At 70.3% G+C, this 112,585-nt stretch carries 101 protein-coding genes, 5 pseudogenes and 1 CRISPR repeat array (2 of these 107 cut by a window edge); of the genes and pseudogenes, 63 read left to right on the top strand and 43 right to left on the bottom strand.

Annotated features, from left to right (window positions below):
* Positions 1-902: direct repeats of the CRISPR family, unit length 29 nt; unit sequence GGCTCCCCCGCATCCGCGGGGATCGACCC (it extends 2,360 nt beyond the left edge of the window).
* Positions 903-1,029: 127 nt separating this feature from the next.
* From HBB12_RS30230 to HBB12_RS30220, 3 genes and pseudogenes are all read left to right on the top strand, one after another.
* Positions 1,030-2,466, top strand: a pseudogene (locus HBB12_RS30230) (molybdopterin cofactor-binding domain-containing protein); the annotation flags it as partial.
* Positions 2,467-2,489: 23 nt separating this feature from the next.
* Positions 2,490-3,005 (top strand): VOC family protein, encoded by a 516-nt coding sequence (locus HBB12_RS30225; RefSeq protein ID WP_236993376.1) that lies wholly within the window; start codon positions 2,490-2,492, stop codon positions 3,003-3,005.
* A gap of 129 nt (positions 3,006-3,134) precedes the next feature.
* Positions 3,135-4,253, top strand: coding sequence for an alkene reductase (locus HBB12_RS30220; RefSeq protein ID WP_236993375.1), 1,119 nt, complete (start codon positions 3,135-3,137; stop codon positions 4,251-4,253).
* Here the strand turns inward: HBB12_RS30220 and HBB12_RS30215 are convergent.
* The 3 genes from HBB12_RS30215 to HBB12_RS30205 form a co-directional block, all read right to left on the bottom strand.
* Positions 4,203-4,682: a hypothetical protein gene (locus HBB12_RS30215; protein ID WP_236993374.1), complete on the bottom strand. Its 480-nt coding sequence runs from the start codon at positions 4,680-4,682 to the stop codon at positions 4,203-4,205. The two genes, HBB12_RS30220 and HBB12_RS30215, sit on opposite strands and share 51 nt — an antisense overlap.
* A gap of 133 nt (positions 4,683-4,815) precedes the next feature.
* Complete coding sequence (locus tag HBB12_RS30210) at positions 4,816-5,325, bottom strand: hypothetical protein (RefSeq protein WP_236993373.1); 510 nt, start codon at positions 5,323-5,325, stop codon at positions 4,816-4,818.
* An 18-nt stretch (positions 5,326-5,343) separates the two neighbouring features.
* The gene (locus HBB12_RS30205) at positions 5,344-7,551 is read right to left on the bottom strand and encodes a M48 family metalloprotease (protein ID WP_487247412.1); all 2,208 of its coding nucleotides are present in this window, start codon (positions 7,549-7,551) and stop codon (positions 5,344-5,346) included.
* A gap of 469 nt (positions 7,552-8,020) precedes the next feature.
* Between HBB12_RS30205 and HBB12_RS30200 the strand changes: the two genes are divergently transcribed.
* The 30 genes and pseudogenes from HBB12_RS30200 to HBB12_RS30055 all read left to right on the top strand — a co-directional run bounded on the left by HBB12_RS30200 (position 8,021) and on the right by HBB12_RS30055 (position 37,538).
* Entirely contained in the window at positions 8,021-8,299 is a 279-nt protein-coding gene (locus HBB12_RS30200; RefSeq protein WP_488349452.1) for a DUF8820 family protein, read from the top strand.
* Positions 8,300-8,350: 51 nt separating this feature from the next.
* A complete protein-coding gene (locus HBB12_RS30195) occupies positions 8,351-9,304 on the top strand; it encodes a flagellar biosynthesis protein FlhF (RefSeq protein ID WP_236993371.1) in 954 nt (317 codons plus the stop codon).
* A 14-nt stretch (positions 9,305-9,318) separates the two neighbouring features.
* A complete protein-coding gene (locus HBB12_RS30190) occupies positions 9,319-9,846 on the top strand; it encodes a hypothetical protein (protein WP_236993370.1) in 528 nt (175 codons plus the stop codon).
* Complete coding sequence (locus HBB12_RS30185; protein ID WP_236993369.1) at positions 9,843-10,283, top strand: hypothetical protein; 441 nt, start codon at positions 9,843-9,845, stop codon at positions 10,281-10,283. The genes HBB12_RS30190 and HBB12_RS30185 overlap by 4 nt, the downstream gene beginning before the upstream one ends.
* A gap of 129 nt (positions 10,284-10,412) precedes the next feature.
* Complete coding sequence (locus HBB12_RS30180; RefSeq protein WP_236993368.1) at positions 10,413-10,673, top strand: hypothetical protein; 261 nt, start codon at positions 10,413-10,415, stop codon at positions 10,671-10,673.
* A 223-nt stretch (positions 10,674-10,896) separates the two neighbouring features.
* Positions 10,897-13,017 (top strand): caspase family protein, encoded by a 2,121-nt coding sequence (locus HBB12_RS30175; RefSeq protein WP_236993367.1) that lies wholly within the window; start codon positions 10,897-10,899, stop codon positions 13,015-13,017.
* Complete coding sequence (locus tag HBB12_RS30170) at positions 13,014-14,357, top strand: hypothetical protein (protein ID WP_236993366.1); 1,344 nt, start codon at positions 13,014-13,016, stop codon at positions 14,355-14,357. The genes HBB12_RS30175 and HBB12_RS30170 overlap by 4 nt, the downstream gene beginning before the upstream one ends.
* Positions 14,358-14,403: 46 nt before the next feature.
* Complete coding sequence (locus tag HBB12_RS30165) at positions 14,404-14,901, top strand: hypothetical protein (RefSeq protein WP_236993365.1); 498 nt, start codon at positions 14,404-14,406, stop codon at positions 14,899-14,901.
* 79 nt (positions 14,902-14,980) lie between these two features.
* Positions 14,981-16,387 carry a hypothetical protein gene (locus HBB12_RS30160; RefSeq protein ID WP_236993364.1) on the top strand — a complete coding sequence of 469 codons (1,407 nt, stop codon included), beginning with the start codon at positions 14,981-14,983 and terminating at the stop codon, positions 16,385-16,387.
* Positions 16,384-16,908: a hypothetical protein gene (locus tag HBB12_RS30155; protein ID WP_236993363.1), complete on the top strand. Its 525-nt coding sequence runs from the start codon at positions 16,384-16,386 to the stop codon at positions 16,906-16,908. The genes HBB12_RS30160 and HBB12_RS30155 overlap by 4 nt, the downstream gene beginning before the upstream one ends.
* 7 nt (positions 16,909-16,915) lie before the next feature.
* The gene (locus tag HBB12_RS30150) at positions 16,916-18,082 is read left to right on the top strand and encodes a hypothetical protein (RefSeq protein ID WP_236993536.1); all 1,167 of its coding nucleotides are present in this window, start codon (positions 16,916-16,918) and stop codon (positions 18,080-18,082) included.
* An 83-nt stretch (positions 18,083-18,165) separates the two neighbouring features.
* Entirely contained in the window at positions 18,166-19,197 is a 1,032-nt protein-coding gene (locus HBB12_RS30145; protein WP_236993362.1) for a trypsin-like serine peptidase, read from the top strand.
* Positions 19,198-19,300: 103 nt separating this feature from the next.
* On the top strand, positions 19,301-20,143 hold the full coding sequence (locus tag HBB12_RS30140; RefSeq protein WP_236993361.1) for an OmpA family protein: 843 nt from the start codon (positions 19,301-19,303) through the stop codon (positions 20,141-20,143).
* Between the two features lie 32 nt (positions 20,144-20,175).
* Positions 20,176-21,108, top strand: a complete 933-nt coding sequence (locus HBB12_RS30135) for a hypothetical protein (RefSeq protein WP_236993360.1) — start codon at positions 20,176-20,178, stop codon at positions 21,106-21,108.
* A gap of 32 nt (positions 21,109-21,140) precedes the next feature.
* A complete protein-coding gene (locus HBB12_RS30130) occupies positions 21,141-22,178 on the top strand; it encodes a hypothetical protein (RefSeq protein WP_236993359.1) in 1,038 nt (345 codons plus the stop codon).
* A gap of 12 nt (positions 22,179-22,190) precedes the next feature.
* On the top strand, positions 22,191-22,478 hold the full coding sequence (locus HBB12_RS30125; RefSeq protein ID WP_236993358.1) for a hypothetical protein: 288 nt from the start codon (positions 22,191-22,193) through the stop codon (positions 22,476-22,478).
* Between the two features lie 44 nt (positions 22,479-22,522).
* Positions 22,523-22,786, top strand: a complete 264-nt coding sequence (locus HBB12_RS30120; protein WP_236993357.1) for a hypothetical protein — start codon at positions 22,523-22,525, stop codon at positions 22,784-22,786.
* 71 nt (positions 22,787-22,857) lie between these two features.
* A complete protein-coding gene (locus HBB12_RS30115; protein WP_236993356.1) occupies positions 22,858-24,339 on the top strand; it encodes a hypothetical protein in 1,482 nt (493 codons plus the stop codon).
* Positions 24,340-24,393: 54 nt separating this feature from the next.
* Positions 24,394-25,569, top strand: a complete 1,176-nt coding sequence (locus HBB12_RS30110; protein ID WP_336886973.1) for a hypothetical protein — start codon at positions 24,394-24,396, stop codon at positions 25,567-25,569.
* Positions 25,553-26,416 (top strand): hypothetical protein, encoded by an 864-nt coding sequence (locus tag HBB12_RS30105; RefSeq protein WP_236993355.1) that lies wholly within the window; start codon positions 25,553-25,555, stop codon positions 26,414-26,416. Before HBB12_RS30110 ends, HBB12_RS30105 begins: the two co-directional genes overlap by 17 nt.
* Positions 26,417-26,511: 95 nt before the next feature.
* Positions 26,512-26,751, top strand: a pseudogene (locus tag HBB12_RS30100) (IS3 family transposase); the annotation flags it as partial.
* A gap of 473 nt (positions 26,752-27,224) precedes the next feature.
* Positions 27,225-27,440: a hypothetical protein gene (locus HBB12_RS30095; protein ID WP_236993354.1), complete on the top strand. Its 216-nt coding sequence runs from the start codon at positions 27,225-27,227 to the stop codon at positions 27,438-27,440.
* A gap of 294 nt (positions 27,441-27,734) precedes the next feature.
* Positions 27,735-28,337 (top strand): TetR/AcrR family transcriptional regulator, encoded by a 603-nt coding sequence (locus HBB12_RS30090; RefSeq protein WP_236993353.1) that lies wholly within the window; start codon positions 27,735-27,737, stop codon positions 28,335-28,337.
* A 3-nt stretch (positions 28,338-28,340) separates the two neighbouring features.
* Positions 28,341-30,149, top strand: a complete 1,809-nt coding sequence (locus tag HBB12_RS30085) for an ABC transporter ATP-binding protein (RefSeq protein WP_236993352.1) — start codon at positions 28,341-28,343, stop codon at positions 30,147-30,149.
* Positions 30,150-30,206: 57 nt separating this feature from the next.
* Positions 30,207-30,878 (top strand): response regulator transcription factor, encoded by a 672-nt coding sequence (locus tag HBB12_RS30080; protein WP_236993351.1) that lies wholly within the window; start codon positions 30,207-30,209, stop codon positions 30,876-30,878.
* A complete protein-coding gene (locus tag HBB12_RS30075; RefSeq protein ID WP_236993350.1) occupies positions 30,878-32,209 on the top strand; it encodes a sensor histidine kinase in 1,332 nt (443 codons plus the stop codon). The genes HBB12_RS30080 and HBB12_RS30075 overlap by 1 nt, the downstream gene beginning before the upstream one ends.
* 96 nt (positions 32,210-32,305) lie before the next feature.
* Positions 32,306-32,590: a hypothetical protein gene (locus tag HBB12_RS30070; protein ID WP_236993349.1), complete on the top strand. Its 285-nt coding sequence runs from the start codon at positions 32,306-32,308 to the stop codon at positions 32,588-32,590.
* Between the two features lie 122 nt (positions 32,591-32,712).
* Positions 32,713-33,162: a hypothetical protein gene (locus HBB12_RS30065; protein WP_236993348.1), complete on the top strand. Its 450-nt coding sequence runs from the start codon at positions 32,713-32,715 to the stop codon at positions 33,160-33,162.
* A 79-nt stretch (positions 33,163-33,241) separates the two neighbouring features.
* A complete protein-coding gene (locus HBB12_RS30060) occupies positions 33,242-34,357 on the top strand; it encodes an efflux RND transporter periplasmic adaptor subunit (protein WP_236993533.1) in 1,116 nt (371 codons plus the stop codon).
* A gap of 19 nt (positions 34,358-34,376) precedes the next feature.
* Entirely contained in the window at positions 34,377-37,538 is a 3,162-nt protein-coding gene (locus tag HBB12_RS30055) for a multidrug efflux RND transporter permease subunit (RefSeq protein WP_236993347.1), read from the top strand.
* Here the strand turns inward: HBB12_RS30055 and HBB12_RS34340 are convergent.
* Positions 37,536-37,817: pseudogene (locus HBB12_RS34340) on the bottom strand (PAS domain-containing protein); the annotation flags it as partial. The gene HBB12_RS30055 and the pseudogene HBB12_RS34340 sit on opposite strands and share 3 nt — an antisense overlap.
* A gap of 591 nt (positions 37,818-38,408) precedes the next feature.
* Here HBB12_RS34340 and HBB12_RS30045 point away from each other — a divergent pair.
* Positions 38,409-38,516 (top strand): annotated as a pseudogene (locus tag HBB12_RS30045) (IS6 family transposase); the annotation flags it as partial.
* Positions 38,517-38,626: 110 nt separating this feature from the next.
* On the opposite strand, the gene HBB12_RS30040 reads toward HBB12_RS30045, so the two are convergent.
* From HBB12_RS30040 to HBB12_RS30020, 5 genes and pseudogenes are all read right to left on the bottom strand, one after another.
* The gene (locus HBB12_RS30040; RefSeq protein WP_236993346.1) at positions 38,627-39,757 is read right to left on the bottom strand and encodes an ABC transporter permease; all 1,131 of its coding nucleotides are present in this window, start codon (positions 39,755-39,757) and stop codon (positions 38,627-38,629) included.
* A 7-nt stretch (positions 39,758-39,764) separates the two neighbouring features.
* Entirely contained in the window at positions 39,765-42,497 is a 2,733-nt protein-coding gene (gene rbbA, locus HBB12_RS30035) for a ribosome-associated ATPase/putative transporter RbbA (protein WP_236993345.1), read from the bottom strand.
* Complete coding sequence (locus HBB12_RS30030) at positions 42,494-43,795, bottom strand: HlyD family secretion protein (RefSeq protein ID WP_236993344.1); 1,302 nt, start codon at positions 43,793-43,795, stop codon at positions 42,494-42,496. The genes rbbA and HBB12_RS30030 overlap by 4 nt, the downstream gene beginning before the upstream one ends.
* A gap of 34 nt (positions 43,796-43,829) precedes the next feature.
* Entirely contained in the window at positions 43,830-44,627 is a 798-nt protein-coding gene (locus HBB12_RS30025; protein WP_236993343.1) for a CBS domain-containing protein, read from the bottom strand.
* 215 nt (positions 44,628-44,842) lie between these two features.
* Positions 44,843-45,318: pseudogene (locus tag HBB12_RS30020) on the bottom strand (IS3 family transposase); the annotation flags it as partial.
* Between the two features lie 338 nt (positions 45,319-45,656).
* Between HBB12_RS30020 and HBB12_RS30015 the strand changes: the two are divergent.
* Positions 45,657-46,439, top strand: coding sequence for a serine protease (locus HBB12_RS30015; RefSeq protein ID WP_236993342.1), 783 nt, complete (start codon positions 45,657-45,659; stop codon positions 46,437-46,439).
* Positions 46,440-46,452: 13 nt separating this feature from the next.
* Here HBB12_RS30015 and HBB12_RS30010 read toward each other — a convergent pair whose 3' ends face one another.
* From HBB12_RS30010 to HBB12_RS29940, 15 genes are all read right to left on the bottom strand, one after another.
* Positions 46,453-46,806 (bottom strand): hypothetical protein, encoded by a 354-nt coding sequence (locus tag HBB12_RS30010; protein ID WP_236993341.1) that lies wholly within the window; start codon positions 46,804-46,806, stop codon positions 46,453-46,455.
* On the bottom strand, positions 46,803-47,279 hold the full coding sequence (locus HBB12_RS30005; RefSeq protein WP_236993340.1) for a response regulator: 477 nt from the start codon (positions 47,277-47,279) through the stop codon (positions 46,803-46,805). Before HBB12_RS30005 ends, HBB12_RS30010 begins: the two co-directional genes overlap by 4 nt.
* A 55-nt stretch (positions 47,280-47,334) precedes the next feature.
* Positions 47,335-47,880: a hypothetical protein gene (locus HBB12_RS30000; protein ID WP_236993339.1), complete on the bottom strand. Its 546-nt coding sequence runs from the start codon at positions 47,878-47,880 to the stop codon at positions 47,335-47,337.
* A complete protein-coding gene (locus tag HBB12_RS29995) occupies positions 47,877-48,815 on the bottom strand; it encodes a beta-propeller fold lactonase family protein (RefSeq protein ID WP_236993338.1) in 939 nt (312 codons plus the stop codon). Before HBB12_RS29995 ends, HBB12_RS30000 begins: the two co-directional genes overlap by 4 nt.
* Complete coding sequence (locus HBB12_RS29990) at positions 48,812-49,363, bottom strand: SRPBCC family protein (RefSeq protein WP_236993337.1); 552 nt, start codon at positions 49,361-49,363, stop codon at positions 48,812-48,814. The genes HBB12_RS29995 and HBB12_RS29990 overlap by 4 nt, the downstream gene beginning before the upstream one ends.
* A gap of 3 nt (positions 49,364-49,366) precedes the next feature.
* Positions 49,367-50,362 (bottom strand): vWA domain-containing protein, encoded by a 996-nt coding sequence (locus HBB12_RS29985; RefSeq protein ID WP_236993336.1) that lies wholly within the window; start codon positions 50,360-50,362, stop codon positions 49,367-49,369.
* Complete coding sequence (locus HBB12_RS29980; protein WP_236993335.1) at positions 50,359-50,958, bottom strand: MxaK protein; 600 nt, start codon at positions 50,956-50,958, stop codon at positions 50,359-50,361. The genes HBB12_RS29985 and HBB12_RS29980 overlap by 4 nt, the downstream gene beginning before the upstream one ends.
* Positions 50,955-52,013 (bottom strand): vWA domain-containing protein, encoded by a 1,059-nt coding sequence (locus tag HBB12_RS29975; protein ID WP_236993334.1) that lies wholly within the window; start codon positions 52,011-52,013, stop codon positions 50,955-50,957. The genes HBB12_RS29980 and HBB12_RS29975 overlap by 4 nt, the downstream gene beginning before the upstream one ends.
* Positions 52,010-52,996, bottom strand: a complete 987-nt coding sequence (locus HBB12_RS29970; protein WP_236993333.1) for a nonribosomal peptide synthetase MxaA — start codon at positions 52,994-52,996, stop codon at positions 52,010-52,012. The genes HBB12_RS29975 and HBB12_RS29970 overlap by 4 nt, the downstream gene beginning before the upstream one ends.
* Complete coding sequence (locus HBB12_RS29965) at positions 52,993-53,835, bottom strand: DUF58 domain-containing protein (RefSeq protein WP_236993332.1); 843 nt, start codon at positions 53,833-53,835, stop codon at positions 52,993-52,995. Before HBB12_RS29965 ends, HBB12_RS29970 begins: the two co-directional genes overlap by 4 nt.
* On the bottom strand, positions 53,832-54,881 hold the full coding sequence (locus HBB12_RS29960) for an AAA family ATPase (RefSeq protein ID WP_236993331.1): 1,050 nt from the start codon (positions 54,879-54,881) through the stop codon (positions 53,832-53,834). The genes HBB12_RS29965 and HBB12_RS29960 overlap by 4 nt, the downstream gene beginning before the upstream one ends.
* A 73-nt stretch (positions 54,882-54,954) precedes the next feature.
* Positions 54,955-55,245, bottom strand: coding sequence for a methanol dehydrogenase [cytochrome c] subunit (locus HBB12_RS29955; RefSeq protein WP_236993330.1), 291 nt, complete (start codon positions 55,243-55,245; stop codon positions 54,955-54,957).
* Between the two features lie 98 nt (positions 55,246-55,343).
* Positions 55,344-55,940, bottom strand: a complete 597-nt coding sequence (moxG, locus tag HBB12_RS29950; protein WP_236993329.1) for a cytochrome c(L), periplasmic — start codon at positions 55,938-55,940, stop codon at positions 55,344-55,346.
* A gap of 63 nt (positions 55,941-56,003) precedes the next feature.
* A complete protein-coding gene (moxJ, locus tag HBB12_RS29945) occupies positions 56,004-56,918 on the bottom strand; it encodes a methanol oxidation system protein MoxJ (protein ID WP_236993328.1) in 915 nt (304 codons plus the stop codon).
* A gap of 70 nt (positions 56,919-56,988) precedes the next feature.
* Positions 56,989-58,863: a methanol/ethanol family PQQ-dependent dehydrogenase gene (locus HBB12_RS29940; protein ID WP_236993327.1), complete on the bottom strand. Its 1,875-nt coding sequence runs from the start codon at positions 58,861-58,863 to the stop codon at positions 56,989-56,991.
* 947 nt (positions 58,864-59,810) lie between these two features.
* On the opposite strand from HBB12_RS29940, the gene HBB12_RS29935 reads away from it, so the two are divergent.
* From HBB12_RS29935 to HBB12_RS29920, 4 genes are all read left to right on the top strand, one after another.
* Complete coding sequence (locus HBB12_RS29935) at positions 59,811-60,164, top strand: GTP-binding protein (protein ID WP_236993326.1); 354 nt, start codon at positions 59,811-59,813, stop codon at positions 60,162-60,164.
* On the top strand, positions 60,113-60,547 hold the full coding sequence (locus tag HBB12_RS29930; protein ID WP_236993325.1) for a hypothetical protein: 435 nt from the start codon (positions 60,113-60,115) through the stop codon (positions 60,545-60,547). Before HBB12_RS29935 ends, HBB12_RS29930 begins: the two co-directional genes overlap by 52 nt.
* Before the next feature lie 83 nt (positions 60,548-60,630).
* Positions 60,631-61,806, top strand: a complete 1,176-nt coding sequence (locus HBB12_RS29925; protein ID WP_236993324.1) for a YncE family protein — start codon at positions 60,631-60,633, stop codon at positions 61,804-61,806.
* A gap of 416 nt (positions 61,807-62,222) precedes the next feature.
* Positions 62,223-62,969 carry a FadR/GntR family transcriptional regulator gene (locus HBB12_RS29920; RefSeq protein WP_236993323.1) on the top strand — a complete coding sequence of 249 codons (747 nt, stop codon included), beginning with the start codon at positions 62,223-62,225 and terminating at the stop codon, positions 62,967-62,969.
* Positions 62,970-63,024: 55 nt separating this feature from the next.
* Here the strand turns inward: HBB12_RS29920 and HBB12_RS29915 are convergent, their stop codons facing one another.
* The gene (locus tag HBB12_RS29915) at positions 63,025-63,534 is read right to left on the bottom strand and encodes a GNAT family N-acetyltransferase (protein ID WP_236993322.1); all 510 of its coding nucleotides are present in this window, start codon (positions 63,532-63,534) and stop codon (positions 63,025-63,027) included.
* A gap of 330 nt (positions 63,535-63,864) precedes the next feature.
* On the opposite strand from HBB12_RS29915, the gene HBB12_RS29910 reads away from it, so the two are divergent.
* The 8 genes from HBB12_RS29910 to HBB12_RS29875 all read left to right on the top strand — a co-directional run bounded on the left by HBB12_RS29910 (position 63,865) and on the right by HBB12_RS29875 (position 73,529).
* On the top strand, positions 63,865-64,953 hold the full coding sequence (locus tag HBB12_RS29910; protein WP_236993321.1) for a four-carbon acid sugar kinase family protein: 1,089 nt from the start codon (positions 63,865-63,867) through the stop codon (positions 64,951-64,953).
* Entirely contained in the window at positions 64,950-65,990 is a 1,041-nt protein-coding gene (gene pdxA, locus HBB12_RS29905) for a 4-hydroxythreonine-4-phosphate dehydrogenase PdxA (protein ID WP_236993320.1), read from the top strand. The genes HBB12_RS29910 and pdxA overlap by 4 nt, the downstream gene beginning before the upstream one ends.
* Positions 65,987-67,114 (top strand): iron-containing alcohol dehydrogenase, encoded by a 1,128-nt coding sequence (locus tag HBB12_RS29900; protein WP_236993319.1) that lies wholly within the window; start codon positions 65,987-65,989, stop codon positions 67,112-67,114. Before pdxA ends, HBB12_RS29900 begins: the two co-directional genes overlap by 4 nt.
* A 14-nt stretch (positions 67,115-67,128) precedes the next feature.
* Positions 67,129-68,046 (top strand): dihydrodipicolinate synthase family protein, encoded by a 918-nt coding sequence (locus HBB12_RS29895; RefSeq protein WP_236993318.1) that lies wholly within the window; start codon positions 67,129-67,131, stop codon positions 68,044-68,046.
* A gap of 149 nt (positions 68,047-68,195) precedes the next feature.
* Positions 68,196-69,635 carry a sodium:solute symporter family protein gene (locus tag HBB12_RS29890; protein WP_236993317.1) on the top strand — a complete coding sequence of 480 codons (1,440 nt, stop codon included), beginning with the start codon at positions 68,196-68,198 and terminating at the stop codon, positions 69,633-69,635.
* A gap of 16 nt (positions 69,636-69,651) precedes the next feature.
* Complete coding sequence (locus tag HBB12_RS29885; protein WP_236993316.1) at positions 69,652-70,854, top strand: sialidase family protein; 1,203 nt, start codon at positions 69,652-69,654, stop codon at positions 70,852-70,854.
* The gene (locus HBB12_RS29880) at positions 70,847-71,530 is read left to right on the top strand and encodes an SDR family NAD(P)-dependent oxidoreductase (protein ID WP_236993315.1); all 684 of its coding nucleotides are present in this window, start codon (positions 70,847-70,849) and stop codon (positions 71,528-71,530) included. The genes HBB12_RS29885 and HBB12_RS29880 overlap by 8 nt, the downstream gene beginning before the upstream one ends.
* 406 nt (positions 71,531-71,936) lie before the next feature.
* Positions 71,937-73,529, top strand: coding sequence for a flavin-containing monooxygenase (locus HBB12_RS29875; protein WP_336886972.1), 1,593 nt, complete (start codon positions 71,937-71,939; stop codon positions 73,527-73,529).
* An 8-nt stretch (positions 73,530-73,537) separates the two neighbouring features.
* Here HBB12_RS29875 and HBB12_RS29870 read toward each other — a convergent pair whose 3' ends face one another.
* On the bottom strand, positions 73,538-74,584 hold the full coding sequence (locus tag HBB12_RS29870) for an AraC family transcriptional regulator (protein ID WP_236993314.1): 1,047 nt from the start codon (positions 74,582-74,584) through the stop codon (positions 73,538-73,540).
* A gap of 233 nt (positions 74,585-74,817) precedes the next feature.
* On the opposite strand from HBB12_RS29870, the gene HBB12_RS29865 reads away from it, so the two are divergent.
* The gene (locus tag HBB12_RS29865; RefSeq protein ID WP_236993313.1) at positions 74,818-75,282 is read left to right on the top strand and encodes a cupin domain-containing protein; all 465 of its coding nucleotides are present in this window, start codon (positions 74,818-74,820) and stop codon (positions 75,280-75,282) included.
* A 155-nt stretch (positions 75,283-75,437) separates the two neighbouring features.
* Here the strand turns inward: HBB12_RS29865 and HBB12_RS29860 are convergent, their stop codons facing one another.
* From HBB12_RS29860 to HBB12_RS29850, 3 genes are all read right to left on the bottom strand, one after another.
* Positions 75,438-77,225: a flavin-containing monooxygenase gene (locus HBB12_RS29860; RefSeq protein ID WP_236993312.1), complete on the bottom strand. Its 1,788-nt coding sequence runs from the start codon at positions 77,223-77,225 to the stop codon at positions 75,438-75,440.
* Positions 77,226-77,502: 277 nt separating this feature from the next.
* Positions 77,503-79,179 (bottom strand): N,N-dimethylformamidase beta subunit family domain-containing protein, encoded by a 1,677-nt coding sequence (locus tag HBB12_RS29855; protein WP_236993311.1) that lies wholly within the window; start codon positions 79,177-79,179, stop codon positions 77,503-77,505.
* A gap of 90 nt (positions 79,180-79,269) precedes the next feature.
* A complete protein-coding gene (locus HBB12_RS29850) occupies positions 79,270-80,517 on the bottom strand; it encodes an aminotransferase class III-fold pyridoxal phosphate-dependent enzyme (protein ID WP_442919393.1) in 1,248 nt (415 codons plus the stop codon).
* A gap of 380 nt (positions 80,518-80,897) precedes the next feature.
* On the opposite strand from HBB12_RS29850, the gene HBB12_RS29845 reads away from it, so the two are divergent.
* From HBB12_RS29845 to HBB12_RS29825, 5 genes are all read left to right on the top strand, one after another.
* Positions 80,898-82,013, top strand: coding sequence for an ABC transporter ATP-binding protein (locus tag HBB12_RS29845; RefSeq protein WP_236993310.1), 1,116 nt, complete (start codon positions 80,898-80,900; stop codon positions 82,011-82,013).
* A gap of 74 nt (positions 82,014-82,087) precedes the next feature.
* Positions 82,088-82,918, top strand: a complete 831-nt coding sequence (locus HBB12_RS29840) for an ABC transporter permease (RefSeq protein ID WP_442919403.1) — start codon at positions 82,088-82,090, stop codon at positions 82,916-82,918.
* Entirely contained in the window at positions 82,915-83,709 is a 795-nt protein-coding gene (locus HBB12_RS29835; RefSeq protein WP_236993308.1) for an ABC transporter permease, read from the top strand. The genes HBB12_RS29840 and HBB12_RS29835 overlap by 4 nt, the downstream gene beginning before the upstream one ends.
* 156 nt (positions 83,710-83,865) lie before the next feature.
* The gene (locus HBB12_RS29830) at positions 83,866-84,903 is read left to right on the top strand and encodes an extracellular solute-binding protein (protein ID WP_442919402.1); all 1,038 of its coding nucleotides are present in this window, start codon (positions 83,866-83,868) and stop codon (positions 84,901-84,903) included.
* Positions 84,904-85,041: 138 nt separating this feature from the next.
* Complete coding sequence (locus tag HBB12_RS29825; RefSeq protein WP_236993306.1) at positions 85,042-85,761, top strand: TetR/AcrR family transcriptional regulator; 720 nt, start codon at positions 85,042-85,044, stop codon at positions 85,759-85,761.
* Positions 85,762-85,779: 18 nt separating this feature from the next.
* Here HBB12_RS29825 and HBB12_RS29820 read toward each other — a convergent pair whose 3' ends face one another.
* The 4 genes from HBB12_RS29820 to HBB12_RS29805 all read right to left on the bottom strand — a co-directional run bounded on the left by HBB12_RS29820 (position 85,780) and on the right by HBB12_RS29805 (position 90,838).
* Entirely contained in the window at positions 85,780-86,658 is an 879-nt protein-coding gene (locus HBB12_RS29820) for an isocitrate lyase/PEP mutase family protein (protein ID WP_236993305.1), read from the bottom strand.
* 248 nt (positions 86,659-86,906) lie between these two features.
* The gene (locus tag HBB12_RS29815; RefSeq protein WP_236993304.1) at positions 86,907-88,280 is read right to left on the bottom strand and encodes an MFS transporter; all 1,374 of its coding nucleotides are present in this window, start codon (positions 88,278-88,280) and stop codon (positions 86,907-86,909) included.
* Positions 88,281-88,335: 55 nt separating this feature from the next.
* Positions 88,336-89,256 (bottom strand): hydroxymethylglutaryl-CoA lyase, encoded by a 921-nt coding sequence (locus HBB12_RS29810; RefSeq protein WP_236993303.1) that lies wholly within the window; start codon positions 89,254-89,256, stop codon positions 88,336-88,338.
* Between the two features lie 319 nt (positions 89,257-89,575).
* Positions 89,576-90,838 carry a CaiB/BaiF CoA transferase family protein gene (locus tag HBB12_RS29805; protein WP_236993302.1) on the bottom strand — a complete coding sequence of 421 codons (1,263 nt, stop codon included), beginning with the start codon at positions 90,836-90,838 and terminating at the stop codon, positions 89,576-89,578.
* Positions 90,839-90,918: 80 nt separating this feature from the next.
* On the opposite strand from HBB12_RS29805, the gene HBB12_RS29800 reads away from it, so the two are divergent.
* From HBB12_RS29800 to HBB12_RS29775, 6 genes are all read left to right on the top strand, one after another.
* The gene (locus HBB12_RS29800; protein ID WP_236993301.1) at positions 90,919-91,713 is read left to right on the top strand and encodes a GntR family transcriptional regulator; all 795 of its coding nucleotides are present in this window, start codon (positions 90,919-90,921) and stop codon (positions 91,711-91,713) included.
* A 384-nt stretch (positions 91,714-92,097) separates the two neighbouring features.
* Positions 92,098-92,982, top strand: coding sequence for an isocitrate lyase/PEP mutase family protein (locus HBB12_RS29795; protein WP_236993300.1), 885 nt, complete (start codon positions 92,098-92,100; stop codon positions 92,980-92,982).
* Between the two features lie 49 nt (positions 92,983-93,031).
* Positions 93,032-94,015 carry an ABC transporter substrate-binding protein gene (locus HBB12_RS29790; RefSeq protein ID WP_236993299.1) on the top strand — a complete coding sequence of 328 codons (984 nt, stop codon included), beginning with the start codon at positions 93,032-93,034 and terminating at the stop codon, positions 94,013-94,015.
* 9 nt (positions 94,016-94,024) lie between these two features.
* Positions 94,025-94,858 (top strand): ABC transporter ATP-binding protein, encoded by an 834-nt coding sequence (locus tag HBB12_RS29785; protein WP_236993298.1) that lies wholly within the window; start codon positions 94,025-94,027, stop codon positions 94,856-94,858.
* Positions 94,855-95,616 (top strand): ABC transporter permease, encoded by a 762-nt coding sequence (locus tag HBB12_RS29780; protein WP_236993297.1) that lies wholly within the window; start codon positions 94,855-94,857, stop codon positions 95,614-95,616. Before HBB12_RS29785 ends, HBB12_RS29780 begins: the two co-directional genes overlap by 4 nt.
* Positions 95,613-96,383: an ABC transporter permease gene (locus HBB12_RS29775; RefSeq protein ID WP_236993296.1), complete on the top strand. Its 771-nt coding sequence runs from the start codon at positions 95,613-95,615 to the stop codon at positions 96,381-96,383. The genes HBB12_RS29780 and HBB12_RS29775 overlap by 4 nt, the downstream gene beginning before the upstream one ends.
* 151 nt (positions 96,384-96,534) lie before the next feature.
* On the opposite strand, the gene HBB12_RS29770 is transcribed toward HBB12_RS29775, so the two are convergent.
* From HBB12_RS29770 to HBB12_RS29730, 9 genes are all read right to left on the bottom strand, one after another.
* Positions 96,535-97,533 (bottom strand): sugar phosphate isomerase/epimerase family protein, encoded by a 999-nt coding sequence (locus HBB12_RS29770; RefSeq protein WP_236993295.1) that lies wholly within the window; start codon positions 97,531-97,533, stop codon positions 96,535-96,537.
* A gap of 2 nt (positions 97,534-97,535) precedes the next feature.
* Positions 97,536-98,456, bottom strand: a complete 921-nt coding sequence (gene iolE / locus HBB12_RS29765) for a myo-inosose-2 dehydratase (protein ID WP_236993294.1) — start codon at positions 98,454-98,456, stop codon at positions 97,536-97,538.
* Positions 98,453-99,064, bottom strand: coding sequence for a hypothetical protein (locus tag HBB12_RS29760; protein ID WP_336886971.1), 612 nt, complete (start codon positions 99,062-99,064; stop codon positions 98,453-98,455). The genes iolE and HBB12_RS29760 overlap by 4 nt, the downstream gene beginning before the upstream one ends.
* On the bottom strand, positions 99,061-100,209 hold the full coding sequence (locus HBB12_RS29755; RefSeq protein ID WP_236993293.1) for a ferritin-like domain-containing protein: 1,149 nt from the start codon (positions 100,207-100,209) through the stop codon (positions 99,061-99,063). Before HBB12_RS29755 ends, HBB12_RS29760 begins: the two co-directional genes overlap by 4 nt.
* Positions 100,210-100,225: 16 nt before the next feature.
* Positions 100,226-102,085, bottom strand: coding sequence for a GMC family oxidoreductase (locus HBB12_RS29750; protein ID WP_236993292.1), 1,860 nt, complete (start codon positions 102,083-102,085; stop codon positions 100,226-100,228).
* Positions 102,072-103,901, bottom strand: coding sequence for a GMC family oxidoreductase (locus HBB12_RS29745; RefSeq protein ID WP_236993291.1), 1,830 nt, complete (start codon positions 103,899-103,901; stop codon positions 102,072-102,074). The genes HBB12_RS29750 and HBB12_RS29745 overlap by 14 nt, the downstream gene beginning before the upstream one ends.
* Positions 103,898-104,302, bottom strand: coding sequence for a hypothetical protein (locus HBB12_RS29740; protein WP_236993290.1), 405 nt, complete (start codon positions 104,300-104,302; stop codon positions 103,898-103,900). The genes HBB12_RS29745 and HBB12_RS29740 overlap by 4 nt, the downstream gene beginning before the upstream one ends.
* 3 nt (positions 104,303-104,305) lie before the next feature.
* Positions 104,306-105,700 carry a glycoside hydrolase family 15 protein gene (locus HBB12_RS29735; protein ID WP_236993289.1) on the bottom strand — a complete coding sequence of 465 codons (1,395 nt, stop codon included), beginning with the start codon at positions 105,698-105,700 and terminating at the stop codon, positions 104,306-104,308.
* 131 nt (positions 105,701-105,831) lie between these two features.
* Positions 105,832-106,269, bottom strand: coding sequence for a lipocalin-like domain-containing protein (locus HBB12_RS29730; protein WP_236993288.1), 438 nt, complete (start codon positions 106,267-106,269; stop codon positions 105,832-105,834).
* Positions 106,270-107,120: 851 nt separating this feature from the next.
* Between HBB12_RS29730 and HBB12_RS29725 the strand changes: the two genes are divergently transcribed.
* The 4 genes from HBB12_RS29725 to HBB12_RS29710 all read left to right on the top strand — a co-directional run bounded on the left by HBB12_RS29725 (position 107,121) and on the right by HBB12_RS29710 (position 112,570).
* A complete protein-coding gene (locus HBB12_RS29725; protein ID WP_236993287.1) occupies positions 107,121-109,232 on the top strand; it encodes a hydantoinase/oxoprolinase family protein in 2,112 nt (703 codons plus the stop codon).
* Entirely contained in the window at positions 109,229-110,845 is a 1,617-nt protein-coding gene (locus HBB12_RS29720) for a hydantoinase B/oxoprolinase family protein (protein WP_236993286.1), read from the top strand. The genes HBB12_RS29725 and HBB12_RS29720 overlap by 4 nt, the downstream gene beginning before the upstream one ends.
* Before the next feature lie 49 nt (positions 110,846-110,894).
* Positions 110,895-111,920: a LysR substrate-binding domain-containing protein gene (locus HBB12_RS29715; RefSeq protein WP_236993285.1), complete on the top strand. Its 1,026-nt coding sequence runs from the start codon at positions 110,895-110,897 to the stop codon at positions 111,918-111,920.
* 158 nt (positions 111,921-112,078) lie between these two features.
* On the top strand, positions 112,079-112,570 hold the full coding sequence (locus HBB12_RS29710) for a c-type cytochrome (RefSeq protein ID WP_236993284.1): 492 nt from the start codon (positions 112,079-112,081) through the stop codon (positions 112,568-112,570).
* Here the strand turns inward: HBB12_RS29710 and HBB12_RS29705 are convergent.
* Positions 112,536-112,585, bottom strand: the 3' portion of a protein-coding gene (locus tag HBB12_RS29705) for an AMP-dependent synthetase/ligase (protein WP_236993283.1). 1,819 nt of this gene lie beyond the right edge of the window; 50 of the gene's 1,869 nt are visible here — the last part of the coding sequence; its start codon lies off the right edge, out of view — the gene reads right to left on this strand; the stop codon is at positions 112,536-112,538. The genes HBB12_RS29710 and HBB12_RS29705 overlap by 35 nt on opposite strands.

Here is a 112,585-nt window from a genome sequence, read left to right as displayed (position 1 = left end):
CTGGCGTGATGATGAGCCCGGCTCCCCCGCATCCGCGGGGATCGACCCCGGCCGAAAATATTCCAGTCCCATTCCAGGGCGGCTCCCCCGCATCCGCGGGGATCGACCCGTGGCGCTTAGCCATGGCGCACCGCCGGCATTGGCTCCCCCGCATCCGCGGGGATCGACCCGGCGCCAGGTCGCCCGACACCATCGGACGCTCGGCTCCCCCGCATCCGCGGGGATCGACCGTAAAGTCGATAAGGTTTGAGCAGTAAATCGCTGGCTCCCCCGCATCCGCGGGGATCGACCCCGCAGGCCCACCGTGCTCTGCCCGTTGATCGGGGCTCCCCCGCATCCGCGGGGATCGACCTCCTCCGGCCGATCATCCTCTGTTGTCTGCCGTGGCTCCCCCGCATCCGCGGGGATCGACCCCGACCGACACCCGGATCCCAGACCACCGCGACGGCTCCCCCGCATCCGCGGGGATCGACCCCGCTCGACCACTGCGCCCAGCCCCGTGTCCTTGGCTCCCCCGCATCCGCGGGGATCGACCAGAAGAATCCCGAGGTCGGCGGCACCTGGTACGGGCTCCCCCGCATCCGCGGGGATCGACCGTGGCACTGCGGTACGGCGGCCATGGGGCCAAGGGCTCCCCCGCATCCGCGGGGATCGACCCGAGGCGTTGAGCGCGCCGACCCAGAGCATGCAGGCTCCCCCGCATCCGCGGGGATCGACCCAGCCGACCGGCGATGCCGGCTGCCTGCGAGCGGGCTCCCCCGCATCCGCGGGGATCGACCCTGGCAGCCGAGGGCCACGAACACCGCAGGGGGGGCTCCCCCGCATCCGTGGGGATCGACCCCGCAGATCAAGGGATTCCTTCGCCCCTCCCCCGGCTCCCCCGCATCCGCGGGGATCGACCCGCGCTTCAGGTCGACGGGCGGTACCAGAAGGTGGCTCCCCCGGGTCGTGTCCCGTGGAGTGGTGTAGCTGACCGAGAGCGGGAGAGCCCGCCTGCGCGCCCTCACAGCGCTGTAGCAGGCGGGATCTGCCGCCCTCGGCGCCGAGGCCGTCGGACGTCCGTGCAAGGTCGCGTTGCAGCGCCCGCTGATCGCCAATAACGGCACGCGCCGCGCCGGCACGATTCAACGGATCCGCCTCGGTGCGGACCGTGACGGGCGGCTGACCGCCATCGCTCATCACAGCGTCAACGGAAACCTGGCCGGAGCCTTCGCCGAGGCGGCGGTCGCGCCGACGCGGCTGATCTACGCGTCTCCGAACCGCGACCTGTCCATGAAGCTTGCGACCCTCGACCTTGCCGAAGGGAACGACATGCGGGCGCCCGGAGAGGCGCCAGGCCTGATGGCGCTCGAGATCGCGATGGACGAGATGGCCGAGAGGCTCGGCCTCGACCCCGTCGCGTTCCGGATCCTGAACGACACGCAGGTGGATCCGCGCAAGCCGCAGCGGCTCTTCTCGGAGCGCCACCTGATCGAGTGTCTCGAAGTCGGCGCGAAAAACTTCGGCTGGGCACGCCGCAACCCGGGGCCCGGCTCCGTGAGCGACGGTCGCTGGCTCGTCGGCATGGGCATGGCGGCGGGCTTTCGCCAGAACCTGCCGATGCCGTCCGGCGCCCGCGTCCGGCTCGAACAGGACGGCCGGCTCACGGTCGAGACCGACATGACCGACATCGGGACCGGCAGCTACACCATTCTCGCCCAGACGGCGGCCGAGATGATGGGCCTGCCGCTCGACGCCGTGACGGTCCGTCTCGGCGACTCGGACTATCCCGAAGCCGCCGGCTCAGGCGGGCAGTTCGGCGCGAACAATGCGACGTCCGGGCTCTACGCCGCCTGCACGGCTTTGCGGGCGAGCGTCGCGGCGCGGCTCGGCTTCAACGCCGAGGACGCGGCGTTCGCGGACGGGATGGTCACGGCGGGACGCCGGAGCGTGCCTCTCCTCGACGCCGTAAAGGATGGGCCGCTGACCGCGGAAGACCGGATCACCTATGGCGACCTCGACAAGGACTTCGTCCAGGCCACCTTCGGGGCGCAGTTCGCCGAAGTGGCGGTGAACCGGTTCACCGGGGAGATGCGCATTCGCCGCATGCTCGCGGTCATCGATGCCGGCCTGGTGCTCAATCCGCTCACGGCGCGAAGCCAGGTGATCGGCGCCATGACGATGGGGGTCGGCTCGGCGCTCATGGAGGCGCTCGTCGTCGACACCCGCCACGGCTTCTTCATCAACCACGACCTCGGCGGCTACGAGGTGCCGGTCCATGCCGACATCCCGCATCTCGACGTCGTCTTCCTCGATCACCCCGACCCGGTCTCGTCCCCGATGAAGGCCAAGGGCATCGGCGAGATCGGCCTGTGCGGTGCGGCCGCGGCGGTCGCGAATGCCGTCTACAACGCGACCGGCATCCGCGTGCGCGATTATCCCGTCACGCTCGACAAACTGCTCGACCGACTGCCGCGCGCGGCCTGATTCCTCACCCGCGGAGAAGAGCGATGTCCCATCATCCCGCTCCGGTGACGCATGTCGGCCTGACCGTCACCGGCATCGAGGCAGCGACGGCGTGGTACACCAAGGCCTTCGGCTGCCGTCACATCATCGGGCCCCTCCACATCCGGCACGACGGCTCGCATATCGGCGAGGTGTTCAAGGGGATCTTCGGTGACCGTTTCGAGGAGGGATACGTGTCCCACCTCGCCACCGCGAACGGGGTCGGGATCGAGCTGTTCGAGTTCGTCACGCCGACGTCGGAAGCCGCGGACGACAACTTCCGCTACTGGAAGACCGGTGTCTTCCACTTCTGCCTGGTCGACCCGGACGTCGAGGGCCTCGCGCGGCGGATCGCCGAGATGGGCGGCACGCAGCGCTCGAAGGTCTGGACGCTGTTCGAGGGAGAGCCGTTCAAGGCCGTCTATTGCGAGGATCCCTGGGGCAACCTGATCGAGATATACTCCCACTCGACGGAACTCAATTACGCCAACCGGAGCGACATGGCCGCCCGGGCCGAGTGAGACCGTGTTCGACCTGCTCGACGGTCTTGACACCCTCCCCGTCATTCCGGGGCCGCTGCGCGGCGCCGAAATGACGAGGGGCTTGATATCTGTCCATTTCAATCAAACAGGCGCTGAGAGATCCCACCCATGCCGATGACCGCCGATCGTGATTTGTTTTCTCCGACGAGGATCGGAGCCATCAACGTCGCCAATCGCGTCGCGATGGCGCCGCTGACGCGCTCACGCGCCGACATGGAGGGCGTCCATTCGCATCTCGCCGTCGAATATTATCGGCAGCGCGCCTCGGCCGGCCTCATCATCACCGAGGCGACCAACATCTCGCGGCAGGGCCGGGGCTACGCCTTCACGCCGGGCATCTACACGGAGGCGCAGGCCGAGGCCTGGACGCGCGTGACCTCGGCCGTGCACGAGGCCGGCGGGCGGATCGTCTGCCAGCTCTGGCATGTCGGGCGCATGTCGCATGTCAGCCTTCAGGAGAATGGCGAGGCGCCGGTCTCGGCCTCGGCCATCCGGGCCGGTGAACTCGTCTTCCTTGAGAGCCGCACGCAGGCTCCCCCCTCCATGCCGCGCGCGCTGCGGACCGACGAGATTCCAAGTCTGATCGACGATTACCGGCGCGCCGCGTCCCTGGCGAAGCAGGCGGGCTTCGACGGGATCGAGGTGCATTCCGCGAACTGCTACCTGCTCGACCAATTCATCCGCGACAGCACCAATCGCAGGACGGACCGCTACGGCGGCTCGATCGAGAACCGCACGCGGCTTCCCATCGAGGTCGTCTCGGCTGTGGCGGAGGTCTGGGGTGCCGACCGCGTCGGTCTGCGGCTCTCGCCGATGACGCGAGCCGTCGGCGACACCCCGCTCGACAGCGATCCCCAGGCAACTTACGGCCATCTCGCCCGGAGACTGGGCGAGCTCGGGCTGGCCTATCTCCACTGCGTCGAGGGGCAGACGCGCGGGCCCAACGGGTCGTCGGCGTTCGACTACAAGGCGCTGCACGCCGCACTCGGCGGGGCCTACATCGCCAATAACGGCTACGACCGGCAGCTTGCTGTCGAGGCGGTCGCGTCCGGCTACGCCGACATGATCGCCTTCGGCCGTCCGTTCATCGGCAATCCCGATCTGGTCGAGCGGCTGCGCCGCGAGGCCCCTCTGGCGGAGGCCGACCCGGGGAGGCGAGATGCGGATCGCACGCATTCAGCCTCGGAAGCTCGTCGAAGCCCATGCGACCTCACGGCCCCCGTTTAGCCATTTGGGAGGCGTCGTACCCGTCACGGCGACGCGGAGCGGATTGCTGGCAGCGGGGGTATGGGCTCGTGCGGCTTGGCCGGCTTTGCGCCCGGGAGATCCGCCATGCATGGCGCCGAGCACCGAAAGAATGCCGAGCACCACCATGAGCACGGGGTAGTACTGCATCGGGATCCAGAACAGGGTGTGGCGCCCACGCAGGATCACGATCTGTCCCGTACGCGGATCAACCAGTTCGCGACCCGGGAGATCGTTGAGCCGGGTGCCGAGCCACCAGTTGAACGCTGCGGCGACGACCCAGACGAGGACGACCCCGGTCGGCGTCGGGATGCCGATGCGCGCGAGCGCCGGATCGAGGAGCACGCTGACGACAAGGCCCGCGGCCGCAATGAGCGCCGAGAGCATGCCCCAGCCTGACCAGATGATCATGTGTTCGAGCTCCTCCTGATAAACGCCTCATCGGACGCGTCCGATAAGAGCCGATCAGCGTCCTCTCTCAGCGCTCAACGGGGCGTGGGCCGTGCAGACCCGTTTTCGCCGTCACGCGCCGCCAGTGCCGGGATTATGCCGTGCGCCGATTGCGGAGGAGCGAGAGCAGCGCCCCGAAGATGCAGGCTGCGATCGCACCCATGCCCACCAGAAGGGTGATCGTCCGGTTCCAGAGCCGGTCGAGGCCGAGATCGGTGGTGACGAAGTCTGGCCGGGCCGGGTCGGCCATCACCCCGACGCGATAGTCACCGGCATGGAGGCCGATGAACACGTAGTTCACTCGCCGCGTCACCGTTCCGGTGGGAGTGCGCAAGGCGAGGGTCGCATCGCAGATGTGGATGACGAGCTTGGCGCTGCACTTCCCCTCGCTCACTCGGGCGTCGGGGGCGGCTTTCGCCGCCGCGTGGACCTGCCAGTCCGAGATCACCGCCGGCGCCGTGTAGACCGCGCAGGCGATCAGGATGCCCCCGAGCGCCATCACGCCGAACAGGACCCAGAAGGTGTTGATCCACCCGTGACCCCGGGGCGGCAGCCGCAGGGCATCGGGGCGGTAGGACGAGGCGGTCTCGGGTGCTTTGGTCATGAATCCTCTCACGGTTTGTCAGGCGGGCTCGGTCACGGGCACGGTGACCGCGGTCCCGGCGAGGATCGACCGGGCCTGTGCCGCCGATTGGTAGGTGGCGATGAGGTCGGCGAAACCCTGCGGGTTCATCCCGCGCGGCATGGGAAGCGGCAGCGTGACGATGCGGCGTTCAGGGTCGAGCCTCGCGGCGGGGTGGCCGGGCCGCCGCTCGGGCCAGGGCACGGCCGGCGGCAGCAGCACGCGCATGACGAGGCCGCCATGGTTCCCGGTCAGGTCGAGGTCGGCGATGTCGCTCCAGGCGATCGTCCGGTCGAGCCCGGGCGCGGCCAGGCCTTCGGGCCTCAGGACCAGGATGACGGGCTCGCCTCGCGCCAGGATGAACGCTCCGGCCCCGCCCATCAGGATGGCGATCGCGAGCGCCGCGGCAAGGACGACAGTGGCCTCGCGGGGCAGGATCCCGGGGATGCCGAACAAAGCCACGGCCAGGGCGGCCAGGCCGAAGAGGCCGCCGGCCATGGCCAGCACGAGGCCGCGGGGGCGGTAGTTCGCGCGCAGCACCCGCTCCTCGGTACCGACCTCGGCGGCTTTCTCTTCCAGGCGGGCGCGGAACGCCGCGTCGCGCTCGCGCACCGCGTCGAGGAAGTCCTCACTCGCTGCCCGGCACAGGCTGGCCGGGTCTGCAAAGTAGGCGGCGAGCTGACCGAGGGCGTGCGGCGGCGGTGTGACAGCGGCGGCATCCAACAGGCCGGCGTCGATGGTCTGTCCGAGGGCGGCGATGCGCTCGCGGGTCGGCGGGTGGGTGTCGGTCGGATGAGCCTGCTCGGCCTCGATGTGACGGGCCGGGTCGTCGAGGCCGCGAGCGACGACGCGGTCGAGCATCGCCGCCACGAGGTCGGGTGGTGCCGCGTCGGGGGCCTCGGCCGCGGCGGCGAGGGTCTCGGCGATGCGCGGGGCGAGGGCGCCGCTGCGCAGGAGCGCTCGCACCGACGCCTCGGGCGAGGTCACTCCGGCGCCAGCCGCATCGGCCCCGAACTCGCGCACCCGGCTCCAGTGACGCACGGCGAGGTGGAAGCGCTCCATCACGAACCGGCCGAGCCGTACCGAGGGCCCGAGCAGGCCGAGGGCGTGACCCTCGCGCGCCGCGACCACGTCGAGGGAGCGCGCGACCCCGGCATAGATCGGCAGGAAGCGCTGGCTGTAGGCGGTGTCGCCGCCGGCGTAATGCGCGAGCTCGTGAGCGATGATCGCCGCGGTCTCGTCGCCACGCATCAAGGCGAGGTGCGGCAGCGGCAGGTGGAGGATGCGGCCCGAGAGCCGCGCGCCGCCAGGCTCCAGTACCGCCGGGCCGGCGGTGACGAAGAAGCCTTCGGTCAGGCCGACGACCAAGGCCTCGGGCTTCAGCGCTCCCATCCGCTCGGCCAGGCCCTCGACGAGGCGCCACAAGCCCGGCGCCTCGGCCGGCGTGATCTGTCGGCCGAGGATCGGCACCGGGTCGGGCTCGAAGGCGTCGAGCGCTCGGCGCAGGCCGAGGAGGGCGCCGCCCGCCGCGAGGAGCGTGGCGGCGACCGCGACGGCGGCGATTCCCAAGAGCTTCATCCCGTCGCCGGAGAGGCCACTTTGGAGCAGCAGCCCCGATTCGAAGGCGACGACGGCGACGAAACCGGCGGTCGCCGCCAGGATCTGGGCCGCGAGGGACGCCGGCAGCAGGCGGCGCACGAGCGAGAAGCCACCCACCAGTGCGTCGCGCGAGCTGCGCCCGAGCCTTGCGAGCGCGGCCCCGGCGAGCAGCACGAGGAGCGAGAGTCCGGCCGCGATCCCCCCACCTGCGATCGCGACCGGCGGCAGCCAGCGGCGCCAGTCCATGACGGCGACGAGCGTTCCGGCGCTGTCCCGGGCCCCGCGCGCCATCACGACGGCGAGGGGACCGCCGTAATTCTTGCCGTCGTGGCGGAACTGCAGGCGAAAATCAGGCCGCCCGTCGCGTGGCGTGCGAGCCTCGAGATCCGCCACGACCCGGGCAAGGCGGTCGTGCTCGGCCGCGAACTCGGCCCAGTCATCGGCGCCGCGCTGCCGCTCCCACAGGCCGAGGAGCAGGAGGGCGAAGGGCAGAAGCACGGTGGCGGCGATCAGACCGGCGAAGGCGCGCGGCCGCGAGGGCACGTGCGAAGTCGTTGCCTCGGGAATGGTCGCCTCCTGGGCGTGGGAGATCAGATGCCGATACGGCATGAAGCGCACCAGACGATCGCAAGACGATCGAGCGGCGCTATCTAGGGCACGCCGGTCGAAGTGCCGGAAAAGCGGCGTTAGATCGGGCGCAGCACGTCCGAGGTCTCGAAAGGTAGCAGGATTTCTAGCGGTATGAGCGTACAGGTCAACCCAATGTTTCTGGCGATCGTCGACGAGGCAAACCACGACCCGTCGCCGGGCGTCGGAGCACCAAGCGTTGCGATCCCCTTCTCTGGCCTGGTCGGGTGTGTGACCTCTCGATCGCAGCGGTTGCGCAACCGTGGTTGACCCCCAGTCGATCCTCGGGTTAGCGTGATGATGGAAAGACCATCCCGATGCCCTCGCCTATCGGGGCTCGGCCGCCACTGATCACATACTGATCATCAGCCGGATAAGGATCAGCGCTCGGCGTCGAGCCGATCGCTGATCTCGACGACCAGCGGAGTCCGCCAAGTGGCGACAGGGCGATATCTTCATACAGGTAATCCGGATCCTACCGCGGGAGGCCGTCGAGCGTCCTCTGCCGCATACCATGCTCGTCCACGGCGAACTCACCGGCCACAGCTACCGGGTCGCCGACCCCGCCTCCCTGTTCGCCAGCGGCGTCTGCTTCTCGCTCGACATATGCGGAGATCAGGCGCTGGTCGTCCATGACGAGCACGGTACGATCACGCCCGCGCGCGGCGTCTGCCAGGTCTGGCGGCAGCGCAAATTCACGCCCCAGCGCATCGTGGCCGTGCAGGACTAGGCGCCGGTGAGCCCCCGACCGCCTCCCGCTTCGCACGAGCCCGTCCGGCGCATGCTGTGCCCCTACGACACTCTGGCCGCGGCGGTCGCCGCCGCGGTGCTCGACCTTTCCGCCACACCCTTCCGATGGTCGCAGGCCTTCAGGGCGATGACCTCGCGAAGCCGCCACCCCACCATCGCGCAAAGGATCGCGACCGCGCCCGCCGCGATCGTCGCCAACCCGACGCCCGCATCCGGATCGCCTGCCATGAGACGCGCCCATCCGACGCACAGGACCGTCCGCCGGTCACGCCGTGCCGTCCTGCTCGCGGTCCTGGCCTCCGCGGCGGGCGTCTCGGACGGGTGGGCGGAGGAGAACGAGTGCCGGCGCGCGCCCACCCTCTCCGCCGGCCCGATCCTCTCCCTGGGACGGGTCTCCGCCCCGGGCCGCACCGCCTTCGTCAAGGACGGCCTTGCCCGCGCGGGCTGCCCCGATCCGGGCCCGGTCTGCCGCGAGCGGGCCTACCTGGTGACCGGCGATGCCGTGATCCTCGGCGAGCGCCGCGGCGCGTTCCTGTGCGCGACCTACCGGAGCGGGAAGGACGACGAGGTCGGACGTACAGGCTGGATCCCTGCAGAGGCGGTGGCGCTCGAGTCCGCGGCGTCGGTCGCCCTCGAGGGATGGCTCGGCGCCTGGAAGCAGGCCGAGGCGCAGATCCGGGTGACACGCGGGGACAAGGCCGGCACGCTCGCCGTTGCCGGCGACGCGACCTGGGGCGCGGGCGATCCCGAACGGGTCCGCCGCGGCGGAATCCATACCGGCGAGATGTCCGGCACATTCGTGCCCGTCGGCGACGCCGCCAGCTTCGCCGTGGGCGAGGCGGGCACCCTGCCGGTGCAGAAGGGCGCCGAGACCGATTGCAAGATCTGGCTGCGACGGCTCGGCCCCTGGCTCGTCGTCGACGACAACCTCGCCTGCGGCGGCCTGAACGTCACGTTCCGCGGCGTCTACCGGCGCACGCTGTGACGGGAGCGACGGCGATGAGCATCCATACGAACGCGGAGCTGTGCCGGTTCGCCGCCCGGGCGCGGCGGGACTTCTCCGTCGCGCCCATGTCGGACCCGAGGTGGCGCAGGCAGTTCGGCGCCCTCCTTGCGCTCGCCCTCTTCCTCCCCGGCCCGGCCCGGGCCGCGCCCTCACCGGTTGCCGGCCTTCCGTTGCCGGGCTGCGCCGAAGTTCGCGCCGCCGCCCTGTTCGACTCCGCGCTCGTGACGGCGTTCGAGACGCGCTATCCGCGGGCGCTCGTCGGCGAGGCCTCGGTCGAGCGGCTCGATCTCGATCCGGGGCAGGTCGAGAACGCCGCCGCCTACCTCGCCTGCGTGGCCGGCCTCACCGGGCTCGACGTCTTCGTCGCCGAGCAGGGTCTCGCCCTCTTCGCAAGCCGGCGCCACGGCCGCGCGGCGCTGGCCGCCCTCGACCGGATCGCCCGCGGAACCGGGCCGGAGGCGCGGGGTGCCCGCGACTATGCCCGGCAGATCCGGGCCTACCTGCGGGGGCCGGGCCGGTGAGCGCGCGCCGCGCCGCCGCGCGATCGGCGTTGCGTCTGGCTTTGCTCCTGGTTGCCCTGCTCGCCGCCTGCACGCCTGGGCGGCCGGTTCCCGTCGCGGAGATCGAGGCGTTCATCGGCGTGCCGCTGCCGCCCGGCCATCGCGGCCTGCGGAGTGCCGACGAGGCCGGGGTCGACCGGCTGATGCGGCTCACCTTCGACGCGCCGGAGGCCGAGGCCGCCGCCTTCGCGGCCCGGCTCGTGCCCGGGGGGCTCACCCCCGGCGGCGGTGCGGGGATCACGCTCCTCGGCAGCGGGTTCGACGGGTGGCTCGCGGCCCTGCCGGAGGGCGCGGCCGGCGGCGAGGCGCTGGTGGCGGGCCGGCGCGCCCGCAAGGTCGTAGTTGCTCCCGCCGGTCCCGGTCTGCGGCGCGTCTGGGTCGCGGTGTTCACCCTGTGAGGCGCGCTCCCGCCGCCACGCCGCCCGGATCGGAATTTTTTCGTTCCTGCCGGATCGGCGCGCGCGAAAACCGGTCTGGCTGGCCCATGGCCTCGATGAGGGCGGACAGCGCCCGAACGGAGATGTGCCATGACGAAGACCACGATCCTCGCCGCCGCCGTCCTGCTCTGCTGCACGGTCCCGGGAATTGCCCAGGATGGCGAGGCTCACGGGAGCCGCGGCAACCAGGAGTTCATCGGCGTCGATCTCGACAACGGCGGGGTCTACTTCAACGGCCGCGATTCCGGGCGTTACTGCCTCTATCGCACGGTCGAGGTCTTCAACCGGGCTACCGGATACATCGAGCCGCGGCGGGTGCGCCGGTGCGGGCGCGGTCTCTACCTGCGCTGAGGAGGCACCGCGATGCTGAAGACCCTCTCGCCACTGCACCTCGCCCTGTTCAGCCTCGCCCTCGCGCTCATCGCGCGGTAAAAAATCGCTACGCCATGCATGGGCCGTTTTCGCCACCACGCTCCGGCCGCCTGGGCCGGATACCGGCCCGTCACGGGAGCCCAGGTCGGGCACAGGAGCCATGCCGGGAGGCTGCTTCCCGCCGCGAGCAAGGAGACCACGCATGACCAAGGCCACGGCGTTGCGGGGCTGCGTTGCCCGGGTCGGGCTCGCCCTTCTGGTGCAGGCGGCCGCGATCGTCCTGTCCGGTGCCGCCCGGGCCGCGCCCGAGACGCCTGCCCCCGGAGCGTCTGCTCTCGAGACCCAGGCCTTCGCCGACAACGCCGACTCGGTCGCCGTCGTGATCGGCAACCGCAGCTACAAGCAGACGGTGCCGGTCGACTACGCGCATAACGACGCCGAGGCGATGCGGGCCTACCTCGTCCAGCGCCTCGGCTACCGCGAGGCCAACGTCTTCGTCCTCAAGGACGCGACGCTCAACGAGTTCAACCAGGTGTTCGGCACCGAGCGCAATCCGCAATCCGGCCGGCTGTGGCGCAGCGCGCGCGAGGGGCGCTCGAACGTCTTCGTCTACTATTCGGGCCACGGCGTGCCGGACCTCACCAGCCGCCAGCCCTTTCTCCTGCCGGAGGACGGCAACCCGAACCAGGGCGAGAGCGGCTACGCCCTCGAGACGCTCTACCGCAACCTCGACCTCGTGAAGCGCAAGATCGGGTCCGGGCGCCAGCTCGTCGTGATGGTGGATGCCTGCTTCACCGGCGAGACCGGGCGGAAGGGGGAGAGCCTGCTCGCGGTCTCGGCCCCCGGCTTCGCCCCGGCCCGGCCGAAGGCGGAGAGCGGGATCGTGCGGCTGGTGGCGACGTCGGGCGCGACGCCGGCGAACTGGGACGAGGCCAATCGGCTGGGCCTCCTCACCAGCCGCTTCCTGATGGGCGTCGCGGGCCTCGCCGATGCGGGCGACCGGCCGGGCGGTGGAGACGGCCGGGTCACCTGGGCGGAGCTGAAGGGCTACCTGAAGCGCGAGGTCGAGGAAGCGGCGCGCCGCGCCTCCGGCCGCGAGCAGGTGCCGGAGATCGACGACGCGCCGATCGTCCTCCAGGCCTCGCTGCCCGTCGACGCGGTGGCCAACGGCGTCGCGGCATTGCGCGACGAAGCGGCGTGGCGCCGGGCGGAAGCGCTCGGCACGCGCGAGGCATTCGAGGCCTATATCGGCGCCTGCGGCGCGGTCTGCGCCTACCGGCCTCAGGCGATGGACCGGCTGCTCGCCGGGCGCCAGCGCGACGCGACGGCGATCGACCAGGAGAACTGGGCGAAATTCGGCGCGGCGCGGCAGTACCAGGCCTACCTGGATTCCTGCACCGAGACCTGCGCCTATCGTGGCCTGGCGCAAGGCTATCTCGGCGGCTCCGACCCGAGCGGCGATCCGCGGGTGAAGACCTGCGACGCGCTCGCCGCCGGCACCGACGATCCCGACCGGCCGCAGGCCGTCCCGGGCGTGAAGTACGGCCGGATCGAGGCCGCGTCGGCGATCGAGGCCTGCCGCGGGGCGTCGGCCGCCTACCCGTCCCTGCGCCGCCTCGCCTACCAGCTCGGCCGCGCCTACGACCGGGCCGACCGCGCGAAGGAGGCGTTCGCGGCCTACGACCGGGCGGCCAGGGCCGGGAGCACCGCGGCGATGAACAACCTCGCCACGCTCTACGAGAACGGTCAGGGCGTGAAGCGCTCGCAAGGCGAGGCCTTGCGCCTCTACCGCCAGGCCGGCGAGGCCGGCAACGTGGTGGCGCTCGCCAACGCCGCCCGCATGCTCGAATACGGCAACGGGGTCCCGAAGAACGAGGCCGAGGCGGTGGCGCTCTACCGGCGCGCCGCGGACGGGGGCGACGTGCCCTCGATCAGCAAGCTCGTGCCGCACTACGCCACCGGCGCCCACGGCTTCCCGAGGGATCTGCGCCAGGGCTTCGACCTGTTCCGCAAGGCGGCCGAGAAGGGCGATCCGGTGGCGATGGCAACGATGGCGACCCTGATCGACAACGGCTTTGCCCGCTACTTCCCGGGGGTCGGCGCCGCCGACATGGTGCTGCGGGCGCTCAAGCGCGGCGAACTCGGCGCCGCCGCGGTCTCGGCCACGGACACAGCGGCGCAGAAGCTGAAGCCCGAGACGATCCGCACCGTGCAGCGCGCGATCAAGCAGGCCGACTACTATCCCGGCGCGCTCGACGGACGCTTCAACCCGGTCTTCGTGCGCGCTCTCGATCAGTACGCCAAGGCGAACGAGACGGAATGAAGCACCGTCTCGCCGCATCGCTCGCCGCGATCCTCGCCGCGGCCCTGCCGGCCCGCGCCGATCCCGGCACCGACGCGCTGGCGCCCTTTCTCGACGCGGTCGCTTCCTGCGTCGGGCGGTCCGATCTCTCGCTCGCCGTCATCGGGCCCGAGCCCGGCCAGACCGCGTGGTCGCGCGAGCAGGCCGAGGAGGTGCGCCTCGCGGTCGAGAGCCGGCTGCAGGGGACCGGCCGGGTCCGCCTCGCGGCGGCCGCCGACGTGGTGCGGGTCAAGGCCCTGCGCGAGGGGACGACCGGCCTGTCCGGCCCGGAGGCCGAGGCGCAAATCCGTGCCGCCTTCGCGGGCGAGGCCAGCGTGTTCCTGGTCGAGCCGCGCCGCGCCGGAGAGACCGCGGCGTTCCGGCTCCAGGCGATCACCCGCAGCGCCTCCTGCAAGGCGACGAGCGAGCCCCTGACGGTGCCGATCCGCGTCGGCGCCGGCGTCGCCGACGTCGATGCCGAGATGGAGCGGGCGGTGCGGGCCTTCGGGCAGGCGGCGCCGAGCGTCGCCGCGGTCGAGGTCTGCCCGTTCGAGGCCGAGGGCGGCCACTCGTCCTGTGCCGGCGCGCTCACCGACCGCCTGCTCATCGCCCTCGACGCCGAGGCGCGCTCGGCCGGCCGCATCCTCAAGGGCGCCCGCCTCGAGGTGCGCCGCCGCCCGCCCGGCACCGCCTGCGCCGGTCCGGTCACGGCGCGCGGGCGCTTCCTCACCGATCGCGAGCGCCGCTCCTGGATGGAGCTGGAGTTCCAGCGCGACGGCGCGGTGCTGGCGCCGACGGGGCGGCGGCGCATCGCCATCGATGGCTTGGGCTGCGACCCGACCCCGCGCCCCTTCCTCGACCACCTCGCGGCGACGGCGCGCACCGATGGCGGCCGGCTCGCGGTCGCCGCGACCGCCACCCCGTTCGCGCGCGGCCAGCGGCTCGAGCTGCGCATCGACGCACGGGCGCGCCAGAGCCTGTACTGCTGGGTGGTGGCCCCCGACGAGACCGCCTTCGTGGCGCTGCCGGTGCGGGGCAACGCCGCCTCGCTGACGCCCCTCGCCGCCGGCGACGTCCGGCGATACCCGCGCGGCTACGGCCTCGACGAGATCGTCGCCGGGGACCCGTTCGAGAACCTATTCTCCTGCTTCGGCGTCGCCGGCGGCCTGCCGCCGGAACTCGCCGAGCGCTGGCTCGCCGCCGCGCCGGGCGCCGACGGCGAGGCGCGCCTGCTCCAGCCGCCCGAGGTGCTCGACCTCGTCGAGCGGATTCGGGCGGTGCCGGGCGTGACCGAGGCGACGGCCAGGATCGTGGTGCGATGACGAGACGGACGGGCACCACCGCCCTCACTTACAGGGAGAATGCCTGATGCGAAGCCTTCTCGTCGCCCTCCTGTGCGTCTCCGCCGCGCCGGCCTGCGCCGGGGGCTTCGCGCTGCGCGACCTCACCGCCGTGGCGGACGAGGCAGGATCTGCCCTCGGCCAGGGCTACGCGGCGCGGGCCGCCCCGGAGCGGCTTACCCTGATGTGCACGACCTGCGAGGGCGCGCCGATGGTCGACCTGCTGCTCGGCCGCCAGGCCGACGGGACCGAGGAGCGGGTGCGCGCGGGCCGGACCTCGATGGCGCAGCTCGAGGACATCTGCCGGTCGCGCAGCCCGGATTGCCGGCTGTCCGGCCTGTCGGTGGATCCGGCGGTGGGGTGGGTCACCACCTACGGCATCGGGTCGAGCGCGGGGGCGACCGCCGTCATCCTGCGCGACGGCGACCTCCTGACGATCCGGGCGCTCGCGGGCAGCCGCGACGTGGCGGCGCGCCAAGTCGAGATCCTGGTGCGCCGGATCGCGCCGCGCATCGTCGGCGGCTGACGGTGGCCCCGGGGGTGACGGACCGGTGGGGCGGCGATATCGGTGGGCGACGAACGGGCGCGGGGCCGAGGGCGGACGCATGACCGGCGGATACGACGAAGCTTGCGCGGCCGACCTCGCCGCCGTGGCCGAGGGCCGCGACCTCTCCCGCGAGGACCGGGCCTGGCTCGCCCGGGTCGTCGCCGGCGCGGTGCGGCCGAACCGCGACAAGCCGCTCTGGGACCTCGCCCACGCCCTCGCCGCCCTGGCGCGGCTCGCCGGTGCCCGGGACGGGCGCGACCTCGTCACCCTCGCCCTCGATCCGGGGCTCGCCCGGGCCGACCGGCTCGAGGCCCGGTTCGCCGGCACGGGCGAGGCGGTCGATGCCCGCGGGCCGATCCTGCCGGGCGGAGAGGCGGGCTGGCGCACGACCTGGTCCGGCCTCGCCCGGCTCCTCGCGCTGGCCGAGTTCGTGCTGACGGCGGAGGACCTGGCGCAGTTCGCCGCCGTCACCGGCTGGCTCGACGACCTCGCCGCGGCGCCGGATGCCGAGGGCGCCGTGTCCTTCAGCCGTCGCCTGGCGCGTTACCTCGCCGCCTATCGCCACGCCCACCTGCCGCTCGCCCCGCTGGAGCGGCGCTTCCGGGCGATCCTCGGCTTCCTCGATGGGCGCCGCGCCTTCACGGACGACGACATCCTGGGCTTCTGGCGTGGGCAGATGCGCGAGGGCGAGCGGCCGGGCTTTCGCACGGTCGCCGAGCATTTCGTGACCTTCGAGGCGGCCTCCGCCCTGCTCGGCGGCCTCGCGGGCCTCTCCGCCCCCGCCTCGCTCGACGCGGTCGAGGGCTGGGAGGAGCGGCTCGACGCCTCGCTGGCCGACCTCGCGGGGGCCGAGCCGGCCGAGACCCTGGCGGCCCTCCTCGCCGCGCTGCCCGACGGGCCGAAGATCCTGACCGGGGCGGAGCGCGACGACCTCGCCGAGTTCCTGCGCCTCGAGCCGTTCCACCGCACCCGCCCGCTCACGACCCTGCGGGCCGCGAGCTTCGGGCGGGTGCAATCCGGCCTCGCCAACCGCCTGCGCCGCGGCGGCGGCGGGGCGGGGATCGCCGAGCGTACCGCCTGCGCCGAGGCCGAGACCTACCCGGCGCTGGCCGTGCGGGTCTCGGCGCTGACCGTCCATCTCGACCGGATGCTGCGGATCGCGGCGGCGCTGCGGGTTCCGGCGGAGGCCGAGGGCCTGTCCCCCGAGGCCCGCGACGCCCTCGCGGCGGCACGCGCCGACATCCGCCGGATCCGGCGCGCCGGCTTCGACGACCCCGACCGGCTCGCGGCGGGGTTCGCCGCAGCGGACGCCGCCCTGCTGCGGCTCGCCGAGGAGGCCGGCCGGCTCGCCCGCGCGATCGCCGGCCTCGCCCGGCAGCGGCCGCTCGACGCGGCCTTCGCGACGGACCGGGACGTCTTCGCCGACGCCTTCGCCGAAGCCTACGCCGCGGAGGCGACCGCGTGAGCGACGAAGCGCGCCTGCTCGCCGAGATCCACGCCGCCCGCGCCCTGATGCGGGCGAGCGAACCTGCCCGCGACACGTCTCGGGGCCCGGGCGCCGCGGAGCTGTGGGCCCACGCCATCCGCGAGCCGGGCGAACCGGTCGACCTCGCTCTGGTGCGGGCGATCCGCGACGACCCCGCGACGGCCCGGCGCTACCGGGCGCTGCTCGCAGGCCAGGCGATTGCCCACGCGCCGCTCGCGGCGGCGGCCTCGGACGGCGCGGTCGCATCACGCCGCGTCGGCCCCTTCACCCTCGGGATCCTGCCCGCGGACGAGGACGCGCCGCCGCTCCTGGTACTGCGCGGCAGCGCGGCGCGGCCGCCGCGCGTCATCGAGGCGATGCTGGGCGACGAGACGGTGCGGCTCGCGTTGCCGCCGCCGACCGACGGCGCGATCCTCGTCGCCCTCGACCCGGACGTGCCGGAGGCGGCTCGGCTCGGCGAGATGCTGCGGGACAGGTCTTGCGCGGTGTTCCTGCTGTGACGGCGGCATGAAGCCGGTCTCGATCCTGGTCGTGGTGCCGACGACCGGCGGTCCGGTGGTTCTGCGCAGCCTGAAACGCCGCCCCGGCCTGCCGGCCTCCGCCGCCTTCGCGGCGGGCGATTACCGGCCCCTGCCCTGGTCGGGCGACTACGCCCGGCTCGCCGCGGCCGGCGGGCCGCTATCGCGCCTCGCGGGCGAGGTTTCCGAACCTTACGAGTTGCGGCTCTCCGGCTCGTTCGATGCCGGGCGCTCGTGGGAGGTACCGGTCTGCCTCGCCCACGGCCTCCTGGCGCGAGGTCACAGCCTCACCGCCGATCCGGAGGCGGCCGACCTCGTCCTGTGGGCGACGGGAGCGGTCGACCTCGACCTCGCGGTGCTGCCCGGCGACTACGCTCTCCTCGACAAGCTCGCGCGCTCCCGCGACCTGCTCGCGGCGGCGGCGCGCGCCGACCTCGCGGTCCTCCTGCCCGACGGGCCCGAGACGGCGGAGGCCGCGCGGGCGCTTCGCGACCTCGGGCGGGCGCGGGCGCCGGTGATCCTGCCGGCTGCGAGCGTGCCGGCCGCTCTCGCGGTTTTGGCACGGCCAGCGCCCTACCCCGCCCCGGCGGCCGGGCGGCGCCCCGCTCTCGTGGCCGCGCTCGTCGCACTTCTCGCCGCCACGGCGCTCGCTGCCGGCTTCGCGATGCTCCGCGCACGCCCGGAGGCGGAGCGGCCGGTCGCCGCCGCCGCGACACCCGCCCCGGTTGAGCCCGGCACGGCCATCGCCCCTACGCCGGACCCCGTGGCGGGTGGCGCCGTCGTGGAGGAACTGGCCGCTCCGGCGGGCTCGACCTGCCGGCGCGTCGCCTTCGGGGCCGACCCGCCGGTACGGCGTCCGGTCCCATCGGAATCTTCCGGCCGGCTGAGGGCGAGCCGCCTCGCGCCGGACCTGTGCGGCCTCGCCTTCCGCGCCACTCTGCCCGGCGCGCGGGTGACAGTGGGCCCGGAACTCGCCGCCGCGGCGCTGCCGCCGACCCGGCTGCCCGACGGCGCCCAGGCCTATTTCCTGCGCGAGGGCGCCCGACGAAACCTCGTCTACACGGTCCAGGTGATGACGGGCTCTGCCGATGCGGATCCGGGCGCCGCAAAGCCGTCGGGCACGGTCGATCGGTTCGTCCACGGCCTCGTCCGATAAGGACTGTTCCCGGCCCGGGATCGACTTGTTTTGACTTGCGGACCGGCGGACGGCATAAAGCCGGCGCCGAGAGGAGGACAGCGATGGCCACAAGCCACCGGACACGCCGCTCGACCAAGGGGGGGATTTGGGGATTCACTGGCCTGATCTTGGCAATCGGCGCGGCTGAGCCTGCGCGGGCGCAGAGCGTCGGCTTCGATCCCACCGATTACGGTCGCGCGCAGTTGCCGCTGCGGCAGACCACCGGCGACGCGGCCGCTTATGTCGACCGCAACAAGGGCGCGTTCGAGCCGATCGCCGAACTCGATCCGCGCGACGGCCTCGCCGCGCTTGCCCGCCCGATCGGCCGGGTCGACATCGTGCTCAGGAACGCCCGCACAGGCCAGGCGGTCGGCGCCTCCTGCACCGGCGCGCTTTTGCCGGGCGACTACGTGCTGACCAACCACCACTGCCTGCCGCAATCGGGCGACCTGACCCCGGTCAAGGCCTCGATCCTGATGGATTACCTGACCCTCGACGGGCAGGGCTCGCGGCGGTTCGAGATCGACCCGAAGCCGGTCGAGTTCGACGCGCGCCTCGACTACGCGCTCGCCCGCGCCGCCGGCAACCCGACCGCGACCTACGGCGCGGCGCGGCTCTCGGGCGAGGCGGTGCCGGGCAACCGCTCGATGCTCGTCATCCACCATCCCCTCGGGCGGCCGAAGGTGATGAGCCGCTTCCGCTGCTTTGCCCTCAAGGAGCAGGGCGAGGGGCCGGACCTGCGCCACCGCTGCGACACGCTCGGCGGCTCCTCGGGCTCGCTGATGTTCGACGCCTCGGTGGCCGGCGTCGCGCTGCACAAGGAGGGCGGCCTCGATCCGAAGGACCCGTCGAGCTTCAACGCCGCGACCCGCCTCTCGGCGATTCTCGGCCGCAGCCGCATCCTGTCCGAGATCGCGGCGCGGCAGGGCCGGCCGGCCGCCGCCACGGCGGCCGCGGATCCGGCCTCGCCTCCGGCCGCGCCGGCGACGAGGCCCTCCGCCTCATCTGCAGCCGCCTCATCTGCAGCCGCCCCGCCCGCACCCGACGCCCCCCTCGATCCGGGGCGGATGAACGCGATCCTGCGCGGGCGCTGATCTTTTCCCGAGACGATTTGTGCGCCGGCGCGGCGAAAACCGCTCTGGCTCGTCCAGGCACGGGGTGTGACGGGCGAAGCAAGGCCCGGAGGAGAACGGAACCATGCGGATCGACGACGCGCCCGCGCGGCCGACCATCATCGCGGACGCCGCCCTGCGGCGCACGGCCAGGTGTCGCCTCGGCCGCTCCTGCCTCGCGATGGCCCTGGGCCTCGTCGTCGCCCTCGGCGGCGCGGCGCGGGCGAACCCGCTGACCGAGGCGCCCGGCGGCCCGTACAGGCTGGACGAGGCCGGGCCGGCGGAGGCGGAAACCCGCAACCCGTCGGCGACCGCCATCATCCGCTCCCTCGCCCCCTTCGCCGACGGACATCCGGGACTCGCCTCCGGCGCACCGGCGCGGGCGCTCAGCCCGGACGACGGCGGGCCGTCCGTCCGCGTCGATCCGGCCCGCACGGTCGATCTCACGGTGTTCTTCGCCTATGACAGCGCCCGCCTGACGCCGGAGGCGCGCATCCAGCTCGAGCCGCTGGGCCAGGCGCTCGCCTCGCGCGACCTCGCCGGCCACGGCTTCCTCATCGCCGGCCACACCGACGCGGCGGGTGCGCCCGCCCACAACCGGCGCCTGTCCCTCGCCCGGGCCCGGGCGGTGCGGGCCCACCTCGTCGATACCTACGGCATCGCGCCGGAGCGGCTGCGCGTGCATGGCTGGGGGCCGACCCGCCCGAAGGACCCGGCCGCCCCGCTGTCTCGGGTCAACCGGCGGGTCGAGGTCAGCCTGATCGCGCCCGTCCGCCACGGCGGGCTCAGCTTCCCCAGGCCGGCCGCAGAGGCGGCCTGTGCGGCCCCGGCCTCGACCGGCCCGACCCTGGCCGACCCGCGCCGGCGCGTGGCCCTCGACCTCGACGATTTCGAAGCGGCACCGACGCCGCTGCCCTGCTCCGAGTGACCGACCCGACATTTGATCAGAAGGAGGACACGATGTTGCCCATCCGCGCCGCCCTCGCCGCTTTCTCCCTCGGCCTCCTCGTCGCAGGCCCGGCCCTCGCCCAGCCCAAGCCTACCGTGGTGGTGATGGGCGAGGATGCCGACGAGGATTCGGTGCCGCGCGGCAACCGCATCTTCCAGCGGGTGATCGCGGAACTCTCCGAGACGATGAACCTGCGCGGCTACAACGTCTACGACGAGACCGCGGTGGCGATGGGCTTCACGCAAGCGAACCGGGTGCGCCGGCGCGACGCCGAACTGATCGAGGTCGCCCGCGCGGTCTCGAGCCCGCCCCTCGACGTGGTCGCGGTGTTCCAGATCTACGCCTCGGCGTCGAAATCGACCTATTCGGACATCGTGCGGCCGGAGGTGCGCATCCCGGGCCGGCTCCTCAACGTGCGCACCGGCCAGTCCCTCGGCTCGTTCGAGGTCGCAGGCGTGCAGCTGCCGCCGCTGCCGCAAGGGTGCGACCGCGAATGCTTGCTCGAGCGGGTCGGCGCCGAGGCGAAAGTCATTGCCGGCGACGTTGCCGCGGCGCTCACCGCGAAGCTCGACGGGGTGTTGGCGCCCCGCCGCGGGGCCGATCCCGGCACGGCCTCCGTCTTGGGCGCCGTCGCGGCGCCGGTCGCCGGCGGCCCGACGGCTGAGGCCTGCGGCGGCCTGCCGACGGCCTACGTCGTTCGGCTCAACGGGTTCTCGGCCCAGGAGGTCCAGGCAGCCGAGGAGTACATGGCGGCGTTCCGCTGCTACGAGCACCACCGCCCCGTGCGGGCCGGGGCATCCGCCGCCGAGTACTGGTACGAGACCCGCTCCGACTCCGCCCGCCTCGGCCGCAACCTGCGCCTGATGCTCGAGCACATGAGCGCGCCCGGACAGGTACAGTTCTCCGGCAACACCTTCGTGCTCAGCCGCGTCGCGACGCGCTGAACGCCTCGCGCCGACCTTCTGGAGATTCCGCAATGGCATCCTTCCTGCCCCGCGTCGCCGGCCGGCCTGTTCTCGCCGCCGGCCGGCCCGTTCTCGCCGCCGGCCGGCCCGTTCTCGCCGCCGGCCGGCCCGTTCTCGCCGCCGGCCGGCTCTTGGCCGTCCTCGGTCTCCTCGCCTCGCCCGCCCTCGCCGCCGAGGCGGTGTTCCCGGCCGCCGGCTCGGTCGGCCTGGTGCCGCCGCCCGGCATGACGCCCTCGAAGGGCTTTGCCGGGTTCGAGCACCGCTCGGGCGCCTCGATCCTCATCACCGAGATGCCGGCCGAGGCCTACGGCCAGCTCGTGGAGCGGTTCACACCCGAGGCCCTGCGCGCGACGGGCTTCGAGGCGCGGGGTTCCGGCACCGCGCTCGGCGTCGCCGGCAGCGAGGGCCGGGTTCTGCGCGGCAGCCAGGCCGCCAACGGGCTCACCTACGCCAAGTGGGTCGCGGTGGTGCGCGGTGCCTCCGGTACCGGCCTCGTCACCGTACAGGTGCCGGAAGCCGCGCGGGGGCAGATGCCGGACGAGGCGGTCGAGGCCGCGCTCTCGACGATCGCGTTCCGGGCGCCCGGCAGCCTCGCCGACCAGATCGCGGCCCTGCCCTACACCGTCGGCGACCTCGCCGGCTTCCGCCCGGTGCGCGCAATGATGGGCAACGCCCTGATGCTCACCGACGGCCCGAAGGACATCGATCCCGACGGTGTGCAGCCGCTGGTCGTCGTCGCCCCCTCGATGGGGCGGGCCGCCGTGCCGGAAGGCCAGGAGGGCACCTTCGCCCGCAAGGCGCTCGCCACCTTCCGGGAGATCAAGGACGTTACGGTCACCGACGAGGACCGGGCGACCCGCGACGGCGCGGTGGTGCTGCGCCTGCGCGCCACCGGCTCGGACGCGAGGAGCGGCCGCCCGGTTGCCGTCACGCAGGTGATCCGGTTCGACGGGCCGACCTACCTGCGGGTGCTGGGCCTGGCCCCGGCGGACCGGCCCGAGGCGCTCGCCCGCGCCGAGCGCGTGGCCGCCTCGGTCGCGATGCGCTGAGGAGGTCGGCGCATGGCCTGTCGCGTCATCCTGCTTCCCGCCGCGCTCCTCGGTTTTGCCGCTGGGGCAAGCGTCGCACTGGCCGGTCCGGCCGCGGACGTCCCGCCGCTGGTGCGGGACTGGACCGCCCTCAACGCCGCCTGCCGGGGCGGGCGCGGCGACGATCCCGCCACGCTCGACGCCTGCACCCGGCGCGACGCCGTCCACCGGCGGCTCGAGGCGGCGGGCTGGTGCTACGGCCGGCGCGGCGATGCCGGATACCAGCGGGTCTGGCGCCCTTGCGCCGGGACCTCGCGATGAGTGCGGTGTCGCCGGGCGTCACCCGGCGCGGAAGGAACCGAGGCATGCTCCTCCTCGGCGTGCTGATCGTCTGGACCCCGTTCCTGCTGCTCGTCCTCTCCCTGGTCGTCACCCGCCTGACGGGGTGCACGGTCAACGAGGCTGGAGCGCAGCCTTGCCGGATCGCCGGCCTCGACATCGGTGGCCTGCTCTACACCCTGATGATGATGGGCTGGCTGGTGATCCCGCTCCTGCCCTTCATGGCGCTGACGCTGATCGGCGCGGCCGTCGCCGGCGTGCTGGCGCTGTTCGGGATCCGCTGGCCGTGAGGCGGGCTCAGTGTCCGACGGCGCCCGCCGACGGGCCGTCCCTCAATCGTCGTCCGAGCGCGGAGCGCACCATGACCGCCAAGATCGTCGTCATCCCCGTCGCCGCCGCCCTGATTCCGCTGCTGGCCGCAGCAGCGCCGGCCCAGGACGTCGGCACGGGCCTCCTCCAGGGGATGCAGCAGCAGTTCCGGACCCTCGACGCCCGGTCGGTCGGCGAGGTTGCCCGTTCGGAGAGCGGGGATGCCGGCCCTGCCCTGCCCTTCGCCTCGAACGCGGAGCTGCGGGCCGCCACGGTCACCCGCCACGTCCGAGAGCTGCGTGCCAGCAACCCGATCGCCGCGGCCGAGGTCGCCCGGGAGATGGCCCGGCACGATTACGACGCAATCTTCCGGAGCTTCCTCTCCGACACCGCCTTGCGGCCGGACGATGCCGGCGACGTGCTCACCGCCTTCGTCGTCCTGCAATGGATGGTCGCCAACGACACCAAGGCCGAGCCGAGTCCTGCCGCGCTCCGGGCGGTGCGGCGCCAGATGGTGGCGCCGATGGCCGACAAGCCGCCCTTGTCGCAGGCGGCTATCCGCGCCGCCTTCGCCGAGCAGGTGAAGCTCCGCACGGTCCTGCACCATGCCGGCTGGCAGGCGGCGCAGCGCCTCGGGATGGTGCCGAGCTTCGTCGCCGGCCTGTCGAAGGACTTCATCCCCCCGGCGAAGCTGCGGGCGGTCGCTCTCACGGATGACGGGCTCGTGGGCAAGGCCGGCCGGAAGGTTTCGGCGGACCGGGCCGCGGCGGGCGGCGCGTTGCCCGAGGCGCCCGTCGCCGCGATCGCGCCGACCGCCACCGGCAACGCTCCTCCCGTCGTCGTGACCGAGCCGCCGACGGAACCGCGCCATGCTGCGAACTGGGCCGCGGTCGAGGGCGTGTATTTCCGCTCGACGACCGGCGTCGGGGTCGGCGGCATGGTCGTCATCGAGTTCGAGCCGCTGATCCTGTTTCGCGACGGCAGCTACTACGAGATCGACGACAACGCCCTCGAGGACGTCGACCTCGCCGCAGAGCGTGCCACCAAGCCGCGCCGCTTCGGCCGCTGGACCCGCTCCGGCGACTCGTACGTCCTGACCGGCACGGGGGGTAAGCCGCAGGACTACAAGCTCCAGGACGGCTCGTTCTTCAAGGCCTACCCGGCGGAGGCCGGCGAGCGGACGATTGCCCGTTCCTACCGCCGCATGTCGGGCGGCGGCAACACGGCGATGGGCGGCGACGTGATGATCGCGGTCTCGAACCGCTACGACTTCCGCTCCGACGGCACCTACGGCCGCGGCGGCTCGACCGGTGCGACGAATTCGGGCGCGACCAGCGGCGTGAGTTCCGCGATGAGCCGCCGGCGCCCGCCGGAGGGTGGGCGCTACGGTCTCGACCGGCACACGCTCACCCTGACCGGCCCTGACGGGCGCAGCCGCCGCCTGTTCTTCGCCTACGGCTCGCAGAAGGATCCGCCGCAGCCGGACCGCGAGATGGCCTTCATTGGCGGCAGCGTGTTCACGAACCCGGATTGATGGCACAGGCCCCTCGGGATGCCGGGCAAAGCCCAGCATAGCATGGAGAATGCGATGGCGGGCTATTCCGTCGACGATGCGGAACACGATCTCCGGGCTGCGCTGGACAAGGCACCTTTTGGCGCCGTCCGAGGAAACTGGACGGTGACAACCATGCAAGCCGGCCATTCCAGCTTGAGCGGCAGCTACCACCGCCGCGATGGCTCGGTCGTCGCTTCGGACGAACCCCAGTTCGACATTTTCGAAGAGGTCGTCGAGCGACTCGGTACGAACGCCGCGACGCCGTTTAACGTCGTGAGCGTCCACTGGACCCGGGCGATGCTGCCTTGGCGACAGGGTCGGGTCACCGTCGAAACGGCCTTCGATGCCGCGCTGGTTCCGCGTGGTCCCGACGATCCGATCTACGCCGACGCGGCCGACGCGCGCCGCCGCTTCTGGAACTCGGTTGGAACCGTCGAACCGGGCTTTGCCGCCGAACGCGAGACGGCCAACATCCACGGACAGACCAAGTGGTTCCAGCCCCATCGCCGCGTCCTGAGAATCAAGGCCGGCGACGCGGTGCTGCTGGCGACCGACGGCCTCTCGACACCCTGGGCGGGCGTGACGACGCAGGAGAACGGGGTCGAATGCGAGGTCTTCATGCGGCTCGGCGGGGCCGGCAATCTTGTCGCTGCGGACGAGGCATCGGTCGCGCTCTGGTCCGACGTGCTGATCGGCGTCGGCGACCTCGTCGCGGACGGCTACCGGGTCTTGCGGGACGTCCAGACCAACGGCGCGATCCTGTTCTGCCGCCTCATCGAGGACTGCCGGCCGATGACGCGGATGGCTCTCCGCATGGACCTGCGCTCGATCGAGAGGCTGCCGTTCGGGCCGGTGAGCCTCATCGAGGCGACACCGCTTCGCGAGGACGAACTGCCCGGACTGGACGACGACCCATGGGGCACGGCCGCCGCACTCGGAGCGCTGGAGAAGCGCGCCGCGCCCAAGCAGCTCAGTTCGCCCATCATTCCTGCTTCAGGTCGGCTGATACGTCGATCACGAGAAGACGGTCCGATCCCTGGCCTGGCGCGAAGATCAAGCGGCGCTCGGTCGTCCCCGTCGGCGCCGACGAGTTCGAGCGTGTCGTCCGTGAAGCAGTATCACCCGTCCGTTGCGGGACGCTCACAGCGGGTTGCGCATGCCCTGATCGGCTCGCCGAAGCGTGGAGGCCTTCATGCCCTCGAAGCGTGAGCTTTGGGCGGGTATGGCGTTCTTTGCGCTTGCGGCGGGCGCACTCGTCCTCTTCCGGCGCCCGTTCGACGTCGCCGGCTGGGCAGGCGTTGCCGGCTGTGTCGCCTTCGTAGTCCTCGCCTGCTGCGGCCTCGTGAAGTCGGACCTCGGCGTTGTGAAACCGGGCGTGGGGGTCAGGCGACAGAAAATCGACGATCCCACGACACCCAAGCTGCCTCGACCGATCGGCGACGAGCCGGTCGAGGACGTCCCGATCGGCGATCCGTCACCAGACGAATTGCGCATCCTCGAAACCACGATCGCCGCGCTCGAGGCCGTCGGCGGCCTGGAGCACGGCGAGATCGATGCACGCTCGCTCTGGAGGGCGGCCCAGCGGCTCGATCCCGGCCGGGCCATCGGCATCGATGAGGCCGTCAGTTCGTTCGCGGCGCTTCACGACGATGGACATCCGCGCATCGGGCGTCTGATATTCGTTCCGGCTCACACCGATTACGACGCCCCCCTTCTCGCCGAGATCACAGCCTGCACGCTCGCCTCGCTCGGCCATGCCGTGCAGCCGCGCGACATCACGGTCACGCTGCCGCCGGAGGGCAATCAGGGAACGGCTCGGGTCGCCTTCCCGATCGAGGGCCGCACCCGGACGGTGAACTGCGAATATCTCTGGAAGTATCCGCCAGCCGATCTCATCCCGGCGCTCGGGCGCTTCGGAAGGCCGGAGGATCCGCGCGATCTCATCTGCGCCGATCCCGGAGACCAGACACTCCTCTATGCCGCCATCCGCTCCGGATCGTTGATGGAGCTGAACCATCGTCTCCCGGCGGCGGACGATCTCTTCCGCGAGGTCTGAGGTTTGGCAACGACAGCTGCCTCCTGCGAACTTCGGCTGCCCGGCAAGCGGACTTCAACGTGACGGCGGACGCCGAGGCAGGCCTCAAGTTGTAGGTCGGCAGTGTCGACGGCTACGACAACGCCTTGGCGAAGACGATCAACGGTCCGTTCGAGGCGGAGGTCATCCACCGACGCGGGTTGTGGCGCTCGGTCATAGCGGTCGAGTACGCCACCTTGGCGAGGGTCGACTGGTACAACCACCGTCGCCTGCTCGCGCCAATCGGCAACGTCCCTCTCGCTGAGGCCGAAGAGCGCTCCTATGCCGACGACGGCGATCAAGCCTTGTCCGCCTGACCGAAGACAAACAGCCTCCAAAAACCTGGAGCGGTTCAGGTTGGGAATTCGCCCCCGACTCGTTCAGCTTCGCGCCATTGGCGGAACTTCGACCGAAGTCCCTGGAATGGCCGCTTGGAGCCCAACAGCTGCCGTTGATGTGGATGGTTGGTCCGGCGGCCACGCCGTCATCCGGTACGGGCATATCGGCGACCCAATATCCGAGGAGGCCAGCCCGGCCGCCCTTCGTCGGCAGGACGAAGCCGGTGACGAGGGTAAGTCGCGTTCGCCGGAGAGGTCGCCTCGACGGCGCCCCGACATCTGCCACCGAGCCCCTGCCCGACCTGGCTTCATGGGAGCCTGAAACCGGACGGGGCGCCCTCCGAGCGAGGAGGCCATCCGTGGTCGGGGACGGTCCACTCGTCCGACATCCCGTAATGCTGCGGTAACCCAGCCCCCCTATCGAGCCGGCCTGCCACAACGGGAGGCGCCGAGTGGATACGGAACCAGAGAAGGCGGACGACATCTTCGAGAAAATGCTGAGGCAGGCGCTCACGAAGACCGCAACCTCGGTTCTGGACGAGGATCTCTACTGGGACGAGGACATCATCGCTCGCCTGATGAGCCACGAGATACGCGCGCGCCAGGAGGAATTGGGTTCCCAGACGCTGCAGGTCATCCAGTCGGGGAAACGCCTGCTCGGAAAATGACCGGAAAGCCTCCGGCCGCCGCCCGCAACACACGCGTCCCGCCAGTCGTCCTACGAGGAGCCGATGACGGAGCCGGGAACGGCTCTCCGATTGAAAGATACCGTACGGTATGTATGATACGCGAGCCGGAAACGTCGACCACCGCGGTACCAGGTGCACGATAGCGGGCCAAGGGACCCGCAGCGCCCGGTCGCGGTCACAAACGGCACCGAGCAACCGACCCTTGGCGGCACCGGAGATGGCGACGGCCCATCCTGACGACGCCGTACCTTCGACGTCGCGAGAACCAGGACCATGGCGACCGAAACGGGATACCGACGCAAGAAGCAGCCCGAGCTCGTCCGGCGCACGCTGCTCGACTGCGCCGCCAAGCTCGCCCTGGAGCAGGGCCTCGCCGCGGTGACCGTACAGGGGGTCTGCGAGGCCGCCGGCGTGACCAAGGGCGCCCTGTTCCATCATTTCGCGAGCAAGCAGGTGTTGGTCGAGGGCGTCGTCTCGGACCTCATCGAGCAGCTCGATGCCGACATCGAAGCGGCGATGGCCAGGGACGCCCACCCGCACGGTCGGTTCACGCGCGCCTATATCGACGTGACCCTGCACGACCCGATGATGACGGAGGGAGGCCAGTGGGCCGCCCTTCACATCTCCATCCTCGCCGAGCCGAGGCTGCGCCGACTGGTCTCGGACTGGTTCGCGGAGCGACTGCGCCGCCACCACGACACCGACGGAGGCCCGGAGCTCGAACTCGTCCGGCTCGCCGCCGACGGCGCATGGCTCGCCTATCTCGTGCGCGAGAAGCCGAGCGACCCGGTGCCCATGCTCGGCGAGCTGCGCGAACGCCTCGTCGCCATGACCCTGGCCGGACGGGCAACGACCTCGAACGACGGCAAACCCTGACCCATGAGACACGGTTCACCAAACGGGTTCGCATCGGACGATGCGGACGACACGACCTACGAGGACCTCGCCACCGCGCATGTGTCGATGGCGCGTATCCTCGGCCTTTTCCGGCCCTACGGGGGGCGGATCGCGCTCGTCCTGTTCCTGATCGCCCTGGCATCGGCCGCCGGGCTCGCCGCCCCGTTCCTGCTGCGGGCGATCATCGACGAGGCCCTGCCGAAGGGCGACATCGCGTTGCTGGCCACCCTCTCCGGCAGCCTGGTCGCCCTCGCGGCGGTCGGCGCCGGCATCGGCGTGCTGCAGGTCCTCGTCACCGCGAAGGTCGGGCAGGCGGTCATGCACGACCTCCGGGTGGCGGTGTACGCCCACCTCCAGTCGCTCTCGCTGCGGTTCTTCACGGCGACCCGCGCCGGCGACATCCAGTCCCGCATCGCCAACGACATCGGTGCCCTGCAGGCACTGGTGACCCACACGGCCGGCGAGGCGACCCGGAACGCCAGCACGGTCGCCATGACGGCCGTCGCGATGCTGCTCCTGGATTGGCGGCTCGCCCTGCTGTCGTTCCTCGTCCTGCCGCTCGCGACCTGGATCAGCGACCGGGTCGGGCGGAAGCGCGAGGCGCTCACCTACGAGCAGCAGGGACGGATCGCTGAGATGTCGTCGGCGGTACAGGAATCCCTGTCCCTGTCCGGCATCGTCCTCGCCCGCACCATGGGGCGGACCGCGCATCTGACGCAGCTTTTCGCGCGGTCGTCGCGCGAGGTCGCGACGCTGGAGGTCCGGTCCCACACGGCGGGCCAGTGGCAATGGTCGGTCATCGACCTGGTTCTCCAGGCCATGCCGGCCCTGACCCTGCTCCTCGGCGGCTGGCTGATGGCCTCGGGCACCGCCATGACCGTCGGCACGCTCGTCGCCATGATCGCCCTGCAGGAGCAGCTCCTGTTCCCGCTCGAGGAGGTGCTGCGCTCCGGCGTCGAGGTCAGGAAGACCCGGGCCCTGTTCGCCCGCATCTTCGAATACCTCGACGAGCCCGTCGGGATCACCGAACGGCCCGATCCCGTCACGCTCGACCCGGCCACGGTCGCGGGCCACGTCCGGCTGGAGCGCGTGGGGTTTTCCTACGACCGGGCAGGACCGGCCACCATCCGCGGCGTCACCATCGACATCCCGGCGGGGTCGCACACCGCCATCGTGGGCGCCACCGGATCGGGCAAGTCCACGCTCGGCTACCTGCTCGCCCGCCTCTACGACGTGGATGCCGGCGCGGTGCTCTACGACGGCGTCGACGTGCGCGACCTGAGCCGGCGGTCGCTCACCGACATCCTGGGGGTGGTGACGCAGGACCCCTACCTGCTCCATGCCAGCGTCGCGGAGAACCTGCGCTTCGCCCGGCCCGACGCCAGCGACGAGGACCTGTACGCAGCCGCCCGGACCGCGCAGGTGCACGACCTCATCGCGGCGTTGCCCGACGGATACGACACCGTGGTCGGCGAGCGGGGACACCGCTTCTCCGGCGGCGAGAAGCAGCGCCTGTCCCTCGCCCGCACCCTCCTGCGCGATCCGCGGGTCCTGCTGCTCGACGAGGCGACGAGCGCGCTCGACACCGCGACGGAGCTGGCGATGACCCGTGCCCTCGACCGGCCCGGCAGGAGCCGCACGACCATCACCATCGCGCACCGGCTCTCGACCGTGCGCCGGGCGGACCAGATCGTCGTGCTCGACCGGGGGGCGGTGGTCGAGCACGGGACGCACGACGACCTGCTGGACCGCAGCGGCGCCTATGCCCGTCTCGTCCGCAAGGCGGCTTGACGACCCGCTTACGCCGGCCCCGTCCTGCCGCCATCGTTCCCTGGAGGTCGAACCGTCTTGCGCGTCCTGGTCGTAGAGGATGACCCACAGCTGAGCGCGTGGCTCAAGACCACGCTCTCGGACGCCCTCGGGCACGCCGACGTCGTCGACAACCTCGACGAGGCGCTGGCCGCCGTCAGCGTCCAGCCGTTCGACCTCGTCGTGCTGGACCGCCGGCTGCCGGACGGCGACGGCATCACCCTGATCTCGCGCCTGGCGCAGCTCAGGCCACGGCCGGGGGTGCTGATGCTGACCGCGTTCGACGATCCGGTCGAGATCGCGCGGGCGCTCGACGCAGGGGCCGACGACTACGTGCCGAAGCCGTTCGAGCCGGTGGAGCTCGTCGCCCGCGCCAGGGCCGTGATCCGCCGGCTCCAGGTCGACAGGACGGGCGTGCTGAGGGTCGGCAACCTGTCCTTCGACACGGCCGCACGCTCGGTCAGCATCGACGGTCGCCCCATTCCGGTCCCGCGCCGGGAACTCGCGTTGCTCGAAGCCCTCATCCGCCGGGCCGGGCAGGTCGCCATGCGGGAGACGCTCGAAGCCGCGGCCTACGGCTTCGACGACGAGATCCAGTCCAATGCCCTCGACGCCCATATCTCGCGCCTGCGCAAGCGGCTGCGGGACGCCGACTGCTCCGTGGCGATCAAGCCGCTCCGGGGCCTGGGCTACATGATGGACGCCGGTTGATGCCACGCGGGCAGCCCTCCATCGCCCGGCTCGCCGCCGTCCTGCTCAGCCTGGTCGTCGCCGTCACCATCCTGTGCACCTGGACGCTGGTCATCGCCCTGCAGGGCGACGATGGCCTCCTCGCGCAGTACGACGCGGCGAGGGCGATCAAGGGGGCTCTTTCGCGCGACGGGGATGGGGCGCCGGTCGTGTCGTCGACGGGCGACCTCGACGGGATCAAGCGCTCCTTCCCCGGCCTCTGGTACGTGGTGACGACGAAGGGAGGGAATGTGTATTACGGCGCCGTGCCCGCATCGGTCCGGGACGGCGACATGGCGGCTCCCGACGCGTCGGCCTTCTTGGACAGCGGCGACGCCCTGCGCCTGACCAACGCGACCGTGGTGACGCGGCTCGGGGGGGAATTCGTACGGATTCAGGTCGGCGGCGCCGCCTACACCCCGGCTCAGGCCGCCCTAAGCAGCCTGCGCGACGTGAACTACACGGCAATCCCCATCCTCGCCGTGGTCGTCGCGACCATCCTGGTCGCGCTCATCACCGTCCCCGCCCTGATCGCCCGACCCGTGCGCCGGGTCTCGCACTCGGCGGAGCGCATCGACGGTGGGTCGGACGGTATTCGCCTGCCTCTGGAGGAGGCGCCGCGGGAACTCGTCCCGATGGTGGCCGCCTTCAACCGCGCCCTGGAGCGCATCGACGTGGCCTCGGCCGCGCAGCGCCGGTTCCTGTCGAACGCGGCCCACGAGCTCCGGACCCCGCTGACCCGGGTCCGGACCGGCCTGGAGCGGGTCGAGGACGCTCACCTGCGTCGGTCGCTGGTGGCGGACATCCAGTCGCTGTCGTCGACCGTCACGATGCTGCTCCAGATCGCGCGGCTGTCCTCGGACAGTCCGGAGATGCGCAGGTTCGACCTCGTGGCGGCGGTTCGCGCCACGACCGCGGAGCATGTCCCGGCGGCGCTTGCCGCCGGGGTAGACGTCGCGTTCTTCGGGGAATGCGACGCGGTCCTCGTCATCGGTTCGGAGACCGCCGCACGCATCGCCGCCGGCAACCTCCTGCGCAACGCCCTCCAGCACGCCCGCTCCGGTAAGTCCGTCCTGGTCGAGGTCCGTTCCCCCGGGACCGTTCGCGTGATCGACCACGGCGACGGGGTCCGGGACGGAGCCCCGGCGGAGATGCTTCAGCCGTTCGCGCGAGGGCAGGCGAGCGACGGCACGGGGCTCGGGCTCGCCCTGGTCGCGCAGGTCATGGCCATGCATGGGGGAAGCGTCGCGATGGACGAGACCCCCGGCGGCGGCTTGACGGTTTCCCTCATGTTCCCGGGCGCGGCGGCCTGACCCACGCCTGCGTCCGACCCCGCCGGGCGTAATGTTGCGGCAACCTCGGCCGCTAGGATCGGCCCGGTCTCCCCTCCTGGGAGCCGAGGTGACCCCATGCGCAACAAAGCCCTGGTCCTTGCGGCCGCACTCGCCGCGTTCTCGTCCGCCGTCCCGGAAGCCCAGGCCCGCGGGCGGTCCGGGGCATTCGCCGCCGGCCTCGCCGGGGGGGTCGCCCTGGGGGCGCTCGCCGCGTCCTCGGCACGGGCGCAGCCGGTCTACGACGACGGCTACGCGTACGGGCCGCCCGAGTATTACCGCGTCTATCGCCGCCGGTTCGTCATGCGCGAGTACGAGCCCCCGTTCGAGCCGCTCGGCTTCCACGACGACTGGGACGACTGAGGGATCCGGTCCTCCACCCGGCCCCACGGCACGGGTTCGCGAAGACACGGGGCCGCCGTCGCCGACGGCCGCCCGATAAATCGGGCGTCCGGGGCTCGGCCCTTGCCCAACGGGATTTCGAGATGCGGTTTTCGAGTTCGAGCGCCCGCTCGATCATGACATGGTGCCTCGCCGCGGTGATGGGGTTGGAGGCGTCCATCGCGACGGCGGCGACGACGGCTCCCATGATACCGGGTGTGCCGCAGATGCGCGCCGACGACGGTCCGCTGGCGGCATTGGGGCGCTCCTGGTCGGAGGTGGTCGCGTCGCTCGGCCAGGCCATGTCCGGAGCGCCCTCGTTCGGGCCGGTCCTCGTGTTCTCGAAGGCCCGTTGCCCGAGCGTGGACGACGGGGAGTCCCTGGATTGCGGGCTGGCCGCCGACTGGATCTGCCGGGAGGCCGGTCGCACGACGGGCATCTCCTTCGACCAGACGACCTCGCGGACGTGCCGGGGCAGCGTCGCCTCGCAGACAGGCGAGCCGTCGCTCTCCTGCAAGCCGTCGGCCTGGATAAGCCATGCCCTGTGCTGGTGATGCGCCCGTGATGACACGCCCGATCCCACCATTCCTGCGCGTGCGGCGTCGTCGCCCGCATCCCGTCGCGGCGACGGTTATGGCCGGCCTGGTCGTCCTCACCCTGGGCGGATGCGAACGGGGCGCCGACGGCAAGGCCGCGCCGGGAGCGGACGCGGGGCCGCCGACGGTCTCGACGGTCGTCGTCGAGACGGCGACGGTCCCGCGTACCCTCGACCTGCCGGGACGCCTTGCCTCGACGCGGGTCGCGGAGGTCAGGGCGCAAGTCGCCGGCATCATCCGTGAGCGCGCCTTCGAGGAAGGCAGCCTGGTGCGGAAGGGTGACGTCCTGTTCCGCATCGATGCCGCGGTCTACCGGGCCGAGGTCGATGCCAAGGCCGCCGCCCTCGCCCGCGCCGAGGCGACCAAGGTCCAGGCGCAACGCCAGTCGGAGCGCACCGACACGCTGCTGGAGCGGCAGGCTGCCAGCGCCGCCCAGCAGGACATCGCGGTTGCCGCCCTGCGCCAGGCCGAGGCCGATGTCGCGAGCGCCAGGGCGCAACTCGCCCGAGCCCGGATCGACCTCGACTACGCCACCGTGCGCGCGCCCATCGCCGGCCGCATCGGCCGGGCGCTCGTCACCGAGGGGGCCCTCGTGAGCCAGGGCGAGGCGACCAAGCTCGCGCTGATCCAGCAGGTCGACCCGATCTTCGCCGACTTCAACGCCCCCGCCGACGACCTCGGCCGGCTCGGATCGGAGGAGGAAACGGAAGTGCATCTTGTCCTGCCGGACGGCTCGCTCCACGCCGACGCCGGGCGGTTGCTGTTCACCGACGTCAGCGTCGATCCCGGCACCGGACAGGTGTCGATGCGGGCGACCTTCCCCAACCCGAGGGTCGCCCTGCTGCCCGGCGCCTTCGTCCGCGTCCGCGTCGCGCGGGGGACCTTGCCGGGCGCGGTTGTCGTCCCCGCCCAGGCCGTCCAGCGTTCCAGCGCCGGCGTCGCCCAGGTCTACGTCGTCGGCGACGACATGAAGGCCGCCCTGCGCCCGGTGCGGGCGGGGGCGCTGACGGATGCGGGTTGGATCGTCGAGGACGGCCTTAAGGCCGGCGAGACCGTGGTGGTCGAGGGCTTCCAGAGGCTGCAGCCCGGCATCGCGGTGAACCCGTCCCGTTGGCAGGCGCCTCGGACGGCCTCCGCCTCCGCGAAGCCCTAAGCGCCAGGATCACGCCGCCATGACCCGCTTCTTCATCGCGCGCCCGATCTTCGCCTGGGCGATCTCCATCTTCGTCATGATGGTGGGGGCGATCTCCATCGCCTACCTGCCGGTCTCGCAATACCCGGACGTGGCCCCGGTCACGATCCAGGTCACGGCGACCTATCCGGGCGCCCCACCCGAGCGGCTCTACGACGGCGTCACCCGCATCATTGAGGAGGAGCTCAATGGCATCCCGGGGCTGATGTACTTCGAGAGCACCAGCGACACCTCCGGAATGGCCCAGATCACGGCCTCGTTCGCGCCGGGCTCGGACCCGTCGAAGGCGACGGTCGCGGTCCAGAACCGGATCAAGCGCATCGAGGCGCGCCTTCCGCGCGCCGTGACCCAGCAGGGCGTCACGGTCGAGGAGGCGAGCACCAGCTTCCTCCAGTTCGTCACCGTCTCCTCGAAGGACGGCACCTTGAGCGAGACCGACCTCGGCGACCTCGCCGCACGCCGTCTGCTGGGCGAACTCAGGCGCGTGCCGGGGGTGGGCCGCGCCACCCTGTTCTCTTCGGAGAAGGCGCTGCGCATCTGGATCGACCCGGTCAAGCTCGTCGGCCTCGGCATGACGCCAGGCGACGTGACGGCCGCCGTCGGCGCGCAGAACGCGCAGGTCGCCTCGGGCGTCGTCGGCGCCCAACCGGCGCGGGAAGGTCAGCGCATCGCCGCCAACGTGCTGGTGAAGGGCCAACTCACCACCGTCTCCGAGTTCGGGGAGATCGTGCTGCGCGCGAACCCGGACGGCTCGCTGGTGCGCCTGCGCGACGTCGCCGAGATCGAGCTCGGCAGCCAATCCTACGTGATGCAGACCCGCCTCGACGGTCGCCCCGCCGCCGGCATCGGCATCCAGCTCGCGCCCGGCGCCAACGCGCTCGCCGCCGCGAGCGGAGTGAAGGCGAAGCTCGCCCAGCTCCAGCGCACGCTGCCGGCCAATGTCAGCGTCACCGTGCCCTACGACACCACGCCCTTCGTCGAGGTCTCGATCAGGAAGGTGCTGACGACGCTCGCCGAGGCGATGGCGCTCGTCTTCGCGGTGATGTTCCTGTTCCTCCAGAACGTCCGCTACACCCTGATTCCGACCATCGTCGTGCCGGTGGCCCTGCTCGGCACCTGCGGCGCGCTCCTGCTCGCCGGCTTCTCGATCAACGTGCTGACCATGTTCGGCATGGTGCTGGCCATCGGCATCCTCGTCGACGACGCCATCGTGGTGGTCGAGAACGTCGAGCGCATCATGGGCGAGGAGGGGCTCCCCCCGCGGGAAGCGACCGCCAAGGCCATGGGCCAGATCACCGGCGCTATCGTGGGCATCACCGCGGTGCTGGTCGCGGTGTTCGTGCCGCTCGCCTTCTTCCCGGGCTCGGTCGGGGTGATCTACCGCCAGTTCGCCGTCAGCATGGCGACCTCCATCACCTTCTCGGCCTTCCTGGCGCTGTCGCTCACGCCCGCCCTCTGCGCCACCCTGCTGAAGCCCGTCGAGGCCGGTCACGCCAAGGGCGGGTTCTTCGGCTGGTTCAACCGCCGCTTCCGCGCCGGCACGCTGGCCTACCGGTCCGGCGTCGCGGGACTGCTGCGCCGGCCGGTGCGGGCGCTCCTCGTCTACGCCCTGCTCGTCGCCGCGCTCGGCTGGGGCTACCTGCGGATGCCGGGAAGCTTCCTGCCCGTCGAGGACCAAGGCTACCTCATGGTCGATGCCCAGACCCCGCCGGAATCGGCGACCGAGCGCACGCTCGATGTGGCCAAGCGCATCGAGGAGCATTTCGCGCGTGAGCCCGGTGTCGACAGCCAGACCCTGCTGCTCGGGTTCGGTTTCTCCGGCCAGGGCCAGAACGCGGCGCTCAACTTCGTCGGGCTGAAGCCCTGGAGCGAGCGCGGGCCGAACGATGGCGCCGACGCCATCGCCGCCCGGGCCAACGCGGCGCTCGGGGGGATGCCGGACGCCATCGCCATGTCGCTGTCGCCGCCGGCCATCGACTCGCTCGGGAACTCCAGCGGCTTCGCCTTCCGCCTCCAGGACAAGGGCCAGCAGGGCCATGCGGCGCTGGCCGCCGCCCGTGACCAGTTGCTCAAGGCCGCGAGCCAGAGCCCGGTCCTCGCCGGCGTCTACGTCGAGGGCCTGCCGACCGCGCCGCAGATCGAGCTCGTCCTCGACCGGCAGAAGGCCAACGCGCTCGGCGTCACCTTCGCCGACATCAACGACGCGCTCTCGACGAGCCTCGGCTCGGCCTACGTCAACGACTTCCCGAACCAGGCGCGGATGCAGCGGGTCGTCGTCCAGGCCGAGGCGTCCCGGCGGATGCGGGCCGAGGACCTGCTCGATCTCAACGTCCGCAACGCCAAGGGACAGATGGTCCCGCTGCAATCCTTCGCCCGCGTCTCGTGGGCGATGGGCCCGTCGCAGGTCGTCGGCTTCAACGGCTATCCGAGCATCAAGATCTCCGGCAGCGCGGCGCCCGGCTACGCCAGCGGCGACGCCATGGCGGAGATGGAGCGGCTGGCCGGGCAATTGCCGCCGGGCTTCGACTTCGCCTGGACCGGGCAGTCTCTGCAGGAGAAGCTGTCGGGCTCCCAGGCCGTCTACCTGCTCGCGCTGGCGCTGTTCTGCGTCTTCCTCTGCCTCGCCGCGCTCTACGAGAGCTGGTCGATCCCGCTCGCCGTGCTGCTCGTGGTGCCGACCGGCGTGGTCGGCGCCGTCTTCGCCATGCTGCTGCGGGACATGCCGAACGACGTCTACTTCAAGGTCGGCCTGATCACGGTGATCGGCTTGACGGCGAAGAACGCCATCCTGATCATCGAGGTGGCCAAGGATCTCGTTGCGCAGGGCCGGTCCCTGCACGAGGCGGCGCTGGAGGCGTGCGAGCTGCGCTTCCGGCCCATCGTCATGACCTCGTTCGCCTTCATCCTCGGCGTGGTGCCGCTCGCCGTCGCGACGGGGGCCAGCATGAACAGCCAGCGGGCCATCGGCACCGGCGTGCTCGGCGGAATGGTCACCGCGACGGTGCTCGCCGTCTTCGTCACGCCGCTCCTGTACGTCCTGATCGCGAAGGCATTTGGGTCACACAAGCAGCGCAGCGGTGGGAACGGCGAGGCGGTGCGACCGGTCGCGGCCCTGCAGGCGGGGTCGCCCCGGTTGGGGTGATGGTCAGCAGGTTGTTGGAGCTGTGCGCCACTCCGCCGGTCAGCTGGCCGACCGCTTCCATCTTCTGCGACTGCCGTAAGGCCTCTGGGTGCTCGCGAGCTCGGCCTCGGCGCATAGGCGGGCCGAGATGTCGTTAGCGTAGTGGAACGCCTCGACGACGCGTCCGTCCTCGCCTCGCAGCGGCGAGTACGACACCTCCCAGCAGGGCTTGGCCCTGTCCAGGTTGCCGAACTCTTCGGTGAGGGTGAAGACCTCGCCGGTCGGGGCGCGGGCCATGAGCGCCCGCATGACGGTCGCCCGGGGTCCGCTTCTCCACTCGAAGCAGATGTCTCATCTGGTCAGCCGCTAGTTCTGCAAAGGCTCGGTAGTTCGCATACCGTTTGTTCGGCTGTGCGCCAGTTGCGGACGTAAGCGCTCGGTGACGCTCCGAAAAACCCGGAGCGGTTCAGTTGCGTCGTAGGACTTCGGAGCGCCGGCTTCCCGTTCGCGAAGATGATCGCATGAGCTTGGCGGAGCGCATGCTGCTGAAGGGCGTCCCCTACGGGCCGCGCCCTACTCGCCGCCTGCGGCGGCTCCCCGAACCCGCTGCGCGGTTTCGGCCCTGTGGGTGACGGTCGACTGACGCGGTGCGCGGTGACCTGTGGCCGAAATCACTTGGTGGGCCATCCGCCCGAACCGGCCTCAAGGCCGCAAGGTCCTTGACCCCGGCCCGGTCGCCTGGCGCTGGGCTGCCGACGGCTTCGACGCCTTGGAGGGCGTCTACACCGCCTCTCCGGGTCCTGCTCGCCCTCGCGTAAGGGAGGCGTATGGAACCAGCCATGCTGAATCCGCCACCAGCAATCGCAGCTGACCCAACTCGGTCATTCGGAGTGGATGCGCAAGGGCTTCGGGTTCTCGGGAGCATGCATCATCCGCGAGCAGGACTATCTGCTCACCACATGCTTCGGTCTTCCCATCGAGAGTAAAGTGTCGAAATAGGGGCAAATAGCCCTTGCTGAGATGCATAGCCGAGTTTGCGATAGGATCCCGAAGCGAAGCCCTTTCATGCAGCCGTCGCATATGGACCTGCAGATTGCTATTGTCCACGATCATCCTCCCGTCTCCGCCTTTGCCATATGGCGGAACCGAAGAAGCGACAGGATCAGGACGAGGCTCCCGATGCCAGCGATGATGACGAGCCGCGGCCATACAACGTCCGGCCCGGCGCTGCGGTACAAAACAGCTTGGGCGAAGGCGACAAAATGCACTGTTGGTGAAGCCTGGAGCGCTGCTGATAGCCAAGGTGGCATGCTCTCGAGTGGTGTATTGCTGCCCGACAGCATGGCGAGCGGCAGGTAGATCAGCAAATACAGTAGGCCGAGCTGCGGCATTGAGCGCGCGACTGTGCCGAGATAGAGCCCGACCGCCGTGGCAAAGAACAGGTAGATCGCGGTGCCGAAGAGGAATAGCGGCAGCGACCCGGCGAGGGGCACCCGTAGCAGGCCGCGCACGATCACTACCAGCGACAGGCCCACCGCCGTCAGGATGACTGCGCCGTTGGCCCAGATCTTCGCCAGCGCGATCTCCAGGGGCGTGACGGGCATGACCATCAGGTGATCGAGGGTGCCGCGCTCGCGCTCGCGCACGATCGCGGCCCCGGCCAGGATGATTGCCAGCATGGTGACGCTGTTGAGGATCCCCATGACGCTGGTGAACCAAGCGGTTTCCACGTTGGGGTTGTAGGCGATCCGCGATACGAGGGTCACGGGTGCGGGCGCCGCCGCCCGACCTCGGGTGAGGTACCGGGCGATCTCGTCAGCGAGGATCTGCTGCGCGTAGGTCGCCCCGAGTCCGGCCTGGACCATCGCGGTGGCGTCGACCTCGAGCTTCAGCACCGGGTGGCGTCGGGCCAGGAGATCGCGGGCGAAGTGCGGCGGCACGTCGAGGACGAGGGTGTAGCGGCCGGCATCCATCGCGGGCGCGACGTCGCGCGCGGCGAGGGGTACCGGTGGCCGAAACAGGGGCGGCAGGAAGGCCCCGGCGATGCGGCGCGAGAGCGGCGAGCGATCCTCGTCGACGATCGCCACCGAGGCGTTGCGTACCTCCTGCGAGCCGCTGCGCGCCGGTGCCAGGATCGCGAGGGAGAAGCTGTAGAGGACGAGGCCGATCAGCACGGTGTCGGTCAGGACGCTGCGCAGCTCCTTGATACCCAGCCAGAAGATCGTCGCAGCTCGTCGCATCGCCGCTTCACGCTTCTTGCCCGCGCAGTAGCGCGACGGCGAGCAGGGTCAGGATCGGCACGAACAGCGCTAGCGTCCCGAGGGTGACGTACAGATCGGACAATCCGAGCCCCTTGGTGAAGGCGCCGACGCTGATCGGCAGGTAGTAGCTCATCGGAAAGAGCGCACCGATGACCCTGGCGACCCCGGCGAGAGAGGAAACCGGCACCAGCATCCCGGAGAACATCGTAGCCGGCAGAACGGTCAGGATCGCGGTTCCGAACAGGGCCGCGATCTGGGTGCGTGCGAAGGTCGAGACCAGCATTCCGTAGGCCGTGGTCGAAAAGACGTAGATCAGCGTGCCGAGGACGAGCGTCGGGCCGCTGCCCCGCAGGGGGACCCGGAAAACCGCGACCGCCAAGCCGACCATCAGGGCGAAGTTGACCATCGCGACGGCGGCGTAAGGCACCTGCTTGCCGAGCAGGAATTCGAGCCGGGTGAGCGGCGTGGCGTAGAGGTTGACGATCGAGCCGAGTTCGCGCTCGCGTACCACCGCGAGCGCCATCAGGATCGCCGGGATCAGGGCGAGCTGGAGCGCGATCTGCGCCGGCACCATGGCGTAGATGCTGTCGAAGGTCGGGTTGTAGGTGAACCGCACCGCGACGTCCGCCGGGAGGGCCATCTGCGCCGGCAGGCGCAATGCGAGCGGATCGGCGAGGACGCGCTCGTGCAGGGCGGCGAGATAGCCGCGGATCGTCTGCGCCACGAACGGCCGCGCCCCGTCGATCCGGGCCGCGATCTCCGTCGGGCGCCCGCGCGCGACGTCGCGCCCGAAATGCGGCGGGATCTCCACCGCCGCGGCGATCTCGCCGCCCGCGAGCCGCCGGTCGAGATCCGCATCGTCGGCGAGCGGTGCCCGCTCGACGAAGTACGGCGAGCCGCGCAGGGCCTCGAGGTAGGCGCGGCTGGCGTGGCTCCGGTCGCGATCGAGCACCGCGACGGTGAGGCTGTTGACGTCGGTGGAGATGCCGAAGCCGAAGACGAGCATCAGGAAGCTCGTGCCCAGCACCGCGAAGGCGAGCCGAACCCGGTCGCGCAGGAGTTCGAGCGTCTCACGCAGGCTGCAGGCGAGGAGCCGGCGCAGGCTGAAGAGCGGCGGCGACGCTGGGGGACCGCCGGGTGCCAGGGCGATGTCCTCGGCACGGGGTACGCGGCCCCGGGCGCCCGCGGCCTTTTCCAGGACCGCCACGAAGGCGTCCTCGAGGTCAGCGGCGCCGTTGGCGGCGACAAGGCCTGCCGGGGTGTCGGTGGCGAGAACGCGGCCGGCATCCATGAGGGCGATGCGGTCGCAGCGCTCCGCCTCGTTCATGAAATGGGTCGAGACGAAGATCGTCACCCCCTGCCCGCGTGCGAGATCGGAGAGCAGCGCCCAGAACCGGTCGCGGGCGAGCGGGTCGACGCCGGAGGTCGGCTCGTCGAGGATGAGGAGGTCTGGGCCGTGCACGATGGCGACGGCGAGGGACAGGCGCTGGCGCAGGCCCAGGGGCAGGTCCTGCGCGCGGGTATCCGCGTGGGCGCCGAGCCCGAACGACCCGATCAGCCCGGCGACCCGGGCCCGCATCCCGTCGCGGGGCAGATGGAACAGCCGCGCGTGCAGGACGAGGTTCTGCCGGACGCTCAGCTCGCCGTAGAGCGAGAAGGATTGCGACATATAGCCGACCCGGCGGCGCGCCGCCCGGTCGCCGGGGTCGAGCGGCCGGCCGAACAGCAGGATGTCTCCGGCGCTCGGCGGCGTCAGGCCGGTCAGCATCCGCATCGTCGTGGTCTTGCCGCAGCCGTTGGAGCCGACGAAGCCGAAGATCTGGCCGCGCCGGATGGTGAAGCTCACGTCGTCCACCGCCGTGAAGTCGCCGAACCGGCACGTCAGCCCCCGTGCGGTGATGATCGGCTCGGCCAGCTCCTCACTCCGAGCCGGGGCCGGGCAGGCGGATGCGGCGCGCCCACCGGTGAGAGAGATGAAGGCGGCTTCGAGATCCGCCGTTCCGGTGGCGCGCCGGAGTTCCTCCGGCGCGCCACCGGCGACGACCCGGCCGCCATCCATGGCGACGAGCCAGTCGAATCCTTCGGCCTCCCGCAAATCGGCGGTGGCGACCAGGATCGAGAGGCCGGGGCGGGCTGCGCGGATCCGGCCGATCAAGCGCCAGAACTGCCGCCGCGAGAGCGGGTCGATCCCGGTCGTCGGCTCGTCGAGGATCAGGAGATCGGGATCGTGGACCAGGGCGCAGCAGAGCCCAAGCTTCTGCTTCATGCCGCCCGAGAGCTTGCCGGCCTCCCGGCCGGCGAAGGGGGTAAGGCCGGTCCCGGCCAGCAGGAGGCGGACGCGCTCCTCTCGCTCCGGTCCGCCCTGGCCGAACAGACGCGCGAAGGAGAGGATGTTCTCTCGAACGGTTAGGCCCGCATAGAGGTTGCGGCCGAGTCCCTGGGGCATGTAGGCGATGCGGGCGCGGATCGCGGCGCGATGGTGGGCCTGTGCGACATCGCCGCCGAGCACCCACGCCCGTCCCGCCTGGATCCGCCTAGTGCCCGCGAGGATCGACAGAAGCGTGGACTTGCCGACGCCGTCCGGGCCGACCAGCCCGACGAGCCGACCAGCGGGCAGCGCGAGCGTGACGCGATCGAGCGCCGCCCGCCCGCCGTAGCGGTGCGACAGCGCGGCGACGGCGGCGACCGCTGCCCCGGGATCGCAAGCGGCGGCTCTCATCGGCCCCCCGTCGCAGCGGCCGGAGGTGGGCTGGGGGCAAGCCGCGCGGGCCAGGCGACGGCCTCGTCGGTGCGCACGACGCCAACCCCGGGCAGCCCGGTCCGCACCAAGGCCTCGCGTCCCCTCAATCGCTCGGGGTCGACCCGCAGGCGAATGCGGAATAGCAGCTTGTCCCGCTCGTCCTTCGTCTCGACGGTCTTCGGCGTGAACTGCGCCTCGCTCGCCACGAATACTGCTCGGGCGGGAATGACGTGGTCCGGGTAGGCATCGAGCACGACGCGCCCCTCGGCCCCGATCCGGACGCGCCCGGCCTGGGTCGTCGGCAGGTAGACGTCCATGTAGACGTACCCTGCATCGAGCATGGTGAACACCCGGCCGCCGGCCGCCAGCACCTCGCCGACATTCGCGATGCGGTACTGGATCGGCCCGTCGCGAGGAGCGGTCAGGGAATTGTCCGCGATGTTGACACGCACGTACTCGACGTTGTGGCGTGCAGCGTCCCGGGCGTGCTGGACGGCGCCGACCCGGGCAGCAGCCGCGTCGCGGGCGGCCGCGGCCCCGTCGGCCGCGTGGCGGGCGGCGAGTAGCGCTTGGTCGGCGGCCCCGACTCTCGCGGTAGCGGCGCCTTGTGCCGCAATGGCACCGTCCAGGGCCTGCTGGCGGGTGTCGAGCGTCTGGCGCGTGGCAAAGCCTCGCGTGACGAGGGCGCCGGTGCGAGCGAGTTCCTGCTGCGCCAGGCGCGCCACAGTCCGCGCCTGTTCGAGATTGGCGTTCGCCTCCTCGACGCTCCGCCGGGCCTGTGACACTGCGGCCTCGCCGGCGAGCACCGCTCGCTCCTGCTGGGCGAGGATCTTGCCGGCTTCCTCGACCGTGCGCTCGGCCTGCCCCGCCAGAGCCTCGGCCTGGCTCTCCTGCTCCTGAAGGTCGCGAGTGTCCATGACGGCGACGATTTGGCCAGCCCGCACCATGTCGCCCTCGTCGACCAGAAGCCGGGCGATGCGGCCGGCGAACTTGGTGTCGATGTCGATCTCGTCGGCCTCGAGCCGCCCGTTTCCCTGTGCGAAGCCCGGCGGCAGTGCGGGTGGGCAAACGCGCCACCAGGCGAAGCCGGCCGCTACCCCGATCAGGAGGGCCGCGAGCAGCCCGAACCAGATGCCGTGCCGCCTGCCCGTCCGGCCGGCCGGCAGGACTGCCTGCGGTGCGGGAACGAGCGCCTGCCCCGGAGCGATGCCAGCGGGTGCCGGGCTCTCCGCAACGGGCGTGGCCGCGGTAAGAGGAGGCGCGGAAAGAGAGGTCACGGTCGTGGGCTGCGCTCCCGCACCGGTGGGACGATCAGGCGGTGGACGCATTGGCCGCTGGCGCCGCTTCTCCTGGGCGCACCTCTTGTTGGATCTCTTGCCGCGCCGCCTCGTCCGGCACGAAGATGACCTCGCCCGAGAGCGGCTCGATCAGGATCAGGTGGTCGTGCAGGCCGGTCACGCCCGGCACGGTTCCGACCGCGGCGTGCACGGCGCTGCGCTCCCTCTCGTCGGTGATGGCTCCCGCGAGGTCGACCACGCCATCGAGGACCATGACCGAAATCTGCGCAGCGGGGATGCACGGCACGCGCACGAACTCGGCCAGGATGTCGCAGCGGATGGCGGCGTCTCTGCGCGGTGCGGCGGAGGTGGGGGCCCGCATCGCCTCGGCCAGCGCCCGAACGACGTCGGCGCGGGCAACAATACCGACCATACGGCCCGTGCACAGCACCGGCAGGCGCTTGACTTGGTGGCGTTCCATCAGGGCGACGATCTCGGCGAGAGAGGCGTCCTTGCCGACCGTGACCACCTCCCGGGTCATGACCTCGTCGACCCGCCTGCCGTAGGCACGAGCATACTCGGCGGACAGTCGTCCGGGGCTGAGCAGGTATTGCAGCCAGCGCGGTCGCTCCCGCTCGGTGCCGAGTTCGCTCCGACGCAGGAGGTCGCCCTCGCTGATGATGCCGACGAGCTGCCCGTCCCGGTCCGTGACCGGCAGCGCGCTGATCCGCCGGTCCATCATCAGGTCGATGGCCTGGGCGACGGTCGCGTCGGCGGGGATGCAGGCGACCTGCCGCGACATGATCTCACGAGCGCGGATCTGGGCGTACATGCGGGGTTCTCCGGACGCTGGCAGCGGCATGCGGAAAATGTGCGGAGGCGTAGCGCCGTACCGCTCCGCTACCAGCATGGGCGCGCGGGCAGGTCCGGCCTTGATCCAGCGCAAGCGACCGCCCGCCTCCTGCGCCAAGGCTGACCCTCGGCTGCGCGGCCACGACGCAGCGCAGCGGGAGGGATGATCCTCCCCCGTTTGCGCGGATACGGGGGTTAGCCTGCGTTCCGCCCGGCCTGCTCGGGCGTGATGTCGCCGAGAGCCGAGTGGAGGCGCTGTCGATTGTCGTAGCCCTCGATGTAGGCGAACAGGTCGCGGCGAGGGTCATCGCGGGTCGCCCATCGTCGCTGATGGACGAGGTCGACCTTGAGGGTGTGGAAGAAGCTCTCCATCGGAGCATCGTCGGAGCAGCAGCCGGCGCGGCTCACGGATGGCATCGCCCGAAGATCGGCGAGTTGCCTGCGGTAAGCCTCCGCCGCGGACTGGCTGCCACGATCCGAATGACAGATGAGCCCGGCAGAGGGGCGCTGCCGTTGGGTGGCCATCATCGAAGCGGCCGATGTCAACTCGGTCCGCATGTGGTCGCGCATCGACCAGCCGACGATCTTGCGAGTGGCGGGATCAAGGACGGCAGCCAGGTAGAGCCACCCTTTTTGCCGTGGGCAGGTCGGTTGATGTCTGCCAGCCAGGCCTGGTTGGAACTCGCGTCGCCTCTTCGCCATCAAACACCCTCCCCGCCCGAAACGAGCGTATCAGAGGTGTCCGCGAAACCGAGGGAGGATCACCGGCCAGTTCCTCATCCAGCAGGTTGCGATCGACACCCGCATGCTCCCAGCTGCCGAGCGGGTCGCGCACGTCAGAAACCTGCTGTCCGACGAGTGATTCCGCCGCTCCGCGTCACTGCTCCCGGTTGACGCTTCGGCACCGGGCATTCTTCATTGGCGTCGGCTGGGCTGGGATATCTCGGCGCCAGATTTTGGGAAAGACTTCGAGGCGGTCACGGCCATGCCCCATTCGGGACGATGCATCTTGGCTGCGGTAGCGGTCGGCACCGCCCTGTCCGGACCGGCGGCGGCCGGCGATGGAAGGCTGGCCGCGCTCTATCCGCAGGATGGCCGTCGGGCCATGACCGGCGCGGATTTCGCCAGGTTCCCCGGTGCAGGAATCCTCTTCTGCCGGGATGCCTCGGGCGTGCCGAAGCGGGCCGCCGCCGCCTGGCTGATCGCAGGGCCGCGGGTCGTCATGCTCAACGCCCACAATTTCCGGAGCCGGCGGCTCGAGGTCACCCGCGCGGTGGCGGATTGCTTCTTCCAGATCGCCGGCCGCAACTACGATTTCGAGCCGGACAGCCTGCAACTCGGGGTCCGGCCCGGCGCGGAGGCGCTGCACATCACGGATGACTGGGCGCTGCTCCACCTCAAGGAGCCGGTCACGGCAGCGGTCGCGCAGCCGATCCCGGACGCAGCGGGTGGGCTGCGAACGGGGAGCGGGGCCATCACGGTGACGATGGTCTCGCCGGCCGGCCACGAGAATTTCGGCAGCGCGACCAGCCTCGAGGCCTGCGCCATCCGGCAGATCGACCCGCCGGGCGAGGACGGCATCCGGCAGGCCCGGCACGATTGCAACAACGGCTATGGCGGATCCGGCTCCGGGCTGTTCGATGCCGGTGGCAGCCTGATCGCGATGCACAGCGCGTCCCTGTCGATGAACTCCCGCCGCCCCTACGACGGCGAGTTCCATTACGGCTCGGCCCTGCTGCTCGAGGGCGCCCTCGTCGATGCCCTGCGCGATGCAGTCCTCCGCACCCGGTGACCGGTCGGCACGATCAGCCAGGACCAAGCAGGCCCGGCACCACCGTTCCGTTCGGACCGAAACTCTCCTGCGCCCGCCGGCAGCTCGCCTCCGGGTCCTTCTGGTAGGCCTGGGTGTAGGCGGCCGAGCGGATCAGCGCCTCGCCGTGGGACAAAGCCGCGAGATCGGTGCCGAGCCGCTCCACCACCTCGCGGAACCGGGCGTAGTCGGGCTTCGTGCCGGGACAGGATTCGGCCACGAACCGGACCAACCCGGCGAGCTTGACGGCGTCATTGCTGACCGCGACCTTGTCGGCTGGACTCACGCCGTCGGCGGCCTCGGCCGCCGTGAGCACGAGAGCGAACAACGAAATGGCATGGAGGATCAAGACAGGCTCCATAGGTGGTGGCGGGTATCTTGGTGGATATCGTTACGGATATCTTGGCGGACATCTTGGCGGAACCGATGTGGCACCGCCTCTCGTCGCGCGACGGCGAGGCGATGGTCGATCGACACCATCCCCGCGCGCACCCGATGGAAGGCCGCCAGCAGGTCGGTGGCCGCCCCGGCGGCCAGGGCTCGGGCGACGACGGTCGGATCATCGTGCATGCTGAATACGAGAATGCGCGTCTCCGGCGCGAGGGCGCGGATGCGCGCGATCAGCCAGAGCCCGGAGAGGGAGCCGTCGCGATACGTCAGGTCCGCCACGACGACGGCGGGCCGGTTCGCAACGAAGCAGCGATAGCCTTCTTCGACATCGCTCGCGCAGTAGACGGCCGCAAGGGCTTCCTCGAACACCATGCCGCAAGCCCTTAGAATGACAGGGTGATCGTCGACGACGAGGACGCTGCTGTCGGGCATGGCGTTCATCTCCCTTGTGCTCGATGGGCAGACATCCGACCCGCATGCCGATCGGTCACCGGGCCACCGGCACGCCGGTGGCTTGCGCCGCGTAACTCATCCGAAGGCGATCGAGGGCCGCGTCATGGTCGGCTCCGCCGGCCCGCAGGGTCAGGTATTGCTGGCACAGGCTGCCGTAGAGTTGCCGACGCCCGGTGGGAGCCGCGACCGTCGTCAGCCCGGCGATCAAGGTGTCGGGCGCCGGCGCGTTCGCCATCATGCCGGCCACCTGCGCCGTGCGGTTGGCGATCATGCGCGGATCCTCGATGAAGTGCGGCCGGGCCCGCACCAGGGCCGCCTGCAGGCTCGCCACGGCCGCATCGCCCGGCGGCAACGTCCGCCCGGCGGCGCGGGCAGCGAGCCAGCGGGCGGGATCGGTGCGGTCGTCCGGCGTCAGCCAGTCGGAGCGGGCGCCGTCGTCGCGACGGGCGACGATGGCGGCAGGAGGCTCGTCGCGGGCTTCCTCCCGGGCCGGCTCGTCGCCGCACGCCGCCAGCACCACGAGGACGAGGGCGGCGGAGCCCAGATGGACTCCCCTGCCGGCGGCCGATCCGGGATTCATCGGAGGGAGACCGCGAGGCCGCGGGGGCCGTCCGCCAGGGGCAGCCGCGCCAGTTCCCGGCGCGAGCGCGGATCGACGAGGGAGAGATCGCCCGAGAACCAGTTGGCGACGGCGACGCGGCCGTCCTCGAGGGCCAGCACACCCTCGGGGTAACGGCCGACCGCGACCTCGCCGTCCGGTGCCAGGCGGTCGGCCGACACAAGGGCGACGCTGCCGGCATGCTGGCGGCTCACCACGACCGTGCGCCCGTCCACCGTCACGGCAACGCCGTAGGGCATCGCCCCGACCGGCACGGTGGCGATGTGGGCGAGCGTCCGGGCGTCGATGACGGTGAGGTCGTTGCTGCGCACGTTCGCCACGTAGAGCCGCTCTCCGTCGGGGCCCAGCGCCACGGCGAACGGCCCGTCGCCGGTGGCCGCGGTGCCGCTCACCCGCATCCCGGCCGTGTCGATCGCGACGACCCGGCGATGCTCGCGGTCGGCGACGTAGAGGCGGGCGCCGGTGCGGTCGAGGACGAGACCGGCGGGATCGGGGACCGGCACGGCCGGGCCGGCGGCCTCGCCGGTCCTGGGATCGCGCCGCACCACCTCGCCCCGGCGCCAGTCGCCGACGTAGAGTGCGGATCCGTCGGGCGCGGCGGCGATGCCGAAGGGCGAGCCCGGATGGTCCAGGCGGGCGATCACCCGTCCGGCGGGACCGTCGATCACCGAGATCGCCTTGTGGTCGGGATGGGTGACGTAGACCCGTCCTCCCGGCCCCGCCGCGAGCCCCGCCGGGCCGGGCCCGACCGGGATCGTGGCGATGACCCGGGGGGCAGCGGGATCGATGCGAGACACCACCCCGCCATCCTGGCTCGCGACGTAGATCTCGGCCGCGAGAGCGGTTGGCCCGAAGGACGGCATGGAGAGGAGTACGGTGAGGAGGAGCGCCCTCACGGGCCGCCCTCCACCTTGGCCTTCAGCCCGGCGAGCCCCGCCTCGAGATAGGCCTTCATGGTAGCCCGGCCGGCCGCATCGCTCAGCTCCTCCGGCGGCTCGTTGCCGGTATCGCCGCGGTAGAAGCGCCCGAACCACGACACCTTGCTGCCCGCCCCCTCCGGCGTCACCGTCAGGGTCGCCGAGTAGGACGAGACCGGCAGGGCCTTCAGGTCGGGATCGTCGAGACGGTACGAGTAGCTGCGCCGGGCCGCGTCGTATTCGTCGAGGCTCTCGTGCAGGACGCCGCCGTTCTTGAGCGTCAAGGTCCGGGTGTCGCCATTCTTGGTGCCGTCGCCTTTGCTCGTGCCGCTCGCGACGAGGGGGTTCCAGCCGGCGATCCCCGCGAAGTTGCCGGCGACCGCCCAGACCTTGTCGGGTGGGGCCGCGATGGTGACCGTGGCCTCGATCTTCTGCGGGGTCGGCCCGTGGGCGAGCGCCGCCGTCGCAAGGCCGAACGTCGCCGCGACGAGGAGGCCGCCGAACAGGGAATCGTGGAACCGACGCATGCTTTACGCTCCGTGACGAAGGCGGGAGACGGTCTCGCGCAGGCGGGCGTGCCAGGGCAGGAGACCGAACAGGACGAGGAGGGCGGCGAGCGCCGCCCCGCCGAGGAGAGGACGCAGGTCGAGCCGGACCGGGCGCGTCCGCGGCGTCGCCGCCGCCGTGAGGGCGCCCGCGAGGCCCCCCGGCGCGTCGAGGGGCGCGTAGGCGAGGCCGGTCTCGGCCGCGAGCCGGCGCAGGTAGGATTCCCGCACCGAGGACAGGTGCTCCTGGCCGGGAGCGGCACTGGCGCCGAAGGGGGCGTTGCGCGGGTTGTAGCCCTCGCGGGTCTCCGCATCCGGCGGCGGCGGGCCGAACCGGTTCTCGTGCGGCACGTCGGCGGCGCCGTAGAAGCCGATCTCGCGGCCGCGATCGTCGTAGCGCGGGATCGGCGACGGGGCATGGCCGCCGGCGCCGACGATCAGCCCGCGCACCGCGCCGGGCTTGCCCTCGAAGGCGGGACCGCCGCGGGCCGGCAGAGGCGGCGCCTCGTGGCCATCGGTGACGAAGACGAGGTCGCTGCCGAGATCCGCCGCCAGCCCGATCGCCCGGAACAGGCCCGCGGCGACCCGGCTGTCGCCCTCCCAGCCCATGCGCCAGTCGAGACCCGCGAGGGCGCCGTCGAGGGCGGCGAAATCGGCGCAGGTCTCGATCGGCTCGAACAGCAGGAAGGTGCGCCGCTCGGCGAACAGACCGAGACCGAGGCGCGAGCCGCAAGGGAGAGACGCCGCGAGGTCCCGCAAGGTCGCCTTGGCCTTGTCGAGCCGGCTCACCGGCTTTCCTTGAAGGCGCTCGTCGCGGGTGTTCATGCTGCCGGTGATGTCGATCACCACCACGGCCTCGACGCGCTGCCCCGTGACGGAGAGGTGCGGCGCGACGCCTGTCAGCGCCGTGAGGGCGAACGCCCCGGCGAGCCACCGGCCGCGGGTGTCGGCGGCGAGCCGTGCGACGGGAGCCGGGATCACGGCAGCCCCCGCGGCTGGCCCGGGATGTCGGTCCAGATCTTCTTCGGGTCGGCGGGCATCTCCTCGCCCTGCTCGCGCCCGCGCTCGGGGAAGTCGCGCACGAGGCGCGAGGCGACGTCGAGGTTGAACTTGGCGTCCCAGGCCTCGGGCCGGAGCGTCAGCGCGCGGCGATAGGCCTGCCGGGCGAGCCCGACGAGCGGGGTTGCCGGCTCCAGGTCGCCCGCCTCCAGCTTGGCGAAGGCCTGCCGCAGCCGCGCGTTGCCCAACGCGATCTGCGCCAGCGCGCGCAGGGCCGGCGAGCCACTGCCGTCGAGGGCGGCGATCAGCGGCTCGGCCTCGTCGAGGCGTTCGCGGGCGGCGAGGAACCGGATGCGGGCCAGCATTAGTTCCGGAACGGCATCGGCGGCGACGGGACGATCGTGGCCGGCCTCGAGCGCCGCGATGGCGTGGTTGGCGCTCATCTCGCGCCATGCGAGGCCGGCGCAGGCGAGCGCGCCTGCCGCGCCGGCGAGCGGCAGTGCGGCGAGCAGGACCGGTCGAACCGGCCCCCAAGCCCGCCGCAGGACGCGCGCGAGGGAAGGACGGGTGGCGGTCATGCGGCGCGCCTGGTCTCGCGGGAGGCCGCCGGGCGGGACGCGGACGTTCGGGTTGCCAACCCGGTCTCGGCGAGCTTGGCCCCCAGGAGCAGCCCCATGGCCAAGGCGGCGAGGCCGTAGGCGAACCCGGCGAGATCGCGCTGCGGACGCCGCTCGGTGTAGGAGATGGGTTTACGCTCCTGGCGGTCGATCTCGCGGATCGCCTCCTCGACCGCCTGCGCGCTCTCGGCCTCGAAGGCGCGGTAGGGCACGCCGAGACTCTTGAAGAACAGGTCGAGATGACGCTCGGGCGCTGCCTGCGGCGTGTCCTCGCCCGCCGGACGGTCGGCGAGGCCCGGCGAGCCGGCCGTGCGCAGGAAGAGCCAGTACAGGGTCGGATGAATCTTCGCGAATTCCTCCCGCAGGAGGGGCTGGACGCGCCGGTCGATGACCGCCGCCCCGTCGGAGACGAGCAGCAGCACGCGCGCGGCCTGCGGCGCGCTCGCGCCGAACTGCGCCAGGGCCAGGCCGAGGCCGCGGGCGACGTTGGTCGCCTCCAGGCCCGGACGGTCGATCGCCCGGATCGCCGCCCGCACGGCGTCGTGGCGGTCGGTCATCGGCAGCACCGCCATCGGCGAGGTCGAAAACGCCGAGACCGCGACGAGATCGTGCGCCCGGCGGCCGACGAACCCTTCGAGGATCCGCCGCGAGGCGGCGGCCTTCGACTCCTCGGGCCCGGACGGCTGCCTGCCGGCGAAGGTCTCGTTCATGCTGCCGCTGCGGTCGATGAGGAGCGAGATTTGCGCCCCCTCCCCCGTCCGCACCAGGCTCTCGCCGACGAGGTGCGGCCCGGCGAGAGCGAGGACCAGGAACCCGATCGCCGCCATGCCGGCGAGCGTCAGCGCCGCATCGACGAGGCGCGACAGCCCGTCGGCCGGGACCATGGCGAGGGCGGGCACCGGAATGCGCGTCTGCGCGGACGCGGCGAGCGGCAGCAGCGCCAGCGGGAGCAGCCACAGCCAGGCCGGGGCCGTCACCCCGAAGCGGCCGAAGAGAGCCATCAGGGAAGCGGTCATGACTGTCCGTCCGCATGCGCCGCCCGCTCCGCCGCGGCGAGGCGGCGGGCGGTCGCGACGAGGTCGGGCAACGGCCAGTCGCGCTGGGCCACCGACGGATCGCGGCCGAAGAAGACCTCGCGGGAGGCCCGGAAGAACCGGTCGAGCGGTTGGGCCAGGGCGGCGTAGGCGGGATGCCGGACGAGGAAGCCTGCCAGATCCTCACCCATCACCCGCCGGCCGTCCGTGCGGTCGAGGCCGCGATGGAGCGCCAGCAACGCCTCGCGATAGGCGGCCTCGGCGTCGCGGCGGGTCATAAGGCGGCGGATCTGCCGCCAGGCCGCCGCGAAGGCCCGGGCCGGCCGGTGCCGGAACGGCCACCATGCCCGGTCGCGGGCGAGAGCCAGAAGGCCCGCGAGGCTCAAAGCCGCGAAGGCCCAGGCGAGCGCAAGGGGCAAAGCCGGATCACGGCGGGGATTCGGGCTCTCGGGCCGGAGATACTCGACCGGATCGGCGACCGGCGGTGGCTGGATCTCGCGCAAGGGCGACACGCTGATCGGCCAGCTCGGCACCTCGGCGACGGCGCTGGTCGTCGCCCGCGGAGCCTCGCTGGCGAAGGTCACGGTGAAGGCCGGCACGTCGAGGCGGCGCACGTCGAGGGCGGCGTAGAAGGTCTGGTACGTGAGCGACAGGCGCCAGAGCCGGTTTCCGTCCCGCGCCGGCCCGGGCGCGACCGCAACGTGAGTGAGGTCGAGCCAGTAGGTCAGCGGCCCCGGCTTCGGCAGCGAGGCGGCTTGCGGCGAGAAGCCGTCCGCGGCCTCGATTTCGACCGTGGCGCCGAAACGGTCGCCGACGAAGAGCCCGAACGGCCGCGCAGAGCGCACCACCACCGACCCGATCTGAGCCTCGGCCGGCAATGGCAGGCAAACGGACAGGAGTCCGGCCATCACCACGACCCTGACCTCCCGCGCGACCCATCGCGGCTTGACCGCGCGCGTCCTCATGCGGCGGTCCCGAGCAGGTGGCGGGAGAAATCGTCGCCGTCGAAGCGGTCCGCCAAGCGGTAGGGCGGCCTTCCGTGCCGGAGGGCGAGGCGGCGAAAGGCCTCCCGTCGCTCGGCCTCGCGGGCGAGCCAGCGCGTGCGCAGCGAAGGCCGCATCAGCACCCGCCGTCGTCCGCCGCCCTCCAAGTCCTCCAGCTCGATCAGCCCGAAGGCCGGCAGGCCCTCCTCGAGAGCGCCATCCTCGACCGCGACAGGAACCACGTCGTGGCCCTGGAGCCGTTCGAACACGGCGCCGATCAGTGCCTCGGGCAGGCGGAAATCCGAGACCACCATCACGAGCTTGCGCCGGCCCGCGAGGAACGCGGCCGCCGTGAGGAGTCCGTCGGCGCTCGTCCCCCGGGGCCGGATCGCCGCGAGCCTGTCCGCGACGGCGTCGGCGGTGCCGCGCCGGCGCGAGGCCGGCAGCATCAGGTCCGGCCCGGCACCGCAGCCGATGAGCCCGAAGGCGTCGCCGATCCGGGTCGCCGAGCGGGCGAGCGCGATGCAGAGTTCCGTCGCCAGGGCCCAGGCATCGCCCTCGCCCCGGAAGCGCATCGAGGCCGAGACATCGAGGAGCACCCAGACCTCCAGCGCCCGGCGCTCCTCGAACCGGCGCACCACGACGCCCTCGAACGGGTCGCGCAGGGTCGCCCGCAAATCGATGCGGCGGGCATCGGGGTGGCGCCAGAACGGCACCTGGTCGCGAAAGACGCCGATGCCACCGATCTCGCGCGAGCGGTGGGCGCCGGGGCCCGGACCGGCGGCAGGGCCGCGCAGGCGGTAGAGGATGTCCCCGGTCACGGCGCCGGCACCGTATCGAGCACCGCCCGGCACAGGGCCGGCACGATCTGCTCCCGGCGCATCTCGTAGACCGGTTCGAGGAAGATCCGGTGCGCCATCGTCTCGGGAAAGACCGCGCGCAGATCCTCGGGCAGCAGCATGTCGCGGCCCTCGAGCCAGGCCCGGACCCGGGCGGCGCGGATCAGGAAGGCGATGCCGCGCGGGCTCGCCCCGCCCTGGACCAGGGCGTCCATGGCGACGTCCGGCAGGGTGATACCGGCCCGCCCCGGCTCCCGGATCGCCGACCATAGCCGGACGACGTAGTCCTCGAGCGCCGGGCTCGCATGAATGCCGTGCTGGATCGCCGCCGCGATGCCGGCGACCGACGCCTGGTCGATCACGTCCGGGGCGACCTCTTCGATCAGCGCATCGGTGTCGTGGAAGAGCGGATCGAAGGCGAGGCGACGGCGCATGCCCGGATCGGTCGGCGCCTCCATGCCGATCTCCATCAGGAACCGGTCGCGGGCCGCCGCCGGCAATTCGAAGGTCTCTTCGCGCTCGACCCGGTTGCGGTCGGCGAAGACCTGGAGACGGGGAAACCGGTACTCGCGGTTGAAGGCCGACACGCTGCGCTCGGCCATCAGCCGCAGGAGCAGGGAATGGACCTGGGGCCGCGCGCGGTTGATCTCGTTGAAGAAGAACACCGAGAGGTCTTCGGACCGGCGCAGCACCGGGCCGGGCTCGATCCGTGGCCTTCCATCCTCCGCGAGGTAGGTATGGTAGATGAGGTCGGCCGGCATCATGTCGACCGTGCCCTCGACGCGCTCGTAGGCGCCGCCGAGCGCCCTCGCCACCGCCCGCAGCAGGGTGGTCTTCCCGACGCCGACATCGCCCTCTAGCAGCACGTGGCCGCGGGCGAAGATCGCGATGGTGACGAGCCGGATCGCCCTGTGCTGGCCGATCACCGCCTTGGCGATCTCCGCTTCGAAGCGCAGGGCGATTGGGCGCCAGTCGGCGATTTGGCGCCAGTCGGTCGGGGCCGCATCGGCCGGCCGGATCGGGTTCATGCGGATCGACGACTCCGGGACTGTCGCGGGCAGGGGGGAGCGCGGCGCGCGACGGCGCCGCGCGGATGGGAAGTTACTGCGCCGCGATCTTGCTGACGTCGTATTCCCACTTGCCGGTCTTCTTGAAGTTCTCGACGCGCTTCTTGTTGCGCTCCTCCATCGCCTGGATGGAGGCGGCTTGCTTGTTCAGCTCCTTGGGATCGTGCTTGGGATCGTACTTCGTCCCGGCGATCTTGTCGGGGAAGCCGGGCTTGGGCTCCCAGCAATCGCCGGCGGCCTTGCACTTCGTCCCGTCATAGGCGAGCGCGGGAACGGCCGCTCCGGCGAGCAGGGCGAGGGTCGCGGCGGCGAGGGTCAGGCGCATGGTGTTCCTCCTATCGTCATCGTGTTCGAGGCGGGGGCCGGGGCACGGATCCGGCGGTGGCACCCCGAGCCGCGACCGCGGCTCGGGATCGGACGCCGTCAGGACTTGCCGCTCTTGGCGCACATCCCGGGCGGATCATCGGGGAAAGTCTCGCCGAGCTTGTAGGGGGTGTACTTCTTCTTCTGCTCGTCGTTCAGCCACTCGGCGTCCTTGACCGGTCCCGTGTAGAGGTGACGGACCCAGGCGGTGACCTGGAGCATGTCGTCGAGGGTCAGGCTCTCGTTGTGCGGCCCCATCTGACCGTTGGCGCCGCCGAACACCGTCGAGAACAGACCGGCATCGGTCGTGTTCTGGGGATATGTCCAGTAATTGTCGGCGAGGCCGGGGCCGATCTTGCCCTCGCCGATGTGGCCGTGACAGCCGGAGCAGGCGGCGAGAAAGGTCTGCTCGCCCTTCTTCAGGCAGCTCGCATCGGTGATGTAGGGGTTGTGGCCGGTGGCGAGGAACTGCTTCACGCCGGGCGTGTCCTTGCCCTCCGGCAGCACGTCGCTCAAGTCGAGCTTCTCGCCGGTGACGACGTTGCGCAGATCGACGGCACTGCTCTGCGCCGTGGTGGCGCGCGGCAGGGCACCGAGGCCGGCGATGAGGATGACGAGCCCGAGACTGGCGCCGAGGGCGGTCCTACGCTGGATCATGAACGCTCGCTTCAAGTCGAGGGACCGCGCCCGGCGGTCCGCCAAAGAGGGGGTCGGGAAATGTCAGGAGCCGGTCGGAACCGTCGGCACGCCCTCGTCCTTCAGGATCGCCTCGATCGCCGGGCGCGCCTTCACGAGGGCCTGATCGAGGGCCGCGAGCAACGCGTCGTCGCCGCGGCGCACGCCCATCGACTGGTCGAAGCGCATGGCGACCTTCTGGCCGTCGCTGCGGGCGGCGTCGTCCGCCACCAGGGTCATGCGCAACGGCACGGTCGATGCCTTGACGAAGCGGGCGACATCCGGGGCGAAGGGGGCTGCGACCTCGGCCTTGCCGCTCGCGACCTCGCCGACGAGGCGGGCGGGATCGATCTGGGTATATTGGTTGCGCGGCGAGCGGAAGTTCACGAGCGAGTAGAGGTAGGCCATGTCCTCCTCGTAGCGCCCGATGTTCTTCAGCATCGCCTCGCTCGGTGAGCCGAACGGCACCGCGACGTGGTTCACGTCCTTGAGGCGCGGATCGGACCAGGACGTGAGGTCGAGCCCGTCCTGCACCCGCGTCACGAAGACGTAGCCGCTGCGGTAATAGGGCTTGGTCGTCAGCACCCGCGGATCGCCGGTATCGAGCCCGGCGACGACATCGCAGAGCTTCTTGTCGAGGAAGTCGCGCACCAGATAGATCGCGGGCTTGTCCGACCACACGAACTGCACCTTGCGCCCCATCGCCTCGGCGACCGCACCGGCGATGCGGTTCTCGAGGCCGGTGCCGTCCTTGAGCGACAGCGGCGGCTGAGTCGCAGCGCAGACCCGCAGGACGGTGTCGTCTGGGCGCGCCGGAGCCGCGGCGGGCGCCTGGGCCGAGGGTGTCTGGGCGGAGGGTGTCTGGGTGATCGTCTGCGCGATGGCCGGGGTGGTCAGGCCGGCGGCGGCGAGCGTCGCAGAGAGGAGGGACCGGCGCAGAAGTCCGAGCGATCTCAACATGATCGGATCCGTTGTCACGAGAGGCAGCGGGTCGCTCCTCCCCAAGTGGGGAGGAGCGGGAGTCGACGGCTCAGTTCGCCGAGTACTCGCCGACATTCGGGTCGTCGTAGGGACCCTTGCCGTCGAGGGAGAACACCGTCACGCCGCCACCCATCTGGGTGTAGTTGGCGAGCTTCTTGAAGGCGCCGACGGCACCGAGGCCGGCGGTCGGATCCTGGAGGTCGAAGACGAGGCCGACGCCCGGCCAGCCGCCGACGCCGTAGTAGATCGCGACGTATTGCGTGCCCTTGTGGCTGTAGGTCACCGGGTAGCCGATGGCACCCGACGGCAGCTTCGACTTCCAGAGCAGCTCGCCGGTGTCGGAGTTGCGCGCCTTGATGTAGCCGTCCAGCGTTCCGTAGAAGACCAGATTGCCGGCCGTCGCCATTGTGCCGCCCCAGACCGCGAAGCGCTCCATCTTCTCCCATTTGAACTTGCCGGTGATGGCGTCGTAGGCCTTGATCTGACCCAGCCCCTCGGCGTTCTGGCGGTCGCCCTTCGGGCCCGGATACATGTTCAGCGTCGCACCGACGAAGAACTGGCCGGCCCGGTAGGGCAGCATGAAGGGCTCCCAATCCATGCAGATGTGGTTGATGCCCATGAAGAAGAGCTTGCGATTCGGGTCATAGGAATCGTGGCCCTGATTGTGGTAGCCCATCGCCGAGGGACAGATGTCCTTGGCGAGGTGGTCCATCCGGGTGCCGTATTCCGGATCGCGCACCGGCAGGCCGGACTTCAGGTCGACGGTCTTGAAGACGTTGACGGTGTCGTCGATCTTGTGGGCCGAGACGAGGTCGCCGTTGGTGCGGTCGAGGGTGTAGACGATGCCGTTGCGGTCCGGGTGGGTCAGGAGCTTGCGCTCCTTGCCGGCGAGATCCTTCTGGGTCGACAACATCATCACGTTGACGCCGGCATAATCCCACTCGTCGTGCGGCGTCTTCTGGTAGCCGAACTTGGCCTCACCGGTATCGGCGTCGCGACCGAAGATCGTCATCGTCCACTTGTTGTCGCCCGGCCGCATCGTCTCGTTCCACGGCGCCGGGTTGCCGGTGCCGAAGTAGATCAGGTTGGTGCCCGGGTCGTAGGCGTACCAGCCCCAGTTGGTGCCGCCGCCGATCTTCCAGGCGTCGCCCTCCCAGGTCGAGGTGCCGAGGCCCTTCTGGCCGTAATGGGCGTTGTGGATGTTGAAGTCCTTGGCCAGCAGCAGGTCGGGATCCGGGCCCGTGGCGTAGGCGCGCCACTTCTGCTCGCCGGTCTTCACGTCGTAGGCGGTGAGGTAGCCGCGCACGCCGAGTTCGGCACCCGACGAGCCGATGATGACCTTGTCCTTGACCACGTAGGGCGCGATCGTGAGCGTCGACCCCATCTTGATGTCGGAATTCTCGATCTTCCACACCGTCTCGCCGGTCTGGGCGTTGAGCGCCGCGACGTGGCCGTCGAGCAGGGTCTTGAGGATCAACGGCGGGGTCTTCCCGTCACCCGGCCAATAGGCGAGGCCGCGATTGACGAGGTCGCAGCAGGCCACCGAGCGCGCGGCCGGGTTCTGCTTCGGCTTGTCCTGCCACAGGATCTTGCCCGGATCGTCGAGACCGAGCGCGAAGGTGTTGTTCGGGAACGAGGTGTGGACGTACATCTTGCCGTCGACGACGAGCGGTGCGCCCTCATGGCCGTTGAGCAGACCGGTCGAGAACTGCCAGGAGACCTTCAGGTTCTTGACGTTCTTGTCGTTGATCTGCGTCAGCTTGCTGTAGTTGTCGGAGTCGTAGTTCTTCCCCGGCATCACCCAGTTTTCGTCGCTCTTCGACAACTCGTCGAGCTTGTCGTTGGCGAGTGCGGCGTGCGGCACCGCGAGCGGGGCCAGCGCCAGCAGCGCGGCCACCGAAACGGAATTCACGAACTTACCCATGCTCTGCGTCTCCGGTCAGCGTTTCACGTCTCTGCGGCACCCGGGCCGCGAGTCCGAACGTGTTCGCGTGATGAGGAACGGCAAGCGAGTGAGATCACGACCAATCTCTCTTAGTTTGGTCTTATATAACTCTCACTTCGCTCTCTTATAAGGAACTTATTACCTTCACTCACCGCAGTTACGTTAGCATCGACAAACCTGAATGTCTTCCGTCTGGTGTTCGTATGTTTCGGGACAATGCGGCAAACGGAATGGATCTTATTCTTAGTGCAAATGCGAATTCAGATATATTACAAGATATAAATAAGAAACTTATTATCTTATCAAGTATTTGATTTTATAATTTGTATATTGCCTCATCTCCAGTTTTTGCGGCGCAGCAATGACCGCATTACGACCGACCTTGAGCGAATTTTTCAGCAAAACGTGATTGCGGAGACTTGAGGGCTATTGACTTAGTACGGCAAAGGGTGCCTAGATACCCGGTTACTATCTATTTTTAGACTCACACTTCTCGTTTAGTAGCGCCTATGTCCACACAGTGCAAAAATCGCAAATACCACAATGTGTCAAAATAATTCATACCATAAATCACGATAAACCGTGAAATATTATGTATTTGTTATGTATATATGAGATCTATATATTAAAACTTATTTTTATCAACGTAGAAAATATGTTTATGACTGCTATTATTTTAATTTTCGATACTTCGGGAAATATCCATGCCAGTGCATAGGCCGCTGGCTCGACCGTCATACCATCGTGTGCGCTCAGTTCTATCCCTTCGGTGAGGTGTAAGATGCGGTGACTGCTGATGCGCCACCGCATCGTAACGTTCGTTCGCGCGCAGGCCTTCGAGGGCGACGCGCTGTGCCAAGCTACTTTCCCAAGCTACTCGCCGGGGCGGCCTTTCATTCGCGGACCGCGCCTGCCCGGCGCTGGCAATGGTCGCGCGGCCTCACCGTCCCAACGGCGAACAAGGGCAGGAAACCGAGGCATATGGCATCCGCAGCGTCGTGTTCCGGGCTCGCCGCCCCCTGCATCCGCGCGAGTTCCACGATCTGGTCGCGCGCGGCTTCCCGTGCGTGATCCGGGACAAGGAACATTTCTGGATCGCCTCGCGCCCGCTGCTGCGGGCGGCTCTCCCGCGCGTCGGCGATTCCCGCTCCATCAGGGCGGGGAAGCGGGCGGCGAGATGGGTGTCGGCCGCGACCTGCGCGGCCTTCTTCGCCTCCGGCAGATCGGAATGGGCCATTTCCGGCGGTATGGGCAACCGCTCGACCGGGCCCACGCCGTAGAGGGCGGGCAGCGCCTGCGTGAGGTCGCGCGCACCGATCACGTCGATCCGGGGCAGGCCCGCCAGCAGGGCGGGATAGAGGCCCTCCCGCTGGAGACCGAGATGCATGCCGGCATGCCAGAGCACGGTGGCCGGCGTGACGAAATCCTCCCGCGGCAGGAGCGCGGCGACGCGGCCGAACTCGCAGTCGACCTCTGGCTCCGCCCGGGGAGTCCCGACGAGGTCGGCCGTGCGGCAGGCCTCCTTGAGCGCCCCGCGCAGCTGCGCCTCGTCATGGGCAGCATAGCCGAACCAGACCTGCCAGATGTCGGCGAGCGACCGGGGTGGGACATGGGCGAGGTGACCCGCAACGTCATGGCAACCGTGGACCATCACCGCCCGTGAGACGCTACATGATGAGGCCGCTGCCCTTGGCAAGGCCTCCCTGCTCCCGCTAGTCTGGCGACAATAAAAATGCAGGAGGGAACATGATCGGGCGATGTGCAGCTCTGGCGGGTATTATTGGAGGCTCCCTGCTTGCGATGTGTGGGGGTGCTTCGTCTAGCCCGTACATGATCGTCGGAAACGACGAGAAGGCAATTTGGGACGATGAAGGGAAGCTGGTTTTATCCCCACCAGGAAAAGACAGTGTCCTGATCGTCGATCTTGCAAATCCGGAAGACCCTAAAATTATCGCGAGCCTTCCCCTGAAAAACTCCGTCGTAGGCCCACCTGTGAACGTTGCCATCAATCCATCAGGAACTCTCGCTCTTGTGGCCGATTCCATCGATGTGCTGAAAGATGGCGCCAATTTAAAACAAGTGCCCGATAACAAGGTGTATGTCATCGATCTTGAGGCCAATCCTCCAAAGCTTTTGACGACTATAGACGTCGGAAAAATGCCTTCCGGTTTGGACATCAACCCGAAAGGAGACATGGCCCTGATTGCCAACCGCGGTGACAACTCAGTGGCGGTACTCTCAATCCGTGGCAAGGAGGTGAAGCTGGTGGATACGGTGCCGATGGGAGATGTTGTTTCTCATGTGGCGTTCACACCTGACGGTCGTAGAGCCGTCGCAGTAAAATTTCCTAATCACAAAATTTCCATTCTCGAAATATCGGATAATGGAAAGGTAACCTATAATAAGGTTGATCTTCCAACGGGACAATGGCCGTACAATGTCGCGGTCTCACCTAATGGTAAGATTGCTATTACAGCGGATAACGGCAATTCCGGCGCATCGGATGGAAGCGTCGATACGGTGAGCGTGGTCGATCTTGAGGCAAGTCCGCCTCGCATAACGGATCGCGTCGTGGTTGGGGATGGCCCTGAGGGGCTAGCCATCAGCCCGAAGGGAGATGTCGCAGTCGCTGTCATATTAAGGGGATCGAATTCAAACAAAAAATCATACTTCTATAACAAAAATGGTAACATTGATATCTTGAAGATAGATGGAAAAAATTTGAGCAAAATCAAAGAAATTGAGGTTGGCGGACTTCCAGAAGCTGCCGTGTTCACGCCCGATGGACGGTATTTGCTGGTTGGGAACTACCTCGATCAAGATTTTTCCATCTTGCGCGTCGATGGTACCGAAATTACTGATACAGGAAAACGATTCAAGGTTCCCGGCCATCCCGCGTCTGCTCGAATGAGCCTTCGTTGACGCATTATCGAAGCTGGTGAGCGCGACATCCTCTCGCGCTCGCTGCGAGGCGCGAACGGCCGCGATCGCCGCCGTTCCAGAGCACGCCAGCGCGATCGAGGCGGCGGAGGACGGCATCCGTATCGCCGACTGTCGCAGGCTCATGCGGGCTCTTGAGCGACACGAACACCGATATTCCTCGTCGAACCCGCCCTCGACCGCTTGTTTCCTGCGCAGCCGACGGATGCCGCTCCTCGCGCGCACTCCGGCGATCCGGGGACATGTCCGGGGCGTCGGCGCGCACGCGCGGCATGGCGAAAAGCCTACCGGTTGGGCCCTAACAACATTTTACAAGCTTGCGCCCGAACCAGGGATCGCGCCATACTTGTCGCGAGGTGGTGGGCCGGTCCGGCCGCATCGGGGAGCCAAGGGACCTCATGCATTCGGTAGTTCAGGGTGTCGTCGACGCCGTGCCGGACGGTGCCGCCCGGCCGTCAGGCCTGGCCGACGGCGTCTATCACGGCCTGCTCACCGAGATCGCAGGCGGCACCTACGGCGAGAACCAGAAGCTGCCGAGCGAGAACGAGCTGGCGTCGCGCTACAAGGTCTCGCGCCCGGTGGTCCGCGCCGCCCTGGAGCGGCTGCGGCGGGAGAGCATCATCGTGTCCCGCCAGGGCGCCGGCAGCTTCGTGCGCGGCAAGAGCCGGGCCCCGGCGCTCGGCTACGCCCCGGTCGAGAGCATTGCCGACATCCAGCGCTGCTACGAGTTCCGCCTCACCATCGAGCCCGAGGCCGCCCGCTACGCCGCGCTCCGCCGCAACGGCCCGGCGCTGGAGCGCATCGCCACCGCCCTCGACCTGATGAATACCGCGACGCGCCAGCAGCAGCACCGCGACGACGCCGACTTCGCCTTCCACCTCGCCATCGCGGAAGCCTCGAACAACCACTATTACGGCGCGTCGCTCCAGGCCCTGCAATCGCACATCGCGGTGGGCATGAAGATTCACGGCCTGGCCCTGCTCGGGCCGAATTCCGGTCTCCAGGGCGTGCTCGACGAGCATCGCGCCATCTTCGCGGCGATCCGCGACGGCGATGCCGAGACCGCCCGCGACCGGATGCACCGCCACATCTGCTCCTCGCGCGACCGGCTGTTCGAGGGGCGGATGCTCGATCTGTCTCTGTGACGACCGATAGGCGGACGGGAGGAATGCGCTGGCGTGACGGCGATCCGAACCCCCGTCACGCCGGCCGCCACAAGGTCTCGCGCGTGCCCGGATCGAAGGTCCGGCCCTGCCGATCCGTGACCGCCCGCAATCCCGGACCGATCCGCTCGGGCGGCATCGGCCGGAAGCCGTGCCGGCGGAACCAGGGCCCGTTCCAGGCCGGTTCCCGGAACGTCGTCAGCGTCACCGCCGGGGCATTGACGCGCACGGCCCGCGCGCGGACGTCGTCGAGCAGCGCCGTCCCGATCCCCCTCCCCGACGCATCGGCCTCGACGGAGATGTTGTCGAGGTAGAGCAGGCCGTCGAGGAGGCGCGTGGCGGCAAAGCCGACGATCTCGCCGCTCGCGTCGTCGACTGCGATCTGCACCCGGCACGCCGCGAACCGCGCCTCCGTGAGGGGCGGTGCGTCGGCCACGCCAGCGAGCGCCGGGATGGACCTGTAGCGCTCGCGGGCCTGCGCGGAGATGAGCCGCAGCCGCGCGAGGCGAGCGTCGCCGTCCGCAGGGGGCAGATGGAAGCCCGTCATGGTGACCTCGATCCGATGCCGCCCCTCGCCGGATGCGGGCCTCGTCGCCTGCCGCGCGGCATCAGGCTGCCATCGCCTCGTGACGACCGCTTGACAAGTCCGCACGACCTCCCGTACCACATAACAAGTTTACAACAAATGCGGCACCTGTGATGGCGCCGACGGGGAGGATGACATGACCGGTGCCGGGGGGACGAGGGACGCAAGCACGACCCGGACCGTCTTGTGGCATGCCCGGCGGTCCGGGGTGGTCCGCACAGTTGTCATGTTGTCCACCAAGCTCGGCATCAGTCGGGCCGGCATCCGGGCAGCCGGCCGCGCGTGAGCCCGATGCCGATTCTGCGCCTCATCGCCGACGACCTTACCGGCACCCTCGACACCGCCGCCGGCTTCACCGGCCTCGTCGGGCCGATCGAGGCCGCGTGGATCGGCGGGGCCCTGCCGGCGCGCGGCAGCCTCGCCCTCGATACCGGCACGCGCGAGCGGGAGGTGCCGGACGCGGCCCGGGTCGTCGCGTCCGCCGCCCCGATGTTCGCCGGCGCCGATCTCGCCTTCAAGAAGCTCGACAGCCTGCTGCGCGGCCCCTGGGCGGCGGAGCTCGCCGCCTGCCTCGGCGACGGGCGTCCCGTGATCGTCGCGCCGGCCTTCCCCTACCAGGGCCGCGTCACCCGCGACGGCCGGCAGGTCGCCCGCACGGGGTCCGGCTGGGAACCGGTCTCCGGCGATATCGCCGAGACCCTGCGCGCGGCCGGCGTGCCGGCCCGCCGCGCCGCGGTCGCGGACGGGCTCGTCCCGGGCGTCGCGGTCTACGACGCGGCGGAGGACGGCGACCTCGACCGCATCGCAGCGCTCGCCCACGGCGCGCCGGTCCTGTGGTGCGGCAGCGGCGGCCTCGCCGGGGCGCTCGCCCGCCGGGCGCCCGCGCCCGGCGATGCGCGCCTGCACGGCCCGGTCCTCGGCCTGTTCGGCTCGGACCGGCCCGAGACCGAGAACCAGCTCGCACACTGCCCCGAGCACCGGCTCGTGCTGGACGAGACCACCCCGACCGGCGTCGTCGCCGACCGGCTGGCAACGGACGACGCTGCCCTCGTGAGCCTCTCGCTGCCCGCAGGGCTCGCCCGGGATGAGGCCGCCGAGCGCATCGCCGCCGCCTTCGGGCGCCTCGCCCGCGCCTTGCCCCCGCCCGGCACCCTGATCGTCGCCGGGGGCGAGACCCTGAAGGCCCTGTGCCTGGCGCTTCGCACCGAGGGCCTCGTCGTCACCGGCCAGGTCGCCCCGGGCCTGCCCCGCTCCCGCATGCGCGGCGGCCTGTGGGACGGCACCACCGTCATCTCGAAATCCGGGGCGTTCGGCACGCCCCCCGTCTGGCGCGACCTCCTGCGCCAGAACGGATTCATCTCGGAAAGGACCGTCGCGTGACCCGTCACCTCGCCATCACCATGGGCGATCCCGCCGGGATCGGCCCCGAGATCATCGTCAAGGCCGCGCACAAGCTGAAGGACCGCCTGGCCTCCGGCGACCTGAAGCTCGTCGTCATCGGCAGCAACCCGGCGCTCGAGCGGGCACAAGGCGCGCTCGGCCTCGGCGTCGAGATCCCGGAGGTCTCCGGCGACGGTCCCTGGCCGGCGCTCTGCTGCCTGCAGGCCGACGACGAGGGCGCGCCGATCGAGCCGGGCCGGCTCAGCGCCGATGGCGGCCGCTTCGCCTACAAGGCGATCGAGCGGGCGGTGCATCTCGCCCTCGCCGGCACGATCGGCGGCATCGTGACGGCGCCGCTCAACAAGGAGGCGCTGAACCTCGCCGGCTACCACTATGCCGGCCATACCGAGATGCTGGCCGACCTCACCGGGGTACGCGGCTCGGTGATGATGCTCGCCCACGGCAACATGCGGGTGAGCCACGTCACCACCCACGTCGCGCTCCAGGACGTGCCCAAGCGCCTGACGCCCGAGCGGCTGCGCCTCGTCATCGACCTCACCCATGCGGCGCTGAAGGGGATCGGACTGGAGAAGCCCCGCATCGCCGTCGCGGCCCTCAACCCGCATGCCGGCGAGGGCGGGTTGTTCGGCCGCGAGGACATCGACGTCAGCGCGCCGGTGATCGCCGGCAAGGTGGCGGACGGCCTCGACATCGTCGGCCCGGTCCCGGGCGACACGGTCTTCGTCAAGCTCCGGGCCGGCCAGTACGACGCGGTCGTGGCGATGTACCACGACCAGGGGCACATCCCGGTCAAGCTCTTGGGCTTCGAGGTCGACCCCGAGACCGGTCGCTGGGTCGACCTGTCGGGCGTCAACATCACGCTCGGCCTGCCGATCATCCGCACCTCGGTCGATCACGGCACCGCCTTCGACATCGCCGGGCGGGGCATCGCCAACGAGCGCAGCCTGATCGAGGCCATCGAATACGCCGAGCGTCTCGCCGCCAACGGCGTAATGACCCAGAGGAGCGCCGCGTGAATCCCTTCGCCACCGCCATCGAGATCGTCCGCCCGGACATCGACTTCGGCTCCGGCACCGTCGCCGCCGTCGGCCGCCGCGCCCGCGCGATGGGCGCCCGCAACATCCTGGTCGTCGCCGACGCCTTCAACGCAGCCCGGGTCGATTCTCTCGACCTGCCCGGCGAGGTACGGGTGTTCGGCGAGGTCAAGCCCGAGCCCGACATCCCGAACCTCGACCGGGCGCTGGCGCTCGCCGAGGAGACCAATCCGGATATCGTCGTCGGCTTCGGCGGCGGCAGCGCCATGGATCTCGCCAAGCTCGTGGCGGTGCTGCCGGGCAGCGGCCAGACCCTGCACGAGGTCGTCGGGCCCGAGAAGGTGCGGGGCCGCCGCATCGGCCTGATCCTGGTCCCGACCACCGCCGGCACCGGCAGCGAGGGCGGCACCCGGGCGCTGGTCACCGATCCGGCCACCCAGAACAAGCTCGCGGTGCAGAGCCGCTTCATGCTGGCCGACGCCGCGGTGATCGACCCCGACCTCACCATGACGGTGCCGGCCGCGGTCACCGCCGCCACCGGCGTCGACGCCATGGCGCATTGCGTCGAGGCCTTCACCAGCAGGAAGGCCCACCCGCTGATCGATCTCTACGCGCTGGAGGGCATCCGTCTCGTCGGCCGCTTCCTGCCCCGCGCCGTGCGCGACGGGGGCGACCGCGAGGCCCGGGCCGGACTGGCGCTCGCCTCGCTCTACGGCGGGTTCTGCCTCGGTCCGGTCAACACCACGGCGGGCCACGCCGTCGCGTACCCGCTCGGCACCCGCCACCACATCCCGCACGGGCTGGCCTGCGCGGTGATCTTCCCCCACACGCTGGCCTTCAACGCGCCCGCGGTGCCGGAGAAGACCCGCCAGGTGATGGCGGCGCTCGGGCTGCCCGAGAGCGACGACGAGGCGGCGGTGGTCGAGGCGACGACGCGCTGGTGCGCCGATCTCGGCATCGCGATGCGCCTGTCGGCGCACGGGGTGCCGGCCGGCGATCTGCCCGCCATGGCGGCGGAGGCCCACGCCATCCGCCGGCTCCTCGACAACAACCCGCGCGAGATCAGCGAAGAGCAGATCCTCGCCCTCTACCACGCCGCCGGCTGAGGAGCGCCAAGACCATGATCGATCCCGTCTTCCCGCGCGGCGTGTTCTGCGCCGCCCTCACGCCCCTCGACCAGGACCTGAACCCGAATTATCGGGCCTTCACGGACCATTGCCGCTACCTGATCGACGAGGGCTGCACCGGCGTCGCGTTGCTCGGCACCACCGGCGAGGCGAACTCGTTCTCCGCCGACGAGCGGATGCGCCTGCTCGAAGCCGCGCTTGCCGGCGGCGTCGCGCCCGCGCAATTGATGCCCGGCACCGGCGTCGCGGCGTTGCCCGAGACCGTGGCGCTCACCCGCCACGCGCTGTCGGTCGGCGTCACCACGGTCGTGCTGCTGCCGCCCTTCTACTACAAGGGCGTCTCCGAGGACGGGCTGGTCGCGGCCTATTCGCGGATCATCGAAGGCGTCGGCGACGATCGCCTGCGGGTGGTGCTCTACCACATCCCGCAGATGTCCGGCGTGGCGATCCCCCACGGCGTCATCGCGGCCCTGCGCGAGCGCTTCCCCGGCATCGTCACCGGCATCAAGGATTCATCCGGCGACCTCGCCCACATGACGGCGCTGGTCGAGCGCTTCCCGGGCTTCTCGGTGCTGGCCGGGGCCGACCCGCTGATGCTGCCGCTCCTGAAGATCGGCGGGGCCGGGGCCATCACCGCCACCACCAACCTCTGCGCCCGCGACCTGCGCTTCGTCTTCGACCACTACGCCGATCCGGCCAAGGCCGAGGCGGTCGCGGCGGCGCAAGGACGCGTGGTGGCGACCCGCGAACGCGCCTCGCGCTTTGCCCAGATGGCCTCGCTCAAGGCAATGACGGCGGAGCGCACCGGCGATGCCGGCTGGCACCGCCTGCGCCCGCCGCTGATGCCGCTGACCGAGGCCGAGCGCGCCGCGCTGCTGGGGACGAACGAGGGACTGGCCCGGGCGTCCTGAAGACGTCGCCGGGGAACTGCGCGCGAAGACGCCGGCCCGGCCTGTCGCCCCCCCCCGTTCGGGTCTCCGTCCGCTGACGGATCAGTCGTCCGGACAGGGGCGGGTCGCCAATCATCGATCGACAAAAGCATCATCCCGAGGACACGCCCATGCATGAATTCACCGAGGGCGAGAGCCTGACCATCGCGGTCATGGTGGTCGCCTACATCCTGTTCACCGGCTGGCTGACCCTGAAGCTGCGCAGCCGCACCAACGCCCAGTTCATGACCGCGTCGCGCTCGATGCCGGCGCTCGTCGTCGGCGTGCTGCTGATGTCGGAATTCGTCGGCGCCAAGTCGACGGTCGGCACCGCGCAGGAAGCGTTCAATTCCGGCATCGCCGCCGCCTGGTCGGTGCTCGGCGCCTCGATCGGCTTCCTGCTGTTCGGGCTCCTGATCGTCCGCCGGATCTACGATTCGGGCGAGTACACGATCTCGGCCGCGATCGCGCAGAAATACGGCAAGTCGACCATGATGACCGTCTCGATCATCATGATCTACGCCCTGCTCTTGGTGAACGTGGGCAACTACGTCAGCGGTGCGGCCGCGATCTCGACGGCGCTCCGCGTCAACATTCCGACCGCGATGTGCATCATCGCGGCGGTGAGCACGTTCTACTACGTCTTCGGCGGGATGAAGGGCGTCGCCTGGGTGACGATCCTGCACAGCGCCATCAAGGTCGGGGGCATCGGCATCATCCTGTGGGTCGCGCTGTCGGCCACCGGCGGCATCGCCCCGATGCAGGCCGCGCTCCCCCCCGAATACTTCACCTGGGACGGCAAGATCGGCGCGGCGACGATCTTCGCCTGGACCTTCGGCACGGTCGGGGCGATCTTCTCGACCCAGTTCATCGTCCAGGCGATCTCCTCGACGAAGAGCGCCTCGGCGGCCCGGGCCTCGGCGCTCTACGCGGCGGCGTTCTGCCTGCCGCTCGGGGTCGTGCTGGCGCTGATCGGCCTGGCCGCGAAGACGCTCTATCCGAGCATGGACAGCCTCTACGCGCTGCCGATCTTCTTGAAGAACATGCACCCGCTGCTTGCCGGCGTCGTCACCACCTCGCTCGTCGCCTCGATCTTCGTCAGCGTCAGCACCGTGGCGCTCGCCATCGCGTCGCTGGTCGTGCGCGACTTCTACGTGCCGTACTGGAAGCCGGAGCCGGCCCAGGAGCTGCGCATGACCCGAGTGTTCTCGCTGGTCATCGCCGTGGTGCCGCTGGTCTTCGTGTTCTTCATTCCCGAGATCCTGAAGCTGTCGTTCTTCACGCGCGCCTTGCGCCTGTCGATCTCGATCGTCGCGATGGTCGGATTCTACCTGCCCTGGTTCGGTTCGAACCGCGGCGCGACGCTGGGACTGCTCGGCTCGGCGCTCGCCACCACGATCTGGTATGCGTTGGGCAATCCCTACGGCGTCGACAACATGTACATCGCCGCCCTCGCGCCACTCGTCGTGATGGGCATCGAGCGCGCCTTCCGCTGGAGCGACAGCTCCGGGCGGGGCGACACGGAAACGGCTCCCAAGACCGAACCCGCCCGCCCCGCCACCACCGCCTGACCCCGGAGAGACCCCCATGCTCGACACCATCGAGACACCGATGGACCGCACCGGCGAGGTCCGGCCGGTCGCCGGCGATCCCCTCCGCCGCGAGGCCTTCATCCCCTCCCCGTGCGTGCAGAACCACGCCGCCAACATCCTGCCGCTGCCGAACGGCGACCTCGCCTGCGTCTGGTTCGGCGGCACGCAGGAAGGCATGGCCGACATCTCGGTCTACGGGTCGCGCCTGCCCGCCGGCAGCGACACCTGGACCGAAGCGCAAAAGCTCTCCGACGATGCCTCCCGCTCGGAGCAGAACCCGATCCTGTTCAACGCGCCGACGGGCGAACTCTGGCTGATCTGGACCGCGCAGGTGTCGGGCAACCAGGACACCGCCCTGGTGCGCCGGCGGATCTCCCACGATCACGGCCTGACCTGGGGTCCGATCGAGACCCTGTTCGCGCAGCGGCCGGGCTGCGGCACCTTCGTGCGCCAGCCGCCGGCGGTGCTGAAGGACGGCACCTGGCTCCTGCCGATCTTCCACTGCCCGAGCGTACCCGGCGCCAAGTGGGTCGGCGACGACGACACCAGCGCGGTGATGATCTCGTCGGACCAGGGCAGGACCTGGCGCGAGGTCGCGGTGCCCGACAGCACCGGCGCCGTGCACATGAACGTGCTCGCCCTCCACGACGGCACGCTGCTGGCGCTCTACCGCAGCCGCTGGGCCGATTCGATCTACGAGAGCCGCTCGACCGACGGCGGCGAGACCTGGTCGGCGCCGGTGCCGACGGCACTCCCGAACAACAACTCGTCGGTCCAGGCGACACTGCTCGCCAACGGCCACGTGGCGCTGGTCTTCAACGCGACCAATGCCGAGGCCGCGACCGAGCGCCGGGCCTCGCTCTACGACGAGATCGAGGACGAGGAGCCCGCGCCGGCCTCCGCCCCGGCGGCCGCGGCCGATCCGGGCAAGCGCACGGCGTTCTGGGGCACGCCCCGGGCGCCGCTGACGCTGGCGATTTCCCCCGACGGCGGCCGGACCTGGCCGCATCGGCGCGACCTCGAGGTCGGCGACGGCTACTGCATGACCAACAACTCGCGCGACCGCTCGAACCGGGAGCTGTCCTACCCCTCCGTGACCCAGACGCCGGACGGGGCGATCCACGTCGCCTTCACGTATCACCGCCAGGCGATCAAGTACGTGCGGGTGAGCGAAGCCTGGGTGTCGGCCGGTGAGTGAGGCGTTGCGCCACGCCCTCGTCACGGGGGCGAGTTCGGGAATCGGTGCCGCGATCGTCGCGCGGCTCCTCGCCGATGGCTGGCGGGTGACCGGCGTGAGCCGGGGCGAGGGGCAGCGCGCGCATCCGCGCTACCGCCACCTCGCCCTCGACCTCTCCGACCTCGACGCCATCGCGCCCGCGATCGGCGAGTTGCGGGTCGACGCCCTCGTCCATGCCGCCGGCCTCCTGCGGGTCGGCCGCCTCGGCGAACTGCATCCCGAGGACGGCGCCACGATGTGGCGGCTCCATGTCGAGGCGGCGACGCGGCTGGCCGACCTCCTGGTCCCGCGCATGGGAGCGGGCGGCCGGGTCGTCCTGATCGGCAGCCGCACCGCCGCCGGGGCGGCCGGGCGGAGTGCCTACGCGGCCTCGAAGGCGGCCCTCGTCGCCCTCGCCCGCTCGTGGGCCGCCGAGGCGATGCCCCGCGGCATCACCGTCAACGTCGTCGCCCCTGCGGCGACCGAGACGCCGATGCTGACCGATCCGTCGCGCAGCGGCGTGGCGCCGAAGCGGCCGCCGCTCGGGCGCTTCATCCAGCCCGAGGAGGTGGCGGGGGCGGTCGCCTACTTCCTGTCGCCCGAAGCGGCCGCGGTGACGGGGCAGCACCTGGTCATCTGCGGCGGCAGTTCCCTCTAGGGAACCTCCGGGGTCGCAGATCCCGACGGAACCGTTCGGTCCGGTGCAGGGTGAGGAGGCTGGCCTTGCGGGCGTGTGAAGGCCCCGCTCAACGATACGCGGCTGCCGGCGCGCCCGAGCCTGCCCACGCGAGACCGGCCGCCCGGCCGCCTGGAAGCCCGGTCCTCTCGCGAAGGCCGGGCTTCGTCGCGTCGCCACCGGGCCCGGTCGCGACGCAGGCACGCTCTGCCCGCCGCGTGGGCAAGTTGCATCATATATTGCATGTGCGCATGAGATATTGCGACGCAGCATGGCCGTCCAGCGAAGTCCGATTGCGAATTGTCGGCAATTACAGAAGGTTTCGTCTCAATCCTGCGCGATGTGGATAATCGGAACGCGTTCGGGATAGCCCGATCCGGCGACGGACATGACAATTCCTGCATGGACGATGCGCGCCCTGGAGGGCGCCCATGACGGAGACGGCATCATGGTCACGCAAGCCAACGTGTGCGTCATCGGATCCGGCATCAGCGGGCTCGCCGCCGCCAAGGCCTTCCGGGAGCGCGGGCACCGGGTCACGGTGATCGAGCGCGGCCCGGATCTCGGCGGTGTGTGGGAGCCGTCGCGCTCCTATCCCGACGTGAGGACGCAGACGCCGAAGGATATCTATGCCTTCGGCGACATGTCGATGCCGGACGACTATCCGGAATGGCCGTCCGGCGGCCAGGTCTTCGCCTATCTGCGCGCCTATGCGGAACGATTCGGCCTCCTGCCGCTGATCCGCACCGGCCAGTCGGTGACCCGGCTGGCGAAGCGGACCGAGCGGGGCTGGGACGTGACGACGACGGGCGCCGACGGCGCGGCGAGCACGCAAGCCTACGACTTCGTGGCCGTCTGCACCGGCCAGTTCAGCCACAAGAACAAGCCCGTGCATCCGGGCGCCGAGGGGTTTGAGGCGGCCGGCGGACGGATCCTCCATTCGAGCGAGCACACCGACGCTGGAGCCGTCCGCGGCCGACGGGTCGTGGTCCTGGGCTACTCGAAATCGGCCACCGACGTCGCGGTGAGCGCGGTCAAGCACGGGGCCGCCGCCGTGACGGTGGTGTTCCTCGAACCGACCTGGAAGATCCCCTACTTCTTCGGCGGGCTGATCAACTTCAAGCGGATCCTGTATTGCCGCGCGGCGGAAGCGATGTTCCTGCCCTTCGATGCCGGGCCGGTGCGGCGCGCGGTGCAGAGGCTCGCCGCCCCGCTGGTCTGGGCCAACTGGCGCGCCCTCGAGACGCTGCTGACCGCGCAGTTCAAGCTCCGCCGCAACGGCTTGGCGCCCAAGACCCGGATCGAGGACGACATCCACTGCAACCTGGCCGTCGAGACGCCCGGCTTCTACAGGCTGGTGACCGAGGGCAGGATCGCGACGATCCAGGGCACGATCGCCTCCTACGAGGGCGCGCAGGCGGTGCTCACCGGCGGGCAGCGCATCCCGGCCGACCTCGTGGTGATGGCGACCGGCTGGCGCCAGGACGTGCCGGTGCTCGACGCGGCCGACCGCGCCAAGCTCATCGATGCCGATGGCCAGTACCGGCTCTACCGCTGGGTGGTGAACCCCGACCTGCCCGATCTCGGCTTCGTCGGCTTCAATTCGAGCTTCGCCACCAACCTCTCGGCCGAGCTCGGCGCCCACTGGCTGGTGCGCTACATGGACGGACAGCTCGCGCGCCAGCCGACGCGGGCGCAGATGGAGGCCGAGATCGCCCGCCTCAAGGCGTGGCGACAGACCGAGCGCCCCTCCGCCAAGGCTTACGGCGGCCTGTGCATCGCGCCCTACCACAACCGCCACTTCGCCAGCCTGCTCGCCGATATCGGCGTGCCGACCCGCCAGGCGAATCCGATCGCGGCCACGTTCGCGCCGCTGCGGCCGTCGGTCTATGCCGGTCTCCTCGCCCGCGCTCCCGCCTACCAGGCGAGCGCGCCCGCCTGGCCGGGCCTGCGGAGCGTCGGGACCTCCCGGGCCGCCTGACAGGCGCGTCAGCCCCGGCGCTTGCGCAGGGTCTGGGACGGGGCCTCGCCGAAGCGGTCGCGATAGGCCGCCGCGGCGCGGCCGAGATGGTTGAGCCCGACGCCCAGCGCCAGGTCGCCCACCTTCGCCTCCGGGTCGGCGGCGAGGATCAGGGCCCGCCACCGGTCGAGGCGCTGGGCCAGGATGAAGTCGGAGATCGTGCTGTCGCGGAACTGCCGGAAACCGTCCTGGAGCGAGCGCATGCTGCTCCCGGCCCTCTCGGCGAGATGCGGCAGGCTCAGAGCGGAATCGAGATGCGCCCGGATGTACTCCTCGGCCCGCCGGACATGCGCGGGCGCCACCGAGACGCGCTGCGCCTGCGCCGGCACGGCCCCGCCGCGTTCGAGCATGTGGCCGACGAGCAGCGTGACGAAGGCGGAGGCCAGTTCGCGCTCGACCGCGTCGGGCGCGGAGCCCGGCCACTTGCGGCTCTCCGCCAGGTGCTGGACCAGCCGGGCCTGGGACAGGATCGCGGCGCCGCGGGGGTGAAGCAGGTCGATCGCCGGATCGAAGTCGAACGGGCGCGGGACCCGGTCGAGCACCCGGACGACGTGCTCCTCCAGAAGCCCGCGCGGCACGAGCACGATGAGCTTCTGGCAGCCCGCCTCCCACACCATGCGGGTGGGCAGGGCCGGCGAGAGCAGGGTGGCGCGGCCGCGATCGGCGAGGGTCTCGTGGGCGCCGTTGCGCACCAGGGCAGAGCCCGCCAGCGGAATCTGGAGCAGGAAGAAGCGGTCGAGGCAGCCCGGATCGATCTCCACCCGGGCGCCGTAGGAGACGAAGTTGATCGTCAGGCCGCCGAAGGCCGCGGAATGATGCCGGGCCTCGAACCGCGCAGCCGTGCCGGGATCGGCGAGGATCAGGCCGTGCGGACAGAAGATCCGCCCGATCTGCTCGCGCGCCAGGTCGGGATCCCGCGTCGCCACGACGGGGAAGCGCGCCAGCGGCAGGGCGGCTCCCGCGATCATGTGCGGATCGGCAACCATGCGCGGATCGGATGGCGTCTCGTCGTCCATGGCGAAGAACCGGTCGTCCGGACCCGAGAGGGGAGAATGCCTGTCGTGTCGAAACCTGCACAAGGCCCCGCCGCCACCGGACCTCCGTTTTCTGCGTGGATCGGATTTCTGCGTGAAGTGGACAGGGCCGGCGCGCGGCGGATCGCCTTGGCCGACATGGGTTCTCGGCCTTCACAAGAGAATCCGCGCAACCTCGAATTCAATCTTCGAAACCGCAGCACAGCGAGGACGACATGAGCGAGAACGGACCGCTTCCGGCACGGATCACGAGGTCGGGCGAGGGGATCGACGGGACCGTGTGGAACATCCTCGGACATACCTATACGTTCAAGGCGAATTGCGACAGCGCCTTCTCCTTCGAGACCTACGACCCGCCGGGCACGTTCGTGCCGCCGCACATCCACCCGACGCAGGACGAGTTCATCTACGTCCTGGAGGGGACCTTCGATCTCTATCTCGACGGGGAGTGGCTCCAGGCCCGGGCCGGCGACCTGGTCTGCATGCCGATGGGCAAGCCGCACGCCTATTACAACCGCACCGACACGCCCAACCGCGCGATCTTCTGGGTGAGCCCGGGGCGCAAGCTGAAGCAGCTGTTCGACCTGCTCCACGACCTCACCGATCCGGAGGAGGTGGTGCGCCGCTCCGCCGCCTGCGAGGTCGACTTCCTGCCGCCGGGCTCGGTTCCGGGCGCCTGAGCCGGCCCGCCGGGACCACGACGCGACGGCGGCGGCCCGGGCGCCGCCGCATCCGCGACAGGGACATCACACCTGTGGGGGCACCGTCTCGCCACGCATCGCGGGACTGCGAGGAACGGGCTCTCGAGAGCCGGCATGCCCCCGGCCGGCAGCGCTCAAGCCCGTGCCTCGCTCGGCGAGGGCGGCCCGACCGGCAGGCCCTCGTAGCGCGCCTTCAACTGGAGGGCCAGGTAGCGCGAGAAGTGGCGCGACTGCTGGAGGTTGCCGCCGTGGAACCACAGCCCTGCCTGCGCGGTCGGCGTCCACATGTTGCGCAATTCGCCGTGCCAGGGGCCGGGATCGCGCGCCGTGCCCGAGCCGATGCCCCAGCACGGGCCGACCCGCGCGGCGACCTCCGGCGAGATCAGCCGCGCCGCCCAGTCGGTCATCGGGCCGTAGCCGGTGGCGGAGACGACGAGGTCGGCCGGCAGCACCGTGCCGTCGTCGAGCACCACGGCCTCCTCGGTCAGGTGGCTCACGCCCCGGCCGCTCGCGAGCCGGATCTCGCCCGAGGCGATCAGCCCGGAGGCCCCGACATCGATGTAGTAGCCCGATGCCCGGCGCGGATACATCATGCCGATGCCGGTCTCGTCCTCGCCGAAGGTCAGGAGGAAGCCCGCCTTCTCGAGGGCGGCGTAGAACGCCGAATCCTCGTCGCGGATGCGTCGCATCACCGGCTTGAGGAGGTCGGGCAGCAGCGCGTAGGGCGTCGAGGCGGCGATGAGGTCCGCCCGGTCGGCATCGATCCCGGCGGCGACCGCCTCCTCGGAATAGAGCGGGCGGCCGTGGCGCTGGAGGCTCTCGGCCCGCACCACCAGCGTGGGGGAGCGCTGCACCATCGTGACCGCGGCGCCGTGCTCCCACAGGTCGGCGGCGATGTCGTGGGCGGAGTTGTTCGCCCCCACCACGACGCATCGCTTGCCCGCGAAGCCCGCACCGCCCGGGTGGCGGCTCGAATGGTGCAGGGTGCCGCGGAAGCGCTCCATCCCCGGCCAGTCCGGCTCGTTCGGCACGCCCGACAGGCCTGTGGCGAGGACGAGGTGCTTGGGGCGCAAGTCCAGAACCCTGCCCTCGCGCTCGACCGTGACCGTCCACTCGCCGCGTCCCGCGTCGTAGGCGGCGGAGCGGCAGGTGGTGGCGTACCAGCCGTCCAGCTCCATGATCGACGCATAGGCTTCGAGCCAGTCGCCCATCTTGTCCTTGGGCGTGTAGATCGGCCAGTGCTCGGGAAAGGGCAGGTACGGCATGTGGTCGTACCAGACCGGATCGTGCAGGCAGAGCGAGCGGTAGCGCCGCCGCCAGGCGTCGCCCGGCCTCGCCGAGCCGTCGACGATCAGGGTCGGCACGCCGAGGCGCTTCAGCCGCGCGGCGAGCCCGAGCCCGCCCTGGCCGCCGCCGACGATCAGGCACCAGGGCTGGCGGTCGAGGCCGAGGCGCGCGTCGTCGGCGCGCCGGTCGGCCCAGGTCCGGCGGCCGCGGATCGCGCCGTGCTCGGTGCCGGCCTCGCGTGTCGGGCCCCGACGCTCCTCGAATCCCTTCAGCTCGCGCAAGGCCGTGAACAGCGTGCGGGCGAGGCCGTCGACCAGCCGGACCTGGCCGATGCCGCGCCCCAGCCGCGTCTCGAAGCGGAACCAAGCCTCCACCGTGTCGCCGGCGCGGGAAGCCGGGCGGTCGAGGATGAAGCTCCCGGCTCGCGTGCCCGAGGCCGTGGCGGCCGCGCGCTCCCGGATCGCCGGCCGGCCCTCGACCGTGGCGATGGTCCAGGTGAAGGCGACGAAGTCGCGCCACCAGCATTCGGGGGCGAACAGGGCCGCGACGGCGGAGGCGTCGTCGGCCGAGAGATGTTTTGCGAGCTGATCGAGCCAGGCTTGCGCGAGGGCGTTCGGGTCGGCCTCGTTCGTCATCGGCATACCCTCTATTTCAACAGACTGAGATCGTACCGAGATTCACAAACACTGTTGCTCCCATTCCCGACCTCATCCTGAGGTGCGACCGAAGTGAGCCTCGAAGGAGGGCTCCAGGGAGCACGGAGATTTCTGGAACCCTCCTTCGAGGTGAGTCGATCGTCGGTCGCGTGCGATCTCCGATCGCCGACACCTCAGGATGAGGCCGTGGGGAGGACGAACCGTGCCGGCGCCGCCACACCTGCAAAGTCGACACGGTCTCGACTCGGCATCCGTCTCAGCGTCCCCTGCCCCCACCCGAGAACCGGTCGAGGGCGTTGCGGGTGACGGCTTGCGTGAAGGGGTCGTGACGGGTGAGGCCCATGATCCACTCGCAGGAACCGGCGGTGAGCACCTCGCCCTTGCCGCGCGGCATGCCCACCAGCATGCCCGACCCGTACTGGAACTTTCGCCGCGCGACCGAATACGCGTCGGCTGCCAGCTCGGCGAGGCCGTTGAGGTCGCCGTCGCGCACGTAATAGCGCGTGCCCTCGCCCTCGTGCTCGTACTCGAACAAGACCGCCGGGCTCATCGCCAGGATCTCGATGGTGTCCGGCACGCCGGGGGCCGGCACCGGATAGGGCAGGCCCTGCCGGAAGGTGTAGTCGAGCCCGTCGACCTCGTAGCCGAAGATGCCGGCCTCGGCCCCGAACACGTCGGCGTAGCGCAGGTCGGTGCCGGCGAAGGCCCAGTGCTCCGGCCGGTAGACCGTGAAGCCGCGCGACCCCCGCGGGGCGAACCCGCCCCAGCTGCCATACATGCCGTGGCAGCCGTTGACGCCGACCGTCGAGGCGCCGGGCCAGGCGACGCCGCCGCTCTCCCACGAGGCCGTCAGCAGGTGCTTTCGCGAAGGATCGTCGCGCACCGGGTCCATGGTCGGCGCCTTGAACTTCCAGCAGACCTGCCGGGCGCCCTCGTCCTCGAGCCGGATCTGCCACAGGAAGTTGCCGCCGAACCGGGCAAAGCCCCCTCCCCGCTCGACGAAGTCCTCCACGCGCCGGCGCATCTCCCACGACCAGTACTCGTCGTGCCCGCAGGTCACGAGGCAGGAATACTCGTCGAGGATCTCGGGCCGCAGGTGCAGGTCGGTCTGGGTGACGATGTCGAAGGCGTAGCCCTCGCGCTCGGCCCAGACGGCGAAGTGGCGGTCGAACTGCGCCCAGCCGGCGGCGGCGTAGTACTGGCCCCAGCCGCCGGAATAGCCCCACTCCTTGGAGGGATAGCGGGTGACGTCGTTCATGTCCGGCAGCGGCGAGACGGTGATGCGGGCCGCGCCCTTAGGCAGCCAGAGCATCCCGCGGGTCCAGGGCCGCTTCAGGCTCAGGATCGGCGAGCCCTCGTTCCGGTTCGGGCCCCAGGTGCCGAAATAATGGTTGGCGCCGCCCCAGTCGTTGTAGGCGGTCCAGGTGCCGGTCGCGAGCATCAGGAGGATGCGGCCCGACCGCGTCGCCTTCGTCGGCCGCACCACCACGAAATGATGCTGGACGAAGCGCTCGCCGTCCCGGCGCCGGCAGGTCGAGACCACGCGGTAGAGGCCCGACCGGGCACCCTCGGGAATCGTCCAGGTATGGACCACCGGCCAGTCGCAACCGTCGCGATAGGCGGTCTCGGAGGTCTTGGTGAAGGTGCCGGGCAGGTCGAACGCCTCGTGCATCATCTGCGGCGCGACGCCGTCGCGGTAGATCTGGATCGACCAGGTCTCGGCGGTGGTCGAGCCGTAGAACGCCACCGTCTCGCCCGGATCGAACGACATCCGGTCGGTGCAGACGAAGACCTCGGCGAGGTCCGGGTCCTCGCGCGGGAACTGGAAGCGGTAATCCGACAGGAAATGCTCGTCGGCATACCCTTTGCGCACCGCCCAGGGCTTGACCGCGTGGGACCCGTTCTCCGGATGGACGAAGGGGGGCTGCGTCATGTCGGTCGGCTCCGCGTCGGGATCGCGTCGTTCCGGGGGTCAGACGGTCTCGGGGCTCAGGCAGTCTCGGGGCTCAGGCGGTCTTGGGTCTCAGGCGGTCCGAGACTTGGCGAGCGCCCGGAAGGCGCCCTCCGTCGCCGCCAACGCCGTGTCGATCACCGCCGGCGTGTGGGCGAGCGACAGGAACATGTTGTGGCGGTGGTGCAGGTAGACGCCGCGGTGGAGCGCCTCGAGGCAGAACGCCTCGCCGAGCGCCGCCTCGGGGTCGTCGCGAAACAGCATCACGGGCATCGCCGGTGGGCCGGTGATGTCGAGGGAAAAGCCGTGGCGGGAGGCCTGCTCCATCAGGCCGTCGCGGAAGCGGACGCCTGCGGCCTCCAGCACCCGGGGGGCGTCGACGCGCTTCAGCTCGTTCAGCGTCGCGACGGCCGCCGCCATCGGTGCGCCGGCATACCAGAACGAGCCGGTGACGAAGAGGCGCGACGCGGCCTCGCGGAAGCGATCGCTGCCGGTGACGGCGGCCAGCGGCTGGCCGTTGGCGATCGCCTTGGAATAGCCGGCGAGGTCGGGCCGCACGCCCACCCGTTCCCAGCTGCCGCCGAGATCGAGCCGGAATCCCGCCCGCACGTCGTCGACGACGAGGGCCGCGCCGGTCCGGTCGCAGGCCGCCCGCGCCGCCGCCGCGAAGGCTCGGGTCGGCAGTTCCTGCGCCTGGCCGATATCGTGCCGGAAGGCCGAGACCAGGATCGCCGCGAGGTCGTCGCCCGCCTGCGCCACCGCCTCCTCCAGGCTCGCGACGTCGTTGTAGCGGTAGTGGACCAGGTGGGCGCGGTCCTCCGCGGTGACGCCGACGAGGGAGGGCGAGCACCAGGGGACGGCCCCGTGATAGGCGCCGCGCGCGGCCAGCACCTTGCGGCGTCCGGTCCCGGCGCGGGCCAGCGTCACGCAGGTCGTCATCGCGTCCGAGCCGTTCTTCTGGAACATCGCCCAGTCGGCGTGCGGGATCATCGCCACCAGGGTCTCGGCCAGGTCGACCGCGTGCGGCGTCGGGCCGTCGAGGCAATCGCCGCGCTCCTGCTCGCGCCGGACCGCCTCCGACACCGCCGGATGGCGGTGGCCGAGGATGATCGGCCCCCAGGCGCACATGAAGTCGATGTAGCGGCGCCCGTCCGCGTCCTCGACCGTGGCGCCCTCCCCGCCGACGAAGAATTGCGGATAGCCCCGCGGGACCGCCGCCGCGCGCTGGTGGCCCCACATCCCGCCCGGGATCACCCGGGCGGCGCGCGCCCGCAGGCCGGCATCGCCCGTCGGCTCAGGTCCCTCGACCATGCTCGGCATCGGACAGGATCCTTCCGGCTCGGCGTCGCCGGCATTCCACGGCCGCCATCGGTGGGCCCGAGCATCCGCCGATGCCGGGCCATGTCAAGCGAAATGGTCCGATAAAGCCATATGAAATTCGATTACTGCGGGGCGGGGGCCATTGCCACGGGAGGCCCCCGGCCCGGGCCACCGAGACAGATCCCGCGATCCGTACACAGAAACGGCGGCTCGTCCTGCGCTCGATGAGCCGAAAGCATCGTCTTCACATCGATTGCACTCTCGGAGCGATCTTGCGCGGCGCTGCCCACCAGACGGGCGCCGCCCGCCAAAAATCGTGCTTTGAAATTCGGCTAAACTCGGCTTCAATGACCCATCGCCTCAGCCGAGAGGGACGCGGCATGCTCGCCATCGGGGCCATCGCGGGAGGGCCGGGCGCCTCCGCGGCGACGACGGGCGCGGCGATCAGCGTCCGCGGCCTGACGCGCCGCTTCGGGTCGGTCGTCGCCGTCGACGACGTATCGCTGGAGATCGCCGCGGGCGAGTTCATCGCGCTCCTCGGGCCCTCCGGCTCGGGCAAGTCGACCGTGCTGATGAGCCTCGCCGGCTTCGACCTACCGGATGCCGGCCGCATCCTGATCGGGGGCGAGGATTGCACGCGCCTGCCGCCGCACAGGCGCAACGTCGGCATGGTCTTCCAGCACTACACGCTGTTCCCGCACCTGAGCGTGGCCGATAACGTCGCCTTCCCGCTCAAGATGCGCGGGCTCGGCCGGGCCGAGCGGCGCGCCCGGGCCGAGGCGGCGCTGGAGGTGGTGCGGCTGTCCGGCTTCGGCGCGCGGATGCCGCGCCAGCTCTCGGGCGGCCAGCAGCAGCGCGTCGCGCTCGCCCGCGCCATCGTCTACCGGCCGCGCGTGCTCCTGATGGACGAGCCGCTCTCGGCCCTCGACAAGAACCTGCGCGAGGAGATGCAGATCGAGATCAAGCGGCTGCATGCCGAGCTCGGGATCACCATCGTGTTCGTCACCCACGACCAGGGCGAGGCCCTGACGATGGCCGACCGGGTCGCGATCCTCCGGGCCGGGCGCGTGCAGCAGATCGCTCCGGCGCGGGAACTCTACGAGCGGCCCGCCACCCTGTTCGCGGCCGGCTTCATCGGCGACATGAACCGGATTCCCGTGACCTGGGACGGGCGGGCGGCCCGCCTCGCCGGCCGGGCGCTGGCCCTGGGCGCGGAGGCCGCACTCTCGCCCGTCCCGGCCGGGCCGGCGATCCTCGCGGTGCGGCCGGAGCGGATCGGCGTCGCCTCCGCCGACCGGCCGGACGCCCTGCCGGCCACGATCACCGACGTGGTCTATGGCGGAGCCGGCACCCTCGTCATCGCGACGCTCGACGACGGCGCGTCGATGCGGGCGCGGGTGCCGAGCGCCGAGTTGTCTGCGCTCGCCCCCGGGACCCGCGTCGGGCTCGTCGTTCCGCCCGGCGCCGCCCTGCTCTATCCGGCGGAGGCGTCATGAGGGACGTCGTGCGGCCAGGTTTCTTGCGGCCAGGTTTCTTGCGGCCAGGCTTCTTCCAGCCGCGCGGGCGGCGGATGTCGAAGGCGGCGATCTCCGGCCTGATGCTGCCGTTCTTCTCGCTGCTCGTCCTCGCCTTCCTGTACCCGCTCCTCAGCCTGCTCGCGATCTCGGTGACCGAGCCGCAGCCGGGGCTCGCCCAGTACGCCCGGGTCTTCGAGAACCCGGTCTACGCCACGGTGCTGCTGCGCACCCTGCGCGTCGCGCTCCTCGTGAGCGTGCTGTCCCTGGTCCTGGCCTTCCCGGTCGCCGCCCTGATGGCGCGCTCCAAGGGACCGAAGCTTGCGCTGATCACCGCCTGCATCCTCCTGCCGTTCTGGTCCTCGGTGCTGGTGCGTACCGCCGCCTGGGCGGTGCTGCTCCAGCGCAACGGGCTGGTGAACGGCCTCCTCACCGGGCTCGGCCTCACCGACGCACCGGTCAAGCTCCTCTACACCCAAGGCGCCGTGGTGGTGGCGATGACCCACGTGCTGATGCCCTTCATGGTGCTGCCGATCTACGGGGCCTTGCGCAATATCCCGCCCGACCTGACCCGGGCCGCCGCGATCTGCGGCGCGGGGCCCGCCCGGGCCTTCCGCGAGGTGACGCTGCCGCTCGCCCTGCCGGGCGTGACCGGCGGCTTCATCCTCGTATTCCTGTCGGCGCTCGGCTACTTCATCACCCCCTCGCTCCTCGGCTCGCCGCAGGAGATGATGATCGCCACTCTGATCTCGCAGCAGATCCGCGAGAACCTCGATTGGCCGTTCGCCGCGGCGCTGGTCGGCGTCCTCACCCTGTTCGTCACCGGCATCACCCTCGCCTTCGGCCGATTGTTCCGGTTCGACCGCCTGATGGGAGCCCGGGCATGAGGCAGCGCCTCCTCGACGCGGCGGTCGCGGCGATCCTCGCCTTCGTGCTGGTGCCGATCCTGATCGTCCTGCCGATGGCCTTCAGCGAGACGACCTATCTCGCCTTCCCGCCCAAGGGCTTCACCACGCAGTGGTTCCACGAGTTCTTCGACGACCGGCGCTGGATGGGGGCCCTGCGCTTCAGCCTGGAGATCGCCGCCGCGACCGCGCTTCTCGCGACGACGATCGGCACCATGGCGTCCTACGCGCTCCTGCGCGGCGCCGGCGCGATCGGCACGGTCTTCCGGGCCCTCCTCGTCGGGCCGATCGTGGTGCCGCACATCGCGCTCGCCGTGGCGCTCTACCTGTTCTTCCAGAGAATCGGGCTCGGCGGCACCCGCCTCGGCTACGTGCTCGCGCATGCCGTCATCGCGATGCCGTTCGTGGTGCTCACCGTGACGGCGGCGCTCGCCAGCGTCGATCCGGCGCTCGAGGACGCGGCGATGATCTGCGGCGCTCCCCGCTTCACCGCCTTCCGGCTGGTGACGTTGCCGCTGATCCTGCCCAACGTCGTGTCGGGGGCGCTCTTCGCCTTCATCATCTCGTTCGACGAGCCGGTCGTGGCCTTCTTCCTCGCCGGCATCCGCGACAAGACCCTGCCCAGGATGATGTTCGACGACATCGAGCAGAACCTGACGCCGGTCGTCCCGGCAATCGCCGTGCTGCTGACCGGCCTGTCGGTCGCCGTCCTGGTCGGCGCCGCGCTCCTGGCCCGGCTCGGCCGGACGAGGGCGGCACCGGCAGGGGAGTGATCCGAAATCCGGAAGAACACTTCCGGATTTCGGATCACCATCCCGCGCGGCGCGTGAGCGAAGCCGATTTCCGCATCGCGAAGCGATCAGTCGGAAATCGTACGAGAGGAAGCCGGGCTCCCCCGCCCGGGCATCGACGGGAGGTCACACGTGAGGCTGAAACGGATCGTCGCCGCCGCGCTCGCCGGCACCCTGGCCACGGCCCTGCCCGCCGCTGCCGACGAGGTGGTGATCGCGACCACCGGCGGGCTGATGCGCAACACCCTGGAGAAGCTGGTCTACCGGCCCTTCGCCAAGGCGGCCGGCACCGAGATCGTACCCTTCGACATCGAGGTGCCGGACCAGTGGGCCCGCGCCGAGGGCATGGTGCGGACGAAGCGGGTCGAGTTCGACATCGTCACGGCGACCGGGCCCGACCTCGTCAGCCGCGCCGACATGCTGATGGACATTCCCTGCGGCGAGCTCGCCCACGTCAAGGAATACGCGCTGCCGGGGGCCTGCCAGCCGAAGGGCGTGGCGCGCACCACCGGCGGCATGGTGCTGACCTACAACAAGACCGCCTTCGGAGGGCGGACACCGAAGAGCTGGGCCGATTTCTGGAACGTCAAGGATTTCCCCGGGCCTCGCGGCCTGCCGGATACCGGCGACCGCGACTGGTGGTTGCCCGCGGTGGCCCTGCTCGCCGACGGCGTGCCGAAGGACAGGCTGTTTCCCCTCGACCTCGATCGCGCCTACGCCAAGCTCGACCGGATCCGCCCCGCCGTCGCCGTGTGGTGGAAGACCGGCAACCAGGTCCAGCAGATCATGCGCGACGGCGAGGTGGTGATGACCATGTCCTATTCGGGCCGGTCGCTCGCCACGATCAAGGACGGCGCGCCCTTCGCCATCGCCTGGGACGGGGCGTTGCGCGACACCGGATACTTCGCGATCCTCAAGGGCGCGCCGAACCCGAAAGGCGCACTCACGTTCATCGATTACTTCTACCAGGCGTCGGAGAGCCATCCGTCCTTCATGCGCACGGTCGGCTACGCGACGTCCTCCACCAAAGGCCTTGCCGGCCTGCCGGAGGACGAGCAGAAGCTCTTCGCGACCTACCCGGCCAATTACGCCGGGCTCGTCGATCCGGACTTCAAATGGATCGGCGACAATCGTGAGACGCTGCGCGCGCGCTGGACGGCGTGGCTGACGAAGTAGCCCCGTCCGGCGGCCGAGGAACGGCACGACCCTCACCTTTGCCTTTGCCGTGCCGATGCCCTTGCGTCGATGCGGAATCGGTGAGCCAATCGGGTCCCGCCGGAGGATCCCGGCGAACAGGGTGCGCACCGACCCGCGATGGAACAGGAACCGATGGTCGGAAGGGCCGCCCGGCCGATGCGCCGGCGCGGCCAGGCGCGGGCCTCCCTCATCCTGGACGCGACCGAGACCCTGCTGGCCGAGCGCAGCGCCGCGGATATCAGCCTGGCCGACATCGCCGCCGCCTCCGGCGTGCCGCTGCCCTCGGTCTACCACTTCTTTCCCAACCGCAACGCGGCCTTCGAGGCGCTGGCCCTGCGCTTCAACGAGGAGATCTACCGGCGCTCGATCGAGGTGCTGACCGATCCCGAGCCGCAGACCTGGCAGGACCTCCTCGACCGCAAGCACCGTCGCGCCGCCGAGTTCCAGAACGGGCGGCCCGCCGCCCTGCGGCTGTTCCTCGGCGCCGGCGTCAGCGTGGCGGTGCGCAACGCCGACATCACCGGCAATGCCCGCATCGCGCTCAGCCGCGCCCGGATGTTCGAGGCCTATTTCCAGATGCCGCCGATCCCCGGCTTCGTCACCTACCTGGAGATTGCCGCCGCGGCGATGGACGGGGTCTGGGCCCTCTCCTACGGCCGCCATGGATGCATCACGGAGCGATACCGCCAGGAGGCGACGGCCGCGACCATCGCCTATCTGCGACGGTTCCTGCCCGAATTCCTGCCGCGGCGGCCGCTCGAACCCGCGATGCTCGCCCGCATCGAGGTCTCGCCCTCCGAGGTCTCCGTGTCCATGACGGCGGCGGGCGAGCCGTGAGGCGGGCTCCGCAGGGGCTCAGGGGATGCGGTAGCGCGCCTCGCGGGCGTCCCAGGCGTCCTTATCGACCGCCCGCTGGCGCTCCTCGAACGAGGCGAGGCGGTCGGTGACACCGGCGAGCGAGCCGTCACGCCTGAGTGCGCCGAGCACGTCGAAGGACGCCTTCAGCGCGGCCTGCAGTGCGGCGTTGGCGTAGAGCACGATCGAGAAGCCCATCCCGGCCAGCCGCTCGCGTCCCGGATCCGGCGTGCGTCCGCCGAACACGATGTTGGCGACCTGCGGCACCGGCAGGTCGCGGGCGATGCGCGCCAGTTCCTCGACCGAGACCGGCGCCTCGACGAAGGTCGCGTCGGCGCCGGCCTCGATATAGGCCCGCGCCCGCTCGATCGCCCGATCGAGATCCTCTACCGCCCGGGCGTCGGTCCGGGCGATGATCTGGAGGTCGCCGTCGCGCCGCGCATCGACCGCGGCCTTGACCTTCTGCACCATCTCGCCGGCCGGGATCACGTCCTTGCCGGTGAAGTGGCCGCACTTCTTTGGAAAGACCTGGTCCTCGATCTGGATGCCGGCGGCCCCCGCCCGCTCCAGCAGGCGCACGGTGCGCACCATGTTCACGGCGTTGCCGAAGCCGGTATCGGCGTCGACGACGATCGGCAGGCTCACGGCATCGGCCACCGCCGCCACCGCGCTCGCCACCTCGGTGACGGTGGTCAGCCCGATATCCGGCGCCCCCAGATGCATGTTCGCGAGACCGGCCCCGGTCACGTAGACCGCCTCGAACCCGAGATCCTCGACGACGCGGGCAAACAGGGCGTTGGCAGCTCCGGGCACGCTCACCGCCTCGCGGCGCGCCAGGATCGCCTTCAGGGTCTGGGTGGCCCGCATCGGTTCCGTCATCCTCGACAGTATCGCGCCCCGCCGGCGCGGTTTCAGGGCGCAGCGTCCCGATCGATGGCTCAGGCTCTCGGCCTCGGCACAATGGCAACAACTGGCGAACTATTTCCTGTCGTTATCATGTCTCCAATCGAGATCCTGCTTTTCTTGTCTTTCCAGATCTCGAACTCACCCGGTCGTTCCGGGATCCGCCGTGCATGGCGACGGCTCCGGGCGCGAGGTTCCCCCCCTCGCGCCCGAGGGATGCCGGATCAGCGCTCGACCGCTGCGGGAGCCGGCGCGACGGCCGGATCGTGATCCGGCCGCAGGTCCTCGAGGCTGCGGTTGCGGGTCTCGATGCCGAACAGGCCGACGCAGAGGGCCTGCAGCAGCAGGGCGCCGACCAGCATGGCGAGCACGGGCACGACGCCGCCGGAGGCGTAGAGCCAGACCACCGCTTGCGGGATGAAGATGCCGGCGATCCGCCCCGCCGTGCTGGCGACGCCCGTGCCGCGCAGGCGGTACTCGGTCGGGAAGAGCTCGGGGATGTAGGCCGCGATGCCGAGCGCCACCATCAGGTAGATGCAGGTGAACAGCCCGAAGCCGAAAGCCGTCGCGACCGCGATCGACGGCGCGAGGGTGTAGGCGACGCCGAGAAGAGCGGCGATGAGCGACGTGATGGTCAGGCCGTTGCGCCGGCCGAGGCGCTCGGCGATCAGGGCGCCGAGGCAGGCGCCGACCGGGCCGCCGAGGGACATGAAGGTCGTGTAGCCGAGCGACGAGCCGACGCTGAGTCCCTGCTGGACCAGGAAGGTCGGCACCCAGGCGACGAAGCCGTAGATCGACACGTTGATCATCACGTTGATGACGGTGGCGAGCAGCGTGCGGCGGATCACGGCCTTCCCGAACAGGATCTTGAGGCCGGGATCGGGGCGGGCCGCCACCGCCTCGCGGCGCGGCGCCGGCAGTCTTGCGCCGTAGGTCGCCTCGATCTGGCCGAGAACCCGGTCGGCCTCCTCGGTCCGCCCGACGGATTCGAGCCAGCGCGGGCTCTCCGGCATGCTCTTGCGGGCGTACCAGACCGCGAGCGCCCCGAACCCGGCGATGGCGAACATCGCCCGCCAGCCGAAGGCCGGGATCACCAGGTAGCCGACCAAGGTCGCGGCAAAGAGCGCCGTGTTGGTGATGATCGACAGGTAGGCCGCCCAGCGGCCGCGCTGCGCGGGCGGGATGAATTCGCCGATCGTCGCGTAGCCGATCACGATCTCGGCCCCCAGGCCCACGCCCATGAAGAAGCGCAAGACGATCAGGCTCCACATGTCGGGAGCGAGCACGGCGGCGAGCGAGGCGAGCCCGAAGATCATCAGGTTCGCCTGGTAGGTGAACCGGCGCCCGAACCGGTCGCCGAGGATGCCGGCCGAGAAGCTGCCGATCACCATCCCGATGAAGGTCGCCGAGAGGAAGGCGGCGTTGAGCCTCAGATCCGACCAGCCCTCCTTGACGAGGGCGCCGAGGATGCCGCCCGCCAGGTAGATGTCGAAGCTGTCGAAGAACATCCCGGCGCCGATCAGCCACAGGATCCGGCGGTGGAAGCCGGAGATCGGCAGGCGGTCGAGGCGCGCCCCGGCCGAGAACGTCGGTGCCATGTCTTCAGGTTCCTTCCCTCTTGCCGCCGCTGTCACGCGGGCTTGTTCCTGGTCGTCAGGCCGCCAGCACCGCGGGCCAGGGCGTGACGTGGGCGCCGTGGCCCGGCAGGCGCCGCCCCATCTCGCCCTCGAGCCAGAGGGTCGCGTCGCGCAAATGCTCGAGCGAGATGCCGGTCGCGACGCCGTCGCGCTCCAGCATCGAGACGAGGTCTTCCGTGGCGATGTTGCCGGTGGCGCCCGGTGCGAACGGGCAGCCGCCCAGTCCCCCCAGGCTCGAATCCAGCACCGTGACGCCGGAGCGGAGCGCCGCATCGGCATTGGCGTAGCCGGTGTTGCGGGTGTTGTGGAAATGCGCCCGCAGCGGCAGGCCGGGCAGCGCCTGCGCCAGGGCGGCGAAACGCTCCTCGACCGCCCGCGGCGTCGCGACGCCGATCGTGTCGGCGAGCGAGATCTCGTCGATGCCGCTCTCCGCCAGCGCCCGGGCGATCGCGATCACGCGGTCGAGCGGCACCTCGCCCTCGAACGGGCAGCCGAACGCCACCGCGATCGTGACCGAGCGGAACAGGCCGGCTTTCTCCGCACGCTGGCCGAGGCCGGCCCAGGTCTCGACGAGGCCGCGGGCGGTCGTGCCCTGGTTGCGCGCCGCCATCGTGTCCGTCGCCACCGCCACGAAGCTGATCTCGCGCAACCCCGCCGCCAGCGCCCGCTCGAAGCCGCGCGCGTTGAGGACGAGGCCGGAGACGCTGACCCCCGGCAGGCCGACGACGCGGGCCAACACCGCCTCGGCATCGGCCATCTGCGGCACGCGTTTCGGGTTGACGAAGCTCGCGGCCTCGATCCGCCGCAGGCCCGCCCCCGCGAGCCGCCGGATCATCTCGACCTTGGCGTCGGTCGAGAGGTGGCGGCTGTCGTTCTGCAGGCCGTCGCGGGGGCCGACCTCGACGATGTCGACGGCTTTGGGGCGCGGGGTGGTCATGGTCGTCGTCTCCATGCTTGGGTCGGGGCGCGCCAGCGGTGGACGCATAGTCGTCGGTAACGGGCCTGCATGATTCTTCCCGCCCACGACCTCATCCTGAGGTGCCGAAGCGAGGCGTAGGCCTCGAAGGAGGGCTCCAGAAGCCGCCGCGATCACTGGAGCCCTCCTTCGAGGTCAGTCGATCTACAATCGACTGACACCTTAGGATGAGGTCTTGGACAGGAGAAGAAAATTTCTCACGGGACTATCATTGCGGACCAAACGAACTCTCGCTCTGGATGCGTCAGCTTCATTCTGGTGTGTCGGCGGCGATGGATCCTTAAGCTCTGCTTCGCGGCCCATGGACGACGTCGAGACAGGTGCCGCCGATCACCCGGCCCTCGACCAGCCGCGCCCGCTCCGCCTCGCTCAAGCCGAGGAGCCCGCCGAAAATCTCGGCATTGTGCTGGCCAAGTTCCGGCCCGGCAGAGACCACCCGGCCCGGATTGGACGAGAGGCGCGGCGCCACGTTCTGCATCTTGAGGGTGCCGAACAGCGGATGCGCCACGTCGACGATGGTCTGGCGCGCCTTGAAGTGGGCGTCCTCCAGCATCTCGGGGGCGCGGTAGATGTCGCCGCGGGGCACGCCGGCCTCGTCGAGGATACGGCCGAGTTCCTCGCGCTCGAAGCCGGCCGTCCAGGCGGCGATCAGGGCGTCGAGCTCGGCCTGGCGCTTCCCGCGCTCGGTGTGGGTGGCATAATGCGGATCGGTGGCGAGCTCCGGCCGGCCCATCACCGCGGCAAGGCGCCGGAACACGCTGTCCTGGTTGGCGGCGATCAGCACGTAGACGCCGCTCTTCGTCGGATAGACGTTCGAGGGCGCGATGTTGGGCAGGATCGCGCCGGTGCGCTCGCGGATGTAGCCGGTCTTGTCGTATTCGGTGACGAGGTTCTCCATCACGGCGAGCACCGCCTCGTAGATCGCGCTGTCGACGACCTGGCCGCGGCCGGTGCGGGTGCGGGCATGCAAAGCCATCAGCCCGCCGACGCAGGCGAAGGTGGCCGCCAGCGTGTCGCCGATCGAGATGCCGGCGCGCGACGGCGGGTGCGAGGGATCGCCCGCGACGTAGCGCATCCCGCCCATCGCCTCGCCGATCGCCCCGTAGCCGGCCTTCTGGGAGTAGGGCCCGGTCTGGCCGTAGCCGGAGACGCGGATCATGATGAGCCGCGGGTTGATTGCCGACAGGGCGTCGTAGCCGAGCCCCCATTTCTCCATCGTGCCGGGCCGGAAGTTCTCGATCAGGATGTCGGAGCGCGCGACGAGCTGCCGGATCAGGTCCTGGCCCGCCGCCTCGCGGGCGTTGATCTCGATCGATTTCTTGTTGCGGGCGATGACCGGCCACCACAGCGACTGGCCGTGCGGCTTCTCGCGGCCCCATTCCCGCATCGGGTCGCCGGCGCCCGGCGGCTCGATCTTGATGACCTCGGCGCCGAAATCGGCGAGCAGCTGACCGCAGAACGGGCCGGCGAGGAGCTGGCCCATCTCGAGGACGCGCAGGTCCGACAGGGCTGGCGCTGCGGCAGGGTCTATGGTCTGGATCATCGGGCGTTCCTCTTGTTCGCCAGAGCCTAATCGGGCAAATTTGTCTGGACAAGTGGCCGATCGCAGACTCGGAGGGAATCTTGTCCGGCAGGGCATTGGGGACGCGGGAGCGCGGCCAGGATCGCGGCCAGGATCGCGGCACTGAGGCGGGCCCGCTCAACGAGCGGATCGCGCGGGCGCTCCAGGAGGAGATCCGCGCCGGCCTGCACCCGGTGGGCTCGACGCTGCCGACCGAGACCGCCCTCTGCGCGCGCTTCGAGGCGAGCCGGTTCACGATCCGCGAGGCCCTGCGCAAGCTGGTCGAGAAGGGGCTGGTCGAGCGGCGCCAGGGCGCCGGCTCGACGGTCGTCGCGACGACCGCGCATCCGGGCTTCGCGCAGGTCTTCGACGACCTCGCCGACATGTTCGAATACGCCCGCGACACCCATTTCGACGTCTCGGTCCTGGAGATGGTCCAGATCGACCCGGAGGTCGCCGGATTCGTGCAGGCCCCCGCCGGCTCGTCCTGGCTCAAGGCGGAGGGCGTGCGCTGGACGGCCGGGCGCGACGCGATGATCTGCTTCGTCAGCGTCTACGTGCATGCCCGGTTCGCGCCCCTGCTGACCGACCTGCGCGAGGTGGGCGGTGCGGTCTACGGGCTCGTCGAGGCGCGCTCGGGCGAAGTGATCGCGGAGGCGTTGCAGGAGATCACGGCCCAGCCGATGCCGCCCGCGGTCGCCCGCGCCCTCAAGCGCCCCCGCGGCGCCCCGGCGATGCGCTTCGTGCGCCGCTACTACGACGTCAGCGGCGGCATCATGCTGGCCTCGGTGAACTGGCACCCCGGCGAGCAATGCCGGTACACGACCCGGATCCGGCGGGGGGATTGGCGGGCGTGAGGCGGTTCCGCCACGAAACGCGGCGGTGACGCAAGCCTGTCCTCCTCCTCGCGACCTCATCCTGAGGCGTCAGTCCATCGAAGATGGACTGACCTCGAAGGAGGGCTCCAGAGATCACGGCGGCATCTGGAGCCCTCCTTCGAGGCTCAGCGATCTTCGATCGCCCGCACCTCAGGATGAGGTCGAGGGTGGGATTGTTTGATGAGGCGCTGGCCGTCCCAGCGGCGGCCCTCATGCCCTAACACCGCACCGAATCGCCATTGACAGACCCGAAACACGGAGTAGCCTGTCCGGACAACTGCATCCAAGCAGAGCGCGGACCGGATAGGCCGTGCGCCCCCGCGACGGGGCAGCGGGCCGAGAGGCCCGGCCAGGGAGGAACGGATGGGTCAGGCCCGCCAGATGCGCGCGCTCCTCGCGCGCCCGGAGATGATCGTCGCGCCCGGCGCCTATGACGGCATCACCGCCAAATTCATCGAGCAGGCGGGCTTTCCGGCGGTCTACATGACCGGCGCCGGCACCGCGGCCTCCCTCGGCTATCCGGATTTCGGCCTCGTGACGATGAGCGAGATGGCGGCCAATGCCGGCACCCTCGCGCGTTCCGTCGAGATCCCGGTCATCGCCGATGCCGATACCGGCTACGGCAACGAGCTCAACGTCACCCGCACGGTGCACGAATACGAGATGCGCGGCGTCGCCGGCCTGCACATCGAGGATCAGGTCAGCCCGAAGCGCTGCGGCCATCTCGACGGCAAGGAGATCGTGCCGCGCGAAGAGTTCGTCGCCAAGATCCGCGCCGCGGTGGCGGCGCGGCGGGACACGGATTTCGTCATCATCGCGCGGACCGATTCCCGGGCGGTCGCCGGCTTCGACGAGGCGGTGGCGCGCGCCAACCTCGCCCTCGCCGCCGGCGCCGACATGGCCTTCGTCGAGGCGACGCAGACCCTCGACGAGATGCAGGCGGTGCCGCGCCTCGTGACCGGGCCGTGCCTGCTCAACGTGGTGCGCGGCGGCAAGACGCCCGACATCGACATGCCGGCGGCGCAAGCGATGGGCTACCGGCTCGCGATCCTGCCGAGCCTCCTGTTCGGTGCCGCCATGGAGGCCTTCGACGCGGCGCTCGCCACGCTGAGGGAGACGAACGCACCGCCGGGCTCGGCCGGGGCACCGGCGATCCGCGAGCGCTTCCGCCGCCTCGGCGCCGACCGGTGGGACGGCCTGCGGACCCGCTTCCGCGACGAGCCCGCCCGCGCCGCGGCCGCCGAGTAGGCGGCGCGCCTCGACACCGACGATGCCGGCCGGACAGGGAGAGACGAGAATGATCCTGAGAACCTTGCGTGCCGGAGCTTTGGGTCTGCTGCTCGCAGGCGCCGGCCTCGCCGGGGCGGGCGCCCGCGCCGAGACCATCACGGTCACGCATTGGGGCTCGGCCTTCTACGGCGCGCCCTACGCGGTCGCCCTCGAGAAGGGCTTCTTCAAGAAGCGCGGGCTCGACATCACCGGCTTCCTCACCTCGGCCGGCGGTGGCACCTCGGTGCGCAACACGCTGGCCGGCGAGGTGCCGTACGGCGAGGTCGCGCTGCCGGCCGCCATCCTGGCGATCCAGTCCGGCCAGCCGATCAAGATCATCAGCGGCGGCGTCGAGAGCGTCGAGGACATCCTCTGGATCACGCAGCCCGACGGCACGATCGGCTCGCTCGCCGACATGAAGGGCAAGAAGATCGCCTATACGGCGCCCGGCTCCGTCACCAACATGATCATCCTCAACTGCCTGCAGAAGGCCGGGCTGGAGCAGAAGGACCTGCAGCTCGTGGCGGCGGGCGATCTCGGCGCCAACCTCTCGGCGGTGCTCAATCGGGCGGTCGATGCGGCGATGTCGGGCGAGCCGCTGTGGTCGGGCAACCAGGGCAAGGTCAAGGCGGCGTTCTGGGCCAAGGACTGCATGAACCCGGCACTGACCCAGACCGTCGGCATCACCACGACCGAGTTCGCGAAGACCGGCGGCGACACGCTGCGCGCGCTGATCGAGGCGCGGCGCGAGGGCGTCGCCTACATCAAGGCCCATCCCGACGAGGCGGCCGACATCCTCGCCAAGGCCTATGGCGGCGACGCGAAAGTGTTTCGCGCGGTGTTCAAGCAACTCGTCGGCTTCGAGTATTTCGGCGACGGCCGCCTGCACTACGACAACATGACCCGCATGCTCGACGGCATGAAGCTCGTCGGCCGCCTCAAGAAGCCGGTGGAGTGGGGTCAGGTGGTCGATCCGTCCTTCCTGCCGAAAGACCTCCAGGCCTCGCAGTAAGGAATTGAGATGGCCGTCGTTGCCCTCAGCGCCGATCCACGCAGCGGGATGCCCGCCCAGGCTCGCGAGATCCACGCCGAGCTTCGCGGGGTCACCCGGGTCTACGGCCGGCTCGCCGCGCTCGGGCCCCTCGACCTCGACCTCGTCAAGGGCGAGTTCTTCTCGGTCGTCGGCCCGTCCGGCTGCGGCAAGTCCACCCTGCTCGACGTCCTGTCCGGCCTCGGGCGGCCGAATGCCGGCACGATGACGTTCGAGGGCGCCCCGGTCGCGGGCGTGCCCGACGGAATCGGCATCGTGTTCCAGGAGGACGCCTCGTTCCCCTGGCTCACGGTTCGCGACAACGTCGCCTTCGGCCTGCGCCGGGCCGGCACCGACGCGGCCGAGATCGCCCGCCGGGTCGATTACGCGCTCGGCTTCATGGGGCTGTCCGACTTCGCGCAAGCCTATCCGGCGCAGCTCTCCGGCGGCATGCGCCAGCGGGTCTGCATCGCCCGCACGCTGGTGACGCAGCCGCGCCTGATCCTGCTCGACGAGCCGTTCGGGGCGCTCGACCAGCAGACGCGCCTGCTGATGGGCGACGAGCTCCTGCGGCTGTGGCGCGAGACCGGCGCCACGGTGCTCCTCATCACCCACGCCCTCGACGAGGCGGCGATGCTGTCCGACCGCATCGGCGTGATGTCGTCGCGGCCCGGCCGCTTCATCGAGATCGTCGAGACCGGCTGGCCGCGCGAGCGCGACAGCCGCATCGTGGCGGAGGAGCGCTTCGGCCAGGTCACCGCCCGGCTGTGGTCGCACCTGCGCGAGGAATCGCTGAAGGCGATCGGCAAGACGAGCGCATCATGACGCGGGAGCGCGCGATCGTCCTGACCCGGATCGGCTGGATCGCCGGCTTCGTCCTGCTGCTCGAAGCGGTCTGCCGACTGCACCTCGTCGATCCGCTGACCCTGATCCCGCCGAGCGAGATGATCGCCACGTTGTGGACCATGCTCGCCTCGGGCGAGATCACCGGCGACATCGCCCGCACCTTCGCGACGGTGGCGGTCGCCGTGGTGCTCGCGGTCGCGATCGGCTTTTCCCTGGGTGTCGCGATCCACGCCCTGCCCCGGATCCGGCAGGGTCTCGACCCGCTGCTCGCCTCCTATTACGCGATCCCGACCTTCGTCTTCTACCCGCTCTTCGTCGCCATCTTCGGCCTCAACAGCGTGCCGCTGATCGTGCTCGGCATGGCGTTCGGGGTGCCGGCGATGATCCTCGCGACCCTCAACGGTCTCGACCGGGTGCCGCGGGTGCTGATGCGCACCGCCCGGGCCCACCGGCTCGGGCGCCTCTCGACGCTTGCCCACGTGGTGATGCCGAGCGCCCTGCCCTACCTGCTCACCGGCGTGAAGCTCGCGCTCGCCTACGCCTTCATCGGCATCATCGCGGGCGAGTTCATCCTAGCCGATGCCGGGCTCGGCCACGCCATCGCCTATGCCTATGACGGCTTCGAGAACCGCACGATGTACTCCCTGATGCTGTTCGTGCTCGTGGTGGTGACCGGCCTCAACATGACCCTGCACGCCTGGGAGGGCCGCCTGATGCGCCGCCGCATCCGCTCGTGAGCGCCCCCTCCTCGCTTCCCGCCGCTCCGTCCCGCTCAGGCCTCCTCGACGGTGCGATCACCATCGTGGTTCTCGTCGGCCTCTGGCAGGCGCTCCACGCTTATGCCGGCGACGCGGCGATCGCCTCGCCGCTCGCCGCCCTCCGGCACCTGTCGGGCCTCGCCGCCACCGCGGGGTTCTGGTCGCATGCGCGCGCGACGCTCACCGCCTTCGCGGCCGCCCTCGTGATCTCGGCCGCCCTCGGCATCGGGCTCGGGCTGGTCCTGGGCCTGCGCCGCTTCGCCGGGGAGGTCGCCGAGCCGATCCTCGCCGGCCTGTACTCGATCCCCAAGGTCACGCTCTACCCGGTGATCCTGCTGATCTTCGGCCTCGGCCTCGGGGCGAAGGTGGCGTTCGGGGTGATCCACGGCGTGATCCCGATCACCCTGTTCACCCTCACGGCGGTCAAGGGCATCAACCCGGTGCTGGTTCGCACCGCCCGGGCGATGCGGCTGAGCCAGGCCGAGACGATCCGCACGGTGCTCGCCCCCGCGGTGCTGCCGGAGATCGTCACGGGCCTGCGGGTCGGCTTCTCGCTCACGCTGCTCGGCGTCCTCGTCGGCGAGATGTTCGCGTCGCAGAAGGGGCTCGGGTTCCTGATCGTGAACGGGATCAGCCTGCACAACGTGCAGCAGACGACCGCCGTGATCCTGATGCTGGTGATCGTGGCGGTGGCGGCCAACGGCGCGCTGCTATGGCTCGACCGGCGCCTGTTTCACCGGACCTAAGCAAACTTGCGTTGGCAGGCCAACGCTTCGTCCGCTTAGATCCTTATCTCATCGCAGATTTCTTCCGCAAAACCGGCAGCCACTTTTTCGAAATCTGCTTAGGCACGGAGCGGCGCGATCATGCGGCGCTCCGAGCAGACCTGCGTTCTCCTCACCCCGTCGCCGCCGCCAGCGCCGACATTTGCTCGCGGAAGGCGGCGAGGGCCGCCTCCGCGACGGCGTAGGCGCTCGGGCCGGGGCCGGGAGCATCCTCGCAGGGAATCCAGAACTTGCGCCGTGTCTGCCGCAGCGACCCGAGGAAGGGCGGCACGGCGTTGAACACTTCGAGCAGGTAGGGCCCGGTATAATGCGGGACGATCGGCTCCAGGAACGTGCGCCAGGGAATCCAGCTGTCGGCGATCACGCCGCGGTCGGGGGCCGACACGTGGACGTAATGAAGCCGGCGTTCGGCCACCGCATCGGCGATGCCATTGCGGAATGCGCCCGGTCCGTCGCTGCCGAGCAGGACGTGCGCGCTGTCCACGCACACGCCCAGGCGGGGGTTCGAGACGTGCCGGAGGAAGTCCATCACGTCCGCCACCATGTTCGGCGCCGGCGTTTCCCAGTGATCGACCGGTTCGATCGCCAGCGTGACGCCGTGCTCGCCGGCATAGTCGGCGAGTTCCCGAAGGACCGGAGCGGCGAGTTCGTAGCGCGGCGCGAGCCACGTCTGCAGCGCGTCGCTCCACAGCGGCTCGTTGAAGTCGGTGGTGGGGAAGACGCCGTAGGGGAACACGATCGGGCCGGCGAGCATCGTCCCGCCGAGCGCGACGGTGATGTCGACCCGCGACTTGAGATAGGCCAGGGCGGCGTCGCGCTGCTCCTTCCACGGCGAGGTCGGATCGAAGGTCCGGGTCGTGCCGACATTGGTGGCGATCCGCAGGTCGTCCAGGCCGGCAGCGGCGAGCCGGCGGCGCAGGCGCCGGTAGCTGTCGACCTCCGCCGCGTGGTCGAGGGTCGGCGTCGGCGCGATCGGCAGATCGAACCCGTCATAGCCCATGTCCAGGAGCGCCCGCATGTGACGGATGATCGTCTCGGAATAGACGACGTCGTCGGGCCGCAGGTCGGCCGTGAACATGAAGAAGCTGAGATAGACCTCGGGATGCGGCATGATCAGAACCCCAACGTCGCACGGAGGTATTCGCGGGCCATCCTGGCGTAGCGGAGCGGATTGGCCTTGGCCGGATCCTGCTCCGCCTCGACCACGATCCAGCCGGCGAAATCGTGTCTGGCAAGCGCTTCGAAGATCGGCGGGAAGTCGATGCACCCGTCCGGATCGCCCGGCACGGTGAACACGCCGTTCTCGACCGCCGTCTGGAACGACCAGTTCTGCGTGCGGGCCCGCTCGACGATCTCGGCGCGGTTGTTCTTGAGATGGATGTGCTTGATGCGCTTGCCGTGCTTGTTCGCGACGTGGAGAGGATCGACGCCGGCGAAATAGAGGTGCCCGGTATCGAGCAGCAGGTGCACCAGGTCCGGCGCGGTGCCATGCATCAGGCGGTCGATATCCGCCGCGACGTTGACCCCCGTTCCCATATGCGGGTGGTAGCAAAGGCGCTTGCCGCGATCGTTCGCCATGCGGCCGATCTCGTTGAGCCCGTCGCACAGGTGCTTCCACTGCCTGTCGTCGAAGATCGGCCGGTTGGCGAACACCGCGATCGGCTGGGGGTTGGCGGCACCGCCGAACTCCGCCACCACCAGATCGTGCCCGCCGACGGCGTCGAGGAAATCGAGCTGCTGGCGCACGGTGGCGATCGTCTGCGCATGGCCCTCGGGAATCGTGAAATAGGTGCTCACCCAGGGTTCGGAGACCGTGAGGCCGCGCAGGTCGAGCTCGGCCTTCAGGACGCACGGGTCCTTCGGGTATTTGTGCCCGACGCTGCACCCCTCGTAGCCGGCGAGCGCCATCTCGCTGACGCATTGCCCGAAGGTGATGCCGATGTCGATCGACCAGAAATCGTCGTTCCACCACAGTGTCGGCGTGACGCCGATCCTGACCTTGTCCCGCTTGAGCTTGGGTGGCTGGGCAGTCATTTCGGGAAGTCTCCGGAATGGGGCGGCGGATGTTCCGATTTCGGGGCGTGATGCGGGGCGACGTGGCCCTCGCGGACCTGCGTCACCATCGGGCCGGGGTCGTGCCCACCGCCGGGCCCGCCTCCGCGGCCACCCGTCGAGGCCGCGAGGGAACAGGTGAAGGCCGGAATGGACGGGGGCCTGGCCCAGGATCCATAGCCCGGCGCCTTGGCTCCCGGCGGATGGGCGCCGATGGCGGTCCACAGCAGGCCCTCGGCATAGGCTGCGGGCGTGACCATGCGGGAGGTGTTGCTGGCGCGGGCGCCGAACTTCTCCGTCCAGCTTCGCGGCAGCTCGTACCAGATGCCGATATACCACATCTTGATGATCGCGCGGGCGACCGGGCCGAGATACTCGTCGCCGAGGATCTTGTGGCGCAGGTCGACGATGCGATCGGGACCGGTCTTGAGGGTGCCGTAGCGCGCCAGGAGTTCGTCGAAGGCTGCGCCCGAGGCGGCCCGCGCGGCCTCGGCATAGTTCTCCGCCTGGCCCGTGCCGAGCAGCTCGAACCGCGTGAAGCAGGTCATCTCGACCGAGAAGTCGAGGAAATCGTTCAGATAGGCGGTCATGCCGGTTCCTCGACATGGGGCTCGGCATCGGGTTCGCAGGGGGATTGGCCCTGCGATCGTCCGTGCGGGCAGACTTCGAAGGTCGGGGCGGCGTTGAACGGCGAAGACTCGCTGAGCGGATTGCGGATGAGCCGGTTCATCGCGTTGCGCAATTCGAACATCATCGACACGCCGCCCTCCAGCAACTGCGGCTCCCCGGTGAAGGCGCGCTGCAGCAAGTGCAGGAAGCCGCGATAGGCGTCGTTGAAGGCTTTTGCCGCCGCCTCCGCTTCCGAGCCGGGCTCGTAATCGGTCATCTTGGCATTGGCCTTGAGCGGGTAGACCGCGTCCCAGTCCACATCCAGCGCGGGCCCGGTCGGCGTGAACGGAGGCCTGCCGGTATCGTCGGATTTCTGGAAGTAGCGACCGCATTTCAGCTGCATGTAGCGGTAGTAATGCGCCAGCTCGCCCTGGTCGCCATAGATGCTCTTCAGCTCGCCCTCGCCCTGCTCGATGATGAGGTCGATCGCCGTTTCCGCGCTCTTAAGATCCGTCACCGGGGTCAGCGAGCCGCCGCCCGAATAATAATACTCGGACGTGACTTGCCTTCTGGGATCGCCGCAGAACATTTTCTCACCCATCTGCGCGTAGACGTTCGAGAATCCTTTTTTGACCGCGTCGTAGAATTCGCCGATGCTGTAGAAGACGAAATCCGTCTGGGTCGGATGGCACGTGATGTAATGACGGCTTTCGGCCGTCACCTCCGGTCGATACAGGAGCTGCATGTCGGGCTCCGGGGCGAGGCGCGGTCGCTCGATCTTGAGGAAGGTGTCGATCGCGTCGCGCGAGAACGGCTGCAGGCCGACCCGGAAATCCGTCTCGCCGTCCGGAAGGAAGGCGGGATAGCACGGGACGAAGTCGTCGGCGGTCACCCGCGGCGTGCCGCCGATGGCGTTGAGGAGGTTCGCGGCCAGGACGAGATGGAGCATTTCCTCGACCGCCACCACACGCAGCACCTGGGCGGCATCCGGGTTCGTGCCGGGCTTGATCGAGTACAGAGCGGTCAGGTAGGGCGGGATCGTCGCATGTTCCAGCTTCATCGCGGTGTGCAGATACGATCGAAGCGTGTCGATGTCGGTGATCGGCTTGGCTTGCTTGGATTTCATGATCGGCGTTCCTTCGTCAGGCCGCGGTCCTGTACTGGCCGGTCGCCAGATGGGACAGCATGGCCCCGGCGCTGCGGAAGCAGAGCGCGGCGAGGGTGAGGGTCGTGTTGGCCGTCGCGATGGTCGGCATGCTGCCGGCGCCGACGAGATACAGGTTGTCGTGCTCCCAGGAGCGCTGATACGTGTCGACGACGGAGCTATGCTTGTCGTTGCCCATCACGTGCGTGCCGGCGATGTGATTGCCGCCGCGGATGACGTAGCCCTCCCCCTCGTAGGGAACGTAGCCGTAATCGGCAGGGTCGTAGGCCGTGTAGTCGGCGGCTCCGAGTCGCTGGAACACCATCCGGGCGAACTGGCGCGCATAGGCCGCGCCGCGCATCGTGTAGTCCGGAATGTTGTAGGAGATGATCGGCCGCATGTTGCCGAGCGCATCCGTGAAGGTCGGGTCGACGCTGACCCGGTTGCTCTCGTTCGGCATCACCTCGATCATGAAGGCGAGCTGCAGCTGGCGCGACACGCGGTCGATCAGCCCCTGGCGCAGCTCGCCGCCGAACTTGTTCTGGTTGTCGACGAGCTCGATCAGGTCGGAATAGGGCGAGCCGACGGCCCATCCCCAGCCGTCGTTGTGGATGTCGACGCTGAAGGCGGCCTGGTGCCGGCGGAAGTTGCCGCCGCGCAGCTCGACGATGCCGCCCGTGCAGTTGGTGCCGCGCATCACGCCGCAGATCTCGGGCATCACCGCCCAGCTCAGCAGGTAGGCGTGATCCATCAGGTTGCGGCCCATCAGCCCGCTGCGGCCGGGAAGGCCCGAGGCCAGCATGAGCCGCGGATTCTCGATCGCGTTGGCGGCCAGCACGTAGAGGGTGCCCCGGGCGACGTGGCGCTTGCCCGACGGTACCTTGGGATCGCTGTAATGCTGGAACTCGATTCCCGTGACCCGGCCGGAATCGGAATCGACCAGGACGCGCGACGCCACCGCCTGCCGCACGATGCGGACCCGGCCGTTCTTCACCGCGGCCGCGAGGGTCTTGCCGGCATTGTACTTCGCCTGGACCGGGCAGAGCGGGACGCAGGCGTTGTTGCCCTGGCAGCGCCCGCCCATGTCGGACTGGTGGTCGCTCACCGCCAGGACCGGCTCGAAGCCCTTTTTGTTGTCGTAGTCCGGATTGGGAATCCCGTTGCGCGCCTGCGGGAAGGGTCGGACCTTGAGTGCGAAGCTCTCGCCGTAGAGCTCGACATTCGTGCCGCGGATACCCTTGTCGACCTGCTCGTCGAGGTAGGAGAGCGGCAGGCCGTGCATCGGGAAGACGTATTCCGGGTCTTTGAAATACGTGCCGAGATATTCCGTATCCTTGCGGTTCGCCGACACGCCCATCTCGCGCTCGGCCTTGCAGTAATAGGGTTCGAGATCCTCGTTGGTGATCGGCCAGTCGACACCTCTTCCGTAGAGAGTCTGCATCTGGAAGTCCTCCGGAAGCATCCGGATGACCTTCCCCTCCCAGTGCATCGTCGTCCCGCCGAGCACCCGGGTATAGGTCGTGTCCGAGCCGTAGGGCCCGGTCTGGACCAGGTAGGCGCTGGTATCCGGGCGGCCGGGGGTGATCTTGTGCACGTCGCCGCTGCGCGGCATCGGCGCGTTGGGGTTGGGGCCGAAGGGGGATTGGTTGTCCTTCGACGCGGTGCCGTAGAACCGTTCGAGGTAATCCTCGTAGCGCTCGCCGACGCCGGCCTCCAGGATCAGGACGGACTTGCCCGCCTCGGCGAGTTGCCTGGCGATGATCGCCCCGGAGATCCCCGATCCGACGATCACGGCGTCGAAGGTCACGCCGTCGATGGCCGTCGGATCGGTGTTCGACGCGTCGTCAGGCAGCAGCATGGCCGGGCCCTTGCTTGAAGGTGGCGAGGATGTGATCGGCGGTCCGCAGCGCCAGCGCGGCGATCGTGAGCGTCGGGTTGGACGTGCCCATCGTCACCATGCTGCCGCCGCCGACCGCGAAGAGGTTGGGATGGCCCCAGACGCGCTGGTACGGGTCGACGACGGAAGTCGCCGGGTCGTCCCCCATCGCGTGCGTGCCGGCGAAGTGGCCCATCCCGTGGTAGCGGAAGGTTTCGCCCTCGAAGCTGACCGGGGGGAACCAGTTCTCGTCGATGCCGGTACGGTCCTCGATCCCGGCACGCCGAAAGATCGCGCGGCTCACCCGCGCGGCGGCCGCCATCCCGGCCTTGGTGTAGGCGTCGATCCGGTAGTCGATGATCGGCAGCGGGTTGCCGATGGGGTCGAGATGGGCGGGATCGATGCTGATCCGGTTCTCGCGGTCGGGCAGTTGCTCGACCGCGAGCGACAGGCGCACCTGGCGCGGGAGGATGTCGGTCAGGGCGGCCCGCAGCTTCGCCCCGTACAGGCCCCGCTTCAGCACCGCGTCGGCCACGGTGGAGTCGGGCGCGCCGGTGGTGGCGCGCCAGCCGTCGTTGCCGATGTCGTAGCGGAACGCCGCGTGCTCGCTGCGGAAGCGGCCGCCGCGGCAATCCTCGATGCCGGAGGTCGAGAGCGGCCCCCGGAAGGCGCCGACCGGCCGGGGCGCCAACCCCCAGGCATAGAGCGCCGGATGGTCCATCAAGCCCCGGCCGACCCCGCCCCCGGCGATGCCGGAGGCCAGCAGCAGCTTGGCGTTCTCGATCGTGTGCGCCGCCAGGACGTAGACGCGCGCCGTCACCGATGCGGGCGTGAAGGCGGTCGAGGCCGGGTCGTCGTAGCGCTTGTACTCGATCCGCTGCACCGTCCCGTCCGCCGGATCGGTCACGATCGTGCTGGCGACCGCCTGCGCGCGCACCTGAAGGCCGCCCTCGATCGCACCGGCGAGGGTCTTGCCGGCATGGTAGCGCGCCTGGATCGGGCAGATCGGCGTGCAGGCGGTGTTGCCGGCGCAGCGCTCGCCGAGGCTCTGCTCGACCTGCACGCCGCGGTCGCGGATGTCGATCGCGCCCTGGGGACGATAGCCGGCCCGCGGCACGCCGTTGCGGGCGGCCGGATAGCCGCGGACCTTGAGGCTGATCCGCTCCGTACCGACCGTCACTTCGAGCCCGTCGATTCCGGTGGCCAGTTCCCGGTCGGACCAGCTCGGCGGGATCCGGCGCATCGGGTAATCGTAGCCGTCCTCGAACGTGACCCCGAGATAGCGCTGCTCCGCGACGTCGCCGGACACGCCGATCGCCCGTTCGGCCGCGGCGTAATAGGGGGCGACGTCGCCGTAGCCGAGCGGCCAGTCGCGGGCGACGCCGTGCTCGGACTGCATCGCGAAGTCTTCGGGGAGCATGCGCAGAGAGACGCCGAGCCAGTGCAGGGTCGATCCGCCCCAGCGGCGCGTATAGGAGCTACCGTAGAGGTGCGGGCCGCGCTGGATGAAGTAGCCTGGTTGCGGCGTCTCGGGGTGAGCAAGGTCGATTTGCTTGAGGTAGGCCGTGTCGGCCTGCGGCGCGGCCTTCGCGGGCGTCCAGGGCGATTCCGGGCCCTTGGCCTGGGCGGCATAGAATTGCCGGAGATGATCCGTGTAGCCGTCGAAGCGGCGGACCGTGTCCGGTCCGGCTTCCAGGACCAGCACGCGCAGACGGGCGCCGGTCAGCGCATCGGCGATGAGCGCGCCGGCCACGCCCGCGCCCACGATGACGACGTCGAAGTGGTCTGGGGGGTTCATGGCGACGGCTCCGGCTCCAGCGCCCAGGCTGCGTAGCCCTGCGGCTCGGCACCCGCCGGATGCGCACCGGCGGCGCGCCACATCAGGCCGGCCTGGTAGGCGGCGGGCGAGATCACGCCGGCGGGCGGCTTCGAGGTTGCCGGCACCCCGGGCACGACCGTCCACGACCCCGTGTACCAGAGCAGGATCAGGGTGCGCGCGAGCGGACCCAGCCGCGCATCGTCCATGATCGCGTCGTCGTCGCCCCCCGCGGCGAGCAGGCCGTCGAGCAGCCCCGGCGGCAGGCGCGCATCGGCGGCGGCGACATACGCCTCGGCCATGCCGGTCGCCCGGAGGTCGAACACGGACCAGCCGGTCAGCCGGGCGGACAGGTCGAGGAAGCGCGCGGTCCGGTCCGCCATGGCTCAGCCCTCCACCGCTTGCCCGGTCCGGGCGCGCACCGCGGAGAGGAAGGCGGCGTAGCTCCAGGTCAGGTTCCGAACGCTCTTCTCGTAGCCGCTGGTATTGTCGAACTGCTCGCTCAGCTCGAGATGGTTGCTGTGGAACACGATGGCACGCAGGATGGCGTCGCCGGCCGTCCGGAGCGCCTGCGCGGCCGGGGCCGCCGCCGTGCCGGCCCCGACACCGACCTGGCCGAAGAAGTCGCGGGAGAGTTCGTCCAGGGGAACCCGCCCGCCGGCATCGACGGCGTTCGCGACGCGATAGTAGAGCTCGGCGAGGTTGCAGCTGCAGAGCGCCCAAGGGTGGCCGCCCTGCTCCGCGTCGCGGGTGTTGCCGTCGTAGATGTCGCCGGGATAGCGGCCGAGCAACGGCCCGAATCCGCGCCGCGCATCGTCCCCGTTGATCCGGTAGAACACCGCCGAGGCCGGATCGGCCCACTGGGCGCGCAGCTTCGCGGCGGTCGCCAGCAGCCTGGGATCGGTCGGCGGGACCGCGCCGTAGAGGCAGGCGCCGATGACGTCGATGTTGAAGTCGTAGCCGGCATCGGCGGCAAGCGGCGGGTCGGCGTCCAGGACGGAGAGGTAGGCGGTCCCGTTCCAGTGCCGGTCGAGGGCATCGGCCAGCCACGCGATGGCGGCATCGGTCCCCGCCGGGACCGGAATGCCGAGCGTGTTGGCCGCGATCTCCCGGAAGCAGCGGAGCTGCACCGAGCGGGCAAAGAACGACAACCCCTTGTGCTCCTCCCACAGATTCATGGTGGCCTGCCGGTAGACCCCGAGGAGATAGTCGAGATTGATCCGGATGAGTTCGTTCGCGACGGCGCGCGTCGGCGCGTCGAGCCGGTCGTAGACGCCGATCACGGCGATGGTCTGGAGGGCGGGACCGTCGCTCTGCTCGCTCCAGGGCCGCGGGCGCCCGTCGACGGTGAAGCAGGCGTGACCGAGCGTCAGCTGCGTGTCCCGCTTCGCGGCCTCCTGCACGTTTTCCTGGCACAGGCGCGAGAAGGTGACGTAGTCGATCAGGCTCTGCGCGCCGCCGACCGCCGGCGCCGGACCCTGCGCGGCGGCGATCTCGATCGCCGTGATGGCGGCGTCGCGCACCCAGTGGAACACGTAATCCTGGTCGATGCCTGGCGTGATCCGGGGATAGGACGGCGAGGCGATCACGCAACCGGGCTTCGAGAGCGCACCGCCGACCGGTTCGACGATGATGTACCCGGCCGACGTGACGTTGCGCATCATCAGCGCGAACATGTGCTGAGCGATGACGTCGAGATCGGCGTTGCCCGCTATGGCGGGTTTGGCGACCTCGCCGTCGCCCAAGCCCGATTGAGCGCGCGTCCGGTTGAGTGTTCCCACGCCGCATCCCCATCGATCGACGGACCGAATCGGCATCGCCTGCCGACGTCCCGAGCTTTACGACAGCCGGCCAATCGAGAGCCGGTTAATCGACGATTTTACCGAGAGAGACGACCTGGATCGGCGACGCCTTACTTGACGTGGCCGCGCCTCGACCAGCTCAGGGCGTTCGTGACGTCGCCGGACGGCAGATGCTGAACCGGCGTATGCAGAGTCAGGATATGGTCGACGAGCGTGAACGGACGGACTTGTCTCTGCCCCGTCCATCCCGGGAACAGACTCGCGGTGATGTGATGGACGACTTCGTCCCCGTTGACCTCGAACGTGCCGAAATAGGCAAGGCAGGTCGAGTACGCGGTGGCCCGCTCCTCCACCGTTCCCCCGTTGAGCGGATCGCCCGTATCGATCGTCGGCCGGTTCGCGGCCGCGATCTGCACCGCCATGTTGCCGTCATGGGTGTAGATCAGAGATCCCACCGCATGCTCGCCGATCGGATAAGTAATGGACCCGGCGGCATCTTTTCGCTGCCACGCAATCAGGTCCCAACAACCAATAAGCCCTTTTGTCATCGCCGACTCCTTTCGGGACGGATCAAGACATGGACACTTGCGGTTGTGACTTAGAGTGCCTGGCGCGCACTTTGTCAACCAGCAAATCCCCCAGTCGACGGCGCGACCGGGAGCGAATTTCATCGTCTCCGGCAGCAAAGCAACCGAAAACTTCTTCGGTCATAAAATTGTCAATTGGAACAATCGCCTGGCATAAGGCCGCACTCCTTGTCCGGACACGAAGGCTACAGCTGGAAGCGAGGCGTTCGAACCGGGGGCAACCATCTCCGGAAGAACCGACGAGATCGGCCGCCCAGCCGGCATCCCACGCATTTTTACTTATCATTAATCTCGTCCGAGGGCCGGTCGGCGAGGCCGCACCCCTTCGGCAGGCGCGGAATCCGGTGGCGGCCGCATCGGCGGGCCGCTCCACCCCTCATCTCGACCGCACCGACAGGCAAGTAAAATTTTACGGTGCGGTCGATTTCTTCGTATCCTGACATCCGTGCTGGAACTAGCCTTCATCCTGTGCCGGACCAGCATGATGCACCCACGTTGCATGCTTTTTGCATCTGCCCCGTGGCAGGACTATGCACGGTATTGATTTTGACAGTCTTGAAACAATGCAAGACGGCTCATGCGGCGAGGTGAACAGGGAAATTCCGATCGAGATCCCATGACGGCATCCGCAACCGCGCACGGCTCCCGGGCGTGGGCCATCTCCCCGGCGTTCGACGCGCGCGGCGAGACGGCGGGCACGCCCGGCCGCCGATCTTTGCCGCAACGGAGCGGGGAACGCCGTCACGCCCGCCGCTTCGCCCCCGGCCGTTCCTGCCGACGAGACCGGCCGCCCTTCTGCCTGAGGACCATCGATGACGTCGCATCCGCAGATCCGCCTCGGCGCCGATATCGGCGGCACGTTCACGGACATCGTCCTCGATGTCCGGGGCCGCCTGTTCTCCACCAAGCTGCTGACCACCTACGCCGCGCCGGAACAGGCGATCCTCGACGGTATCGCCGTCGTGACCCGGGAGGCTGGCGTCACGCCGGCCGATCTCGGCCTCGTCATCCACGGCACCACGCTGGCCACCAACGCGTTGATCGAGCGGCGCGGCGCACGGGTCGCCTTCGTCACCACCGAGGGGTTTCGCGATGTGATCGAGATGCGGACCGAGAACCGCTTCGATCAATACGACCTTTCCTTGCGCCTGCCCCCTCCCCTCGTGCCGCGCGAGGACCGTTTCACGGTGGCCGGGCGGATCGGGGCAAGGGGCGACGAGATGCTCGCCCTCGACGAGGCCGCCCTGGACGCCCTCGGCGACGTGCTGGCGCAGCGCGGGTTTGGGGCGATCGCGATCGGCTTCATCCATGCCTACGCCAACCCGGGCCATGAGCGGCGCGCCCGCGAGATCCTGAGCCGCAAGGTCGGCGTGCCGATCTCGCTCTCGTCCGAGGTCTCGCCGCAGATGCGCGAGTTCGAGCGCTTCAACACCGTCTGCGCCAACGCCTATGTGCGGCCGCAGATGGCCGATTACCTCGGCCGGTTCCAGGTCAGGCTCAAGGAGGCGGGCGCCGAGTGCCCGATCTTCATGATCCATTCGGGCGGCGGCCTGGTCTCGCTGGAGACGGCCGCGGAATTCCCGGTCCGGCTGATCGAATCGGGGCCGGCGGGCGGCGCCATCTTCGCGGCCGACATCGCCCGGCGCTTCGACCTCGGCAAGGTCGTGTCCTACGACATGGGCGGCACGACCGCGAAGATCTGCCTGATCGAGGGCTTCCAGCCGCGCACCGCGCGCAGCTTCGAGGTCGCGCGCACCACCCGGTTCTGCAAGGGCTCCGGCATGCCGATCTCGATCCCGGTCATCGAGATGATCGAGATCGGGGCCGGCGGCGGGTCGATCGCCTGGGTCGATGCCATGGGCCGCATCCAGACCGGCCCGGAGAGCGCCGGCTCTGAGCCCGGCCCGGCCTGCTACCAGCGCGGCGGGACCCGACCGACGATCACGGATGCGGACCTGCTCCTCGCCAAGCTCGATCCCGACGCCTTCGCGGGCGGCGCGATCACGCTCTCGGCGGCGAAGGCCGAGGCCGCGGTCGCGGCGGCAATCGGGGACCGGCTCGGCCTCGCGCCGGTCGCGGCGGCCTTCGGCATCGGCGAGGTCGTGGACGAGAACATGGCCAATGCCGCCCGGGTCCATGCGGTGGAGAACGGCAAGGATATCGCCGACGGCGTGATGATCGCGTTCGGCGGCGCGGCGCCCCTGCACGCCGCACGCCTGTGCGAGAAGCTCGGTATCGATCTCTGCCTCATCCCGGCTGGGGCCGGGGTCGGCTCGGCGATCGGCTTCCTCAAGGCGCCGTTCGGCTACGAGGCGGTCGGCTCGCGCCCGATCCGGCTCTCGGCCTTCGACGCGGCGGCCCTCAACGCCCAGCTCGCGGACTTGCGTGGGACGGCCGAGCGCTTCGTGCGCGCCGGCACGGCCGCCTCCCTCACCGTCGAGGTGGTCGCCTATATGCGCTATGTCGGCCAGGGCTGGGAGATCCCCGTGTCCCTGCCCGACCGCCCCTTCCGCAATGAGGATTCGGGCCGGATCCGCGACGCCTTCCGGTCGCGTTACGCGCAGTTCTTCGGCCGGCCGATCGACGGGCTCGACGACCTCGACGTCGAGATCGTCACCCTCTCGGTGAAGGTGCAGGACGAGCCGCCCGGCCCCCGGCGCGAGAGCCTCGATCCCGTGGGAAGCCGGGCGGTGGCGGGGACGACCCGGCGGGCGGTGTTCGATCCGGCGAGCGGCGAGCCGCGCGAGAGCGCCATCGTGGCGCGCGACAGCCTCAGCGCCGGCGACCGGATCGCCGGCCCGGCGGTGATCATGGAGCGCGAGACCTCCACCGTCGTCACCTCGCCGTTCGACGCGGTGATCCAGGGCGACGGGTCGATCTGTCTCGTCCGCAAGGGATTCAGGGCAAAAGGGTCCGACCAATGAGCGCGATCGACGACATCCGCCTCCAGGTGATGTGGAACCGCCTGATCTCCGTCGTCGAGGAGCAGGCCACGACGCTCCTGCGCACCGCCTTCTCGACCTCGGTGCGCGAGGCCGGCGACCTCTCGGCCGGCGTGTTCGATCCGCAAGGCCGCATGCTGGCCCAGGCCGTCACCGGCACCCCCGGCCACGTCAACACCATGGCCGAGGCGGTCGGGAACTTCATGGCGGAGATCTCTCGCGAGGAGATGTTCGAGGGGGATACCTACGTCACCAACGATCCGTGGCTCGGCACCGGCCACCTGCACGACATCACCATGGTGTCGCCCTCCTTCCTCGACGGGGTGCTCGTCGGCTTCTTCGCCTGCACGGCCCACGTGGTCGATGTCGGCGGGCGCGGCTTCGGCGCCGACGGCAAATCCGTCTACGAGGAGGGCATCCAGATCCCGATCATGAAGTTCGCCGAGCGCGGCACGGTGAACCGGGATCTCGTGCGCATCCTGCGCCAGAACGTGCGCGAGCCCAACCAGGTGATCGGCGACTTCTACTCCCTGTCCGCCTGCAACGAGGTCGGCCACCGCCGGCTCGTCGCGCTCCTGCGCGAGATCGGTCTGCCCACCCTCGACGCCATCGCCGAGTTCATCTTCGCCCGGACCCGGACCGCGATGGCCGAGCGCCTCCGCGCCCTGCCGAAGGGCCGCTGGACGAACACCCTGACGACCGACGGCTACGACGCGCCGATCCCGCTCTCGGTCGAGATCGCCATCGGCGAGGACGAAATCCACGTCGATTTCAGCGGCAGCGCCCCCCAGAGCCGATGGGGGATCAACGTGCCGATCATCTACAGCAAGGCCTACGCCTCCTACGCGCTCAAATGCGTGGTGGCGCCGGACATCCCGAACAACGCCGCCTCGCTCGCCTTCTTCACCGTCTCGTCGCCGAACAACATCCTGCATGCCGAGCGGCCGGCGCCGGTGAGCCTGCGCCACGTGCTCGGGCACCTGGTGCCGGATCTGGTGCTCGGGGCGCTGGCCAAGGCGCTGCCGGGACGGGTGCTGGCCGAGGGCGCCGCGTCGTTGTGGAACATCCACCTCTCCCTGCGCCCGGTCCCGGGGAGATCCGGACGCCGGGCCGAGGTGCTGATGTTCAATTCCGGCGGCATGGGCGCGCGACCGAACCTCGACGGCCTGTCCGCGACCGCCTTCCCCTCGGGCGTGCACACGATGCCGATCGAGGCGACCGAGCAGACCGGCCCGGTGGTGATCTGGCGCAAGGAGCTGCGGCCCGATTCCGGCGGCGACGGCACCTGGCGGGGAGGCCTCGGCCAGATCATCGAGATCGCCGCCGAGGACGGGCACGATTTCGACTTCTCGGCGATGTTCGACCGGATCGACAATCCGGCCCGCGGCCGCGACGGCGGCGGCGACGGCGCCCCCGGCCGGGTCACCCTCGACGACGGCACCCGGATGCGGGGCAAGGGCTGGCAGCACGTGCCGCCCGGGCGGCGCCTGATCCTCGAGGCGCCCGGCGGCGGCGGCTACGGCGACCCGGGACAGCGCGACGCGGCCGCGCGCCGGGACGACCGGCTCAAGGGATACGTGACGGACGGGGAGTGACGGCCGGTGCCGCGGCATCGCGTTGCGGCGGCAGGACGGCCCTCCTATCATGGCGCCCGTCGTCGACGGCATCGAGGAACTCTTCCGCGTGAGGCGCCCTGTTCGCGATCCGGGACCGGATCGTCCGAAACACGTCCAGGGCAGCCGGGACGAGGCCGTGCGATCGAGGGGCGTGCGCCTGCCGCCGCTCAACGCCTTGCGGGTCTTCCACGCCGTGATGCGCCACCGGAGCTTCCGGAACGCCGCGAACGAACTCTTCGTCACGCCGCAGGCGGTGAGCCAGCAGATCAAGCTTCTGGAAGACACGCTCGGCGTGCTCCTGTTCGATCGGCGCGGCCGCGCGATCGAACCCACGGAGGACGCGATCCTGCTGGCGCATTACGTGCAGAGCGGCTTCGACGAGTTCCAGGAAGGCGTACGCCGGATCTGCAAGACCGGTCCGAGCCACCAGATCAACCTCAACGCCAGCCCCTACTTCGCCACCCGCTACCTCCTGGACCGGCTCGACCGGTTTCGCGATCGGCTGCCGGAGGCCGACATCCGCCTGAAGACGATGGTGGAGGTGCCGGACTTCGTCAGGGACGAGATCGATGTGGCGATCCAGTGGGGCTTCGGGCAATGGCGCGACTACGAGGCGACGCTTCTCGTGCGCGATCCCAAGGTGATCTGCTGCGCGCCGGCGCGGGCCGAGACCCTTCGCGGGCCGGACGACCTGCGCCGGTCCCCGTTGCTGCACCTCGTCCTGGCGCCCGGCCTGTGGGGGCGGATCGTGGGCCATCTCGGGGTCGCGATCGAGGAGATCGAGAACCGGATCCAGGTGCACGACGCCGCCAGCATGCGGCGGGCGACGCTGGCCGGCCTCGGCGTCGGCCTCATCTCGATGCTCGATGCGATGGAGGATCTGCAGGCGGGGCGTCTCGTGGCCCCGTTCGGCCCGGCGGCCCTGGCCGGCATGGCCCCGGACGACGTTCCGGGCTTCTACCTGGTCCTGCCCCGTGCCAACCGCCGGGTGAAGAGCGTCACGGCCTTCTGCGATTGGGCGCTCTCCGAGGATTGGTCGCAACGGCCCGAGTGATGCCCGAGCAAGGCCGGCCGATCGTCCGCGACACCGGTGCGACAGGCCGCCGGCGCGAACCGCGTTGATCCAGATCATCCGCGTCCGGTCCGGGGCCGGTATCCTCGGGCCTCCATGCCGCCCGCCGGATGGCGGCCGACGCCGGATGGAGCCATCCGATGCACCGATCCCACCCCGACACCCCCTGCCCTCCCCGGACGGACGAGGTCCTGCGCGCCGCCCTGCCGCTCGCGGCCAGCGTCGCGCGGGTCCACGTCGCCGCGTCCCGGCGTCGCGCCGGCGCTTCGAGCCTCCGGCCTTCCGCCGCCCTCCGGACCGTCGTCCTCGCCGCCCTGCTCGCCACGGGCGCCCGCCCGCACGTCGCCTTCCCGGAGGTCGCCGCCGCGGCGGATGTCGCCCGCGGCCGGCTGCTTGCCGTGCAGCTCTGCAGCCGGTGCCATGTGGTCGGCCGCGAGCAGAGTACGGGCGGGTTCGTCGGCCCGTCCTTCATCGGCATCGCCGCCATGCCGTCGACCACCGGGGTCGCCCTCAGCGTCTTCCTGCAGAGCCATCACCAGCGGATGCCGAGCCTGCAGCTTGAGCGGGCCGAGCGGGACGCGATCATCGACTACATCCTCAGCCTCCAGGCGGGCCAGCGGGCGACGCGGTGAGGTCGCGACGGCGCT

This window comes from Methylobacterium sp. SyP6R (assembly GCF_019216885.1).
GTDB lineage: Bacteria > Pseudomonadota > Alphaproteobacteria > Rhizobiales > Beijerinckiaceae > Methylobacterium.
This window is presented reverse-complemented; position numbering and strand designations above follow the sequence as displayed.

What these genes read in the sequence shown, in the direction of transcription:
- HBB12_RS29875 (WP_336886972.1), top strand. Translation starts at nt 71,937, where the DNA reads ATGACAATTCCTGCATGGACGATGCGCGCCCTGGAGGGCGCCCATGAC.
- HBB12_RS30065 (WP_236993348.1), top strand. Translation starts at nt 32,713, where the DNA reads ATGCGGTTTTCGAGTTCGAGCGCCCGCTCGATCATGACATGGTGCCTC.
- HBB12_RS30060 (WP_236993533.1), top strand. Translation starts at nt 33,242, where the DNA reads ATGGCCGGCCTGGTCGTCCTCACCCTGGGCGGATGCGAACGGGGCGCC.
- HBB12_RS29925 (WP_236993324.1), top strand. Translation starts at nt 60,631, where the DNA reads ATGATCGGGCGATGTGCAGCTCTGGCGGGTATTATTGGAGGCTCCCTG.
- HBB12_RS29835 (WP_236993308.1), top strand. Translation starts at nt 82,915, where the DNA reads ATGAGGCAGCGCCTCCTCGACGCGGCGGTCGCGGCGATCCTCGCCTTC.
- HBB12_RS30190 (WP_236993370.1), top strand. Translation starts at nt 9,319, where the DNA reads ATGAGCATCCATACGAACGCGGAGCTGTGCCGGTTCGCCGCCCGGGCG.
- rbbA (WP_236993345.1), bottom strand. Translation starts at nt 42,497, where the DNA reads ATGAGAGCCGCCGCTTGCGATCCCGGGGCAGCGGTCGCCGCCGTCGCC.
- HBB12_RS29820 (WP_236993305.1), bottom strand. Translation starts at nt 86,658, where the DNA reads ATGACGGAACCGATGCGGGCCACCCAGACCCTGAAGGCGATCCTGGCG.
- HBB12_RS29795 (WP_236993300.1), top strand. Translation starts at nt 92,098, where the DNA reads ATGGGTCAGGCCCGCCAGATGCGCGCGCTCCTCGCGCGCCCGGAGATG.
- HBB12_RS30075 (WP_236993350.1), top strand. Translation starts at nt 30,878, where the DNA reads ATGCCACGCGGGCAGCCCTCCATCGCCCGGCTCGCCGCCGTCCTGCTC.
- HBB12_RS30000 (WP_236993339.1), bottom strand. Translation starts at nt 47,880, where the DNA reads ATGAATCCCGGATCGGCCGCCGGCAGGGGAGTCCATCTGGGCTCCGCC.
- HBB12_RS29890 (WP_236993317.1), top strand. Translation starts at nt 68,196, where the DNA reads ATGCATGAATTCACCGAGGGCGAGAGCCTGACCATCGCGGTCATGGTG.
- HBB12_RS29815 (WP_236993304.1), bottom strand. Translation starts at nt 88,280, where the DNA reads ATGGCACCGACGTTCTCGGCCGGGGCGCGCCTCGACCGCCTGCCGATC.
- HBB12_RS29840 (WP_442919403.1), top strand. Translation starts at nt 82,088, where the DNA reads ATGTCGAAGGCGGCGATCTCCGGCCTGATGCTGCCGTTCTTCTCGCTG.
- HBB12_RS29935 (WP_236993326.1), top strand. Translation starts at nt 59,811, where the DNA reads ATGGTCGCGCGGCCTCACCGTCCCAACGGCGAACAAGGGCAGGAAACC.
- HBB12_RS29745 (WP_236993291.1), bottom strand. Translation starts at nt 103,901, where the DNA reads ATGAACCCCCCAGACCACTTCGACGTCGTCATCGTGGGCGCGGGCGTG.
- HBB12_RS30125 (WP_236993358.1), top strand. Translation starts at nt 22,191, where the DNA reads ATGGCCTGTCGCGTCATCCTGCTTCCCGCCGCGCTCCTCGGTTTTGCC.
- HBB12_RS30195 (WP_236993371.1), top strand. Translation starts at nt 8,351, where the DNA reads ATGCTGTGCCCCTACGACACTCTGGCCGCGGCGGTCGCCGCCGCGGTG.
- HBB12_RS29720 (WP_236993286.1), top strand. Translation starts at nt 109,229, where the DNA reads ATGAGCGCGATCGACGACATCCGCCTCCAGGTGATGTGGAACCGCCTG.
- HBB12_RS30220 (WP_236993375.1), top strand. Translation starts at nt 3,135, where the DNA reads ATGCCGATGACCGCCGATCGTGATTTGTTTTCTCCGACGAGGATCGGA.
- HBB12_RS30145 (WP_236993362.1), top strand. Translation starts at nt 18,166, where the DNA reads ATGGCCACAAGCCACCGGACACGCCGCTCGACCAAGGGGGGGATTTGG.
- HBB12_RS29910 (WP_236993321.1), top strand. Translation starts at nt 63,865, where the DNA reads ATGCCGATTCTGCGCCTCATCGCCGACGACCTTACCGGCACCCTCGAC.
- HBB12_RS30205 (WP_487247412.1), bottom strand. Translation starts at nt 7,551, where the DNA reads ATGCCGTATCGGCATCTGATCTCCCACGCCCAGGAGGCGACCATTCCC.
- HBB12_RS30130 (WP_236993359.1), top strand. Translation starts at nt 21,141, where the DNA reads ATGGCATCCTTCCTGCCCCGCGTCGCCGGCCGGCCTGTTCTCGCCGCC.
- HBB12_RS30040 (WP_236993346.1), bottom strand. Translation starts at nt 39,757, where the DNA reads ATGCGACGAGCTGCGACGATCTTCTGGCTGGGTATCAAGGAGCTGCGC.
- HBB12_RS29760 (WP_336886971.1), bottom strand. Translation starts at nt 99,064, where the DNA reads ATGACCGCCTATCTGAACGATTTCCTCGACTTCTCGGTCGAGATGACC.
- HBB12_RS29785 (WP_236993298.1), top strand. Translation starts at nt 94,025, where the DNA reads ATGGCCGTCGTTGCCCTCAGCGCCGATCCACGCAGCGGGATGCCCGCC.
- HBB12_RS29920 (WP_236993323.1), top strand. Translation starts at nt 62,223, where the DNA reads ATGCATTCGGTAGTTCAGGGTGTCGTCGACGCCGTGCCGGACGGTGCC.
- HBB12_RS30170 (WP_236993366.1), top strand. Translation starts at nt 13,014, where the DNA reads ATGAAGCACCGTCTCGCCGCATCGCTCGCCGCGATCCTCGCCGCGGCC.
- HBB12_RS29885 (WP_236993316.1), top strand. Translation starts at nt 69,652, where the DNA reads ATGCTCGACACCATCGAGACACCGATGGACCGCACCGGCGAGGTCCGG.
- HBB12_RS29755 (WP_236993293.1), bottom strand. Translation starts at nt 100,209, where the DNA reads ATGAAATCCAAGCAAGCCAAGCCGATCACCGACATCGACACGCTTCGA.
- HBB12_RS29960 (WP_236993331.1), bottom strand. Translation starts at nt 54,881, where the DNA reads ATGAACCCGATCCGGCCGGCCGATGCGGCCCCGACCGACTGGCGCCAA.
- HBB12_RS30090 (WP_236993353.1), top strand. Translation starts at nt 27,735, where the DNA reads ATGGCGACCGAAACGGGATACCGACGCAAGAAGCAGCCCGAGCTCGTC.
- HBB12_RS29895 (WP_236993318.1), top strand. Translation starts at nt 67,129, where the DNA reads ATGATCGATCCCGTCTTCCCGCGCGGCGTGTTCTGCGCCGCCCTCACG.
- HBB12_RS30180 (WP_236993368.1), top strand. Translation starts at nt 10,413, where the DNA reads ATGACGAAGACCACGATCCTCGCCGCCGCCGTCCTGCTCTGCTGCACG.
- HBB12_RS30025 (WP_236993343.1), bottom strand. Translation starts at nt 44,627, where the DNA reads ATGTACGCCCAGATCCGCGCTCGTGAGATCATGTCGCGGCAGGTCGCC.
- HBB12_RS30070 (WP_236993349.1), top strand. Translation starts at nt 32,306, where the DNA reads ATGCGCAACAAAGCCCTGGTCCTTGCGGCCGCACTCGCCGCGTTCTCG.
- HBB12_RS29725 (WP_236993287.1), top strand. Translation starts at nt 107,121, where the DNA reads ATGACGTCGCATCCGCAGATCCGCCTCGGCGCCGATATCGGCGGCACG.
- HBB12_RS30115 (WP_236993356.1), top strand. Translation starts at nt 22,858, where the DNA reads ATGACCGCCAAGATCGTCGTCATCCCCGTCGCCGCCGCCCTGATTCCG.
- HBB12_RS30175 (WP_236993367.1), top strand. Translation starts at nt 10,897, where the DNA reads ATGACCAAGGCCACGGCGTTGCGGGGCTGCGTTGCCCGGGTCGGGCTC.
- HBB12_RS29865 (WP_236993313.1), top strand. Translation starts at nt 74,818, where the DNA reads ATGAGCGAGAACGGACCGCTTCCGGCACGGATCACGAGGTCGGGCGAG.
- HBB12_RS29715 (WP_236993285.1), top strand. Translation starts at nt 110,895, where the DNA reads ATGGCGCCCGTCGTCGACGGCATCGAGGAACTCTTCCGCGTGAGGCGC.
- HBB12_RS30150 (WP_236993536.1), top strand. Translation starts at nt 16,916, where the DNA reads ATGAAGCCGGTCTCGATCCTGGTCGTGGTGCCGACGACCGGCGGTCCG.
- HBB12_RS30085 (WP_236993352.1), top strand. Translation starts at nt 28,341, where the DNA reads ATGAGACACGGTTCACCAAACGGGTTCGCATCGGACGATGCGGACGAC.
- HBB12_RS29955 (WP_236993330.1), bottom strand. Translation starts at nt 55,245, where the DNA reads ATGCGCCTGACCCTCGCCGCCGCGACCCTCGCCCTGCTCGCCGGAGCG.
- HBB12_RS29915 (WP_236993322.1), bottom strand. Translation starts at nt 63,534, where the DNA reads ATGACGGGCTTCCATCTGCCCCCTGCGGACGGCGACGCTCGCCTCGCG.
- HBB12_RS30215 (WP_236993374.1), bottom strand. Translation starts at nt 4,682, where the DNA reads ATGATCATCTGGTCAGGCTGGGGCATGCTCTCGGCGCTCATTGCGGCC.
- HBB12_RS29870 (WP_236993314.1), bottom strand. Translation starts at nt 74,584, where the DNA reads ATGGACGACGAGACGCCATCCGATCCGCGCATGGTTGCCGATCCGCAC.
- HBB12_RS30055 (WP_236993347.1), top strand. Translation starts at nt 34,377, where the DNA reads ATGACCCGCTTCTTCATCGCGCGCCCGATCTTCGCCTGGGCGATCTCC.
- HBB12_RS29780 (WP_236993297.1), top strand. Translation starts at nt 94,855, where the DNA reads ATGACGCGGGAGCGCGCGATCGTCCTGACCCGGATCGGCTGGATCGCC.
- HBB12_RS29845 (WP_236993310.1), top strand. Translation starts at nt 80,898, where the DNA reads ATGCTCGCCATCGGGGCCATCGCGGGAGGGCCGGGCGCCTCCGCGGCG.
- HBB12_RS29930 (WP_236993325.1), top strand. Translation starts at nt 60,113, where the DNA reads ATGGGCCATTTCCGGCGGTATGGGCAACCGCTCGACCGGGCCCACGCC.
- HBB12_RS29970 (WP_236993333.1), bottom strand. Translation starts at nt 52,996, where the DNA reads ATGAGGACGCGCGCGGTCAAGCCGCGATGGGTCGCGCGGGAGGTCAGG.
- HBB12_RS29850 (WP_442919393.1), bottom strand. Translation starts at nt 80,517, where the DNA reads ATGCCGAGCATGGTCGAGGGACCTGAGCCGACGGGCGATGCCGGCCTG.
- HBB12_RS30210 (WP_236993373.1), bottom strand. Translation starts at nt 5,325, where the DNA reads ATGACCAAAGCACCCGAGACCGCCTCGTCCTACCGCCCCGATGCCCTG.
- HBB12_RS30120 (WP_236993357.1), top strand. Translation starts at nt 22,523, where the DNA reads ATGCTCCTCCTCGGCGTGCTGATCGTCTGGACCCCGTTCCTGCTGCTC.
- HBB12_RS29990 (WP_236993337.1), bottom strand. Translation starts at nt 49,363, where the DNA reads ATGCGTCGGTTCCACGATTCCCTGTTCGGCGGCCTCCTCGTCGCGGCG.
- HBB12_RS30225 (WP_236993376.1), top strand. Translation starts at nt 2,490, where the DNA reads ATGTCCCATCATCCCGCTCCGGTGACGCATGTCGGCCTGACCGTCACC.
- HBB12_RS29740 (WP_236993290.1), bottom strand. Translation starts at nt 104,302, where the DNA reads ATGGCGGACCGGACCGCGCGCTTCCTCGACCTGTCCGCCCGGCTGACC.
- HBB12_RS30140 (WP_236993361.1), top strand. Translation starts at nt 19,301, where the DNA reads ATGCGGATCGACGACGCGCCCGCGCGGCCGACCATCATCGCGGACGCC.
- HBB12_RS30005 (WP_236993340.1), bottom strand. Translation starts at nt 47,279, where the DNA reads ATGCCCGACAGCAGCGTCCTCGTCGTCGACGATCACCCTGTCATTCTA.
- moxG (WP_236993329.1), bottom strand. Translation starts at nt 55,940, where the DNA reads ATGATCCAGCGTAGGACCGCCCTCGGCGCCAGTCTCGGGCTCGTCATC.
- HBB12_RS29810 (WP_236993303.1), bottom strand. Translation starts at nt 89,256, where the DNA reads ATGACCACCCCGCGCCCCAAAGCCGTCGACATCGTCGAGGTCGGCCCC.
- HBB12_RS29790 (WP_236993299.1), top strand. Translation starts at nt 93,032, where the DNA reads ATGATCCTGAGAACCTTGCGTGCCGGAGCTTTGGGTCTGCTGCTCGCA.
- HBB12_RS30160 (WP_236993364.1), top strand. Translation starts at nt 14,981, where the DNA reads ATGACCGGCGGATACGACGAAGCTTGCGCGGCCGACCTCGCCGCCGTG.
- HBB12_RS30105 (WP_236993355.1), top strand. Translation starts at nt 25,553, where the DNA reads ATGCCCTCGAAGCGTGAGCTTTGGGCGGGTATGGCGTTCTTTGCGCTT.
- HBB12_RS30110 (WP_336886973.1), top strand. Translation starts at nt 24,394, where the DNA reads ATGGCGGGCTATTCCGTCGACGATGCGGAACACGATCTCCGGGCTGCG.
- HBB12_RS29710 (WP_236993284.1), top strand. Translation starts at nt 112,079, where the DNA reads ATGCACCGATCCCACCCCGACACCCCCTGCCCTCCCCGGACGGACGAG.
- HBB12_RS29940 (WP_236993327.1), bottom strand. Translation starts at nt 58,863, where the DNA reads ATGGGTAAGTTCGTGAATTCCGTTTCGGTGGCCGCGCTGCTGGCGCTG.
- HBB12_RS29805 (WP_236993302.1), bottom strand. Translation starts at nt 90,838, where the DNA reads ATGATCCAGACCATAGACCCTGCCGCAGCGCCAGCCCTGTCGGACCTG.
- HBB12_RS29825 (WP_236993306.1), top strand. Translation starts at nt 85,042, where the DNA reads ATGGAACAGGAACCGATGGTCGGAAGGGCCGCCCGGCCGATGCGCCGG.
- moxJ (WP_236993328.1), bottom strand. Translation starts at nt 56,918, where the DNA reads ATGTTGAGATCGCTCGGACTTCTGCGCCGGTCCCTCCTCTCTGCGACG.
- HBB12_RS29980 (WP_236993335.1), bottom strand. Translation starts at nt 50,958, where the DNA reads ATGACCGCCACCCGTCCTTCCCTCGCGCGCGTCCTGCGGCGGGCTTGG.
- HBB12_RS29860 (WP_236993312.1), bottom strand. Translation starts at nt 77,225, where the DNA reads ATGACGAACGAGGCCGACCCGAACGCCCTCGCGCAAGCCTGGCTCGAT.
- HBB12_RS29975 (WP_236993334.1), bottom strand. Translation starts at nt 52,013, where the DNA reads ATGACCGCTTCCCTGATGGCTCTCTTCGGCCGCTTCGGGGTGACGGCC.
- HBB12_RS29855 (WP_236993311.1), bottom strand. Translation starts at nt 79,179, where the DNA reads ATGACGCAGCCCCCCTTCGTCCATCCGGAGAACGGGTCCCACGCGGTC.
- HBB12_RS30135 (WP_236993360.1), top strand. Translation starts at nt 20,176, where the DNA reads ATGTTGCCCATCCGCGCCGCCCTCGCCGCTTTCTCCCTCGGCCTCCTC.
- HBB12_RS30165 (WP_236993365.1), top strand. Translation starts at nt 14,404, where the DNA reads ATGCGAAGCCTTCTCGTCGCCCTCCTGTGCGTCTCCGCCGCGCCGGCC.
- HBB12_RS29730 (WP_236993288.1), bottom strand. Translation starts at nt 106,269, where the DNA reads ATGACAAAAGGGCTTATTGGTTGTTGGGACCTGATTGCGTGGCAGCGA.
- HBB12_RS29750 (WP_236993292.1), bottom strand. Translation starts at nt 102,085, where the DNA reads ATGCTGCTGCCTGACGACGCGTCGAACACCGATCCGACGGCCATCGAC.
- HBB12_RS29770 (WP_236993295.1), bottom strand. Translation starts at nt 97,533, where the DNA reads ATGCCGCATCCCGAGGTCTATCTCAGCTTCTTCATGTTCACGGCCGAC.
- iolE (WP_236993294.1), bottom strand. Translation starts at nt 98,456, where the DNA reads ATGACTGCCCAGCCACCCAAGCTCAAGCGGGACAAGGTCAGGATCGGC.